The organism is Flavobacterium piscis (assembly GCF_001686925.1).
Lineage (GTDB): Bacteria > Bacteroidota > Bacteroidia > Flavobacteriales > Flavobacteriaceae > Flavobacterium > Flavobacterium piscis.
On record NZ_LVEN01000004.1, the window covers coordinates 1 to 115,343 of the forward strand.

Below are 115,343 nucleotides of genomic sequence, written 5' to 3' on the forward strand. Positions count from 1 at the left end.
GGTTTTTGAGTATCTTTTACCTTTACAATTTGTGTACAAGTCTCTGTCTTTCCTGCCGCATCTTTTGCTGTCCAGGTCACTGTAGTATCTCCGATTGGGAAAACTAACGGTGCATTGTTTGTTACTGTTACTGTTCCACTGCAATTATCCGATGTTGTTGGAGTTCCTAAAAGTACTCCCGATGCTGTACATAAATTTGCATCTGCTGAAACTACTACAGTTGCAGGACAAGTGATTATTGGTTTTTGGGTATCTTTTACAATTACTTTTTGGGTTGCTGTTTCTGTATTTCCGTTACCGTCATTAAAATCCCATGTGATTGTATAAGTTCCTTGAGTATTATAAGTCAACGGATTTGCCGTTTTCCCTGTTATAGTTCCTGCACAATTATCTGTAGTGGTTGGTGGTGTTACTGTTACAGAACACTCACCTGTAACGTCTGCCAAAACAGGTTTTAACGGTTTATCTGTATCACTAACTTTCACTGTAGAAGCAGCAGAAGTTCTCTCACATCCTGTTAAAGAATTAGTGACTTTTACTTTATAATCTCCATCAGAATTCACAACTAACGTAGAAGATGTTTGACCAGAAATTACAACATTATTTTTATACCAAACATATGCTGGTGATGTGGCATTCGTTACCGCAGTTAAAGTAGTCGTAAAACAAGCAGTTAACGTTCCTGTTATCGAAGCAGTTGGCAACGGATTTGGTGTAGTTAAAACACTAGCTTCATTATTATGTAAATTACTATCGGCTGTTGTAGTTGGTAACCACGCTTTATTTGTATAAATTCCGGATGCATTAACTTTTGCTGTAATTTTTAATGTATGTTTAACTCCTCCATTTACATCTCCTATACTCCAGACACCTGTTCCAGAGTCATAACTACCAACTGTTTGAATTGAACTAACAAAAGAATAACCTGTAGGAAGTAAATCATTTACCGAAACTCCTGTAGCATTATTAACACCTAAATTACTTAATTCAACTGTAAATACTACATTAGATCCCACACATGGCGTAGCAAAATCAACAGTATTTTTTACTCCTAAATCAGTACATAAAGTAACACTCACAGGTTTAGATTGTGCCTGAATTCCACAAGCTAAAGTTGAAGCAACTGAATATGAACCGGTTTTAGTTGCTATATAAGAATCTGAATTTGCATCTGTGATTGCAACACCATTAAAATACCATTGATATGGCGCAAAATTTGAAGGTGTCGTTAATGTAGCAGTATTATTATTACATCCACCTCCAGAAACATAAGCCATTGTAGGATCTTCAGGCTGTGCAGCAAAACTCGAGAAAAAACCTGCCATAGAGAACCCGCCTTCTTGCTGAACTATCGAAACTGTTAATTTAGCCTTACTTGCGATAGAAAGAACATCCGGTCCTCCAATTTGTTTGCTATTGAAGTTAATTAAGTACCAACCCGTTGAACCTATTTGATAACGAGCTCCGACACCAGCTATCGTTGTAATATCTTTTCCATTTACCGTTACTGGCTCTGTCGCACTTCTTAAAAGAATATATCCAAAATAATCTAAGGTCGCTCCACGATAATTTCTAAACTTTGCTGTTTCGATAAAGTTAGATCCTCCACATTCAGACACCGGTGCTATTGTCGAAATATCAACTTCACAGTTTTGTGCAGTCCCTGAATATACAGCAACTTTCTTATCTGCTGAAATATGAGATGCCGTAAAACTTACACCCGGAACACCATTTACAAAAGTGTAAAATTTTCCTGCTTGCGTTAAAGTAACAGTCTTACTTGATGCTAAAGTTCCATTAGCATTATAACCTTCTACTGTCAAAGTTGTATTATCTTTTGTTGCTACAACAGTAGTCTGTTCCGCTGTATCATTTCCTGTTCCACGCTCAAGAAAATATTCTGTTCCTAAAACTGATTCGGGCGGAATTTGATTGGAAGCCCCGTCACCACACCCACCAGGCATATCTATAGCAGCCGATGTATTCATAACAGCTGGATTTGACGATTCTACTAAAGTCCCCATATCCGCTTTAAACAAATAGCTTTGTCCTGCATTTAATGTAGTTACAACTTTATCATTAATCTTTATAGAAGTATTATTAACAGTAGCCATAATACTATAAATTGGGCGTTGCTCACCAAAACTTCCAAAATTTCCTAAAGAGCCATCTCTGTAATATCCTACTCTAAACCGTATACCAACTCCTGCATTACCAAAGCTTGTTAGGGCTGCATTTCCTTTTATGTTAGCATCTGCATTTTCATTGTCCTTATAATCATCAGATGCGATATTTCGTACATTGACAGATGTAGGTAAGGTACTTTCTATAATTAATCCAGCTCCATTTAAAACCTTGTTTAATGGATTCAGAGGTAGCGTTGCTGCAAACGCTTTAAATCTATAGATAGCCGGCTCTCCTTTTTTAGCCGTTAAATTGGCCTCGACAGTACCATCGCTTCTTTTTAAAGTAATATTTACTGTCGAAGGGGAATCTGTTGCGATTACAACCTCATTGGCCTTGCTAAAGTATTGCCAAGGTGCAGGAGCTATAAAGTGTTGTGTGTAAAACTGAGCCCTTGTTTGACTGGTAATAAATAATAATAAAACAAGAGAAATTAGTCTAAAAAATTTAGACTGACTAAGAGTAAAGTTACGCATAGACAACTGTGAATTTAAGAATAAAAATATTGGATACTAGAGAACCTATTGTGGTTTCCAGAATTTGAAGCAGATACGATAAAATAAGTGAAATGGATTTTGAAAATCTTAAAAAAGTAGTTTTAGGATTTTTACAAAAATAAAGTAGTTTTTGCGCCATAAATGTATGTAGTCAAGGCACAATAAATTGTCCTTAGGTTAAATTAGTAGTTTTGGAGGCGCGAAAGTATGCAAACACCTAATTACTAACTACTTTAGTCGACAAACTACACAGATAAACGTTGAATTACACTTTTTATCCACAAAAATTAACCTGAAGACGCAAAAAAATTAACTATTTCATAACAAAACAGCAGAAAATTCTTAATTTTTTATCATATTGTCTGTTTTTAAATAGAAACAAGATAAAAATGCAAAAAATCTTACAAATTGATACTCAAAATAAAGATTCTTAAAATAAGAAAAATGTAATTTAATTTTTAAATACTATTCCAAAAATCTTACATTTCGTTTTAAGCCTTCATACTTGGCTCTTTTAATAGGGGAGTTTTTGAAAACAGCACGAAAAGTTTCTTCCGTAATCTCAATCCAATCTTTTTTAGAAAAAGAAAGCAGTTCCGGATTTGGATTAAATAAAGGTTCTGAATGAGGTTTTGAGAAGCGATTCCACGGGCAAACGTCCTGACAGGTATCACAACCAAACATCCATTCGTCAAATTTTCCTTTCATTTCGTAAGGAATATTTTCTTTGAGTTCAATGGTGTAGTAAGAGATGCATTTGCTTCCGTCAACAATATTAGGAGCAACAATTGCCTGAGTAGGACAAGCATCAATACAAGCAGTACAAGATCCACAATGATCTGTTGTAGCATGATCGTACTCTAAATCTAAATCAAGAATAAGTTCAGCAATAAAGTAAAAAGAACCTACTTTTTGAGTTAGAAGGTTGCCACTTTTACCTATCCATCCCAAGCCGCTTTTGGCCGCCCAGGCACGATCTAAAACAGGTGCCGAATCAACAAAAGCGCGACCTGAAACATCGCCTATATTTTCCTGAATAGAATGTAAAAATTCTTTTAGTTTCTCTTTGATTACAAAATGATAATCCTGACCATAAGCATATTTTGAAATCTTAAAACTATCCTCAGTTTGAGTTTCTTCGGGATAATAATTTAATAAAAGCGAAACAACACTTTTGGCATCATCAACTAACAAAGTTGGATCTAAGCGTTTGTCAAAATAATTTTCCATGTAGGCCATCTGACCATGATGATTATTGCTGAGCCATTTTTCAAGACGTGGAGCTTCTTCTTCCAGAAATCCAGCTTTAGAAATTCCACAAGAAAGAAAACCGAGGCGTTTTGCTTCTGATTTTATAAATTTCGAATATGTCTCTTTTGCATTAATACTCATCTTTTCGAAAATGAAACTTCTACACCAACAGGTTTTAATGTAATTAAAGGATTGAACAGAACTGTATCTGTACTGGATATGATCTTGTATTTTTTTACAATTTGAGCGATGGTCAAACACATTTCATAAATAGCAAATCCCGCTCCGATGCACATTCTGGGTCCGGCACCAAATGGATAAAAATATTGCATGGAAAGTTTTTTCTGCTCTCCAAGAAATCGTTCGGGATTAAACTCATTCGGGTTTTCCCAGTATTTTGGGTTTCGATGCAATTCGTAGAAAGAAACACCAATAAGAGTTTCTTTTTTTATATGATAACCGGCAAGTGTATCATCAGTAACATTTTGTCTATCGGTAATCCACGCAGGCGGGTACAAGCGCATTGATTCATTTAAAACGGCATTAGTATATGTCATTTTCTGTAGCTGCTCGACAAGATCATTTGTTTGAGATGCTATTGCTAAAATCTCATCAAAAACCTTTTGTTGTACTTCAGGATTTCTTCCTAAAAGATGCAGTGTAAAAGTCAAAGCATTTGCTGTGGTTTCATGTCCGGCAATAAACAAAACTTTAATTTCATCTACCAACTGACTCACAGACATCCCCTCTCCTGTATCTTCATATCGGGTTTCCAAAAGCATATTGAGCAAATCATTAATTTCTTCTTTCGAAGTCATTCTTTCTTCAATAATTTCCTGAATAATACTATTATTTTCTTCAGCCAGTTCCAGATGTTTTTTTACTTGACCGCTTAATGAAAACCACCATGCTTTATGCGGAAGTCTAATTTCTTTGATCAAGAAATTCTGGACTTCTTCAATAATGAATTTTATTCTGTTTAATTTTTCGTCTGAAATCGAAAGCTGAAATAATGACTTCGCCACCACATTAAACGCTAACTGACTCATTACAGGAAAAAGATCAATTGGTTTTTCTTCTACTAAATCTTCTAATTCTGAAGCAATAGTCTGATTCATATTTTCAACCAATTGATTCATTTTTTGTTTATGAAATGCAGGCTGAATTAATCTTCTTTGTTTCAACCAAAAATCTCCATCAACAGTTAAAAGTCCCTTTCCTAAATATTTTGAAAGGTATACCGATTGAAATTTTGATTTATGATAATTCTTTTGATTTTTCTGTAAAATATACTGTGCAACTTCATTATCTCTGGATAAAATTATATGTTTTGAAACACCAATTTTAAGAGAAAAAGAATCGCCGAACTGATCAAAATATCTTTTATGAAAAGGAATCGGATTTTTACGTACACCTTCTGCATCCAAAAAGAATCTCAATATTGAAAGTCTGGTTGGATAATTATATTTTTTATTTTCAGACATTTTGATCAGAATTAAAACAATCCACCCTGAATGTTAGTGTTTAATTTACCTAAATGTTTATAGGCTTTATCCGTTACTTCACGACCACGCGGTGTACGCATGATAAAACCTTCCTGAATCAAAAACGGTTCATAAACTTCTTCAATCGTCTCGCTGCTTTCAGAAACTGCAGTTGCCAGAGTCGAAAGTCCAACAGGTCCGCCTTTAAATTTATTGATTATGGTCAACAGGATTTTATTATCCATTTCATCCAATCCATGCGCATCAACATTCAGTGCTTTTAGGGCATAACGAGCAATTTCAAGATCAATAGTTCCGTTTCCTTTTATCTGTGCAAAATCACGTACTCTACGTAATAAAGCATTTGCAATACGAGGTGTACCACGACTTCTTCCTGCTATTTCTATAGCGGCATCTAAGGAGATGGGCATTCTAAGTATAGAAGAACTTCTTTCGACAATACTAGTCAAAAGTTCTGTAGTATAATATTGTAATCGTGATGAAATCCCAAATCGGGCACGCATTGGAGCGGTCAGCAATCCTGAACGGGTTGTAGCACCAATTAATGTAAATGGATTCAGATTGATTTGTACCGTTCTGGCATTTGGTCCGGATTCAATCATAATATCAATCTTGAAATCTTCCATTGCCGAATATAAATACTCTTCTACAATTGGACTCAAACGGTGAATCTCATCAATGAATAAAACATCTCTTTCATCAAGATTCGTTAGCAAACCAGCTAAATCACCAGGCTTGTCTAAAACAGGACCAGAGGTAATTTTAATCCCTACTTCAAGTTCATTTGCCAGAATATTGGCTAAAGTTGTTTTTCCTAATCCGGGAGGTCCATGAAAAAGTGTATGATCAAGTGCCTCACCACGCTGATTGGCTGCAGCAACAAAAACTTTTAAATTCTCTAAAACTTGATCTTGCCCGGCAAAATCATCAAATGACAGCGGACGTAATCTTTTTTCAAGATCTAATTCTTCTGGATTGTACCCATTTGTAGTGGGATCGAGGTTCTCATTCATTTTACAAAGATAGACAAAGTAATCAGTTTGTAAAATAGATAAATTTCAAATAAAAAAAAGGAAATTCCAATACCTTAAGCTCTAAATAGAAATTCCAAATTCCAACAATGTTAGTATTTTTGGGATTTGGAATTTTAAAATATTGGAATTTATAAATCATTTAGATATTATACAAAAAAAAAGACCCTCTTTTCAGATGGTCTTTTTTAAATATTTTTAGTGGTGTAAAACTTCTTCACCTTCTTTCATCGGTACATTTTGAGGTACAAAATCTACATCGTGATTTGGGTTACTGTAGTCATATGGCCAACGGTATACGTGAGGAATTTCTCCCGGCCAGTTACCGTGGATATGTTCTACAGGAGTAGTCCACTCTAATGTTGTTGATTTCCATGGATTCTGAACTGCTTTCTTACCGTAGAAAATACTACTAAAGAAGTTGTACAAGAATACTAATTGGAACGCACCTCCTACAAGAGCAAATGTTGTAATTAAAACATTCACATTTTGTAAATCATCAAATAATGGGAAGTTTGTATTTGTATAATAACGTCTTGGTAAACCAGCTAATCCGATAAAGTGCATTGGGAAGAAAACTCCGTAAGCACAAACTGCCGTTACCCAAAAGTGAATGTAACCTAAGTTTTTGTTTAACATTCTTCCGTACATTTTAGGGAACCAGTGGTAAATACCAGCAAACATTCCGTAAAGTGCAGAGATCCCCATTACTAAGTGAAAGTGAGCAATAACAAAGTAAGTATCGTGAACGTTAATATCTAAAGTACTATCTCCTAAGATGATTCCGGTTAAACCTCCAGTGATGAAAGTAGAAACCATTCCGATAGAGAATAACATTGCAGGGTTGAATTGTAAGTTACCTTTCCATAAAGTTGTAATCCAGTTGAACGCTTTTACAGCAGACGGAATTGCAATCAATAAAGTTGTGAAGGTAAATACGGATCCTAAGAAAGGATTCATACCTGAAATAAACATGTGGTGACCCCAAACAATTGTAGATAAAAATGCAATTGCAAGAACTGACATAATCATCGCTCTGTATCCGAAAATTGGTTTACGAGAGTTCGTAGCCATAATTTCAGAAACAAGTCCCATTGCTGGTAAGATTACAATATAAACCTCTGGGTGTCCTAAGAACCAAAATAAGTGCTCAAATAATACTGGAGAACCTCCTTGGTAATGTAAAACCTCTCCTGCGATATAAATATCAGACAAGAAGAATGAAGTACCAAAACTTCTGTCAAAAATCAATAATAAAGCAGCTGATAACAATACTGGGAAAGAGATAACACCAATGATCGCTGTTACGAAAAATGTCCAGATTGTAAGTGGAAGTCTAGTCATAGACATTCCTTTAGTTCTTAAGTTGATAACCGTAACGATGTAATTTAAAGATCCCATTAAAGAAGATGCAATAAAGATAGCCATAGAAACTAACCATAAAGTCATACCTGTTCCAGATCCTGGAATTGCTTGTGGTAAGGCACTTAATGGAGGATAAATTGTCCAACCCGCAGAAGCTGGTCCAGCTTCAACAAATAGAGAAGACAACATAATCACAGCAGACAAGAAGAATAACCAGTACGAAATCATGTTCATGAATCCAGACGCCATATCTCTTGCTCCAATTTGAAGTGGAATAAGTAAGTTACTAAAAGTACCACTTAAACCAGCCGTTAGTACAAAGAATACCATGATGGTACCGTGAATTGTTACTAAAGCCAAATAAATATCATTTGCCATTACACCATCAGGTGCAAATTTATCTCCTAATAAAACATTAAAGATTTTAAAAGACTCCTCTGGCCATGCTAATTGCATTCTAAAAAGCAAGGACATTGCAATACCAATAATACCCATGATGATACCGGTAATTAAGTATTGCTTAGCAATCATTTTATGATCAATACTAAAAATGTATTTAGTAATGAACGTTTCTTTATGATGATGTTCGTGCTCGTGATCGTGTCCGTGATCGTGACCGTGCGCTTCTGCTGACATATATGTGTACTTTAAATTTTCTTAATAAATATTATTTCATAGCAACTTTAGCTATAGCTGCTTTCACGGTATCAATTACCGCTTTAACAGTATCTTTAGCTGTACTATCTGTAGTAGCCCCCGCTCCTTCAGCCGGTGCTTTAGCAGCTGCTGCCGCTTTAATATCCTGAGCTAAAGTAGTTTTTTCGCTTAACCATTTTTTATAATCTTCCGGAGTATCAACAACCACTTTCATTTGCATGTTGTAGTGAGAAGCTCCACAAATTTTATTACATAATAATAAATAATCAAATGTATAAGGATCTAAAGCTGTACCTCCTTTAGCAACTAACTCAACGCTTTTTTCAGCTCTAAGTTTGTTGATGTTTGCTACTTTTTCAACCATAAACGGCAACTCTCTGTACTCAGCAGTTGTATAAGTTGGAATAAAAGCAAACTCCGTAACCATTCCTGGAACACAGTTCATTTGCGCTCTAAAGTGAGGCATATAAGCTGAGTGCAATACGTCCTGAGAACGCATTTTGAAATGTACTTTTTTACCTTTTGGAATATGCAATTCAGAAACTACAATATCATCAGCCGAGTTTTTATCAGACATATCAACACCTAAAGTATTAATACCTTCGATCAAACGAACATTAGCTTTTCCTAAAACATTATCATTACCCGCATATCTTGCAGTCCATTTGAACTGTTGTGCGTATAATTCAATTTCAATTACATCTTCGTCTTTATCAACAAACATGATATTGTTCCAAGCGTACAATCCGTAAAGAATTAAACAAGCTAAAACTACAGATGGAATAATACTCCAAATCGCTTCCAATTTATTACTATCAGCAAAGAATAAAGCTTTTTTATCTTTGTGTCCTCTGTTTTTAAAAGAAAACCAATACAATAATCCTTGTGTAATAAACTGAACTACAAAAATTAAAACCCAAGTAATATTCATTAAATTATCTACCAACAATCCGTGCTCTGAAGCAGGAGTATGAAGTGCTAAATTACCCCATTTTAGTAAACCGTAAATAGTAAATATATATATGAAAGCTAAAAAGCCAAACATAACATATCCCTGAACATTATTATCATTATCTGATGCAACCTGAGAATCGTCCGAAGAAGATCCCACTTGAGTAAGATCAAATATCTTGGTCAATTGCCATAATGCAACTGCTAATAAAACTAAAACTATAATTACCAACAAACTTGTCATCTGTTTACTTCTTTAAATATTAATAATGAAAATGTTTACTTTCTTCAATGAAAGGATTTCTTTTTGCTAACAAAGGAGCTTTAGTTAATGCAGTAAACACTACAAAAATAAACAAACCTAAGAAGAAAAGTATAGATGCAATTTCAGAAATTCCAATAAACCATTTATCTCCAACTGTACCAGGCATAATCATATTAAAGAAATCTACATAGTGACCTAGTAAGATAACAACACCTGCCATTACAATTACCCAGCTAAGACGTTTAAAGTCTGTATTGATTAATATTAATAATGGGAACACAAAGTTCATAACTACAGCACCAAAGAATGGCAAATTGTATAATTGAATTCTTGTTACGAAGTATGTTACCTCTTCAGGAATATTAGCATACCAGATTAACATGAATTGAGAGAACCATAAATAAGTCCAGAAAACACTAATACCAAACATAAATTTTGCTAAATCGTGAATGTGACTTGTATTTACATATTCTAAATATCCTTTTGACTTTAAATATACAGTAACTAATGCGATTGCAGTAATACCACTTACAAAGAAAGATGCGAATACATACCATCCGAACAATGTACTAAACCAGTGTGGATCAATCGACATAATCCAGTCCCAAGACATAATAGACTCAGACACAATAAAGAAAACTAAGAAACCAGCAGTTAGCTTAAAGTTCTTTTTGTAGTAAAGATCATCATTAGCCTCATCCTGAGCTAAACAATTTTTTCTTGAAAAGTAGTTATATAAATTCCATCCAATTAAAAATATAGCTGCTCTAATAAGCCAGAAAGGAAAGTTTAAGTAACCTGCTTTTCCAGCAATAATTTTATCATAATTTGGACTATTAGGATCTGTAACTCCTTCACCTAACCATACAAATATGTGATTAAAGTGTAATCCGCAAAGAATTAAAATGATAAAGAAAATAACAGAACCTACAGGCAAATAAGCTGTGATCCCTTGCATAACTCTAAACAAAACCGGAGACCAACCTGCCTGAGCAACTTGTTGAATAGCATAAAATGCTAAAGTTCCCATAGAAAGCAGCAAGAAGAAAATACAAGCTACGTATAAAGCTGACCAAGGCTTATTTTGCAATTGGTGCAATACGTGAGTTAAATGTTTTTCGTGCTCATCAGCAGCATTAACTTTTGCATGCTCACCACCTTTGTGCGAATCATGTGAAGCTTCAGCAGCCTCGTGATGTCCAGCTTCTTGATGTGAAGTTTCTGCTGTTGCTTCATGTGCAGCACCATGAGAACCATGTGCATCTGCAGCTAGAATTTTCTCAACTTCTTGAATATCTTTAGGAGCAGTTAAAAAACCATATCCAATTCCTAATATACCAAGGGCCATTAGGATGATAGAAAAAGTTTTTAATTTACTTGAAAATGTATACATATCTATTACGATCAGTTTGTTCAACAATTATAATTGGCTTTTTAGTTTTAGAACATAGTCAGCAACTAACCAACGTTCGTGGGCACTTAATTGATTTGCATGTGAACCCATTGCATTTAAACCATAAGTTTCAACGTGAAAGATACTTCCTTCAGTGATTTCTCTGTCTTTATAGCTAGGTACTCCAAGAAATTTTTCTCTTTCAACCAATTTACCTTTACCGTTTCCAGTTGCACCATGACAACTGATACAGTAAATTTCGAAAAGTTCTTTTCCCTTTCCGGAATTTCTTTCGATAGAATCCAAAGGTGATTTTAAATTAGCTTTAGCCAATTCATAACCAGCAGTTGAATTTTCATATTCATAAGGCTCAAAACCTCTATTGATACTTCCCTCTGCAGGAAGTTGTCCTTCTTTTCCTCCTTTAAATATCTTTGCCTCTGAATATGGCTCATATGCCAAAGACTCATACATATTAGGGAAATACTGATAGTTTGGTGCCGAAGTATTGTGGCATGATGAAACTAAAATAGTTATACCAACTAAAAGTGTTATTTTATATATCCTTTTCATAGCTACAATTAATTCTTTTCAATTACTTTAACTTCAACAGCTCCTGTACCTTCGAAAAAAGAAACTAGTTCTGCTTCGTTATCATTTACGGCAATTTCCATTAAAAAATGGTCATCTGTTGTTCTTACATCAGGATTCTCAGCTTGTTTGAATGGCCACAATCTACTTCTCATATAAAAAGTAATAACCATTAAGTGGGCAGCAAAAAATACTGTCATTTCAAACATAATTGGCACAAATGCAGGCATATTCTGAATGAAACTAAAACTTGGTTTTCCACCAATATCTTGTGGCCAGTCATGAATCATGATATAACTCATCATGGTTGTTGCAACAGAAATACCAACACATCCATATAAAAATGCACAAATTGCTAATCTTGTTGGTGCTAAACCCATTGCTTTATCCAATCCGTGAACTGGGAATGGAGTAAAAACCTCTTCAATATGATGATGAGCAGCTCTGGTTTTCTTTACTGCATCCATCAAAATATCATCGTCATTATAAATGGCGTATATTACTTTATTACTCATGATGTGTATCTTTATTTGCTCTTTCTCTAATGTAATTATCTCCTGTTCCTTTCAAAATTGTTTTTACCTCTGCCTGAGCAATTACAGGGAATGTTCTAGAGTATAATAAAAACAATACGAAGAAGAAACCTATCGTTCCGATGAAAATTCCAATATCAACAAATGTTGGTGAGAACATTGTCCAAGAAGATGGAAGGTAATCTCTATGTAAAGAAGTAACAATAATTACGAATCTTTCAAACCACATTCCGATGTTTACAACAATCGAAATAATAAATGAAAACATGATACTTGTTCTTAATTTCTTGAACCACATAAACTGTGGAGAGAAAACGTTACAAGTCATCATTGACCAATATGCCCACCAGTAAGGTCCGGTAGCTCTGTTCAAGAACGCATATTGCTCATATTCTACTCCTGAATACCAAGCTACGAATAACTCAGTGATATACGCTACCCCAACGATAGAACCTGTAATCATGATTACAATATTCATTAATTCGATATGTTGTAATGTAATATAAGCTTCAAGGTTAGACACTTTTCTCATAACGATCAACAAGGTGTTCACCATTGCAAATCCAGAGAATACCGCTCCGGCAACGAAGTAAGGAGGGAAAATTGTTGTATGCCATCCTGGAATTACAGAAGTAGCAAAGTCCATCGATACAATCGTGTGTACAGAAAGCACAAGAGGAGTAGCCAAACCAGCTAATACCAAAGATACTTCTTCAAAACGCTGCCAATCTTTAGCTCTACCACTCCATCCAAAACTTAGGATAGAATATACTCTTTTATTAAAAGGTGTTATTGCTCTATCACGTAGCATTGCAAAGTCAGGTAATAAACCAGTCCACCAGAAAACCAATGATACTGAAAGATACGTTGAGATTGCGAAAACGTCCCAAAGCAATGGTGAGTTAAAGTTTACCCATAATGATCCAAATTGATTTGGTATAGGTAAAACCCAGTATGCTAACCATGGACGTCCCATGTGAATAATTGGAAATAAACCTGCCTGAACTACCGAGAAGATAGTCATAGCTTCTGCAGAACGGTTAATCGCCATTCTCCAACGTTGACGGAAAAGTAATAATACCGCAGAAATTAATGTTCCGGCGTGACCAATACCAACCCACCAAACGAAGTTCGTGATATCCCAGGCCCAACCAACTGTTTTATTTAATCCCCATGTTCCAATACCGGTAGATACGGTGTAAATTATACAACCTAACCCCCAAAGGAAGGCTATTAATGCGATTGAAAATACAATCCACCAATGTTTGTTTGCCGGACCTTCAACAGGTGCAGCTACATCTACAGTTACATCGTGATAAGATTTATCACCTATAACTAAAGGTTTTCTAATGGGTGCTTCGTAGTGAGACGACATAATCCTTTATATGTTTCTTAATTAATAATTTATTCTAAGTATTTCTAACTTTAACATGGTAAACCACATTAGGTTTTGTTCCAACATGCTCTAATAAGTGGTATGATCTATCATCAGCAGCTAATTTAGCCACTTTACTTTCAGCATCATTAACATCACCAAATATCATTGCTCCAGAAGAACAAGCATTTGAACATGCTGTCTGGAATTCACCATCAGCAACCGGACGACCTTCATTTTTAGCTTTTAGCTTAGTCGCCTGTGTCATTTGAATACACATAGAACATTTTTCCATAACTCCACGAGAACGAACGTTTACATCTGGATTTAATACCATACGTCCTAAATCATCATTCATGTGGTAATCGAATTCACTGTTTTTGTTGTACAAGAACCAGTTGAAACGACGTACTTTATACGGACAGTTGTTTGCACAATAACGAGTACCAACACATCTGTTGTATGCCATATGATTTTGACCTTCACGACCGTGAGATGTTGCAGCAACCGGACAAACTGTTTCACACGGTGCGTGGTTACAGTGTTGACACATTACTGGCTGGAAAGATACTTGTGGATTATCTCCAGGTTTTTCCATTTCATTAAATGTAGATAATGAACTAGACAAACCAGCGATATTCTCTTTTCTTTCGTTATCACCTTCAAAAGTACTTTCAGAAGAATAATATCTGTCAATACGCAACCAGTGCATATCGCGGCTTCTTCTTACTTCTGCTTTACCTACAACTGGCACGTTGTTTTCAGCGTGACAAGCAATAACACATGCTCCACAACCTGTACAAGCGTTTAAGTCAATAGAAAGGTTAAAGTGATGTCCCGTAGAACGATCAAATGATTCCCATAAATCGACAGTTGTAGCTTTTACTTCTTCGTGATCCAAAGATACCATTGGTTGTTCGTTCCAACGTTCCGGATCCTCAGAATTAAAGGTTTTAAGAGACGTTTCTTTAATAATATCTCCTCTTCCCATTAATGTTTTCTGTCCCTGAACACAAGCGAACTCATGAACTCCATTTGCTTTCGCAATAGTAACAGATTGAACACTTTTGAAATTTTTATATAAAGCGTAAGCATTTAAACCTACCTGCATTTCATCTTTTAAAGCCGCTTTACGACCATAACCTAAAGCTAAACCAACTGTTCCAACTGCTTGTCCTGGCTGAACAATAACCGGTACGTTTTCTAATTTTAAACCATCAGCAGTAGTAATTGTAGCATAACTTCCGTTTAAACCTCCGTTAGCAACAATTTCATTTGTTAAGTTGTACTTCTTAGCATCAGCGTTAGAAACAGTTACGTAATTATCCCAAGAAACTCTTGTGATTGGATCAGGAAACTCTTGCAACCAAGGGTTGTTAGCTTGTTGTCCATCACCCATACCTGTTTTAGTATATAATACCAACTCGAACTCTCCAGCAGATTTTGAATTTGCAACGCCACTTGCAGCAGCAGCATAATCAATAGATCCGGCAGATAAAGCCGATGAACCAATTACAAAAACACCATCATGTAAAACTTTATTCCAAGAAGAACCTGCAATTACTGAAGCCGAATTAGCTTTAATATAATCATAGAAGTTTCCAGGAGTTCCGTTTAATGATAATAAAACGTCTTGAAATTGTTTTGTATTAAATATAGGACGAATAGTTGGCTGAGTCAAACTATAAGTTCCCTTTGTAATTACAACATCTCCCCATGCCTCTAAATAATGAGGAACCGGAGCAGCAATTGTTGTTATAGATGCAGTCTCATCTTCTTTTAAAGAAAAAGCAACTGACGTTTTTACTTTTTTCAATCCAGATACAAAAGAAGCTGAATCAGCTAATGTATAAACCGGATTAATTCCGCTCATTATTAAAGTATGAACACTTCCAGCATTCATATCTTTTACCAATTGAGATACAACCGCATTAGATCCTTTTCTAATTTGTCTTGTACCTACAGTAGTAAAAGCTTCACTAGCTAACACCTGATTGATAGCTAAAACTAATAATTGAGCATTTTTATCTTCAATCCCAGAAACTAAAACTCCTTTAGAACCAGCAAGTTTTAATTGCTGAGCAGCTTTAGTTGCTTCATCTTTAAATTTAGCATCTAAAGAAACAGCAACAGAAGAACCTGTGATAATGTTATAAATTTGAACTAAAGCTTGTTTTTGATTTGCAGTACTCATAGGAATACGCTTATCAGCAGCAGCTCCAGACAATGTCATGTTTGATTCGAACTGAAAGTGACGAGACATTTTTTTAGATCCGGTAGGTCCTGCCGGAATTCTACCTTGTGCATATCCTGCATCATAACCTCCACCTTGCCAATCTCCTAAGAAATCAGCACCAACAGAAACAATTAAAGAAGCTTTTGAAAAATCATAATCAACAAGAGCTCTTTCACCGTAAACTGTTTCAAATGCATCTAATGCGTCAGATGAAGAAACTGCATCATAAACAACATGTTTTGCATTAGGGTTTTTAGCGATAAATTCACCGATTAATTTTTCAGTAGATGGACTCGCTAAAGTATTTGTCAACAATACCACTTGCCCGCCTTTTGCTTTTGCTTCAGCAAGACTTGATTTTATTCTCAAATCAACAGCAGACCAGCTACCATTTTTTCCGTCCAATTTAGGCTCCTTCAAACGCATACTGTCATATAATGACAGGATAGACGCATGAATTCTAGCATTGGCTGAAAACTTAGATCCAGAAATAGTATTGTTATCAATTTTAATTGGACGACCCTCACGAGTTTTTACTAATAAGTTAGCAAAATCAAAACCATCAAAAACAGTTGTTGCATAATAATCAGCAACTCCAGGAATGATTTGTTCTGGTTGTAACACATAAGGTATAGACTTGTGAACAGGACCTTCGCAGGCTGCAAGCGTAACCGCTGCAGTACTAAATCCTACGTACTTTAAAAAGTCACGACGTGAAGTTCCAGATTGAGCTAAAGCATCTGCATTTCCTAAGAATTCTTCAGTAGGAATTTCTTCAACAAATTCGTTATTTCTAAGCGCCTCAACAATAGAACTATTCTCTAGTTCTTCAACACTTTTCCAGTATTTTTTGTTTGATGACATTGTATATAAATATTAAAATCTTAATAATTCGATTAATAGTGGCATTTACCGCATTCTAAACCTCCCATTTGCGCTGCAGTCAATTTTTCTACACCGTATTTTTTAGAAAGTTCAGCATGAATTTTATCATAGTAAGCATTACCTTCCATCTTAACATCAGTTTTTCTATGGCAATCAATACACCATCCCATTGTTAATTTAGAATATTGCTTCATGATCTCAAATTCCTGCACTGGACCGTGACAAGTTTGACATTCAACTCCTGCAACATTAACGTGTTGAGAGTGGTTGAAGTAAACAAAATCAGGAAGATTATGAATACGAACCCATTTTACAGGCTGCGTTTTTCCCGTATACTCCTGCTTAGCTTTATCCCAGCCAACAGCATCATATAATTTTTGGATTTGAGCATCGTAAAATGCTTTGCTGTACTCAGGAGTAGCAGTAGTTTCAGCAACTTCAGAAATATTTTTATGACAGTTCATACAAACATTCAAAGATGGAATACCAGCTGTTTTACTTACACGAGCAGCAGAGTGACAATATTTACAATTGATTTCGTTATCACCAGCGTGAATTTTATGAGAATAGTGAATTGGCTGAATTGGTTCATAATTTTGATCAACACCTACTTGCATTAAGTATGCATAAACAAAATAACCACTTGCCAACAACAAGAATATAGAAGTAACTAAAACCAGGAATTGGTTTTTAGCGAAAGCTTTCCAGATTGGAGTTCTCGCTTCTTTGGGAGCAACTACAATACCATTATTACTTGCTACTTTAGTCAATACTTTGTTCACCATGAACAACATAACCACTAAGATAGCCATTACAAGAGCAAGAGCTCCTAAGATAATGTTATTTGAAATTCCACCGCCTTCAACTTTTTCCCCAGGAGGAACAGTTCCAGGAGCACCAGCCGCAGGCTCAGCTTTTACTTCAGAAGTATAAGCAATAATGTTGTCAATATCACCTGTTGATAATTGAGGAAAAGAAGTCATTACTGACTTGTTGTGCTCTTCAAATAATTTAACTGCAACAGGATCCCCTGATTTAATCATTTCAGAGCTGTTATGCACCCACTTGTAAATCCATGCCATATCGTGTTTGGCAGCAACCCCTCTTAGGGCCGGACCTGTTGACTTAGCATCTAATTTGTGACATGCAGCGCAATTTGCATTAAAAAGTTCTTTCCCTTTTACTGGATCACCACCTCCAGCAGCAGCCGGAGCAGCAGCTTCAGGCGCCGCCGGAGCAGCAGCTTCTTGAGCAAATGAAGTTAGGGAGAAAATTAACGTTAGCGATAAGCTAAGTAATAATTTTCTTGAGATCGAATTATGGTTACCCACCTTTTTCATATAGTATAATAATTATCTACTAATTTTTGGTATGATTTTTTCTATATCAAATCAACGAAAAACTAATACCTTCTTTTAAAACTTGCACAAAAATACGACTTATGAACTATTCTCAAAACCTTAAAATACTCTTAAATATCAATTTATATCAATTCTAAATAATATTAAAATTTTATATACAAACTTTAAATAGTAATTTCGCGTAAAAACCATCACATTATGAGAATTTTAACCCCTTCAAAAAGAGTTTTCTTAACATTAACAATGATCACTTTAGCATATAATATTCATGCTCAAGACCAAAATTTAATAGTAAATCAAGATCCCAAATTTGAGCAATTGTTGAGTGAAAAACGAAAAATTAACACGTCAATAAATACAAACGATACTTACAAAATTCAAATCTTTAGCGGTAAAAGCGAAGAAGCAAAGAAAACGTTATCGGATTTTAAAAGAGAATTTAGTGCTATTGACGGAACAATAATTTTCAATACACCAAACTACAAAGTAATGGTAGGAAATTTCAAAACAAGAATAGAGGCCGAACGTAATTTAGCCGACATTAAAAAGAGATTCAAAAGTGTCTTTTTAATCAAACCGGGCAAGTAAAAGCAATTATCAAACATAAAAAAAGCGAGATTCTATCTCGCTTTTTTTATTTATTCTATACAAAGTCTTTAATTTCAAAAGAACAAAAAGCTCAAGCCTTTATCCTTGCTAACTCAAACAATACACCCAACATTAATTTCTCGACAATATCCCCACAGGAGTCAAAAACACCCCTTTAAAACTTAATACAATATTTAAGACACAGATATGAAATTTAAAAAAAGTACAAATCAATTAACAGCAACAAAAAAAGCTCCAATTTTCATTGAAGCTTTACTATATAAGGGCTAATTCACTACCTTTATTCCATTTGCCAGAAACCTTATTTCTTCTTTTGGTACCGTAATAGCATCTATCTCTGATTGCGATTTTTTAGCATCTTTAGCATAGTGTTTAAGTTCCTTTACAGATGTTATTTCTTTTTCAGCATTCCCTTCTAAAACAACATTTTTTCCTTTCAATGCTGTAGGAACAAAAAAAGCATAATCTTTCATTTTTACAAAAAACGAAGAACCATCATCTGTTTTAAGAGTCACCCAACATCCTTTTTTCGGACAAACATCAGTAACGACTCCTTTTACAGTAACATTATCTGCCTTTTTATCTCGTTTTAGTTTACTTTCTAATTCATTAATCGAAATTGCTTTACCTTCAGATATTTTAGACACATCAGCACCATAATAATCCCCAACTAAAGCATTACCCGATGGTGGTCCTTTTTTCTCTACAGCTTCCTGAGAGAAAGACTGACTCGAAATACTTATAAAAATAACAACAGCGTATATTAATCGTTTCATACAAAAATAGTTTTCCCAAAAATAATATTAAAATTTGAAACATTTTAAATATCTTATTCTTAAATATAAATTAGCTACGCAAGCCTTTTCACAGACAAATATAACCACAAAAAAAGTCCCAATTTTCATTGGGACTTTAAAATATATTTATTGAATATTATTTCAATTTCTTTTTGATTGCAACTTCATGGTACGCTTCAATAACATCTCTTTCTTCGATATCATTGTAACCTTTGATCTGAATACCACAATCGTATCCTTTAGAAACTTCTTTAACATCATCTTTGAAACGTTTTAATGCAACAAGTTCTCCTGTATGCACCACTACTCCTTCTCTGATAACTCTAATTTTAGAACTTCTCATGATTTTACCATCCATCACCATACAACCTGCGATTGAACCCACTTTAGAAATTTTGAAGATCTCACGGATCTCAGCAGTTCCTAAAATTTCTTCTTTCATCTCTGGAGCTAACATTCCTTCCATCGCATCTTTCAAGTCATCGATAGCAGCGTAGATAATAGAATAATAACGGATATCGATTTCTTCTTTATCTGCAAGTTGTCTCGCATTTCCTGCAGGACGAACGTTAAATCCGATAATAATCGCATCAGAAGCAGAAGCCAACATAACGTCAGTTTCAGTAATTGCTCCAACACCTTTATGGATAATATTAATTTGAACTTCTTCTGTAGAAAGTTTAGAGAACGAATCTGATAATGCTTCAACAGATCCATCAACGTCTCCTTTAAGAATAACGTTCAATTCTTTAAACTGACCAAGGGCAATACGACGTCCAATTTCATCAAGTGTAATATGACGTTGTGTACGTACAGATTGTTCACGCATTAATTGAGAACGTTTAGATGCAATTTGTTTTGCTTCTTTTTCATCTTCAAATACATTGAATTTATCACCCGCAGTTGCAGCGCCATCAAGACCTAATACTGATACCGGAGTCGAAGGACCTGCTTCTTTAACAATATGTCCGCGTTCGTCATGCATAGCTTTAATTTTACCATGATGCTTACCAGCCAACATATAATCCCCAACTTTTAAAGTTCCGTGTTGAACTAAAATTGTTGACACATATCCTTTTCCTTTATCTAAGAAAGCCTCAACTACAGTTCCCTGAGCTGCTTTATTTGGATTCGATTTTAAATCTAAAATTTCAGCTTCTAATAAAACTTTCTCTAATAATTCTTTTACACCTGTTCCGACTTTTGCAGAAATATCATGTGACTGAATTTTTCCACCCCAATCTTCAACAAGTAAATTCATACTAGCCAAACGCTCTTTAATTTTCTCAACATTCGCATTTGGTTTATCAATTTTATTGATTGCAAATATAATTGGCACTCCCGCAGCTTGTGCGTGAGAAATTGCTTCTTTTGTTTGTGGCATGATATCATCATCTGCAGCAACAACAATAATAGCGATATCGGTAACCTGAGCTCCACGTGCACGCATCGCGGTAAACGCCTCGTGACCTGGTGTATCTAAGAACGCGATTTTTTGACCATTATCTAAAGTTACTCCGTATGCTCCAATATGTTGTGTAATACCTCCAGACTCACCAGCGATAACATTTTCTTTACGAATATAATCCAGCAAAGATGTTTTACCGTGATCGACGTGACCCATTACAGTAACAATTGGCGCTCTAACTACTAAATCTTCTTCTTTATCTTCAATTACCTCAATGGCATCTTCGATATCAACTGTAATAAACTCAACTTCGTAACCAAATTCATCTGCTACAATAGTTAATGTTTCAGCATCTAAACGTTGATTCATGGTTACCATGATTCCAAGAGACATACAAGTTCCAATTACTTTAGTAATCGGCACATCCATCATGATTGCAATTTCACCTACAGTAACAAATTCAGTAACTTTAATAGTTTTACTTCCTTCGTCAATAGCTCTTTGCTCTTCATCAGATTTCTGACGGTGTGTATCCCTTTTGTCTCTTCTGTATTTAGCAGCTTTTGATTTTCCACCTTTACCCTGAAGTTTTTCAAGAGTTTCTCTAATTTGGTTTTTTACTTCCTCTTCAGTTGGCTCAACTTTAGCAACAATTGCAGGACGGTTACCTTTTACAAAACCTGGTCTTGCACTTCTGTTTGCATTAAAACCTCCACCACCGGTATTAGGTGTAATTTTATTAGGATTTGGAGTTCCCGGCGCATGACCTGTAGCAGGTTTTGGCGCACCTGGAGTTCCTGGTTTAGGAGCAATTCTTTTACGCTTATTTTTATTAGCGTTATTATTTGCACCTGGGGCTCCTGGTTTATTAGGAGTTATTTTTGGATCTTCTTTCTTTTTCTTAGGTTTATTAAATTGAGATAAATCAATTGTTTGACCTGTAAGAGTAGTTCCAGATAATTTTTGATATTGTGTAGTGATCGTTTCCTCTGCAGTTGCCGGATCAGTTGAAACAACTGGTTCCTGAGCTACTTTAGGAGTTTCTGCTTTCACTTCTTTTACTTCTTTTTTCTCTGTAATAATAGGCTTTTCTACCTTTTTCTCTTCAGAAACAACAGGAACCACTGGTTCAGGCTGTACAATTTCTTTCTGAACAGGTTTTTCTGGTTGAGTTGGAGCAACAACAACTTTTGCCTCCTCTACCTTAACTGGTTCTTCAGCAGGAGGAGAAACAACAGTAGGTTTTTTTGGATTTAAATCAATTTTACCAACCTGAACAGGTCCGGTTACAACAGCTCTCGCTTTTATAACCTCTTGTTGCTTTTGGCGTTCCTCGTCTTGTCTGCGTTTGTCCTCAATTTCTTTTTCACGCTCTACACGCAAAGCTTCTTTTTCTTTTCTTTTCTCTTCACCCACTTCTTTAGAAGCTTCTTTGTTCCCCTTATCGCCCGCAAATTGGCTTTGTAGGATATTAAATTCGCTATCAGAAATTTTCGCATTTGGATTTGCATCAATAGCAATTCCCTTATCTTTTAGATAATCAACAGCTCTTTCTAACGAAATATTTAATTCCCTTAAAACCTTGTTTATTCTTATTACTCTCTCTTCAGACATATAACCTTTTTATTATTACCTTTTTCGTTGTGTTGTTAGAGCAGATAACTAGCTATCAAACTCTTCTTTTAGTATTTTCATAACATCAAGAATCGTTTCCTCTTCTAAATCTGTTCTTCTTACTAAATCTTCTACTTCTTGCTTCAGGATACTTCTAGCTGTATCTAAACCAATTTTTGCAAATTCTTCGATAACCCAGCCTTCAATTTCATCTGAAAACTCAGTTAATTCAACGTCATCATCTTCGCCACTAGCAACATCACCTTCTCTGATAACATCTAGCTCGTAGCCTGTTAGCTGACCCGCTAATTTTATATTATGACCACCTCTACCAATTGCTTTAGAAACTTCTTCTAATTTCAAGAAAACTTCGGCTCTTTTATTTTCTTCATCAATTTTGATTGAAGAAACTTTTGCAGGGCTCAATGCTCTTGTAATAAACAATTGAATATTACTTGTATAGTTGATTACATCGATATTTTCGTTTCCTAACTCACGAACAATTCCGTGAATACGAGATCCTTTCATACCAACACAAGCTCCAACAGGATCAATTCTATCATCATAAGAATCTACCGCTACTTTTGCTTTTTCACCTGGAATACGTACTACGTTTTTAACAGTGATCAAACCGTCAAATACTTCAGGAATTTCTTGTTCAAATAATTTCTCTAAAAACTTCTCAGAAGTTCTAGACATAATAATTTGAGGTTTATTTCCTTTTAATTCAACGCTTTCAATGATTCCGCGAACGTTATCTCCTTTACGGAAAAAGTCAGATGGAATTTGTTTTTCTTTTGGAAGCACAATTTCATTTCCTTCATCATCGACCAAAATTACAACTCTTGGGCGAACATGGTGCACTTCGGCAGTATAAATATCACCAATAATATCTTTAAATTGCTTGTAAAGATTGGTATTATCGTGTTCGTGAATTTTAGATATTAAGTTTTGGCGCAAAGCTAAAATAGCTCTTCTTCCTAAATCAATCAATTTAACCTCTTCAGAAACTTCTTCTCCAATTTCAAAATCCGCTTCGATCAATCTTGCTTCAGTCAAAGTAATTTCTTCATTTTCAAAATCAAGATCTTCGTCAGCAACAATTACTCTTCGTCTCCATATTTCCATATCTCCTTTATCAGGATTTATGATAATATCGAAGTTATCATCAGAACCGTATTTTTTCTTTAATGCATTTCTAAACACGTCCTCTAAAATTGCCATAAGCGTTACACGATCAATAAGTTTATTATCTTTAAACTCTGAGAATGAATCGATTAATGCTAAATTTTCCATGCGAATTCTTTAATTAAAATGTTACTGTAACAATTGCCTCTTTAATTTCTGTATAAGGTATTTGTTGCTCTTTTTGAACTGTTTCTTTTCCTTTTCCTACTTTTTTCGGTTCTCTTGCCTGCCAAGACAAAATTATAAAAACATCGTTAGCTTCTACTAATTCTGCTTCAATTTTTTCATTATTTGTAGTAACAATCAATGTTCTACCAATATTTTTTATGTATTGTCTTGTCATTTTCAATGGCGATCCTACTCCAACCGATGCTACTTCAAGCGAAAAATCCTGTTCTTCACGATCCAGATTATTCTCGATTGCACGACTTACATCAATACAATCCTGCAACGCCACTCCATTATCCCCGTCTAAACCTACACTAATCTTGAAAGAGTCTGAGATAGCCAGATCAATCAAAAAGATTGAGGGCTTTTCTAAAAGAGCCTCTGCTATTAATCCGTTTACTTTTTCTTTAAATGTCATAATTTTATAAAAAGAGGGGACACTTAGTCCCCTCATTATTTAGATTTTAATAAATAACGGTGCAAATATAGTGTTTTTTTTATAAATCAAAATAAATAGATTGCTCTAAAAATATTTCTTATCTTTATAATAGCATTAAAACAACAGAATTTTACATTATTTAACCCAAAAAACTATGAAACGAATTCTAGTACCTACCGACTTTTCTGATCACGCAGAAAATGCCTTAAAAGTTGCTGCACAAATTGCCAAAAAAAACGATTCTGAAATTATCATTTTGCATATGCTTGAATTACCAAGCCAAATGAACGATGCAATATTAGGCGGAGCAAGTATTCCTGAAACAATGCTTTTTATGAAAAAAGCCAATGAAATGCTTGACGAAGTCTCATCAAAACCTTATTTAGACGGGATTTCGATAACTGAAATTGTAAAAATGGACAAACCTATCCATGGCATCTCACAAGTAAGCAAAGACTATAACATCGATTTAATTGTTATGGGATCTCACGGCTCATCAGGAATTGAAGAATTACTAATTGGTTCTAATACTGAAAAAGTAGTTCGCAACTCAGAAATCCCAGTTTTAGTGATCAAAAAAGACATTCCAAATTTTAATATATCCAATATTGTTTTTGCGTCAGATTTTTCCGACGAAACAAAAAAAAGCTTTGAAAAATTCGTAAGCATCACTAAACTTTTTGAAGCAAAAATACATCTTGTTACAATTTGCACACCCAACAGTTTTAAACCAACCCATGCAGCACAAAAAGCGATGACAGACTTTACTTCTGAATTTAACCTGACAGATTATCAAACACATATTTATAACGATACTAATATCGAAAAAGGAATTATCAATTTCTCTAACAGTATAAACGCAGACATTATTGGAATGAGCACACATGGAAGAACAGGTTTCGCACACTTCTTTAACGGAAGCATCAGTGAAGGTCTGGTAAATCATGCCGTAAGACCTGTAATCACATTTAAGATTTAAAAAAAATTATCATATTTCTTAAAAAAAGCTTCTCAATCGAGAGGCTTTTTTTTATAAACATCAATTTATTTTCTAATAAAAAACTTTTTCGTGAGCTTTTCAACAAAGTTACTTTGAGCTTTCCAACAAAGTCAGCGCCATTCTTAATCCAGATCTTTGTCAAATAAAAATCATAAATAATACAACATGAAAACAATAGACAAGATTTACATTAACGGAGAATTTATTACTCCCGAAGGAACCGAATATTTTGACTTAATAAGCCCAACAACAAACGAACAACTAGGAAAAGTACTTTTAGGAAATGAAAAAGACACACAAAATGCCATAGCTGCCGCCAAAGAATCCTTTAAAACCTTCTCTAAAACCACAGCTACAGAAAGAATTCACTACTTAAAAAACATACAGACTTCGATCGAAAAAAGAAAAGAAGAATTCATTAGCGTAATGATTGAGGAATATGGAGGAACAAAGCAATTTGCAACAACCAGCTACGCTTATATGCTAAAAAGTTTTGAGTCCGCAATTCAATTATTAAACACCTACGATTTTACCAAAACAATGGGAAATTCCGAAGTTCAAATGACACCACTTGGCGTTGTTGGCATCATTATTCCGTGGAATTCAAGTAATGGCTTTATTTGCAGTAAACTATCGACAGCTATAGCAGCAGGATGCACAACTGTAATAAAACCGAGCGAAATGAGCGCACAACAAACTCAATTGATTACCGAATGCCTTCATGAAGCAGGATTACCAAAAGGCGTTTTTAACATTGTAAACGGACTGGGAGAAATTGTTGGAGCAGAAATAAGCCGCAATCCGGATATTGCCAAAATCTCATTTACCGGATCTACAAATGTTGGAAAAATCATTGCTAAAGAAGCCGTAAATACTATGAAGAGAGTTACTCTCGAACTCGGCGGAAAATCCCCTAATATCATTCTGGATGACGCTAATTTCTCAGAAGCAATTCCGCTCGCTGTAATCGCCGCTTATATGAATAGCGGACAAGCATGTATTGCCGGAACAAGATTACTCGTACCGGAAAATCGACTTGAAGAAGTCAAAAAACAAATAAAGGAAGTAGTATCTAATACTATTGTTGGCGATCCAAAAAACGACACAACAGCTGTTGGTCCAATGGTCAGTGCAAAACAATACGAACGTGTTCAAAATTATATCCAAACCGGGATAAACGAAGGAGCAGAAGTTTTGATTGGAGGCTTAGGAAAACCTGAAGGATTAGAAAGAGGGAACTTTGTAAAACCAACTGTTTTTATAAACGTAAACAATCAGATGCGAATTGCAAGAGAAGAAATTTTCGGTCCTGTTTTATCTATTATAACATATAAAACCGAAGAAGAAGCAATAGAAATAGCCAACGATACTACATACGGATTACAAGCTTATGTAAGTTCATCTGATGAAAAAAGAGCCCACAAAGTTGCCTCGCAAATAAATGCTGGACGTGTGCAAATAAACGGAATCGGACATGATCCTATGGCTCCGTTTGGCGGATTTAAACAATCCGGAATAGGCAGGGAATTTGGAATACCAGGCCTTGAAGCTTATCTTGAACCAAAAGCTTTAATTCGATAAATAATCCAGGATCCGGAACATCTTCTTTGATAAAGATTTCCGGATCTTTTAGTAACTTTACGTTATGACAGCAAAATCAAATACAAAACCTCAAATACTGTACTCCTGCTATTATTCACGCAGCCGCGAAGGAGAGAATTTCATACCGGAACATGTATTTAGCTACCAGATTTCGGGAGAAATGATCGCTTCTGATAGCAAGAATACTTACATTTCAAAAGAAGGTGATTTTCGTTTTAGCAGAAGAAATCATTTGGCAAAATTCGTTAAAATTCCGCCCGAAGGAGGAGAATTCAAAACAATATCCCTTTTCTTAGATCAGGAAATTTTACGCGAAATAAGTGCCGAATACAATTTCAAAATCAACAAAAGATCCGATTCTGAAGCCATGATTTCATTAGCTCCAAATCCGCTTTATAAATCTTTCATGGATTCGCTGATTTCTTATCTTGAAGTTGAACAAGATAAAAACGAAGCTTTATTTAATTTAAAAATAAAAGAAGCTGTACATCTTTTACTTAAAGTAAATCCAGAACTGAAAGATATTTTATTCGATTTTAATGAGCCCGGCAAAATTGACCTTGAAGCATTCATGAATAAAAACTTTCATTTTAATGTACACCTTACCCGTTTTGCTTATCTCACCGGAAGAAGTTTAGCAACTTTTAAAAGAGATTTTCAAAAAGTATTTCAGGAAACACCCGGAAAGTGGTTACTCAACAAAAGATTACAAGAAGCTTATTATTTAATTAATCAGGGGAAATCGCCATCTGAAGTTTATATTGGAGTAGGCTTTGAAGACTTGTCTCATTTTTCATTTTCATTTAAAAAGAAATTTGGCATTGTTCCGTCTTCTTTACTATTGAAATAAAACTATTATATAAATTCCAATTTTTAAAATCCCAAATTCCAAACTATATAAATTGAGAAACAATGATGAGCCTTGTTCTTAGGATTAAAACCTCGAACTATTGATAAAACACAAATTTCACAATATTCACCTATTACCGGATCAACAAGAAAACCTGTGGATATAGAAAAAAAATTACCACGGAGAACGCAAAGTTTTTTAGATATACTAAGTTTAGAAAAACACAAAGTTCGCAAAGCTGTATATTGATTTAGCTTTGCGAACTCTGTGTTAAGACATTATTAGATAAAATCTTTGTTTCTCTGCGGTAAAAACAGTCAGCACTTGTAAGCTACTCCACAACAGTTAGCGTTGATCCCTATTCCCCCTCTATTCCAGAAATTGGAATTTGGAATTTTCAAAATTGGAATTTCCAAAAAAGTTTAACGCATAAAAAAAGCCTCTCGATTGAGAGGCTTTTTATGTTGGTCTACAAGGACTCGAACCTTGAAAGACTGCACCAAAAACAGTTGTGTTACCATTACACCATAGACCAGTAAGAATGCTTACGCGAATGCAAATTTAAAGCTTTTTTTAGTTTGCACAACTTTTTTTTTGAATAAAAAAGCCTCTCGATTGAGAGGCTTTTTATGTTGGTCTACAAGGACTCGAACCTTGAAAGACTGCACCAAAAACAGTTGTGTTACCATTACACCATAGACCAGCGTTGCTGTTAAGCGAGTGCAAATTTAAAGCTTTTTTTAGTTTGCGCAAACTTTTTGATAAAAAAAATTCGTTTTTTTTCGTTTTTTCTTCTCTTCAACTCCTAATATTTCTACAAGTATTTCACAAACAACACATTACTTACAACAAATACTTTTGTAGATTTTTATGTTAATGCTCTTCGCTTTCAACAAAAAAACATTTTCTTTGTAAGATAGAAAACATATATAATTATAACACCTAAATATGGCACAATTCAATTTCAATAAATGGAATACAATTATTGGTTGGTTTGCATTTGCAATCGCTTTAACTACCTATACACTAACTGTTGAACCAACTATGAGCTTTTGGGATTGTGGCGAATATATTGCCACAGCAGCGAAACTAGAAGTTGGTCACCCACCCGGAGCTCCTTTATTCCAGATGATGGGCGCATTTTTCGCCATGTTTGCCATTGATGCACAACATGTTGCAGTAATGGTCAATATGATGTCGGTTTTTTCAAGTGCATTTACTATTTTGTTTATGTTTTGGTCTTCCTCAATGATTTTGAAAAAGATTATAGAACGTTTTTCAGAAATTAACCAAAACAATTCAGTTGTTATATTAGGAAGTTCTTTTGTTGGAGCCCTAGCCTATACTTTCTCCGACAGTTTCTGGTTTAATGCCGTTGAAGCCGAAGTTTATGCCATGGCTTCTTTATTGATCGCATTACTTTTCTGGCTTGGCCTTCGTTGGGAGCAAGACATGGACAAACCTAAAGGAAACAAATGGTTATTAGTTATATCACTAGTTGTAGGGCTTTCGTTTGGAGTTCACTTTATGGCTTTATTGACTATTCCTTCAATAGGTTTTCTTTACTACTTTAAACATTACGAAAAAGTTACCATCAAAAACTTTCTTATTGCCAATGTGGTGGTAATTGGGATTTTATTATTCATTTTCAAATTGCTTTTACCATTAACTATGGAAGCATTTGCTGATACTGAAGTTTTCATGGTAAATAACTTTGGATTACCATTTAATTCAGGAACCCTATTTGTTGCCCTAATTTTAATTGCTTTCTTTTATTTTGGATTAAAATACACGAAACAAAAAGGATTAGTTTTCTATAATACCATTATACTTTGCATCTTATTTATCTTTATTGGTTTCTCAACCTGGATGATGTTACCGGTTCGTGCTAATGCAAATCCTGTAATTAACGAGAACAAACCATCGGATGCTGCAGAAGTTTTAGCTTATTATAATCGTGAACAATACGGTGTAAATCCTTTGTTTTACGGCCCTCAATACACAGAAGTTTTTGCTGGTCTTGATGCAAAAAATCCGTATTCAGATAAAAAACCTAACTACGAAAGAGATTATAAAACCGGTAAATATATCATTACCAATAATTTTAAAAACGCTAGTCAAAATTCAGACGACAATCAAAAAGCGCTTTTACCGAGAATGTGGAGTACTGAAACAGGGCACATTCAAAATTATATCAGCTTTACAAATCCTCCTAAATTCAAAATAAATCCTAATTATGATTACGAACAGGATTTAGGAAAATACGGAATTGATGCCAGCCAATTAAGCGAAGAGGAATACAACAAGGCTACAGCACAATTGCGTAATGAAGTCGAAAAAACAATTTCTGAATTCAGAAACGCTTATGCTCAAAAACAAATTGACAACGAAGGTTACGTTAAATTTTTAAAAAGCTATGGCGATTATTTAATCATCGAAAAACCAACTGCAGTAGATAATTTCAGCTTTATGTTCGAATACCAATTTGGATACATGTACTGGAGATATTTGATGTGGAATTTCGTTGGACGCCAAAGTGATGTTCAGGGTAAATATGACAATCTTGACGGAAACTGGATTAGCGGAATCAAAGCTCTTGATTCCTTGCATCTTGGTTCTCAGGACAATTTACCATCAGACGTGTTAAACAACAAAGGAAGAAACGTTTATTTCTTCCTGCCTTTTATTTTAGGCCTTATTGGATTAATGTATCATGCCAACAAAGACCTTAAGAGCTTTTATGTTCTTTTAGCGTTGTTCTTATTTACTGGTATTGCATTGAAAATATACCTAAACGAGCGACCTTTTGAACCTCGAGAAAGAGATTATGCACTTGTAGGATCTTTTTATGTGTTTGCCATCTGGATAGGTTTTGGAGTTTATTCACTATATGAAACTATTCAAAAATACATTGTTCCTAAAATTGCAGGACCGGTTATTATTGCTGCAAGTTTATTAGCTGCTCCTGTTTTAATGGCAGCTCAAAACTGGGACGATCACGACAGATCAGGAAAATACACGGCCGTTGCAATGGCAAAAGCTTATTTAAATTCGTGCGATAAAGATGCTATTTTATTTACAATTGGCGACAATGACACTTTCCCATTATGGTATGCTCAGGAAATTGAAGGTATTAGAACCGATGTTAAAATTGTAAATACAAGTTTATTTATGACAGATTGGTATATCGATCAAATGAAAGCAAAAGCTTACGAGTCTGATCCTTTACCAATATCTTTTACACATGATCAGTATGTGGGTGATAATCTGGATTACGTAGCCCATATACCAAAAATTGAGACCCGTTGGAACATTAAAGATTTTATTGATTTTATTAAAAATCCAAAATCAACTGTAGGTTTACAAAACGGACAAACAATTCATTTTTATCCAACAAATAAAATCAGACTTAATGTTGATAAAGAAGCCATCATTAAAAATAAAGTTGTTAATCCTAAATACAACGATTCTATCGTACCTTATATGGACATTGACATCAAAGGAAGTGCGTTATATAAAAACCGCCTAATGATGCTGGATATTTTAGCGAATAACAACTGGAAAAGACCAATTTATTTTAGTGGAGGTGCTTTTGACGATGAAGATTATTTATGGCTAAAAGACTATTTACAGCTGGACGGAATGGTGTACAAATTAGTTCCTATTAAAAACACACCTTCAAAAGATGGCGGACCTATGGACATGGGACAAATTGACGCTGATAAAATGTACGACATTGTAATGAAATGGGATTGGGGAAACAGTAATGGTAATATTTATCACGATCCTGAAACCAGAAGAAACAGTATTACATACCGCACCAATTTATCCCGTTTAATGAACCAGCTTATCGCAGAAGGTAAAATTGATAAAGCGAAGAATATTATCAATCTGGCAATAACAAAAATGCCTTTAGACAAATTTGGATATTACTCGTTAGTAGAACCATTTGCAGGAGGATATTATAAAGTTGGCGAAACGGCAAAAGCACAAGATTTGCTGAATAAACTAGTTAACAAATACAAAGAAGAACTAAACTATTATGCAACACTTACGCCTGGCGACCAAACTGACTTAGCGATTGACATCATTACTGATATTGAGCGTTACAGAAGTTTATTGCAAGTGATGAAAGAAAATAAAGATCTCGCTTTCTACGAGAAACATAAAGTAACATTTAATACTTATGTAAATGTTTTTGAACGTTTTGGAAGAGAAAAAGAATAATAATATACGAAAAACATAGCAATTAAAAAAATGCAGCGCAACTTGATAAATAGCGCTGCATTTTTTATTTTTACATATCTGTAAAACAAATTAAAATGAGCTTTTATTGGGTAAAAACAAATTCATTCATCAAAAGGGTATTTTCTAAGTACTGTTGGGACATCCCAAATAACGAAAAGAAAATATACCTCACCTTTGATGACGGCCCAACTCCCGAGATTACAGACTGGGTTTTATCTGAATTAAAAAAGTTCGATGCAAAAGCTACTTTTTTTTGTATAGGAAAAAACATAAAAGCCAATCTGGCATTATTTGAAAAGCTGCTCACAGACGGACATGCTATAGGCAACCATACCATGAACCATGTAAATGGATGGAAAAGCAACAATGACGATTATATTGAAAACGTTAAGAATTGTGCTGCTGTTCTGGAAGAAGAAAAAACATGCAATATGATATTTCGCCCGCCTTACGGGAAAATCAAAAAAGCACAATCTAAAATTCTGAGAAAATTAGGCTATAAAATAATTATGTGGGATGTTTTGAGCGCTGATTTTGACCAGACTATTACTCCTGAAAAGTGCCTTGAAAACGTTACTAAAAATGTAAAATCAGGAAGTGTGATTGTATTTCACGACAGCATAAAAGCTTCGCCTAATTTAAAATTTGCCCTGCCTAAAACGTTACACTTTTTAAAGGAAAATGGCTATACATTTGATATTATTCACTAAATAACATCAAATAAAAAGTAGTATTTTATTGATTGAATTGCTCCTGGACAATTCCGATAATGGTATTTGCATCAAGTTCACCTGATTGTCTCCAGATCATTTGCCCTTCTTTATAAATCATTAAAGTAGGTAATCCTTTTATACGTAAGGCTTCTGCTAATTCCTGATTTTTATCGACATCAATTTTAATCACTTTGGCTTTATCGCCTAGTGCAGCCGCAACATCCTTAATAACAGGATGCATCGATACAGATGATTCGTTCCAATCGGTGTAAAAATCAATTAACACCGGAACCTGAGCATTTATAAGTTCTCCAAATTTTGACATAAAACCAAAAATTTAATTCTTTTTTATTCTGTTAAAAAGAGATAATTATATACAAATGTAGCATTTTTAACGAATTAAGCCACATTGTTCCCTTTTTTTAGTTCAATCACTGTAATTTCAGGCATAATACCTACTCGTCCCGGATAAGCGTGAAAACCAAATCCGCGATTTACATAAACGTAACGGCCAACATTTTCGTATAATCCTGCCCATTGTTTGTAAATGTACTGAGCTAAACTCCACTTAAAATATCCTGGAATTTCAATTCCAAATTGCATACCATGTGTATGGCCTGCCAAAGTTAAATGAAAGTTTTTAGGATGATTTTTAATCTCATATTCCCAATGACTCGGATCGTGACTCATTAATACCTTAAAATCATCCTGATGTACGTTTTGAGACGCTTTGTTTAAATCTCCTGCCTTTTTAAAATTATGCCCCCAATTCTCTACTCCAATAAGTGCAATTTTATCATCACCTTTTTGAATATAAGTATGTTCGTTTAATAAAAGTTCAAATCCAATTTGTCCGTAAAGACTTTTTATTTCTTTGAAGTTTTCGTCTTTTTCTTTTTCAGAAGGCCAAGTAACATATTCGCCATAATCATGATTTCCTAAAACTGAAAACTTCCCATATTTAAAATCTTTTATTCTGTTGAAAGTTTCTAACCACGGATGCATTTCTTTCGCATGGGTGTTTACAATATCTCCTGTAAATAAAATCATATCCGCTTCCTGCTCATTAATCAAATCAATAGCATAATTTATTTTATCAGGATTATCAAAACTCCCGCTATGAACATCCGAAATCTGAGTAATTTTAAATCCATCAAAAGCATCCGGCAAATCAGGAAAATAAATCGTCTGCCTGAAAACTTTAAAATTATATTTCCCTTCAAAAATTCCGTAAATCAATGATAAAAAAGGAACGGCAGCCAAACCCAATGCTATCTGGCTAACAAACTTTCGCCTGTTTGGCATCATCTCTGAACGAGGCGTATTATACATGAAATAATTCAGGATGCTTGCCCCTATTCTAAAAATATCTTCTCCAAACATCACAAGAGTCAAAACTATTTTTGGCACATAAACCAATAACATCAACCCCATTGTAAACATGGTTTGCTTGGTTTGCCCAACAGAACGATCAAATTGCGTAAAAGAGTAAATGATAAAAATTAAAAGCAGTAAACTTATAATTTGATAACTAATCAAAACCCATCTCAATTTTACTAAGGTACGAAAGGCTTGATAAGAATAGAACTCAATAAATAAAAAAAGAGCACATAGAATTACAAAACGAATGATCATTATTTATAGTTTTAAGCAAAGTAACAAAGAATGAAATTTCTATTGCTTTTTATTATCAAAAATTTAACTCAAATAACAAAAAGCTGATAGATTTCTCTACCAGCTTTTTCTCTACCAAATTTTTTAAAACCTTTATAATCCACAACACGGTTTACATCAAACCAGTATTGTTTTATTTTTTAGCTTCTGGCTTTGCTGCTTCTGCTTTTACTTCCGCTTTTTTCGCTTTTTTGTCTGCTTTTTTCTCTTTTTTAGGAGCTTTTGCTTCTTTTGCCGGAGTTGTTTGAGCTGGAGTTGTTTGAGCGCTTACCATTGCAGTTGTTCCTAAAACAGCTACTGCTAACATTACTAATTTTTTCATGATTGAAGTTTTTATGATTATTAATATTTTCATTTATTATACCTCAAAGATATATACGCTAAATGAAGACAAAATGAAGATTGAACGACTTTGAAAAAATTAACTTTTAATTGTGTTTTAAAACTTCCGGAAACAACAACATAAAGGTTGTACCTTCATTTACAGCAGAAGAAACTTTTATCTCGATATGATGAAAAGATGCAATACTATCCGCAATCGCAAGCCCTAACCCCTGACCTTCCTGATCTGAACTAATTCTGGCAAACCTGTTGAATATATTTTCGATTTGAGAAGAATTCATTCCTATACCAGAATCTGCAATCGAAATAAAGTAACGATCCTCTAAAAAACCATCTGTAACAATAATGCTTCCCGTTGGTTTATTGTATTTTATGGCATTAGTTACCAAATTATAAATCAAAATATGAATCAGAGTTTTATTTCCTGTGAAGATATAATCATGCTGCATTTTGTTTAAAAACCGAATTTCCCTGTCATCAATTCGATCTTGTAAATCTTCCTGAAGATCCCTAATTATTTCATGAAATTTCACATCTTCATTTGCCTCGTATTGATTGTTTTCGATGCGGGAAATCAACAATAAGTTATTGATGATTTTTTTTAGCATATCTAAAGTTCTTAACGAACCTGCGATTTTATCGAAAGCATTATCATCAAGAGAATCATTTTGAAGCAAATTCTCGAACTTGTTTTTAAGCAAAGCAATGGGCGTAAGCAACTCATGAGAAACATTCGATATAAATTGTTTTTCTTTTTTAAAAAGCTCTGCAATACGATCCATCATCTGGTTTAAAACAAAATCGAGTTCCCTAAAATCCCTTGATCTCGCTTTTATTGGCGTATGATCAAAAGCCTCTGGTTCGTTGACTCGCCTTATTTTGGTATCAATAATTTTATAGAAAGGCTTCAGTAAATATTCGATATAAAAAGTATCTGCCAAAAAGGTAATCAGCAGGATAACTACAAAAACAATTATAATAAAAAATCGAATAATAAATGTAAGGTCATTTATTTCAGCAAGACTGCTTCCTATTTCTAAATTATAACCCTGATTACCGAAAGTAAAATGATATTGCAAAATTCTATATTCATTTTCTTCACCTTCAATAATGCGATATTCATTAGTAAAAACAGCTTTCTTTTTGGCAATTTTTACCGGTGATTTAGAAAGCACTAAAAACTCACTATGTAGTGTAGAAAATTGCGAATAGGTTTCTGTCGAATCATCAGAATTTTCGATAAAATCATTTATCTCATTTTGATCTAAATGCTGTATGAATTTTTGTTTTTTTTCCAGTAATCCGTTATTAATATGCCTGTAAACAACATTTTCGACCAGAATGGGCAACATTAGCCATAAAACCAAAATCACCAACAACCTTGTTAGTGCATTAAAAATAGCCAACTGATGCTTTATCTTCACAATATTTTATTTACTCATTAATACGATAACCAACATTTCTAACGGTTTCGAACCAATCGATAGCAGTATGTTTGTCGAGTTTTTTTCGAAGATTTCGAACATGAACATCAATAAAATTAGAATCTGAATTGACCTCCAGAATATCGCCCCAAATATGCTCTGTCAATTGCAGCCTGGTGATTACACGATTTTTGTTTAAAACCAAATACTGAAAAATATCAAATTCTTTTTTAGTAAGACTGATGGGAGTATTATCATAACTAACCTTATAATCCTGAAGCTGCAACAAAAAACCATGAATACTTAAACTGTTTACAGTAAAACCATGAATTCTGCGAATTACGGCAAATAAACGAGCACTAAGTTCTGTTAATGCAAACGGTTTAGTCAAATAATCATCTGCACCAAGATGCAGTCCATTTATTCTGTCATCCAACTCTCCCCTCGCCGTAAGTACAATAACTGCAATTTTTGATTTTGTTTTTCGAACCGTTTGCAAAACCTCAAATCCATCTCCGTCAGGCAAACCAAGATCCAGAAGCATAGCATCATAATCGTTACTATTTACTTCTTCAAGGGCATCGGCACAATTATGAGCAATCTTGCAAACGTAACCTACGTTGCATAAAAAATCATAAACTTCGACAGCTAGTTCCTTATTATCTTCAACAATTAAAATATTCATAACTGAGCATTTAAGCGCAAATAAATTTAAGCAATTCTAAAAAACATTATTGCGCATTATTAAAAAATTAACGAATCAAAAAAAGCTGATAAATTTCTTTACCAGCTTTCTCCATCTGCATTCTCATAATCATTACTTCTGTTTTGCCTCCTTACAATTCTTTGAAAGCAAAACAAAAACAACTTTCATTATTTCACCTTAGCTGCCTCTGCTTTAGGAGCCTCTGCTTTTGCTTTTTTATCAGCTTTGTTTTTGTGGTGTTTTGTAGCTTTAACTTCTTTTGCAGGAGCTGCCTGAGTGGGAGCTGTTTGTGCACTTACCATTGCAGTTGTTCCTAAAACTGCTACTAATAACATCAATAAATTTTTCATGATTTCTAAATTTAAATTAATTAACCTTTTATTTTACAATAACCTTTTCTTATTTTTTTACTTTAGCTGTCTCTACCTTTGTAGCTTCACTTTTTTCTGATTTTACTTTTTTATCAGATTTAGATTTTGGGTGTTTTACAGCTTTAACTTCTTTTGCAGGAGTTGCTTTAACATCTTTTGCAGGAAAAGCACTTACCATAACACTTGTGCCAAAAACTGCTACTAATAACATCAATAAATTTCTCATGATTTCTACTATTTAAAAATTAATACCTTTTATTTTATAGATCAAATGTACCCCTGTAATATGAAGACAAAATGAAGAAATCATCTCATATAAATATTTTAACTTGACATTAACTATTGGGTGCTTTTCCACCATATTATTACTATAAATTCATTTAATTTCACGAACAAAATGGTAGACGCGATACTGTGCGTCGCTACAACTCCGCAGTTCTCTGCGGAACGTACGCTACTAAAATGTACTTATATTACTTATATGGTAAAAAATTTCTTTTTTGATTATTTTTTGATACCCAATTGTTTATTTTTACAGACTAATATTTTTTTTATGTCAACTCAAAAACGTCTTTTTCTTCTCGATGCTTATGCTTTAATATTTCGTGGCTATTATGCCTTCATAAAAAATCCGCGAATTAATTCTAAAGGAATGGATACATCCGCGATTATGGGATTCATGAACTCTCTTTTGGATGTTATAAAACGTGAAAAACCAGATCATTTAGCCGTAGCTTTTGATAAAGAAGGAAGTCAGGTACGAACCGAAATGTATTCTGATTATAAAGCCAATCGTGATGCAACTCCTGAAGCAATTAAAATTGCTATTCCATATATCCAGGATTTATTGAGAGCCATGCACATTCCGATTATCGAAATGGCAGGTTGTGAAGCCGACGATTTGATTGGAACAATTGCCAAACAAGCCGAAAAAGAAAACTATAAAGTTTTTATGGTCACTCCAGATAAGGATTTTGCTCAATTGGTTTCTGAAAATATATTCATGTACAAACCAGCCCGTATGGGAAATGGTATTGAAATTTGGGGCGTTCCTGAAGTTTTGGCAAAATTTGAAATCGAAAAACCGGAACAAGTAATTGATTTTCTTGGGATGATGGGAGATGCTGTCGATAACATTCCGGGATTACCAGGAGTTGGCGAAGTAACGGCCAAAAAATTCCTGAAAGAATTTGGTTCGATGGAAAACCTTCTTGAAAACACACATTTACTGAAAGGTAAAATGAAAGAGAATATCGAAGCCAATAAAGAAAAAGGAATTTTATCTAAAAAACTGGCTACTATAATATGTGACTGCGATGTTGTTTTTAATGAAGATGACTATGAACTTTCACGTCCCGATATCGAAAAAACCGACGCTATTTTTCAGGAATTGGAATTTAGAAGAATGGCCGAACAATTTGATAATTTATTTAAAGTAGGTGGCGGAAACGAACTGGCAAATGCAGGCCAGCCTTCGGATGCTAAGTTGTATAAAAAACCGCAGCCTAAAAACGACGATCAGTTTGATTTGTTTGGAGGCGGTGCCACAACAGATGAAAGTACAGAAGAAAGAACTTCATTCTATAATACTTTAGAAAACACACCTCACTCCTATCAAGCTGTCGAAGGCGATTTAGGAATTAAATTATTGATCCAAAATCTACAAAAGCAAACTGCTGTTTGTTTTGATACTGAAACTACCGGTCTGGATGCTTTACATGCTGAATTGGTAGGAATCTCTTTTGCTTATGAAAAAGGAAAAGCATTTTACGTTCCGTTTCCGGAAAGCCAGGAAGAAGCTCAGATTTTAGTAGATAAATTCAAACCGTTTTTTGAAAATGAAAATATCGAAAAAATTGGTCAAAACTTAAAATATGATTTAAAGATCCTTTCTAATTATGGCGTTGTTGTAAAAGGAAAGCTTTTTGACACCATGATTGCGCATTATCTGATTAATCCGGATATGCGTCATAATATGGATATTTTAGCGGAAACGTATTTGAAATATTCACCAAAATCAATTGAAACATTAATTGGTAAAAAAGGAAAAAATCAAATCACAATGCGTGACGTTGCTCTTGAAGAAATCAAGGAATATGCTGCAGAAGATGCCGATATTACATTACAATTAAAAGAACTTTTTACTGCCGAATTAGACAAAACCGAAACTAAGAAGTTATTTGATGAAATCGAAATTCCATTAGTAAGCGTTCTGGCTGATATGGAAACAGAAGGAATTCGTTTAGATGTGGAGTTTTTAAGCATCATGTCTAAAGAAATGGACATTGAAATTAAATCTCTGGAAGAAAAAATATACGAAACCGCCGGCGAGAAATTCAACCTTGCTTCTCCAAAACAATTAGGAGATATTTTATTTGATAAATTAAAAATTGGCGGAGCAAAACAAAAGAAAACTAAAACCGGTCAGTATGCCACTGGCGAAGAGGTTTTGACTTATTTAGCCAATGATAACCCAATTGTAAAACAAATTCTCGATTGGCGCCAGATGGTAAAACTACAAAGCACTTATATTTTGGCTTTGCCAGAACAAGTAGACAAAAAAACATTACGCGTTCATACGGATTATATGCAAACTGTTGCCGCCACGGGACGTTTGAGTTCGAATAATCCAAACTTGCAAAACATACCAATTCGTACAGAAAGAGGTCGTCAGATTCGTAAAGCTTTCGTAGCCCGCGATGAAAACCATACTTTAATCTCTGCGGATTACTCTCAGATAGAATTAAGAATTATTGCTGCGTTAAGTGGCGAAGAAAATATGATTGCCGCTTTCCAGAACGGAGAAGACATTCACAAGGCAACTGCAGCAAAAGTTTTTGATGTTCCTTTGGATGAAGTTTCGCGCGAACAAAGAAGCAACGCTAAAACAGTAAACTTCGGAATCATATATGGTGTTTCTGCTTTTGGGTTAAGCAATCAAACTTCATTATCACGCAGCGAAAGTGCTGCCTTAATCGAAGCTTATTACAAAACTTATCCAAGATTAAAATCTTATATTAACGAACAAATAGAATTTGCACGCGAAAAAGGATACGTACAAACAATTTTAGGCCGTCGCCGATATTTAAAAGATATCAACTCAGCGAATGCCGTAGTAAGAAGTGCTGCCGAACGAAATGCTGTAAATGCACCAATTCAGGGAAGTGCTGCCGATGTGATTAAAATCGCGATGATCAACATCCATAAAAAATTAAAAGAGGAAAACTGGAAATCAAGAATGTTGCTTCAGGTACATGATGAGCTTGTGTTTGATGTTCACAATGATGAACTCGAAAAAATTCAGCCTATGATCAAACACGAAATGGAAAATGCATTTATGATGAGTGTTCCTTTAGATGTTGAACTTGGTTTGGGTAAAGATTGGCTAGAGGCGCATTAAAAAACCAAAATGAAAAAGAAGACAATAAAGTATTCCATTATAACAGCGATTGTCTTGTTTTTAATATACAAGCTCAATGTTAGCTTAGCATTGGGCATGGATACTTTTTTAATAAACAGTTTGCCTTCTAAAGAATTGCCTTCCCAATATAAAGAGTATAAAAATTTACATGAGGTTAAGAACTTTAGTAATCATAAAATAATACTATTTGGAAAAAGCAAAGGATATTATCCCAATATCGACTTTCAAATACTTGAAATTTCGAAAGGAGAAATAATACTTAAACTCATCACCAAAACAGAACCTTACGATCATGGAGGAGGAAATAAAGGTGATAATTTTTTAAACACCGTATTTAAAATGGACTCCTACGGAAACATTTCAGATACTTTAAATTATAAAACTTCATCGTCAAATCAATCCGAGTTTGGCGATGTTGTTTTACTCAATAAACAAATAGTAAACAAAGATCTGCTCTATTACCAAACTTGGCCAACTGATGGAAACAAAGCAAAAAAAGCTTTTATCCCTATAAACAAAGACCTAAAGTGGGATGCTGAAAAACTATCAAAATATTATCATGATAGTGTTTTACCTAATTGTATTTACTTAGACAATTTTTACGCCTGGAGAGATAAGTCCATACCTGTTGACAAAAGATCATCGATCATTTATTTTGCAAACAATCAATGGTATATACTATATGGTGTGGAATCTAAAATATCCGATGATGCACAAAAACAAAGCTTTAATCTAAACAAAAAAGTTACTAACGAAAATGCACTCGGCAAAATACCAAACGATAAAATACTGTTTAAATATTTCCAAAAATTAGATTACAATTCAAATGTCATGGGACGAACCCAAGCGAATGATACTTATACGTACTATTACTGGAATGGGATCGCCTATATTGATATACCTTTTGCGAATGACACGCTAAAATTCAAAAAAGAAGATATTTTTATCGATGATTATGACACCAAAGAAAAATCAATCTACGATACTGTAAAAGACAATCAAAAAGAATTGGAAAAAAGTTTAAAATCAGAATATGGGTTTTATACTAACACTGATTTACAATTTACTTTGCTCCAAGATAAAAAAGACAATAGCTTATACCTTATTAAGAAAACAAAATAAAGTATTATAAAAAAAACCATTCGTTGCGGCGAATGGTTTTTTGTTTTTATTTTTTTCTTGTAGACTCTCGTTCTTTCAACTTCGTCTTAATAACGATAGTTTCATAATCAGAAGTCTCATCTTCCTTTTCTTCTAAACGTTTGATCAATTGTTTGGCGGCAACTTCTCCAATTTCAATTCCGTGTTGACTTACAGTTGTTAAACTTGGTGACAGACGTCTTGAAGCTAAAATTCCGTCAGCAAATCCTATAATCGAAATATCTTCAGGCACTTTATATCCTTTTTTCAAGCTGACACGTAAAGCGGCAACTGAATCATTTTCATCCAAAGCAAAAATAGCATCGATTTTGTTGTCGAAAATGGCATCAATTTTAGCTTTCATATCATCTTCAGAATCCGTACGAAGAATAATTTTCTCATTTACCGGAATATTATTATCAGCCAAAGCTTTCAAATATCCGTCAGCTCTCAATTTTCCAACGCTTAAATTATCAACAGAAGAAATTAAGGCAATATTTTTACATCCTAAATTGATTAAATGCTGTGTCGAGTTCAAAGCCGAATCGAAATCATCAACTACCACTTTATCACATTCTACTTCATCAGCAATACGGTCAAACATTACAATTGGAGTTCCGTCATTTATAATAGCAGAGAAATGACTATAATCCTGAAGTTTTTGTGCTTCCTGAGAAACCGAAAGAATAAATCCGTCGATGGTTCCGTTGCTCAGCATTTCCAGCGTATGAATTTCTTTTTCTAAAGATTCATTCGAAATACACGTAATCACATTATATCCTTTTTTATCGGCCACTTTTTCGATACCACTAAAAACCTTTGCAAAAAAGGAGTTTAATATATTAGGTATAATTACACCTATTGTTTTGGTTTTACGATTCTTTAAATTCAGACCAATAACATTCGGTTTATAATTTTTGAGTTTGGCATACTCCTTAATCTTCACCTTCGTTTGCTCACTAATTTCCGGACTGTCATTTAACGCCTTAGAAACCGTAGATACAGAAACGCCTAATTCTTTCGCAATTTGTTTTAGAGTTGCTTTAGCTTTCATTTAAAAATAATTTTATGTAATTAATACAAATATAGTAGAATTACCTAAAATAAAACAAAAAACACCCACCAGTATTTCAATTTACAAGGTCTTTTTAAAATAATTTTAAAATACTGCGATTTTTTAAAACCGCATCTCATAAAATTTCGTTAATAACTTAATACATGTTATTAACCTTTTTAAAAAACCTAGATTATGAAAAACGAAGTTAAAATTCATGAAGTTGACCCTTCATTGAATAACAGAAGGAGCTTCCTTAAGCTCAGCGGGCTAACATTAGTTAGTGCAGGTTTGGTTTTAGCTGGTTGCAGCGATAATGACAATGATAACGATATGGAAGATACATCGTTACCCGGAGTTAGAAATGGTGTCTTTGATTTAGGCTCTGGAGATTTTGGAGTATTAACTTATGCTTATGCTCTTGAACAACTTGAAGCCGATTTTTATACTAAAGTTGTAAATGCAACAAGTTTTAATGCAACTTTCAATCCTATTGAACGTCAGGTTTTAACCGACTTGTATCATCACGAAGTAGTTCATAGAGATTTTTTTAAAGCTGCCTTAACCGGAGCACTTCCGGATCCGAGCTCCCAATTACTTCCTACGTTAGGTTTTAACTACGGATCTCTTAATTTCAACAGCCGCACCGAAGTTCTGGCAACGGCCAAAGCTCTTGAAGATACCGGAGTTGCCGCCTATAATGGAGCCGGAAAATTAATCAAAAGTGCTGACTACTTATTATTAGCCGGGAAAATTGTTTCGGTCGAAGCCAGACATGCTTCGGCTATCAGAAGTTTAATCAATCCTAATTCTAAGGATTTTGCCGGTGATGATATTGTTACGGCATCAAATGGTTTAGATGTTGCTAAAGATCCTTCAAAAATTCTTCCAATTGCCGGAGGATTTATTACCACAAAATTTTCTGCCAAATATTTACCTTAATCTTAACTAGCTAAAACTTAGAAATTATGAATATTTTAAAATTTATAGAAACCTTTACTGATGATAGTTTAATGAGAAGCACTGGATCAAGAAGAGACAGTTTTAATCAGTTTGGAAACATAGGAAAAACATTGGCATATGCATCAATACCATTCGGGTTATCTGCAATGGCAAACAAAGCATTAGCAAAAGATATTACAGCAACACCTGCAACCCCAATAGGCGCTTTGCAGTTTGCTTTGACTTTAGAATATCTGGAAAACGAATTTTACGCCATGGCATTAGATTCAGGAGTAATTCCCGCATCAGAAAACGGAGGCAGGGATTTAAAGGTTTTCCAGCAAATAGCAGCACACGAATCCAGTCATGTTAAATTTTTAATTGCAGGACTAGGCGGAACAGCAAGCGCCAATTTTGTTCCAAAGCCTACTTTTGACTTTACCGTTGGCGGTACATTTGATCCGTTTGGTGACTATCCAACCTTTTTAGCATTGGCTCAGGCTTTTGAAGATACAGGCGTAAGAGCCTACAAAGGTCAGGCAGGAAATTTAATTACTACACCTGACTTATTAACTGCCGCATTACAAATACATTCTGTAGAAGCACGTCATGCATCCGAGGTACGCCGGTTACGTGGATTAAAAGGATGGATTTCTAATGACGAAAGAGGCGCAGGAATGCCAGCCGCAACTCAAGCTGTCTACGCTGGCGAAGGAGTAACCATGCAGGCAGGATTTAATACAGCCGCAGCATTTGGAGCAGCAGCAGGATCAGAAGCTTATGATGAGCCACTTACGACACAACAAGTTGTTGACATTGCAAATTTATTTATTGTTTAACAAAATAATTCTAAATATTGAACCACCTTCGCGTTATTGTGAAGGTGGTTTTTTTTTATTGTTTTAAATATAAAACTGATGCCCTGATTTTCAGCAGATAAAATATTCTTTTCAGGTATTTGGTTTTAAAATAATTAATTGTACTTTTGCATCCCCTTTATTGGGGATGGAATGTTTAATTAAAATAATATTATGGACGCATTAAGCTACAAAACGGTTTCAGCTAGCAAAGCCACTGTAACTAAAGAGTGGATTGTTGTTGACGCTGAAGGTCATAACTTAGGACGTCTTGCTTCAAAGGTTGCAATGATCTTAAGAGGTAAGTACAAGCCTAGTTACACACCGCACGTTGACTGTGGAGATAACGTAATTGTTATCAACTCAGAAAAAATTAACCTTACAGGTACAAAAATGAATGACAAAATTTACATGCGTCATACAGGTTACCCAGGAGGACAAAGAACTTTAACTGCTAAAGTATTGCAATCTAAAAACCCTGCATTACTAGTAGAAAAAGCTGTAAAAGGAATGTTACCTAAAAACAAATTAGGAGCTGAACTTTTTAGAAATCTAAATGTTGTTGTAGGACCTGAGCACAAACAAGGAGCTCAAAAACCTAGAACTGTTAACCTAAACGATCTTAAGTAATGGGAGTTATTCACAAAATCGGTAGAAGAAAAACCGCTGTTGCACGTGTATATGTTTCTGAAGGAACAGGAAAAATCACTGTAAACAAAAAAGAATTCGCAACTTACTTTCCAACTGCAACTTTACAATACAAAGTTTTACAACCAATGTCTATGACAGAAAATGTAAACAACTTTGACGTTAAAGTAAACGTTTACGGAGGTGGTTCAACTGGTCAGGCAGAAGCTGTAAGAATGGCATTAGCACGCGTTATGTGTGAAGTAAATGCTGAAAACAGAGCTATCTTAAAACCAGAAGGTTTATTAACAAGAGATCCAAGAATGGTTGAACGTAAGAAATTCGGTCAGAAGAAAGCTCGTAAGAGATTCCAATTCTCTAAACGTTAATATTACCTGTCTTGTACAATGGTACAAGACTCTCAATTATTTATTGAAATTAAAAAACACAGTTGTTGTTGCTCTCCTACCGAGGTAGGAAATAGTTTAGCATCTAAATGTATAAAGCCTGGGAAACCGCCATTTATACATTGCTAATCAACAGAACGTAAACTAGTACAAAAATGGCAAACAAAATAGAAGTAAAAGACTTACTAGAAGCAGGTGTTCACTTTGGACACATGACTAGAAAATGGGACCCAAATATGGCCCCTTACATTTATATGGAGCGTAATGGTATTCACATTATCAATCTATATAAAACTGCAGCAAAAATTGAAGAGGCTAATGAAGCTTTGAAAAAAATCGCTGCATCAGGTAGAAAAATCTTATTCGTAGCTACCAAAAAACAAGCAAAAGACATCGTTGCTGAAAAAGCAAAAGCTGCAAACATGCCTTACATCACTGAAAGATGGCCTGGTGGAATGCTAACTAACTTTGTTACTATCAGAAAGGCAGTTAAAAAAATGTCTTCTATTGATAAAATGAAGAAAGATGGTACTTTCATGACGTTATCTAAAAAAGAGCGTTTGCAAGTTGATCGTCTACGTGCTAAATTAGAGAAAAACTTAGGTTCAATCGCTGACATGTCTAGACTACCAGCTGCATTGTTCGTAGTAGATATCAAAGCTGAACATATCGCAATAAAAGAAGCACAAAAATTAAACATTCCAGTTTTCGCAATGGTTGATACGAATTCTGACCCAAGAGAGGTTGATTACGTTATTCCTGCAAATGATGATGCTTCTAAATCAATTGACAAAATTTTATCTTTAGTTACTGCTGCTGTAATCGACGGTCTTTCTGACAGAGGTTCTGAAAAAGAAACTGAAGCTACAACAGAAGAAGCTGCTGCTCCTGCTGCTGTAGAAGCTGCTCCTGCTGCGCCAGCTGTTGAAGCTGCTGCACCTGCAACTGAAGAATAAATCAAATTTAAATTCCAAATTTTAAATTCTAAAATCCAACCACAAATTAAAAACGTTATGTTGATAATTTAATAAAATTGGAATTTAGAATTTAAAAGATGGAATTTTTACTTTTAACATTAAAATTCAAAATATTATGGCAACAATTACTGCTGCAGACGTAAATAAATTAAGACAATCTACAGGTGCCGGAATGATGGACTGTAAAAAAGCTTTAGTTGAAGCTGATGGAGATTTCGATAAAGCTATACAAGTCCTTAGAGAAAAAGGACAAAAAGTTGCTGCTAACCGTTCTGACCGTGACTCATCTGAAGGAGCTGCTGTTTCTTTTATCAATGCTGACAATACTAAAGGAGCTATCATCACTTTAAACTGCGAAACTGATTTCGTAGGTAAAAATGAAGCTTTCGTAACTTTGGCTAAAGAATTAGTAGAAAGAGCTATTAACTTCTCTTCTAAAGAAGAATTTTTAGCTTCAGATTTCAACGGAATTACTGTTGCTGAAAAATTAATCGAGCAAACTGGTGTTATCGGTGAAAAAATCGAAATCGGTGGTTTTGAAATTTTAGAAGGTGCTTTCGTTGGATCTTATGTTCACGTTAACAAAATTGCTGCATTAACTGCAATTTCTGCTGCAATTCCTAATGCTGACGTTTTAACTAAAGATGTTTCTATGCAAGTTGCTTCTATGGGAGCTGATACATTATCTTACAAAGATTTTGATCCTGCTTTCGTTGAATCTGAACTTGCTGCTCGTATTGCTGTAATCGAAAAGGATAACGAAGAAGCAAAACGTTTAGGAAAAACTTTAAAAAATGTTCCTAAATATATTTCTTACTCTCAATTGACTGAAGAAGTTTTAAAACAAGCTGAAGAAGATGCTAAAGCTGAATTAAAAGCTGAAGGTAAACCAGAGCAAATTTGGGACAAAATCATCCCAGGAAAAGTTCAACGTTTCATCTCTGACAATACTACTTTAGATCAGGAAAAAGCTTTGTTAGATCAAAACTTTATCAAAGACGATAGTAAAAAAGTTGGTGATTACGTTAAAGGATACAACGTTGAAATCACAGGTTTCAAAAGAGTTACTTTAGGTTAATATATTATTTCAATATAAAAAGCCCTGAATATTCATTTATTCAGGGCTTTTTTTTGTTTTAATAATTCTTGTCTTCACTTAGGTTTATAAGATTATTAAAGAGGCTGCAATTTAAGGTTTACATCAAAACAGGAGAACTTTTCCAATGTTTTAAACAAATAGTACAAGGAACTTGTACTTAATCTTTGAAAAAGTTTTTTTACTTGTAAACTTCCCAAACATAGCCCGTGGTTTCAACCACGGAGTGCAATATTATCACGCTTCGTATCGTGATCCCGTGGTTGAAACCACGGGCTATGTTTGAAGATAGAAATTAAATTAGGTTACAACTTTGTCATTTATGAAATGACAAAAATGCGCATACAAACTGTAAAATTGGGTTTTCAAAAAGTTGCTTACACTCTTGATTTAAAACTTTTACAAAGCTTAACAAACCTGATAGACTTGCTACTAAAATCTTTATAATCCACAAATCTGTGGCAAAAAATTCAACACCAAACTCCAAAAAAAATCCCCGAATAATTACATTATCCGGGGACTTCAATTTAAAATTTAATCTTATTATTTTTTATCCTTAATCGGGAAATTTCTAGCACGCATTAAAGCATCAGATTTAGGAGCTCTTCCTCTAAAGTTTTCATAAGCTTTCTCCTGATCAATAGTATTTCCAATACTAAAAACATTATCATAAAGACGTTTTGCCACTTCTTTATCATAAGGCCCTTTACCTTCTGTAAAAGCTTCATAAGCATCTGCATTAATTACATCTGCCCATAAGTAGCTATAGTATCCTGCAGCATATCCATCACCAGAGAAAATATGCCCAAACTGAGGAATTCTGTGACGCATTACAATTTCAGATGGCATATGAAGCGCTTCTAAAGTCTCTTTTTCAAATTTATGAGGATCAATAGGCGAAGTCGTTAAATGAAGCTTCATATCAATCAATGAGCTCGAAATGGTTTCTACAGTAGAAAAACCTTCACCAAAATTAGAAGCTTTTTCAATTCTTTCTACCAATGATTGCGGCAATGGCTGATTTGTTTTATAATGTAAAGCAAACTTATTCAATACCTCAGGAGTAGCCAGCCAATGCTCCAACAACTGAGATGGAAATTCTACATAGTCTCTTGCAACAGATGTTCCTGCCAAACTAGGATACGTTACATTAGAACATAATCCGTGAAGCGCATGTCCGAATTCATGAAACAAAGTCGTAGCATCTTCCCACGAAATCAAAACCGGTTCGTTGGCAGTTCCCTTTATAAAATTACAATTGTTAGAAACGATTGTAAGAACCTCACCATCCATTTTTTGCTGATCACGGTAAGCATTCATCCAGGCACCAGAACGTTTTCCTGCACGAGCATAAGGATCAAAATACCATAATCCAACCACTTTACCCGTGATCTTATTACTTACTTCCCAAACACGAACGTCAGGGTGATAAACAGGAACATTGGTAATTTGTTTAAAGCTTAAATTAAATAATTCACCCGCAACCCAAAACATACCTTCACGTAAGTTTTCTAACTGCAAGTAAGGCTTAACTTCATTTTGATCTAAATCGTATTTTACTTTTCTAACTTTTTCAGCATAATAACGGTAATCCCAAGGCTGAATTTTAAATTTACCACCTTCAGCATCCACAATTTTCTGCATTTCTGCAACGTCCTGATGTACTTTTTCTACAGCAGGCTCCCAAACTGACAACATTAAATCTAAAGTTTTTTTAGGATCTTTTGCCATTTTGTTAGACAAACTCCAGTCAGCAAATGTTGGGAATCCTAATAAGTTTGCTTTTTGCGTACGCAATTGCAAAATAGATACAAGTGTTGCATTGTTATCGTTTGCATTACCATTATCACCACGTTTTACAAAAATATCAAATGCTTTTTCTCTTAAATCTCTACGAGTTGAGAAAGTTAAAAATGGCTCAATAGAAGAACGTGTATTTGCCACACAGCCCATTACATCCAATTTTCTGCTTTTTGCCTCAGCGATTGCAGCATTTTTTACTTCAGCCGGAAGACCATCAAAATCGCTTTCTGTTTTTAAAGCCACATATTGATTGTGTTCTTCTGCCAATAAATTTTGGCTGAATTTTGTAAAAAGACTTGCTAATTCCTGATTAATCTTCGCAACTTTTTCTTTGTCTTTTTCATTTAATTTTGCTCCTTCACGAACAAAATCAGTATAATACAACCAAATTAAACGTTGTTGTTCACTCGTAAGTTTTTTGCTTTCTTTTGAATTATACAACGTCTCTATTTTGGCAAATAATTTTTTATTTTGCAATACTTTATCATTGAAAGCAGACAGCTTAGGAGACATTTCTGTTTCAACTGCATCAAATTCAGGAGTACTTAAAGTAGAACCATAAATTCCGTAAACCGTATAAATTCGGGATATTGTTTTACCTGAACGCTCTAAAGCAGCAATAGTATTATCAAAAGTTGGCGCTTTTGGATTATTTGCGATAGCATCAACCTCATTTAGTTTTTCCTGAATCGCAAATTCAAGTGCCGGTTTAAAATTAGAAACCTTGTATTCATTAAAAGCAGGAACTCCTCCGTAAGGTCCAGTCCATTTTTTAAGCAATGGATTATCAGAATTGTTTTGCGCAGTGGCCGTAAATAAAGTTGTTCCCATGAGAAAAATTGTCATTAATCTTTTCATTATCATTAATTTGATTTAAAATAAAATAAAACATGTTATTGTTTCAAATGTAACCAAAAATCAGCATTCGAAGTAAAATTTTAACTTTCAGATTAGCATCGTACTCAACTTAATTAATAATTATCCATTTCCTGTTATTAAAGAAATAGTTTAAATTTGACCCATCATTTACCACATCACATGTTTAAAACCCGAAAAGAAATTGTTTTTGTAGTCCTTGCAGGCATTTTTATAACCAATGCCGTTGTAGCTGAACTCATTGGAGGAAAATTAATTCAAATTGGTCCATTTGTTATGAGCATTGGTATTTTGCCCTGGCCAATCGTTTTTTTAACCACAGATTTAATCAATGAATATTTTGGCGAGAAAGGCGTAAAAAAACTGTCTTTTATAACAGCATGTTTAATTGCTTATGCTTTCCTACTATTATTTATGGCCATTGTAATTCCGGCTGCAAAAGGAATTAGCCCTGTAAACGACGAACAATTTCAGGCTGTCTTTGGTCAGAGTATGTGGATTATAGTAGGTAGCTTAATTGCTTTTATGGCATCTCAGCTAATAGATGTCTGGATATTTTGGTTCTTTAAAAGACGAACAGGAGAAAGAAAGATATGGCTCAGAACAACGGGATCAACTGTGATTTCGCAGCTATTTGATTCTTTTATCGTTCTTGGAATCGCCTTTTGGTTACCCGGAAAAATTAACTTCGAAACTTTTATATCATCCGGACTAACAGGCTATATTTTTAAACTTTCAGTCGCTGTTTTGTTAACTCCGCTAATTTATCTGGGACATCATTTAATAAAAAAATATCTTAAAGAGGACCCTAATAATAAAGAATAAAACTACCTTGTAGTATGAAAATGACAATTGCCATCTTACTTTTTTCGATAGCCTATTTTTTTACAGGCTGTGGCAACGACGCAAAAAACATATCTAAAAAAGAAAAAACCCATCCTGTAAATAAATTAGAACCAGTTTCGGCAAAAATCTTTAAGAAAACAGCACTCAAAACGGCAGTTCTTCCAAATTCCCAAAAAAAACATACCAATTCTAAAAAGAATATTCTTTCTGAAGAAGAAAATGAATTAAAACCGCAAATTCAAAATCAGCACATTGCAAATAATAATACATTAGATTTCAGCGAAGAGGCAAACAAAACCTTAATGACTTTTGTGAATTTACGCAAAATACTTTCCGGAAGTAAAATTGGACAAACTTTAACCCAGGAACAACTGACTCAACAATTCGAAATTCCGCAAGAAGCCGTTAAACTGGTAAAAAGCATCACAAAAACCGATGATGATGAAATTGCCGTAAAATGGCGTTCGACATGGTTTATAGAAAAAGTCTCCGATGCTAAATTCAAGGATGGCCTCATGAAAATCACTTTCAAAGCCAATAAATTATACACTTCAGGAACTGCAATAGGCATTAAATACGACAAAAAAATTTATAATGAGTTGGTCATCATTGGCCGTTCTGCTTACATTCCCGGCGTAAAAGGATACAGCTGGCAAATAGGAAAATAATGGAAGACAAAATAAGATGCGGTTGGTGTTCTGCCAGCGATTTATACAAAAAATACCATGACGAAGAATGGGGCAGACCCGTTTACGACGATGCATCATTATTCGAATTTTTAATTTTAGAAACTTTTCAGGCAGGTTTAAGCTGGATCACTATTTTAAATAAAAGAGAGAATTTCAGAGCCGCTTTCGATCATTTCGATTATAAAAAAATAGCCCATTATCCCGAAGAAAAAATTGAATCCCTTTTGCAAGACAGCGGAATCATTCGCAATAAACTTAAAATTCGCGCCACCATTTCAAACGCACATGCCTTTATGAAAGTGCAGGAAGAATTTGGAAGTTTCTCTAATTATATCTGGAAATTCACCAACGGAAAACCAATCGACAACAACCCTAAAACACTAAAAGACGTCCCTGCCACTACTCCACTTTCAGACGAAATTAGCAAAGATCTAAAAAAAAGAGGCTTTAAATTCGTAGGCTCGACCGTAATTTACGCTCAAATGCAAGCCACCGGAATGGTCAACGATCACGTCGAAGATTGCTTTACCCGAAAGGGAAAATAGTCACAGTATTTAGTCACAGTATTTAGTCTCAGTCACAGTCTCGGTTTTCAGTTTTTAGAGCTTAATTTTTTAAGTTAAAGACTGAAAACTGAAAACCGAGACTGAAAACTTTAAAAAAAACATTATATTTGCTTCACACTTTAGGGGTGTCTGCTAATAAGCAGGCTGAGATTTTACCCTCTGAACCTGATCTAGTTCATACTAGCGTAGGGAAAAGTAAGATGACTTCTGCGCGCATTTTTATGCGCAATTGTAGCCATTCCTAGAGTAGAGACGCACTATTGTGTATCATCAAAAAACTCTAAAATTCAGAAGGAATGGAACTAAAAATCAACCAACAAATCAAAAAATTCAATGCTGAATCGCTTAGCGTTCAATCATTGCTCGATCTCGAAATTCCCCACAAACAAAACGGAATCGCCGTTGCCATTAACAATACCGTTGTTCCAAAAATAAACTGGAACGAACATCTCGTACACGAAACCGACGAAATTTTAATTATTTCAGCAACGCAAGGAGGATAACAGGCTGCCTAAACGGGCTATCCGTTGCAAGTCCGCAGTCGTCAACCAAAAAAATATAGTCTTAGTAAAGCTTCCGCTGGTCGCTTTCCTAATCCTTATTTTTTACGGTTTCTTCCTTTACGGGCTTTCCACTTCTATCCCTGGCAGAAAAAATAAATTCCAAAAATTAAATTCCAAATTCCAATTACTCAAGAAACACCAAAAAAGACGCACTGCTGTGCGTCTCTACATAAAACATAATCTTCATCAACCTGAAACTTGAAACCTGAAACAAAAAATCTTATGACTACAGAAGAACAAATCTCCAGAACCCCTTTTCCTAACTCCAAAAAAGTATATGTAAAAGGCGAAATTCATCCCATAGAAGTAGCCATGCGCGAAGTAATCCTTAGCGATACCAAACTTTCTAATGGCGGAATCGAAAAAAATCCACCTGTAACAATTTACGACACTTCAGGTCCGTACACAGATCCAGATATTACAATTGACATTCGTAAAGGATTACCCAGACTAAGAGAAGAATGGATTTTAAACCGAAATGATGTAGAGATCCTAAACGAAATCACATCAGATTACGGACAAACCCGATTAAAAGACGAAAGTTTAGATCACCTTCGTTTCGAATATTTACACCAGCCAAAACGTGCCAAAAATGGGGCAAATGTAACACAATTATATTACGCCAAACAAGGCATCATAACTCCAGAAATGGAATACATTGCGATTCGCGAAAACCAGCGCATCGAACTTTTGAACGAGCAAACAAAAGCTATGAAATGCCAGCACAGCGGACATAGTTTTGGAGCCAATACACCAAAAAGTAAAATCACTCCCGAATTTGTACGAAGCGAAGTCGCTTGCGGACGAGCCATAATACCCAACAACATCAACCATCCCGAAAGCGAGCCTATGATCGTTGGTCGTAATTTTTTAGTAAAAATAAACGCTAACATCGGGAACAGCGCAGTAACATCAAGTATCGAAGAAGAAGTCGAAAAAGCAGTTTGGGCTTGCCGTTGGGGTGCAGACACCATTATGGATTTATCAACCGGAAAAAACATTCACGAAACAAGAGAATGGATTATTCGTAATTCTCCGGTTCCTATTGGTACAGTTCCTATTTATCAGGCCTTAGAAAAAGTAAAAGGAGTCGCCGAAGATTTAACTTGGGAAGTTTTCCGCGATACTTTAATTGAACAGGCAGAACAAGGTGTTTCGTATTTCACCATTCATGCCGGAGTTTTATTGCGTTACATTCATTTAACCGCTGATCGTGTTACCGGAATCGTTTCCCGTGGCGGATCAATCATGGCAAAATGGTGTTTATTTCACCATAAAGAAAACTTCTTATATACCCATTTCGAGGAAATTTGCGAAATCATGAAACAATATGATGTTGCATTTTCTCTTGGAGATGGTTTACGTCCCGGATCTATTGCCGATGCTAATGACGCTGCACAATTCGCCGAACTAGAAACGCTTGGCGAACTAACCAAAATTGCCTGGAAACATGATGTTCAGGTTTTCATCGAAGGTCCGGGTCACGTACCGATGCATATGATCAAAGAAAACATGGACAAACAATTAGAGCATTGTCATGAAGCTCCATTTTATACTTTAGGACCTTTAACGACTGATATTGCACCAGGTTACGATCATATTACATCGGCCATTGGAGCTGCGATGATTGGTTGGTACGGTTGTGCGATGTTGTGTTATGTTACACCAAAAGAGCATCTTGGCTTACCCAATAAAAAAGATGTAAAAGATGGCGTAATCACCTATAAAATTTCGGCTCATGCTGCAGATTTAGCCAAAGGTCATCCGGGAGCACAATATCGTGACAATGCTTTAAGCAAAGCACGTTTTGAATTCCGTTGGGAAGATCAATTCAATCTTTCTTTAGATCCTGATACAGCACGAGAATTTCATGACGAAACCCTTCCTGCAGATGGCGCAAAAGTAGCACATTTCTGTTCGATGTGCGGACCAAAATTCTGTTCGATGAAAATATCTCAGGAAATTCGTGATGTCGCTGCAGCTGAAAAAGGTATGCAGGAGAAATCAGAGGAGTTTATTGAGCAAGGGAAAGAGATTTATATCTAAGAATATAGAGAAAAGAACAAAGAGGAAAGACTATGATTGTAATTACAAATCCTTCTGCTATTGCAAATGAAATCAGCACTATCGAATCTTTATTTGAAGAAGGATTGTCTTTGCTTCATATTCGGAAACCTGATTTTTCTGAACTTGAAATGGCACAATTTATTCATATAATAAGATTAGAATTCCGCTCTAAATTGGTTTTGCACAATCATCATGAATTAGCAGAAGATTTTGGGATTAGCAGAATTCATTTTTCTGAAAAAAACAGACGAAATATTTTTTCAATTAGTTCAGATCAAAAGATTTTGTCAACATCAACACATTCTATTGAAGATTTCAATTCTTTAAAAAATGATTTTGATTATGCATTTTTAAGTCCTGTTTTTACAAGTATTTCTAAAGAAAATTATCATCCAAAAACCAATCTTTTTGAAGCTTTAAAACGAAGAACAAATCACAAAATAAAAGTGATCGCTTTAGGCGGAATTGATGCTAAAAACATCAAAGAAACATTAGAAAATGGTTTTGATGATATAGCACTTTTAGGAACAATCTGGAATAATGAAAACCCAATAAAACAATTCAAATTATGTCAACAAATCGCCCAATCGCACTTAGTATAGCAGGTTTTGACCCCATTGGTGGTGCAGGTGTTTTGGCGGATATCAAAACATTTGAGCAACATCAGGTGACCGGATTTGCCATCACAACGGCGAATACTATTCAGACTGAAAATGAGTTTTTTGAAATTGAATGGACTGATTTGAATTTTGTTACCCGATCAATTGAGACTTTATTCCAAAACTATAAAATCAAAGCAGTAAAAATTGGGATTGTTCCTTCGTTAGATTATTTAAACCAAATTCTTTCGACAATAAAAACAGTATCTCCAATAACGCAAATTGTTTGGGATCCGGTTTTAAAATCAACTACAAATTTCAACTTCATCGCAATTGAAAACCAATTGGAGTTGAATAAAATACTATCCAAAATTGATTTGATTACACCCAACTATAATGAAGCAAAAATTTTATTTCCAGATTTTATTTCGAATCAACTTGGGCTTCAAAAAGGAATTCCATGCGCTATTTTATTAAAAGGCGGGCATAATCCTATTGAAATTGGAACCGATCGATTATTTCTGAAAAATGAAATTATCGATTTACTTCCGTCTAATAAAAAATGCTTTGAAAAACACGGTTCTGGCTGTGTTTTATCCTCTGCCATTGCCTCAAATCTGGCTTTAAATAAAACGCTAACAGAAGCTTGTAAAAATGCGAAAACCTACATAGAAAAATTCCTGAGTTCAAATTCAACTTTAATCGGACATCATTATGTATAACAAATTACAATACATCTCACAAGGCAATACAATCGAAGAACAATTGTACAATATTCATCAGGCACTCGACGCAGGATGTGATTGGGTGCAAATGCGATTTAAGCAACAAACTGAAAAAGATACATTCGCTCTGGCCGAAGCGGTAAAATTTTTATGCGAAGAATATCTCGCCAATTTTATTGTAAACGACAATCTCTATCTCGCTCAGCAAATTGCTGCCGACGGAGTTCACTTGGGCTTAACCGATATGAATATTGCAGAAGCACGAGCTATTTTAGGCAACACTAAAATTATTGGAGGAACGGCAAATACTTTTGAAGACATTGAAGATCATGTAAAAAATGGCTGTAACTATATTGGTTTGGGACCTTTTAGATTTACAGAAACCAAAGAAAAACTAAGTCCGATTTTAGGATTATCAGGCTATTCTAAAATCATTCACAAACTAAAAGATAATAAAATCCAAATTCCCATTTACGCTATTGGAGGAATTACATTAAACGATATAAATCCGTTAATGGAAACAGGAATTCATGGTATTGCCGTTTCCGGTATGATCACGAATAATGATCAAAAAAAGAGATTAATTCAACAACTAAACGAAAAGTTATATGCAAACGTCATTGTTTAAAATTGGAGACAAAACCTTAACCTCCCGCCTATTTTTAGGAACCGGAAAATTTGGTTCGAACCTTGAAATGGAAGAAGCCATTTTAGCATCAGGAAGTGAATTAGTAACTGTTGCCCTAAAACGCATCGATTTAGAAACCGAAACCGATGCTATTTTATCGCATTTACACCACCCAAATATTCATTTATTGCCGAATACTTCGGGCGCGAGAAATGCCAAAGAAGCTGTTTTTGCTGCTCAATTGGCCAGAGAAGCTTTAGAAACAAATTGGTTAAAGCTAGAGATTCATCCCGATCCAAAATACTTAATGCCGGATCCTATAGAAACTTTAAAAGCAACCGAAGAACTGGCTAAACTTGGTTTCTTTGTTTTGCCTTATATTCATGCCGATCCTGTTTTGTGTAAACATTTAGAAAATGTGGGAACAACTGCTGTAATGCCTTTGGGCTCACCAATTGGCAGTAATAAAGGTCTTAAAACAATAGATTTCCTGGAGATTATAATCGAACAAAGCAATGTTCCCGTAATTGTTGATGCCGGAATTGGCGCACCATCTGACGCTGCAAAAGCAATGGAAATTGGTGCCGATGCTGTTTTGGTCAATACTGCAATTGCCGTTGCAGGAAACCCAAAATTAATGGCAGAAGCTTTTGCAGCAGCTGTTATTGCAGGACGAAAAGCATTTGAAGCCCGAATTGCTCATCAACAAAATTATGCCGTGGCTTCTAGTCCTTTGACTTCTTTTTTATATGACTAGTTTTTAATCTCTCGCAGATTTGGCAGATTGAGCAGATTTATAAAATTTAGCAAAATGCAAAAAAAATCTGCTCAATCTGCCAAATCTGCGAGAAAATTATTTTTTTATATAAAGTAGGAAATTTCATTAAATTTGATTTAAAGTTAAAATCATTATTATGTCCGAAAATGAAATTTCATATAAAATACGAGGTGCTATTTTTACAGTTTATAATACTTTAGGTCCCGGATTATTAGAATCAATTTACGAAAGCGCTTTATATTATCAATTAAATAAGGATGGATTAAACACCATCAAACAAGTTAATCTACCCGTTAAATATGATAACGTAGAATTAGATATCACTTTTCGATTAGATCTATTGGTTGAAGACAAAGTAATTGTTGAATTGAAATCTGTTGATGAATTGAAATCCATTCACTTTAAACAATTAAATACTTATTTAAAACTAACAAATAAAAAACTCGGGTTATTAGTCAATTTTAATTGCACAAATATTCTAGATAATATACATCGAGTCGCAAATAAAATCTAATCTATCTGATAAATCTGCGTGAAAAAACCACAATCTAAATGAAAACATTCAAATCTATTTTTGAACAATACGACTGGAATACCATTCAATCTAAAATATACAAAACAACTTCTCAGGATGTCGAACGAGCTTTGGCAAAAAACAAACGCAATCTCGATGATTTTTTAGTTTTGATTTCTCCTGTAGCACAAAATTATTTAGAGCAAATGGCACAGCAATGCCATGAAATCACTAAAAAACGTTTCGGCAAAACCATCCAAATGTATGCACCACTTTATTTAAGCAACGAATGTCAAAACATTTGTACGTATTGCGGCTTTAGTTTAGATAATAAAATCAAACGGAAAACGCTTTCTGATGCTGAAATAAAACTCGAAGTCGAAGCACTAAAAAATACAGGTTTCGATCACGTTTTATTGGTTACGGGCGAAGCAAATTATACTGTAAACATTAATTATTTCCTGAATGCAATTGACTTAATACGAAAAGAGTTTTCGATTATTTCTGTAGAAGTTCAGCCACTTTCTACCGAAGATTATAAACGTTTGCATGAAGCAGGTGTGTATTCCGTTTTAGTGTATCAGGAAACGTATCATCAGGAAGTATACAAAAAATACCATACCAAAGGTAAAAAATCAAATTTCGATTATAGACTCGAAACGCCTGACCGAATTGGAACCGCCGGAATACATAAGATAGGTTTAGGCGTTTTATTAGGTTTGGAAGATTGGCGAACGGATAGTTTTTTTAATGCTTTGCATCTGGATTATCTCCAAAAGAAATACTGGCAAACGAAATATTCCGTTTCTTTTCCCAGATTACGTCCTGCCGAAGGTATTATCGAACCCAATTTTATTATGGACGATAAAGATTTAACCCAATTGATTTGTGCCTATCGATTGTGGAATGAAGATCTTGAAATTTCGATTTCGACCCGAGAAAATGAAAAATTCAGAAACAACATTATCCCGATTGGAGTTACGAGTATGAGTGCCGGATCTAAAACAAATCCCGGAGGTTATGTAGTTGATCCGCAATCTTTAGAACAATTTGAAATTAGCGACGAAAGATCGGCTAAAGAAATCGCTGAAGTCATAACAAATTCAGGTTACGAACCGGTTTGGAAGGATTGGGATAAATGTTATGGGTAAAGAAATTCCAATTTTTAAATTTCAAATTCCAACAATCTAAAATCTAAAATCTAAAATTTCCAAAATGAGCATTATTCAAGAATTTCTCCGTTACAACAGACAAACTATATTACCCGAAATTGGCGATGAAGGTCAGGAAAAACTAAAAAAAGCAAAAGTTTTAGTAATTGGTGCAGGCGGTTTAGGCTGTCCCATTTTGCAATATATTTCAACTGCAGGAGTTGGATTTATAGGAATTATGGATTTTGATATTATCGAAATTCATAATCTACATCGCCAAATTTTATATACTGAAAATGAAATTGGTCAGGAAAAAGCGGCTGTTGCAAAATATGTAATTTCAAAGCTAAATCCTTTGATCGAAGTAATTGCAATTAGAGAAAAACTGACTACTGAAAATGCCGAAAAAATAATTCAGCAGTATGATATTGTAGTAGATGGTTCGGATAATTTTGCAACGCGATATCTGGTAAATGATACTTGTGTTGCTTTACAAAAACCATTGGTTTACGGAAGTATTCTAAAATTTGAAGGTCAAGTTGCAGTTTTCAATCACAATGGCAGTAAAAATTTACGTGATTTATTTCCTGAAATGCCAGATCCAAAAGATGTTCCGAATTGTAATTTGAATGGCGTTTTGGGTACTCTTCCGGGGATTATTGGAACTATGATGGCGCACGAAACCTTAAAATTAATTCTGGAATTAACTGCTTTAAAAAATGAATTGGTACTTTTTAATACATTAAACTGGAACTTTACAAAACTGAATTTCTAGAAGACAATTTCATCGCCAACACTGATAATTCCCGAATTTAAACTCACAACATTGGTTCCGAATAAAACAGAATTATTCACTACTCGATATTTACTTAAGGTTTTGAGAGGTTCTTTTTTTAATTTACTATTATCAGGATCATTATTCACCATAATACATCTTTCGCATGTTTTTATATTTTTAAAATTTACTTCTCCAATTTTAAAAGTGGTGAAATCATCCTCTTCATGAGGAATTTCTGTACTTATTACGAGGTTAGGGCGAAATCTTAAAACGGTAATTTTATCTGTTAATTTTTCGTTTAGAAAATCCAAGCTTTGACTTCCTATCATTAAATACGGATAACCATCAGCAAGACTTACATTGAAAGTTTCTTTTAATTTTGAACTTTCATGTTTACGATCTCCGTTTTTGATGATTTTAACCAATTTACATTCAAAACCCAAATGTTCGCTAAACCATTTTGAAGTTGATGCATTCACTTCTATAACTTCGCTCTTATCATCCCAAACATTCACTTCTATCGAATGATCTAAATGTTCTTGAATAGAAAATTCATGCTTTTGATCCTTAAAAGTAATGCTGATTTTTTTTCCTGAAATCTTCGGATAGAACTGACTCATAATGCGATGTTCTCTCTGCGTAATCATTTGATTATCCGCATCAATTAACATCCATCTTCGATCGTTTTCGAATCCCATTTCTTCAGCCAAAGCTTCTTGGCAACTAATTCCGGCTAAACTTTTTATCGGATAGATATAGATTTCTTTTACACTATAAATTGCACTCATTATTCCTTATTTTCTATAATAGACATAAATTCTTCACGATCGATTTCGCGGCAACCTAAACTTTCTAAATGCGGATTGTAAACCTGACAATCTAAAAGTTTGTAATTTTCTTTTTGTAAATAATTTACTAAAGCAATAAAAGCAACTTTTGAAGCATTTGACACTTTCGAAAACATACTTTCTCCACAAAAAACATGTCCTAAGTCGATCCCATATAAACCGCCAACCAAAACCTCATCCTGCCAAACCTCAACAGATTTTGCAATTCCCTGTTCATTCAGTTTGCAATAGGCATCGATCATTTCGTTTGAAATCCAGGTTCCGTTTTGACCATCGCGTTTTATGTTCTGGCAATTCGAAATAACCTCTTTAAAGTTCTGATTCAACGTAACTTTAAATTGATTTCTGTTCAAAATATTCCGCATACTTTTAGATACAATCAATTCATCCAAAAACAAAACCATTCTGGGATCCGGCGACCACCAAAGAATTGGATCACCTTCATTAAACCAAGGGAAAATTCCGCTTTTGTAAGCTAACTTTAATCGTTCTGGATCTAAGTCACCGCCAATGGCCAGAATGCCTTCTTCATCGGCTTCTGAAACGGGAGGAAAAAATAAATCGTTGAATACGTAATACATGTTTTTAAAAATTCCAATTTTTTAAATTCCAAATTCCAAGTGCTGATTAGAAAACCTTTGTCAAAGTTTAAAACTTTGACAAAGGTCTGCACGTAATAACTCTGTTCAATGTTGTCATTTCGACCGAAGGGAGAAATCACACTAGAAACTCCACAATCAAAATCATCAATCTTTGTCGAATTACGTGTGTGATTTCCCTTCGGTCGAAATGACAAAAACTGAGATTAAAACAAAATTCCAAACCCCAATTAACACATTTACATGAATTGGAATTTGGAATTTATTTTTTGAATTTTAAACGCTTAGAAAGGTAAATCGTCTGGTTCGTCTTCGTTTAAGTTTGTTGCCGGAGCAAAAGTTTCAGCAGTTGGCATTGCCGGAGTTTGTCCAGGTCCTTCTGGTGCTAATCTTTCGATTCTCCAACCTTGAATACTATTGAAATATCTGGTTTCTCCTTGTGGATTAACCCATTCTCTTCCTCTTAAATTGATAGAAACTTTTACTGCCTCTCCTTGTTTGTAGCTACTTAATAAATCGCATTTATCTTGTGTAAATTCGATCAAAATATGCTGTGGATACTGCTCATCTGTGGTAACAACCAACTCTCTTTTTTTGAATGCAGCACTAACTTGTTGCTCTGGGTTCACCACTTTTACTTTTCCTGTAACTTCCATCTTCTTCTATATTAATTATTGTTTCTTTTCTATTTTTTTGCTAAAAGCACTTTCCATGCCGATGAAATATCATCTTTATTCAAATATTTTTTGGCTTCTAAATGTACCTTTTCCTGATCATCGGAACTTAATACTCCTTTCACCGAAAAGTTTTCTTTCACAAATATACTAACTTCTTCCGTTGTAGGCAAGGCTTCAATATTACCTAATTTCCCGAGATCATTTCCGTTAAAAACGGGGCTTTCCCTGATATAATTAGGGATTATATCTACACCAACACCTAATGTTGTAAGAGGTTTTGGCACTTCAAAAAGTCCCTGATTAGATCTTGAATACCAATTACTTCCTAATCTTGAAACCAGATCAATTTTATGCTGATCGATAGCTCCGTTTTCATCTAAAATTGCTTCGTGAATATGCATTTTTACCACCTCACAAAGAATCAAATTGCCCGCTCCGCCCTGATCTCCTAACGGAATAATCTGCGTGACTTTGCACTCAAACTGCACCGGCGACTCTTTTACGCGATACGGTTTTACTAAATCTGACGGAATTTGCGTTAGTCCGGCTTTGATAAACTCGTTTACACCTTCTCCATATTCGGTACTTGCCAAGGAGGTTTGCTGCACCATATCATAATTCACAACATTTATCACCACTTCGCGAGTTGCCTCTGCATTGATCAACGTGTGTTTTACAGTATTATCGCGTACGCGGCGTGCCGGCGAAAAAACCAAAATTGGCGGATTGGTACTGAACACATTAAAGAAACTAAATGGCGACAAATTTGGGATTCCTTTTGCACTAATAGTACTTGCAAAGGCAATAGGCCTTGGCCCCACAGCGCTTTGCAAATAGCCCTGCAGTTTTGCCGTTGGAATTTCTTTTGGATCGATGCTAATCATAGATTTTTCTTTTTGACCAAATCTCATTTCGGTTAATGCAAAAGTAGAGAAATCGTTTTTGTCAAAGAAATAGTTTTAGATTTAAAAACAAAAAATCTTTAGCCGTTTATAAAATATTAAATGTGTTTATTTCGTTATATTTATACCTCAAAAAATAATTTATGTCTTTTTCTGAAAGAAGAAATACTACTCGTTGGATTATTATTTTCATTTCCTTTTTAATCATTTCTTTGATTCTTTGGAACACTTATACTTTTTTCCAAATTTTCAAAAATGAAGAGCGAATAAAGATGAATCTTTGGGCAAATGCTTCAAAAACGCTTATCAATGCTGATGAAAATACCGACTTGGATTTACCGCTTGAGATAATAAACAACAATAATTCTGTTCCTGTTATGCTCACGATGTATGGCAAAGTAATTAGCTCAAAGAATATCCCTGATGAAATTATTGAAGATAAAGATAAATTGTCAGCGTACTTAGCCAATTTAAAAAATGAGAATGAACCTATTCTCATTGAATATGCTCCGGGAAAACAACAGCAGGTTTACTATGGAAATTCTGCATTACTAAAGAAACTCAAGTATTATCCGGTTGCTTTATTGCTGATTATCTTTTTGTTTGGTGCTTTGATTTACAACTTTTACAAAAGTACCAAAATGGCCACTCAAAATAAACTGTGGGCAGGAATGGCAAAAGAAACTGCCCATCAAATTGGTACACCTTTATCATCTCTAATTGGATGGGTTGAGATATTAAAAACAGAAGATATTGATCAATCGATAACAGTAGAAATAGAAAAAGACATCGAAAGATTACAAACCATTACAGATCGTTTTTCTAAAATTGGATCGGTTCCTGTTTTAGAAGAACATAATATTATTACTGAAACGCTGCATATTTATGAATATTTGCAATCCCGTTTTTCTAAACAAGTTACTTTTTCTTATAATGCGCCAGAAAAACCTATTATGGTAATGATAAATCCAACGCTGCACAGCTGGACGATTGAAAATTTAGTTAAAAATGCTATTGATGCCATGAAAGGGAAAGGAAGTTTAGATCTTCAAATTGAACAGGATGCACATCATGTAAAAATAAATGTAAAAGATTCCGGAACCGGGATTGCTAAAAATCAATTTAAAACCATCTTCGAACCAGGATTCACTACAAAAAAACGTGGTTGGGGATTGGGGCTTTCCTTAACCAAAAGAATAGTTGAAGAATATCATAGCGGAAAAATAAAAGTCCTACATTCTGAAATTGGAAAAGGAACTACATTTCAGATTTCTCTAAATAAAAAAGTGTAGCAAAAATTACTTTACTACACTTTTTTTATGTTTGAATGTCAGGCTGAGCGAAGTCGAACCTCTATGTTTTACAAATTTGCCTGAATACTTTTAGCCAAAGCTTCAAATTCTTCTTTAGAAAGTGATACTTTATCATGAAAACGCATTTCATCCATATGGTTTAATGGAATTAAATGAACGTGGGCATGAGGAACTTCTAATCCTACGACAGCCATTCCTACTCTTTTGCAGGGAACACTTTTCTCTAAAGCAATTGCAATTTTCTTAGAAAACTTCATTAGCCCTAAATACAACTCATCATCCATATCAAAAATCTTATCGATTTCTTGTTTCGGAATACAAAGCGTGTGTCCTTTTGCATTTGGATTTACATCTAAAAAAGCCAGGTAATTGTCGTCTTCAGCAATTTTATATGCAGGAATTTCTCCGTTTACTATTTTCGTGAATATTGAACTCATCGTTTATTCGTTTATTTGATTAATCGTTTAACCGATTTAACGATTAAACAGTTAAACCTTAAAAAAATTAGTCTCTTGTGATTTCAAGAATCTCAAATTTCAAAACTCCGTTTGGCACTGTGATTTCAGCTACTTCTCCAACAGATTTTCCTAATAAACCTTTCCCAATAGGAGATGTTACAGAGATTTTTCCTGTTTTCAAATCGGCTTCACTTTCAGCAACAAGTGTATATTTCATTTCCATTCCGTTGCCTTGGTTTTTAATTTTTACATTAGAAAGTACCAACGCTTTCGAAACGTCTAATTGCGATTCGTCTATTAATCTTGCATTAGAATATACTTCCTCCAGCTTAGAAATTCTCATTTCAAGTAAACCTTGTGCTTCTTTTGCGGCATCATATTCGGCGTTTTCAGATAAATCACCTTTGTCTCTTGCTTCTGCTATATCTTGAGATGCCTTTGGACGCATTACACTTTTTAAATGCTCCAACTCATCTTTTAATTTTTTTAATCCTTCTGCTGTATAATAAGATACTTTACTCATAACTTCGTCGTTTATATAAATACAAAAAATCCCATCGGGACGGGATTTTGTATTACAAATATACTATTATTTTTTATAGTACATAATTATATGTTAATCATATAAAAATCAAATCTAAATAAATTATTTTTGTTTCACTAATTCTTATTAAAATAATGAAAAAATTCTGGCTATTAATCGTCTTTGTTTCGCTACTTATTTCCTGCAGTGATAATAATAACAGCAACAAAAACCCAAACATACCAAGTTACCCTGTCAACCTGACCGTTGACATGAATTTACCTGCTTATTCTAATCTTAAATTTGTAAGTAACGGCGTTATCGTTCCTAATTACGGAGCAAAAGGAATTATCATTTTTAATGCCGGAAGTGGCTATAATGCATTTGATGCTGCCTGTCCTAATCAATCTGTGACTTCATGCATTGCTATGACAATTAATGGCATCAATGCGGTTTGTTCCTGCGACAAAACAGAGTATAGCTTATTTACCGGACTTGGAGGACAAGAATATCCATTAAAACAATATCGAGTTGAAGTAAGCGGAAGTGTAATTCACGTTTATAATTAATATAAAAAAAAGCCTGAAAGTTTACATTTTCAGGCTTTTTTGCTTTTAAGCTTATTAAAATTTCAATGTCAGTCCGGCTAAGAAATTAATTCCTGCCTGCGGATAGTAGTAAGGATAAATATCCCACATGGCTCCGTTTGAAACATATTTTTTATCCAGAATATTGTTTACTAAACCGGTAATCATAATCGATTTGAAAACTGATTTTGGTTTTATTTCGTAAGAAATATTCAAATCGTTTACAAAATAATCCGCCAGCTTCGCTTCGGGCAATTCGATATTGTTCATGTATTGCTCTCCAACAAATTTTTGCAATAACGAAATGTGTAAACTCTCCATTGGGCTGTACACAATAATATTTCCGGCAATCACATTTGGCGAATAAGCAATATCTGTTGTTCCGTAGTATTGTCCTTCAACAGCTAAATCGACATTTTTATTGCTGCTTAAAGTGAAATTAGGTCTAAGAAGAAATTTCTCAGAAAGCTTGATCGTTGCATCTACTTCAAAACCTAAACGGTAGCTTTTTTCAGTATTGGCACGAATGGGCGCTCCAACATCATCTAATCTTCCGGTTAAAATCAATTGATCTTTATAACCCATATAGTAGAAATTAGAATTTAGTTGAAATTTCTCTGAATTGAATCTCCATCCTAATTCAAAATCATTTAATTTTTCAGGTTTTACGTTTCCGCCTTCGTAATCGGTTCTGTTTGGTTCACGATTCGCACGGGCGTATGAAAAATAAAGTGCGTTTTTTTGATTGATTTCGTAATTTAAACCCGCTTTTGGATTAAAGAAATTGAAAGTATCATCGACTATTCCTGTTTCTTTTGAATTTGCTTTGTACTGAACTCTTCTATATTGTAAATCGCCGTAGAAACTCAATTTTTCAGTAAACTGATAGTTGGCTTTTGCAAAGACATTTCCATCTGTTTTGGTTGAATAATCATCATAATAATGATCGCCTAGTTCCGACAGATCAGAATTTCTTGCCCAGATTACTTTTCCGTAATGATCGCCTTCATATTTGTTCCAGCCTCCACCAAGAATAACATCCAGCTTTTCTTCTTTGTATTTTACAGAAAAAGTTGTTCCGTAAAAATCATTATCTAACCATTTCTGACGAATTAAATCTGTTCCGGGAACTAATTCTCCCAAATCATTTTCAACCATCTTTGTAGGCTGAATTGGTCCGTATCCTTCTACTGGTTCATTGTATTTATAATTTTCATAAAATCCTTGTCCTTTTGTATAATGAAGAGCGAAGTTGCTGCTCCATTTATCAGACCATGATTCGCTCCAATGTAATTGATAGTGATTTTGTTTGTAATTATCCGTTTCATTGTCATAGAAATGAACATTTCCTGCTTCATCTTTATATTTCCCTGCAGAATTATAAGTTCGATCTGAATTTAAAGTTTCAGCATCAATTCCGTTCCAGGATTGGTAGGTTTTTTCAGTTCCGCCAAAAACCAATGCTTTAATTAAAGTTGTTTTTCCTACGTAAGTCCCTTGCAGAAAATAGGATTTAAGATCCGAACTGGCACGATCTACATAACCATCAGATTTAATGGTAGACAAACGTCCGGCCAATTCAAAATGATCGTTTAATAAACCTGTACTAAATTTTACCGTGTTTTTGTTTGAATTGAAACTTCCGTAAGAACTGGAAATTTCTCCGGTTGGTTTTGAAGCATAACTATCTGTAAGCATATTTAAACTTGCGCCAAAAGCTCCTGAACCATTTGTCGAAGTTCCTACACCACGCTGCAGCTGTAAACTTTCTACAGACGAAGCAAAGTCCGGCATGTTTACCCAGAAAGTTCCCTGACTTTCAGAATCATTATACGGAATTCCGTTGATGGTTACGTTTACTCTTGTAGCATCGCTTCCGCGGACTCTGATTCCGGTATACCCTATTCCACCTCCTGCATCAGAAGTAGTAACAACAGATGGCAGATAGTTCATTAAAACAGGAATATCCTGTCCTAAGTTTCTAAATTTAATTTCCTTTTTATCCATATTACTAAATGTAACAGGAGTTTTTGTCGTAACACGAACTGCTGAAACTAACACATCGTCAAGTTTATTGACTTTGGTTGAATCTTGTTCCTGTGCGAAAGAAAATTGTGCCAAGAAAATAGAAGAAAGAAAAAAGAAAATAGACTTTTGGTTCAGCTTTGAACCTTTGAACCTTTGTGTCTTTGTGCCTGTGAAGGTACCTTTAATAATAGTTTTCATTCGTAAAGAATTACGAATAAAAGGGGGAATTATTCTTTGTTAAAATTAATAAATGTTTCACGACAAAATATAGTGTGCACGCTAAAATTGTCGTTTATTTCCCTTAGCGACATTACTCGCTCAGGTTCGTTGGGTATGATCTCAGCTCGTTATTTAGAGCACCCCTTTGAGACAGTGCAAATGTAGTGTTAAAAATTTCAAAAGTCAAAAGACAATGGCAAAAATCAATTACAATAAATTAAACTCAAAAATAATAAATCTCAAAAAACTGAAATTCCAAATTCCAACTGAAAACTACATAAGTGAGCTTTTTGGAATTTGGAATTTCAGTTTTTTGGAATTTAATCTAAGTCTGGTTTTCTGCGAGATTGCTTTCTCTCAGAAATATTCTTTTTGTCCTTTATTCTTTTCTTAATTACCGATTTTGGAATCTTGGTTGCTTTACGAATTTTAGGTACAAACAATCCTTTTTTGATAATTTCCAGAAAGCGTTTTATGACAATATCTTTGTTTTTAATCTGGCTTCTGTCTTCATCACAGTTTAAAATCAAGACGTTTTCTGTTGTTAATCGGGAGGAAATATTCGTTAGCAAAAGTAATTTTTCTTCCTCAGATAAAGCCTGAGAAGTATTCAAGTCAAAAGTCAAAACTACTTTCGAAGAAACTTTATTTACATTTTGTCCGCCGGCACCACTACTTCTCACGGCTTTGAAACTTAACTCTGATATGATTTTTTCGATATTCATTATTGTGGCTGATGTGCTGCTTTTAATAAATCGTTTACTGTTTTCACCGGATTAAAAGTTATCAGGGGAACTGCTACAAAAATGGTTAGCCAATTGGCCATGGCACCATTCCATAATCCGGGTAATTCATAGCTTTTGACTGTTTTTCCGTCTACACTTTTCTCCACTATAAAACCTGCTTTTTGATCGACAAACTGAAGTAAATCAAACTTTTCATTTTTATAATTTTTGATTCCGCAAACCAAATCAACGGGATTGAAATGAGTTGCTTCAGCAAGAATTTCGGTTTGTTTTTTATTCAACAAATCTACTTGCGATGTTTCGACAATCTGTAACGAAACAGCGCCTTTATCATTTCTTACCCAAAACGGTCCGCCACCAGGTTCTCCTTCATTTTTTACCATTCCGCAAACGCGAATAGGTCTGTTGAGTAATTCTTTTATTTTATTGACTTTATTCTCGAAAGTGAATTTATTAAAATCATTACTTAATTCAATATTGAGTTTCTGCATTAAAAAAGCAACAATTTCTTCGATATTTTCTTCTTTTATTTCCTGCTTTTCAATTGCATCCAAATAACCAAAAACTTTTTGCTGCACTTTTATTAAAACACCGGCTAAAGCCTTTTTATACAATGCGATTTTATCAATATGATTTTGAATTACATTGTCAATGTTTTTGATGAAAATAATATCAGAATCGAGTTCTTTTAAGTTTTCAATCAACGCTCCATGTCCGCCAGGTCTAAAAACCAAATTATTGTCTTTGTCCCGAACAGGAATATTTTTTGCGTCTACACAAATAGAATCAGTGCTTTTGTTTTGGTACGAATAACCAATATCAATTTTAACTTTCGAATCTTGTTCTACTTTTTCTTTGAGTACCTCAACTTCATTTTCGAATAAAGTCTGATGTATTTCAGAAACTGTAAAATGTAAATTAGAAACCTGATTTGAAGTTGCATAATGAACACATTCATTCAAATGTTCTTCTATCGGGTTGGCTATATGTGTTTTATATTGATGAAATGGCAAAACTGCTTTTGGCTTGTTTGCAAAATCAAAATATTCAGGAGAAAGTAATGTTTTTACGAAGTAATAATTTTTATAATCCCTGTCTAAAGTTTCAAAATCAGGATAAATCTCTTTAAGCTTTTCGTCTAATGTTTTAAAAAACGGAAACTTATCCATTGCGACAATAAAAATAGACAAATCACTGTCTTTTTTTCTATTGATATACGCATTTATAGTTTCTTTTTTAATGTCGAAATCATTCAGGAAAGCAGTTAAAAATTTAAACATTCTGCTTGCTGCACCCGAAGCCGGAACAAACTTTTTTAGTTTTAATTTTTCTTTTTGAAGATCAAAAAAATTCGCTTTTTCCTCGAATTCAGTTTCTGATAAACTTAAAATTCCGTTATTAATGGTTGCAGGATTTATTAAGTTGCTTTTTAAAATTCCGTTCTTAAAAATTTCAAGTTGCTTCAGAATTTTATCAAAAGGAATTCCGTGATTGTATATCTGAACAAAATCTGCTGATGAAAAACCATGCTGTTTTGCAAGAGATAAATTATCTATAATTGCAATTGCTTTTGCCAAACGGCTTTCTTTATTACCGGAAAGTGTTATAAAAGGCTTTTTATTATCAATCAGGGTTTGTTTAAAAACCGAGAATACAGATTCTCTTCCGTCAGGAGTATCTCTAATATCGTCTTTTTCCCAAGGAACATCAATATCGGTAAGGAAAAATAAATCGTATTCATGTTCTAGTGCAGCTTCGTTTAAAAGCGGATCGCAAAAGCCATAATACATTTCAGAAAAAACTTTGGTCACCATCAAATTAGTATCAGAAAACAAATAATTTTTTGCCGAGGCCAATTTTTTATTTTCTAATGCAACTTGTCCATATGCAATAGGCAGCATATCATCGGCCACACAAATGTGTTGGTTTTCTTCCCATTTTTCCTGCAAATAATCACGTGCAAATTCGGGAACCCATTCGGTTTCGTAATATTCTGCAAGTTGTTTTGCCAATGTGGTTTTGCCTGTACTTTCAGGACCAAATAAGGCAATTTTTAGGATAGCTGTTTTTTGCTGTCTAAGATTTTTCTCCATTCTAAATAAGCTGAAATAGCCAAAATTGTAAAAATTAAATATTGTAGCGACAACATCCCTAAGCCGCGATAGGCATAAAGAGGCACTACAATAATGTCGCCTATGATCCAAAGTGTCCAGTTTTCGATCTTTTTCCTGGCCATGTACCACATCCCTGCAAAAAATATTCCAGAAGAAATCATATCGACATAATTGTCTTTATGAATTTCATAATCGAAATATTTATAAATTCCGAAAACTACAAAAACAGTTACAAAAAACAGTACAACTCCAATTATTTTTTCATTAACATTTGTTCTCGTAATAGGCAAATTATCTTCTGTGGTTCCACCTTTTCCCCAAACATACCAACCGTAAATACTCATTATAGAGAAATACCCATTAATAATCATATCGCCAATATAACCTGCAACGTACAACAAATACACTGAAATTACAGTAGCAACTAAACCTGTTGGATATACCCAGATATTTTCTTTTTTAGCAAACCAAACACTTAAAATTCCACAAACAAAAACTAAAAATTCCAAAGCAATGTGCCAGAGAGGAGCGTTTTTGTAACTTTCAAGAAAAAAATCTATCATTGGGCGGTTGTTTTGGTTGTTCTTAACTTATGATTCAAAAAAATGACTGTCGTTTTCAAAAGCAGTTCCTATAACTACCAGGTCTGCACCGGCATTATAGGCATTTTGAATTCCGTGCAAATCTACAATTCCTCCTCCAACAATAATAGGAATATTAATGTTTTGAGCAATTAACTGTATCATTTCCAGCGGAACGGGCTGCTTTGCTCCGCTTCCCGCCTCCAGATAAATCAATTGATTCCCCAGCATTTCTCCGGCCTGTGCAGTAGCCAAAACCAAATTAAAATTTTCTCTGTTTAATGGTTTTGTTTTACTCACTCTTGCTACAGCAGTTTCATTTCCGCTTTCGATCAAAATATATCCTGTCGAAATTACTTCAAGATTTGTCTTTTTAAGAATTGGTGCCGCCTGAACCTGATATTCTATTAAGTAATCCGGATTTCGGCCGGACAATAACGAAAGGAACAAAATAGCATCGGCCTGAGGTGAAATCTGCGACGGATTACCCGGAAATATAACAACGGGCAGCTTTGTTTTTTGTTTTAATGCTGCAATTAAATCTTCTAAAATTGTAGATTCTACAATGCTTCCTCCCACAAAAATATGCGTTGCAGGCGATTGATTAATTTTAAGCAGCAAATGATCTAAATTTTCCCAAACAATTTTATCAGGATCTAAAAGTATGGCCAGCAATTTTTGTCCGTTACTTTTAGCTTCCAGAATTTGTTGGCGTATATTGGGTATTTTTTGTCTCATAACGGGCGTAAAAGTAAAAGTTTTTTAATGCAGAAGAACTATTTTGAATGAATTATATTTGTGTTATAGTTAAAACAAAATTATGATAGCAATTGCTCTGTTGGAAAAATATGGCGCTCTGAAAAAATCTTTCGATAAAAATGAAATTATTTTTGAAGATGGTAATTTGCCAACGCATTATTATCAGATCATTTCCGGCGAGGTTAAAATGAGCAATTATAATGATGATGGCCGCGAATTTATTCAGGGTATTTTTTATACCAATCAGTCTTTTGGAGAACCGCCTTTATTTTTAAACCAAAATTATCCTGCCAATGCGATTGCTGTTGAAGATGCAGAAATTCTTTTGCTAACAAAAAGCAGCTTCATGCAATTGCTGCAAGAAAACGCCAACGTAAGTATTAAAATTATCGAGAATTTAGCACAACGTTTGTATTATAAATCGGTTATGGCGGCAGAGATGTCTACGCAGGAACCAGAGCATCGCATTTTGAAATTAATGGATCACGGAATCGCTTATTTCAATTTCAAAAAAGAGGAAAACGGTTACCTCATTAATTTTACCCGACAGCAAATAGGCGATTTAACCGGATTGCGTGTCGAAACCGTGATTAGAACCATAAAAGCTCTTGAAAAAAAGGGCGTGCTAAAGATTATAAACAGAAAAGTATACCGATAAAAAAGTTCTCGTTTTATGATTTTAATCATAAAACACAGCTCTAAAGTGCTTGTACCTTTGTTACTCTAAAAACAAACATTATGACACTTTATCAAACAACATTCGAAAATTTCAATAAAAATTATATGGGTTCTGCAGCAATGGCTGTAATTGGTCAAAGCTGTTTAGGTGCAGCTGCAGCGATGTATATTCTTTCTCACGGTACCTCTATTGGTCAAATGATACAATTGGCTATTATTGTTTTGGCTTGTATATTAGCCAATACTTCTATACTTGCACAAATGAAACATAAAGTAGTTTTTAACTTTATTATTACAAGTGCTATTTTAAGTGTTCTGCTTATCATACTGAACAATTTTATTCTATGAGAAAACAGATAGAAAATAGAGCTGATGTCGAATTTCTGGTACATCAGTTTTATGCTAAAATAAGAGCCGATGAAGAAATCGGCTTTTATTTTAATACGATGATTAAAGATTGGGATGCTCACCTTGAAAAGCTAACTGATTTTTGGGAAACGAATTTGTTTGCCGTAAAAAAATACAAAGGCAATCCGCATGCGGTACACAATGAAGTTGATGCTCATTTTGAAAGCAAAATCACTTCAAACGAATTCGGAATCTGGCTGAACTATTGGTTTCAGACTTTAGAAGAACATTTTGAAGGCGAAAATGTAGAAACACTAAAAAGACGCGCACGAAAAATGGGAACTTTTTTGTTTATGAGTATGTTTGAGCATCGTAAGAAGATGGCGGAAGTTTCTATACAGTAATGCATAAAAAAGTATTGTTTGTCCTTGCGAGGAACGAAGCAATCACATTTGCTAAATCAATTGTTCGTGTGATTGCTTCGTTCCTCGCAAGGATATGATTATGGCTACATTTCGAAAGATGGATTAAAATCCATCCCTACAATATATTTCGTTCCTACGGAACTCTTTCTAAATTTTGATTTTATTATAGAAATCGAAATGACAAAATTGTCGTGAGTTTTGGAATTTTTCTTATTGGAATTTGGAATTTTCATATAGAAATTTCATTCCAAAATTATTTCTCAAAAGCATACACCAAAGTAAAATCCTGTCCAGACGTACTGGATTTTATTTCTTTATAATGCACATTAAAATCTACAATGAGATCATTAAAATGCAGACTGGCTTCTGTTAGATTTTCATCTAATGAAAAAGCATTTACCCTGATATGATCTTTAAAACTGATTCCTTTTTCGTTTCTGATTTTAAAGATGGCTTCTTTTGCGCCCCATATTACGGTAAGTTCCTTAATATAATCTTCCTTATTTTGAGTGTTTAAGTAACTGGTTTCGGTATCTACAAATTTATCGGCAATGCGAAGGATTTTTTCGCGTTGCAGTTCCATGTCGATTCCTACGGTTTCGTCGCTGATGATAATAGCTGCAAAATCGTGCGAATGTGTAATTGAGATATGATTGTGACAATTAAAGTAAGGCTTTCCAAATTCGTCATAATGCATTTCATGATCTGTAAAACCCATTTCCTGTATTAGCATACGAACGCTCAAAAAAGCACGCTGGTGCATTTGCGACTTCATTCCGTTGAGTCTTTGCTGCGTTTTTTCTTTTAAAACTACTTTACTCAATAACTCCTCAAAAGATTCTGTTATGTGCCAAATTAAAATTTTGGTAGTTTCGTTGAATTGTATGGTTTCAAATAAAGGCATTCTTTTTTAATTATGAATTATTAGTTTTAAGTTATGAATTATTTTCCGGATTTAAAAACTGAATTTCTTATTTAACGTCTCGTCTTTCTAGCCCTGATGGGAGCGGCATCCTTTTTCTGGCTTCTTTAGCCAGGAAAAGATATAGTGGACAGCAGGAAATAGCTCCTCAATTTCAATACCTTCTTGTAAAAAGTAAATTATTTAGCTAAAGTTCAAAAGATTAAGAAATTAAACATTTCACAAATCTTATAGAAAGTAGGTAGAATTAAAAACCTATTCCGTAAATTTGCAAAAATTTTACAATATACAAATATACTATAAATGAGTACTACAACTACGCCTTTTGTGGCTTTCAAAGTAAAAGACATCTCTCTAGCGGCTTGGGGAAGAAAAGAAATTGAATTGGCTGAAGCTGAAATGCCAGGGTTAATGGCACTTCGCGCTGAATATAAAGACGAACAACCTCTTGCGGGTGCTCGTATCGCTGGATGTTTGCACATGACTATTCAGACTGCAGTTTTAATTGAAACTTTAATTGCTCTTGGTGCAGAGGTTACTTGGTCTTCTTGTAACATTTTCTCTACTCAGGATCAGGCTGCTGCTGCTATTGCTGCTGCAGGAATTCAGGTTTATGCATGGAAAGGTCTTGATGAGCAATCATTTGACTGGTGTATTGAGCAAACTTTATTCTTTGGTGAAGACAGAAAACCATTGAACATGATCTTGGATGACGGTGGAGATTTAACTAACATGGTTATTGACCGTTTCCCAGAATTGGTTCCTGGAATCAAAGGATTGTCTGAAGAAACTACAACTGGAGTTCACAGACTTTACGAAAGAGTAAAAGCCGGAACTTTACCAATGCCTGCAATCAACATTAACGATTCTGTTACCAAATCTAAGTTTGATAACAAATACGGTTGTAAAGAATCTGCAGTAGATGCTGTACGTCGTGCAACTGACTTAATGTTAGCTGGAAAAAGAGTTATCGTTTGTGGATACGGTGATGTTGGAAAAGGAACTGCTGCTTCTTTCAGAGGTGCAGGATCTATTGTAACAGTTACTGAAATTGACCCAATTTGTGCTTTACAAGCTGCAATGGACGGTTATGAAGTTAAAAAATTAAACACTGTAATTGCTACTGCTGATATCATCATTACAACTACAGGAAATAAAGATATCGTTCTTGGAGAGCACTTCGAACAAATGAAAGACAAAACTGTTGTTTGTAACATTGGACACTTTGATAACGAAATTGATATGGCTTGGTTGAACAAAAACCACGGTGCATCTAAAATCGAAATCAAACCTCAGGTTGACAAATATACTATCGCTGGAAAAGATATCATCATCTTGGCTGAAGGTCGTTTAGTAAACCTTGGTTGTGCTACAGGTCACCCAAGTTTTGTAATGAGTAACTCATTTACTAACCAAACTTTGGCACAAATCGAATTATGGAAAAACAGTGCTGCTTACAACAATGACGTTTACATGTTACCAAAACATTTAGATGAAAAAGTTGCTGCTTTGCACTTAGCTAAATTAGGAGTTGAATTGGAAACTTTACGTGACGATCAGGCTGCTTATATTGGTGTTCCGGTTGAAGGTCCATTTAAACCAGAGTACTACAGATACTAAATAATTTTAGATTTCTGTCCCGATAGCTATCGGGATTAGATTTCTTCAATACATATTTCAAACCCGATAAGTTTTAAAAACTTATCGGGTTTTCTATTTTAATTTCAAAAATCCAAATTCCAAATTCCAAATTCCAAATTCCAAATTCCAAAAATCTAAAATCTAAAATCTAAAATCTAAAATTAGGGCGTGCCACGTAAAACAAGAACATTAATTTAATCAGATATTTTACACGGTTTCTAAATTTAAACTTTACATTTGAACTTCAAATCCCCAATATCTAAAACCTAATTATGAGAACTCGCCTAATTTTAACCTTACTATTATTATTGCCTTTTTTTACCAATGCACAATCTAGTCTGCAAAGACAAATGCAGGCTTCGAACGCAATGGTGAGACAGCAAAACCAAATGTTTCTGCAGCAACAACAGCAACAACGTGCTATGGCAAGCATGATGAACAACATCGAAACAAAAGAAACAAAACTAGCCAAGGAAGAAAAAAAACTTAAAAAACTTCAGGAAAAAGCATTACAAAGAGAAACTGATTTAAAGACAAAAAACGATGAATTAAAAACTCTCGAAATCAACTCCCAAAAAAATAATAGTTCCGAGATTTTAAAAGATATCGAAAAGTCTAAAAAACAAATCGCTAAGTCTGAAGAAAAAATAAGTGAATCGAAAACCGATATCGAAAAAAGTTCGAATAAAATTCAGGATTTACAAAACCAAATACAAGCTGATAAAATCAAAAAAGCAGAATTAGAAAAACAACACGAAGAAGAGAAAAAGGCCAAAGAAGAAGAAAAACGATTAAAGGAAGAGGAAAAGGCCAAGAAACAAAAAGAAAAGCAAGACAAGAAAAAATAGCACTATGATCGAAAAAGTTGTATGCGAAACGCATGGCACAAAAGAGATGTCTTTTTCCTGCATCCATATTGCAATGGCAATAGACCAAAAAGAAAAAGTAGGTTTCTTTTATTCTGAAGCCGAAGAAGATCTTCCTCAAATTGCATGGTGCGGAGCATGTGAACAATGGCTGCTGGATAACGGCGAAGAATGGAATGATGCTTTTGAAGCTAATGCCGATTTTAAAATATTATGTGCTGATTGTTTTGAAGAAGCAAAAGCAATTCAGTTGGGAGCTGATCAAATATAAATAGCGATGATTACTACAAAAGACTTTAAATTATTACCCAATAAAAATTCACTACAAAATATCTGTAAAGCAATTTCGGTTTTAGATGCTATTATTTGCCAGGAATGGGAATATCGTTATTACTCCTACAACTCTCAATGGGGAGAAGGTGAAGAATTTTTCGAAATGAGAAATGGATCCGGTGATTTAATGAACATTCTTTTTCTTGAAAATCATTGTATAATAAATGGTTTTGCACACGAATTTCAGCATAATAAAAAAAGTGATCTGACTAAAAATTTACCTGAAATTTATACTGAATTTATATTTGGAGAACCAGTGGCCTCTCTTGGAACTACATTTTGCCTATGGACAAATGAAACCGGAAATTGGCAGGTGGGATTGATTGAAGATTACAATGATAACTCAGCTGAATTGCTGGCTATTTTTGACGAAAATCCTCAAACTTACATTGACTGGGCCAGCGAATATTTTGAAGATTCTTATAAAGAAACCGGAATACCATTAAAAACAGTAACCGAAATTTATCAAGGTAAGGTATTAACCAAAGAGATGGTTTTATCTATTGTTGACGAAATTGAAGATTGGAAATTATTAGAAGACGATTTAAAAGAGATAAATTACGAATATGACTTTAAATAATCTTGATTCTGTACTTTATTTAAATTAATTTCATTCCAATAAGATTAACTTTGTAAAAACGTTAACCATGAAAAACTTCTTCTTTTTAGGCATCGCTATTATATTCGAAATTATTGCCACTTCTGCCTTAAAAAAGTCGGAGCAGTTTACACAAATTATTCCAAGTATTATTACCATTGTAGGTTATTTTGCTGCTTTCTACTTTTTGAGTTTTGCTATTAGAACCATTCCGGTTGGGATTGCTTATGCCATTTGGTCTGGAGTTGGAATTGTTTTGATTACTATTATTGGAGCCGTTTTCTTCAAACAAATTCCTGATTTGCCTGCAATAATAGGATTGGCGTTGATTATGATTGGTGTTGTTGTTATTAATGTTTTTTCTAAAACTACGGCGCATTAAGCAACTATTATCTTTATGATGACTTATATTTGATTGTATCAAATAACACTATCATATTACACAAGTTTGTTTTTGATTGATTATTCGATTCTTCACTTCAAATATAAAATAATGGATTTCAGAAAAGCCACAATTTCAGATTTGACAGAAATGCAGGAAATGTATATCGACACTATTAAATGGAGTTGTAAAAACGATTACAGTCCTTTAGAGATCGACGCCTGGATTTCCGGACTTAATAATGTAGAACGATGGGCAAAAGTTATTCATGCGCAATTTGTTTTATTGGCTATTGCCGAGAATAAAATTGTAGGCTACGGAACCCTAAAAGACGGAAATTATATTGATTTCTTTTGCGTTCACAAAGATTTTCAACGACAAGGGATTGCCGATAAAATATTCAATCAATTAGAAAATGAAGCTAAAAAGGAAAACTCAGAAATAATAACAGCCGATGTGAGCATAACGGCAAAACCATTCTTTGAGAAAAAGGGCTTTGTTGTAAAAACCAAACAAAAAAATATCCGTTTAGGTGTTGAATTGATCAATTACAAAATGGAGAAAAGTTTGAAGTAGCTTTATAACCTCTTGCGAAGTCGCGAAGTTTTAATTTAAAAGTTTAAGTCAATCTTTGTCGAGCGACTTTGCGGTCCTTCGACTTCGCTCAGGATGACAATAGTGCGAAAAAACTTTGCGGCTTCGCGACTTTGCGAGCAAAAAAAACATCGCGTTCTTTGCGTAAACCTTTGCGACCTTTGCGGTTAAAAAAAACAAAGATGACAATACTGCGAAAAAACTTTGCGGCTTCGCGACTTTGCCAGCAAAAAAAACATCGCGACCTTCGCGACCTTTGCGGTTAAAAAAAAGACAGCAAGTTTCGGATTTTATATCCGCAAAAACCAATCGATCTTTGCTTTATAAAATCGAACGAAAATGAACACACAGGAAAACATCAATTATAATCGAATAGCCGATGCGATCGATTATATCAAAACAAACTTTAAGGATCAGCCCAACTTAGATGAGGTTGCCGAAAAAGTGCATTTGAGTCCGTTTCACTTTCAGCGTTTGTTTACCGATTGGGCAGGAACAAGTCCGAAGAAGTTTTTGCAATATATTAGTGTTGAGCACGCCAAGAAAATCCTAAAAGAAAACAATAAAGTTACTTTGTCCGATGCCGCTTTTGATACCGGATTATCAGGAACCAGCCGTTTGCATGATTTGTTTGTAAACATCGAAGGAATGACACCGGCAGAATACAAAACCGGTGGTAAAAACCTTGAAATTAATTTCAGTTTTGCCGAAAGTCCGTTTGGGAATATTATTGTTGCGTCGACCAATAAAGGCGTTTGTTTTATGGCTTTCGCCGAAGATGAACAAACCGGATTCGAGAATTTAAAACATAAATTCCCAAATGCAGGATTTTCCCGAAAACTCGATTTATCGCAACAGAATGCTTTGTTCATTTTTCAGAATGATTGGAGTAAATTATCTGAAATTAAACTGCATTTAAAAGGAACTGATTTTCAATTGAAAGTTTGGGAAACTTTACTTAAAATCCCGATGGGACAGCTTTCTACTTATGGTTCTATTGCGCAACAAATAGAAAAACCAAATGCTTCCCGCGCTGTTGGAACTGCAATTGGCAGCAATCCTGTTGCTTTTTTAATTCCCTGTCACCGTGTGATTCAATCCTCAGGAACCTTTGGCGGTTATATGTGGGGAAACACCCGTAAAACGGCTATTATTGGTTGGGAAGGCGCGCAGGCAAATCTAATAATCTAAGATTTCTATTTACAATATATGTCGACAATCTTTGCGTAGATGCACTGCAGTGCATCTCTACAGATATGCTTTGTGTAAATAATTCCTCATATAAATTTCAATCTAAAATTTATGCAAAATATACCATCTAAAATTGCTTCTCTTAATTGGGAAAGCATAACCGAATCTATGCACGAAAATGGATTTGCCATTATTCCAAATGTACTTACCAATGAACAATGTGAAGATTTAAAATTCGATTATGACAATCCAAATTTATACCGAAAAACAGTTGTAATGGAACGTTATCGTTTTGGTCTTGGCGAATACAAATATTTCAATTATCCATTGCCAAATTTGATCCAAACGATTCGAGCGAACATTTATCCTAAACTTGCACCCATTGCAAATGCATGGATGAAAGCATTAAATATCAGTACTGTCTTTCCTCAAACTCACGAAGAATTATTGCAACAATGTCACGCCAATAATCAACTTAAAGCAACTGTTTTAATTTTAAAATATGGTAAAAGTGGTTTTAATACTCTGCATCAGGATTTATATGGCGATGTTTATTTTCCTATTCAAATAGTACTTTTCCTTAACGAACCTGATGAAGATTTTACTGGAGGAGAATTTGTATTGACACAGCAAACTCCAAGAGCACAATCGAAAGCCATTGTTCTGAAACCTAAAAAAGGAGACATATTGGTTTTTACAACGAATTTCAGACCTGTAAAAGGCACAAAAGGATATTATCGTGTGAATATGAAACATGGCGTTAGCGAAATTCATTCGGGTGAACGACATACGTTGGGAATCATTTTTCATGATGCACTCTCGTAAATTTCTGCCATAAATTATTTTTTTTCGCCACGAATTCACGAATTAAACTAATTTATAAACGTACAGATTTTTCAAATTTATAAAACATTCGTGAATTCGTGGCGAAAAACAAATACATAAAACTTATGCTTCAACACAATAAAATTTCCGATCGGGATATCCGAAATAAAATTAAAAATGCAGAAATTTGCTTTGGTGGAAACCAAAAACTAAAAATCTACGGCACTTTAAAATGTTCTTCGGGAAAAAGAATGAAACGTGAAAACCGGGTTTTCTTTTTATCTGAAAATGAAGCCAGAGAAAATGGTTTCAGACCTTGTGGACATTGCATGAAAACCGAATATCAAAACTGGAAAAATGGACTTATTTAATCCCGAATCTGACGAAACGACTAATCTGCTTCCTAAAGGTGGAACTGTAAATTATTACGGAAAATTATTTTCGAGAGAAGATTCTAATCGCTATCTGGATCTTCTTTTGAATACTATAGAATGGAAAAATGATGAAGCGATTATCTTTGGGAAATTAATTTTGACCAAACGAAAAGTAGCCTGGTACGGCGATTCGGGTTTTGAATATACGTATTCTAATACTACGAAAAAAGCACTTCCGTGGACTAAGGAATTACTGGAATTAAAAGCTGTTATTGAACAAGAAACCGGTGAAACTTTCAATTCCTGTTTACTTAATTTATATCATTCCGGAGATGAAGGAATGGCCTGGCACAGCGATGCCGAAAAGGATTTAAAAAAGAATGGTGCGATTGGTTCTGTAAGTTTTGGTGCTGAAAGAAAATTTGCTTTCAAACATAAGGAAACCAAAGAAACGGTTTCGTTAATTCTGGAACATGGCAGTTTATTAGTCATGAAAGACGAAACCCAAACGCATTGGCTGCATCGATTGCCGCCCACTAAAACAACATCAAAACCCAGAGTAAATTTGACTTTTAGAACTATTGTTTCACAATAAAAATTTATTGAACCATTCAGGGATTAAGGAAAATTAAGCTTTAAGACTTAATGAAAATTTCTAAATGGTAAAAACTCTAATTTTGTACTACCAACCCTGATTCAATCCGTTTTTAAGGACTTCTTCGTACTTGTCTTTATCAAAAGTATAAAGATTGGGGGCTTTATGCGCTACGTTACTTTTCTTTTCGTCTAGTTTATTCAGGATGCCAATGTTATTAATTTTACGCAGAAAGTTCCTTCTGTCCAGTTTTTTATCCAAAATGGTTTCATACAATTTTTGAAGTTCCGGCATAGTAAATTTTTCGGGCAATAAATTATATCCTACGGGCATGAGGTTCAATTCAATTCTAAGTGTATTTAATGCTTTATCCAGAATTGCTGCGTGATCTAAAATAAGCTCCGGAACTTCTTTATGATCAATCCATCCTATGATTTCTTCTTTATTGACAGATTTTGGAATCGTTTTTAAAAAGTCGACCAGCGCATAATAGCCAATGGTAACAAAACGTTGCGTAAGCCATTTTCCTTTTGCTTCTTCAATTTTTAAATATTCTAAAACTTCTTTGCTAAAATGCTGATCGTTGCGTTTTATTTTTCCAAAAGTGGCAAATTGTCTCAAAAAGATGCCTTCTACTCCTGTTCTTTCATTTAAAACAGTGACAGCAGCAGTATCAATATCCTGATCAATTGGAATAAAACCGCCGGGTAATGACCATTTATTACTGTGCGGAATCTTAATCAATAAAACCTTGAGCTGATTGTCATGAAAACCAAAAATCACACAATCTATCGAAAGTCCGGGTTGATAATTTTGATTGTTTTCTATAATGTCTTTTAACATTTAAATTTTATTAATTACAACTTTTGTTTTTGGATTGGCTCTGCAATTTAAATCATTTTTATAAAACCAAAACATTTTTATCCAATTCAACTTTAATAAATCTATAAAAAAGCAGGACTTAATAAGAAGTGTTAAAATCACAATTTTTTAATTAAAAACAAACAACAAATTAAAAAAATAAGTACATTGCGTCATAATAACACATTAAAGAAGTGTTTTGTTGTTTTTTGAATTAATAAATACTTTAAAAAAATTATAATTTACTGATTACCAGTTTTCAATATTGTACTTTTTGAAGCAAAACGACAATAATAATCTATTTAATAATAGACCCATTAATGATTTGAATATGAGCATTCCTGATTTAGAAAAACTCAATAAAAAATTGATGAAGAAGATCTATTCTTCTTTTGGATTAGTATCAAAAAATGATCTTTTAGAAGCTTCTATAAAGTACAGTGAAGAGCAGGAAAAAATCTTCAATCAAATGATTGTTGAAACTGATGCAAAAAATAAAAAAGCAAAACGAGAAGCTTTTGACAAAGCACTCTTTGCCTCTTATAAAGGAATTGGTGCTATGGATTTTATAAATACTGTTTTGAAATAATTGCTCAATCTCAATCAGTAGAACTCTTTTAGTACACGATCTGTTTAAAAATGATCAATTATATTTTATGAACCTTGCTAAAAAAGCGAGGTTTTTTCTTTTACGCAAAGTTCTCTGAATTAAAACATTATACAAATCACCAACTCTTTTTTTATTTCAAATTAAAATTTAGCAGGGATAAAAAAAATATTTTTTTTTTCAATTTCAATTGTTAATGTCAATAAAATGACGCAATTTTATTAAGAAAAATTAAATTAATTAATTTTAACAATCATTAAGTATTTCAAATCACTTATTTTTGCGAATCATAAAAAAAATAAGATTATACTTATATTAATTATTAGGAATATTAAAAAAACATCGATGGAAAATCTTATTCAATCAGAAAATTACAAAATTGAAAAGCCTGCAGAATGGGCTAGTAATATTAATGACAGTCAACTTATTGAATACATTAAAGAATCAGATTTTGCAAGTAAACAAATAGATGAGGGACGTGATTATTGTTATTTTTTAGATAAAATTTATTATACCAGTGATGAGGAAAATAGCGAATACGCCTGTGTAGCTTATACGCTTAACGAACCTGCTAATCTTGAAAATGCTTCGGTAATGGATGTCGTGGTCGAAGAAAACGAAACTTACATTATACATAGAATTACCGTTTTAAGAGAAGGTGTTTTGGTTGATAAAATTCCTGATACTAAAATTAAGGTACTTGACAGCGAAAACCAAAGTGATGGCGGTGTTTTAAGCAGCAATAAAAAAATTAATATTACCATAAAAGATTTACGCCTTTATGATGTTTTGATCATGGAAGATTCAAGAGTAAAGGTCTTTACTGAACGCGACTTTTTACGTAAAGAATTTTCTAAGTTTGTTTGGGTTAGTCCAAGTACTTATTGGGCTTACGGAAGTTATAATTTTTCTTTTATCAATAATCGCAAGAATAGAATTGCTTACAAAAAAACATTCTTTAGAGATGAAGACGGAAATGTATTGGCTCCGGAAATCCATTACTTAGAAAAAGGCGAACGCTTTACTATCGAAAAAGAAAACTACATCAATTTTGTAGATACTAATCGTGAAATTGCTCCTTTTATAGACTTTGCAACTGATAGCAACTGGATCGACTTGTCTAATTATATTTCTCCTTTATACGAAGAGGTTTATGCTAAATCATCTCTACAGGAATTTGCTCCTAATCTGATCGAAAAACTGGATGCTATTAGCAACAAAGATGAACAATTACAGTTTGCGATAGATTATGTGCAAAATCATGTGTATTATGTTTTTAATGCTGATGAAATGAACGGTCACAAACCGCAGGAGCCTTCTGTCACGTACCAAAACAAACAAGGAGATTGTAAGGCAAAATGCGTTTTACTAAAAGTAATTTTAGATTACATCAAGGTCGATTCGTCTGTGGTTTTGGTTAATTTTAATACAGATCATTACCTTAAATATTATTTACCTTCTTTATTGACTTTTAATCATGTCATTGTAAAAATCGACTATAAAGATGAAACGTATTTTATTGATGCGACGAGTCGTGATGAATTTGGATTGATTGAAAATCGTGGATTTATTTACTTCATGCATTATCTTGAGGTAAAACCAAATCAGGATTTACAAATAAAAAAATCGCATAAATTTCCTTATTATGGTATTAATGAAAAAGCCGAATTTAATGTTCAAAATAATACCGGACAGCTTTCGTTAACCACAACTTACAAAGGAAACCGTGCCAATTATATGCGTAAGTATTTTAAAAACACCAACAAAAGAGAAATCATTGACAGCTGGAATAATTTCTTTTTTTATACGCTGAATTATAACAATGACCGAAACGGAACTGATGTTCGAAATATATTTAAAGACGCTACAATTGAAACATTGAGTGATGATAAAAAGCTGAATGAATATACTATTCAGTACAAGGCAAATGTTGAAGATCCGTATTTTACAGATGCACAAAAAAATCGCTTTTTAATGTATTTTGACCGAAATGTGATTAAAAATAATGCTCGTGATTTTTTGCATACTGATATTGCTTTCTGGCATAATTTTGATAACGAGAAATATGAAATCAATCTTTACACGGATCAAAGAATAGATGTAGAAGAGAAATTTACGGTACAGGAAAGCACGATAAAAAATCCTTATTTTGATTATACCAGCCGTAAAAAAGTAACAAAAAATGGTGCTACGATAAATATTGATTTTACACCATTGGTTAATTTAGAAATTCCGCCAGCAGATTTTGAAGAATTCAGAAATGCGCATCACGAAGTTGCAGACAGTAATTTTGGACTTGGAATTGATATTATAGAACAAGGCTTTATGAATTTGATGAAATTTAATTTCAAAAAATTGGTAAAGTAATTAGAACAAAAAAGGGCTTCGTTTGAAGCCCTTTTTTATTTATTAGATGAATTTTAAAGCAATTCAAAATCAGATTTTAATTTGATATCTGCTGATGAAGCTCCAATCATTACTTCGAAATCTCCTGCTTCTGCAATAAATTCTAATTTATCGTTGTAGAAAGAAAGTTTCTCTTTATCGATTGTAAATTCGATTGTTTTAGATTCTCCTGCATTTAATTTTACTTTTTGGAAATCTCTTAATTCTAAAATTGGTCTCACCACTGAGCCAAATTTATCTTTTAGATACAATTGTACTACTTCTTCTCCGGCCACTTTTCCAACATTCGATAATTGAAAAGAAACTTTAATGGTTTCGTTATTCTTCATTTTAGCCGAAGATAATTTCAAACCTGAATAATTGAATTTGGTATAACTCAACCCGTAACCAAAAGGAAATTTAGGAGAGTTTTTAAGATCAATATAAGCTGAAACATAATTTTTTGAATCTTCGTCTTTCGCCGGTCTTCCTGTACTGTAGTGATTGTAGTAAATAGGAATTTGCCCAATTTCTCTCGGGAAAGTCATTGGCAATTTCCCAGACGGATTATAATCTCCAAATAAAACATTGGCGATTGCATTTCCTGCTTCTGTACCTAACCACCATGTGTATACAATTGCCGGAACGTTATCTGCAGTCCAGTTAAAAATTAACGGTCTTCCCGCGTTTACCAACACTACAACCGGTTTTCCTGTAGCCTGAATCGCTTTTACTAAATCTTCCTGAACACCTGGCAAATGAAGATTGCTTCGGCTTTTTGCTTCACCGCTCATATCGCGTCTTTCTCCTATACTCAAAATAACGACATCGGCTTGTTTGGCAGTCGCAACGGCTTCAGCAAAACCATCTTTGTTGTCTCCGTCTACTTCACAGCCTTTTGCGTAAAGCAACTTGGTATTTTTACCTACTTTATTTTGTAAACCATCCCATTGCGAAACGATCCATTTATTGTAGTCAACCTCCGGTAATTCTACAGACCAGAATCCCATGTTTTCTTTATATTCTTTAACCATTGGCCCGATAAAAGCAATTGTTTTCAGGTTTTTAGAAAGTGGTAAAGTTTCGTTTTCATTCTTTAATAAAACGATACTTTTTTGCGCTACATCAAGAGCTGCTTTTCTGTGTTCAGGATTGCTCAAAGCTTTATCTGCTCTTTTTTGATCTGAATATCGATACGGATCTTCAAATAATCCTAATTCGAATTTCTTGCGTAAAATACGTTTTACCGCATCGTCAATTAATTCAACAGGTACTTTTCCTTCTTTAACCAATTCGGCAAGATGATATCTGTAAGCATTACTTTCCATATCCATATCACTTCCGGCTGTAATCGCAGAAAGTGCTGCTGCTTTAAGATCTTTTGAATAACCGTGTGCTACCATTTCGCCAATCGAACCCCAGTCTGAAACTACAAAACCCTGAAAGTTCCATTTTTCTTTTAAGATATCGCGTTGCAAATGCACATTTCCTGTAGCAGGAATTCCGTTTAAGTCATTGAATGAATTCATAAAAGTGGCTGCACCTGCATCAAGCGCTGCTTTAAAAGGAGGTAAATACGTTTCCCAAAGCATTCTTTCACTCATGTCTACTGAGTTATAATCTCTTCCGCCAACGGCTGCTCCGTAAGCTGCAAAGTGTTTTACGCAAGCCATAACCGAGTTTAAATCTCCCAGTTTATTTCCCTGAAAACCTTTTACTCTTGCATAAGCAATTTTAGATCCCAGATAAGTATCTTCTCCCGCACCTTCCATGACACGTCCCCAACGAGGATCACGGCCAATATCGACCATTGGTGCAAATGTCCAGTGAATTCCGCTTGCTGCAGCTTCTGTAGCCGCAATTCTTGCAGCTAATTCAATTGCTTGTAAATCCCAACTTGCAGCCTCGGCCAACGGAAGCGGGAAAGTAGTTTTGTAACCGTGAATAACGTCCTGACCAAACAGCAACGGAATTTTAAGACGTGATTGCATTGCCAGCTCCTGATATTGTCTGGTGTATTTTGTACCCACAACATTTAGCATCGAGCCTATAATACCTGCTTTTATTTCGGCCTGTTTGTTTGGGTTTATGGTAATTGGTCCCGTTGCAGAATTATCTCCCGTATACTGATTAAGCTGACCAATTTTTTCTTCGATGGTCATTTTTTTCAATAGAGCATTTACTTTCTGGTCTATTGTTTCTTGTTGTGCCGTCGCAAAAAACGATACCATCAACAAGGTAAATGTGGTTAATTTCTTCATGAATTTAATTTTGATTACCAAACGTAAGTAGCCACAGCACCTGCGTTTAAGGTAGTTGAAATTTGTTTTTGATTGTATTTTATATTAAAAGTTTCAGTTGTAGCTCCGTCGTTTTCTACAATTAAAACTGTTTGTCCTGACGGAGTTTTAAAAGCGACATTGTATAAATTTCCGCTAATATTACTTGCTATTCTTACTGATCCTTCAGGAACAAATTTTGATGCGTGACCAATAATATAATACCCCACTTCTCTTTTTATATTCTGAGCCTGATCGATCATTAATGCTCCTTTACAAGTCGAACATCCGCCTGGGGTAAAAGGTTTGTAATACTCGTCATTTGCTAATCCCCACGAAAGTGCATTTACGCTCCAGTTACGCATAGAACCAATTACAACATTTTTTACACTCCATTTCAAATCCGATTCGAAACTGCTTTTTGATCCTGTATATTGTTCGGTAAAATACAAATCTTTGTTTGGATATGCATCATGAACTGTAGATAATGCGCTGATATCTCCTTCGTATAAGTGAAACGCAGAACCTGCTACAAAAGGATTCGCTTTTGCATCTTTTAAAATCGTCAAAGGATATTCCGGTTTATTACAATTGTGATCGTAAATCACGATTTTGGTTTTGATTTTAGCTTTCGCGAAAGCTGGACCTAAATGATTCCCAATAAAATCTGCCTGTTGTTCTGCAAGCATTAATAAACTAGGGTTATTTCCCGGGTGTAATGGTTCGTTTTGAGGTGTAATCGCATCAATAACAATTCCGTGCGATTTCATTGCCTGAATGTATTTTACAAAATACTCGGCATAAACCTGATAGTATTTTGGTTGTAAACTTCCGCCTTTTGAGCTTCCGTTGTCTTTCATCCAAACCGGAGGTGACCACGGAGAACCCATAATTTTTATTTGTGGATTGATGGCTAAAATTTCTTTTAATAAAGGTACAACATCATTTAAATCAGGTCCAAGATTAAATTTTTCCAGTTTTAAATCTGTTTCGCCTTCCGGTAAATCATCATACGAAAAAACTTTTTCATTCAAATCAGAAGCTCCTATACTAATACGAAGATAACTCAACCCAATTGCATCTTCTTTTCTGGAAAACAATTCCTGAAGCAAGGCTTCTTTTTTTGCTTTCTCCAGTTTTAAAATAGCCTGAGCACTTCCTCCTGTCAAAGAAAATCCAAAACCTTCGATGGTTTGAAATTTTTGTGAAGGATTTACTTCAATAGTCTGGTTTGAATTCGTTTCTGTATTAAAAACCAAATCATTTTGCTTTTGAAGTTTTAAAGACTCATCGGTTGTAGTGATCCACGATTCTGCTTTATTAGAAGTGGCTGCATTTTTTGAAGTTCCGCATTTTATCTGAACTGCAATAAGAGGCAGTAAAAGTAAAATTTGAAGTTTTTTGTTGATGTTTTTCATTTTAATCTATTTCTATTAAAACAGGTAAATGATCCGATGGATATTTTAAATCTTTAGAATCACTTAAAACTGCGTGTTTTTGAATTTTTAATCCACTGTTTTTTGAAACAAAAATATAATCGAGTAATAATGTTACCGGTTCGTTGTGTTTGAAATCGTTAAACGTTCCAGATGGTCCAAAAGGTTTTTCTTTTGAAACATCTTTTGTATCATCCATTACTTTTTTAATTTCTGCTATTTGTTTTGTATCCGGTTCTGAGTTGAAATCTCCCATTAAAAAAGCCGGATATTTCTTTGTATTCAATTCGCTTATTTTTTTCAAAGCAAGCTGTACTCCTTTTATTCTTGCTTCTTCGCCCATGTGGTCCAGATGAAGATTAAAAACCCAAAACGTTTTTTTAGTTTTTAAATCTTTAAAAAGTCCATAAGTGCAAACTCTGTTACAAGCTGCATCCCAACCACGTGAAACTACATTTGGAGTTTCTGATAACCAGAATGTATTGGATTGCTCTACTTTAAAGCGATCTTTTTTATAATAAATCGTACATGCCTCGCCTGTTCCTCCTTCTTCTCTTCCTACTCCAAATTTGTTATAATTTGGCAAAGCCGATGCTATATAATCAACCTGACCGGGAGTTGCTTCCTGAACTCCAAAAACATCCGGACTGTAAAATTGTATTTGAGAAGTAAAATAATCTTTTCGATTTGGCCATGCATTTTCTCCGTCAGAAGCAACATCTAAACGGATGTTGTAGGTCATGATCTTTAAATTTTGACCATAAAATGATCCGCTTACAAAAAGTAGGAATACTACTAAAATAATTTTGTTTATCTTTTTCATCTTTAAAAAAATTTAGTCGGTAAAGCTAATGTTTCTCTAGCCTTAAAGAAAAAATCTTATTTAAAAGTTATGTTAATTATGTACGTTAGAATAGTTAATATTAAATATATCATCGTTGTTGGCTTAAAATATTTTTAGTTTAAAATTCTTACACAATTAATTCCCGTTTTCTGTTTCCAGATGAACGTTCAGCATTTTAAAATTATTTCCAGGTATAAGTGCCCACAGATCCTCCTTGCAAAGAAGTAGTTACCCATTTATCATTGAATTTAATATTAAATATTTCATTTCCTTGTCCGTCATTTTCAACAATTAAAACCTTAGAACCTGATGGCGTGATGAAAGCTACATTTTGTAAGTTCCCGCTTATATTACTTGCAATTCGTACTGATCCGGCCGGAACAAACTTAGAGGCATGCGCTATTATATAATAGGCTACATTGCGCTGAAAAGCTTCACTTGAAGTTACTGTTATTGCTCCTTTACAAGTGCTGCATCCGCCTGTTGTGTGAGGTTCGAAAGATCCGTTATTGGCTAAATTCCACTCTAATGCATTCCTGCTCCAGTTGCGCATTGAACCTATAATTACATTTTTAAGATGCCATTTTAAATCTCCGCCAAATTCACCTGTAGATGAAGTCCATTGTTCTGTGAAATAAATATTCTTATCCGGATAAGAATTATAAACACTGGAAAGTGCAACTATATCTCCGGCATATAAATGAAAAGCTGAACCATCAACAAAAGGATTTGCTGCCGGATCTGCTAAAATTGCTTTTGGATAATTTGGATTGTCACAATTGTGGTCGTAAGCAATAATTTTTGTGGTAATATTGGCTGCTTTAAATGCCGGGCCTAAGTTGTTTTTAATGAAATTGGTTTGCTCTAATGCCGACATTTCCATACTTGGATTATTTCCGCCGTGAAGAGGCTCATTTTGAGGCGTTACGGCATCAATAACAATTCCTTCAGCTTTCATTTGCTGAATGTACTTTACAAAATATTTGGCGTAAACATCATAATATTGAGTTTGCAATCTTCCTCCAATAAAACTGTCTTTATCTTTCATCCAAAGCGGAGCTGACCAGGGAGTCGCTAGAATTAAAATCTTAGGATTGATGGCCAGAATTTCTTTTAAAAGTGCAATTACTCCTGTTTTATCTTTTTCTAAACTAAAATTTGCTAAATCAAGATCGGTATTTCCTGCAGGAAGATCATCATAAGTAAACGGAGATGCATTCAAATCAGAAGCTCCAATACTGATTCTGATGTAGCTTATGCCGATAGAACTCTCACCGGAACCAAACAATTCCTGTAAAAGTGCAGTTCTTTTGGCTGCTGTTAACTTATAAATTACATCAGCACTTCCGCCAGTTAAAGTATATCCAAAACCATCTACGGTTTGATATTTCTGAGCAGCATTTACTTCAATATTTGCGTATGAATTAGTAGTAGTGCTAAATCCTAAAGTCCCGGTTTGTTTGGTGAGTAATGCGCTTAAATCTCCTTTTGTAAGCCAAAAATCGACATCGTTTGTTACCACCACCGGAGGGTTTACCACTGGTGGATTTACTACCGGATCGACAGCATCATTTGATGAAGAGCATTTTACCTGAGCAAATACTGCAATCGCGAGGAACAATATTTTTATGCTGTTTTTAAAATTTAATTTCATTTTTTATAGTTTTTAGGTCAGCCATTAGAATACAATAGTTTGCATAGCATGGGCCGGGATAGTTATAGTATTTTGCAAATCGTGGTTGATTAGGGTATAAACAATCTCCTTATCTGATTGGTTCATGACAACTGTAATTACTTTGCCATCAGCGTTTTTAAAAGAAGTGCTTATTAAATTTTTATCATTTATTGTTTGAATGATTCTTTTTGCTCCAGGGCGGATAAATTTTGAAAGATGTCCAATATAATAATACATTGGTGTGTAGATTAACTCATCTTTTGTGGTATCGGCATGAATGGGTGCAAAACAAAAATTTCCAACATGATTAGGTCCGCCGTTCTGGTCTAAAAGAATGTTCCAGTCTGTCCAGGCCACGGTTCCGTTATTGAAATCGTTGATCATATTAAGTCCATATCGTTCTGCATTTCCCCAGAATTGAAATTTATTTGCATCAAATTTTTCTATACAACCTTCTGTAAAAATTAAATTTTTATCCGGAAATGCTTTGTGAACTTCGCCTACCGATTCAAATTTTGGAGTACCGCCGTTCCAGGTTTCGTACCAGTGAAATCCAATTCCCCAGGCGTATTTTGAAACCTCAGGATCAGAGAAAACCAAATTGGCTCTTGTAGTTAGCATATCACCTCGATTATGATCCCAAATGATCACTTTTTTAGCACCAAGCCCTTCTTTTTCTAAAGTGGGTCCCAGAAAATTTTTCAGGAAATCTCTTTCTGCTTCAGGAGTATAGATGCATGATTCCCAACGTTGTTTTGCCATTGGTTCGTTCTGGATCGTTAATCCCCAAACCGGAATTCCTTCTTTTTCATAAGCTTTTATAAACTTAGCATAATAATTTGCCCATGATTGGGCAAACTCAGGCAATAAAACGCCGCCGTGCAAAATATCATTATTGTCTTTCATGAAAGCTGGGGGACTCCATGGGCTAACAAATAAAGTTAATTTCCCGCCGGCTGTTTCAATTGCTTTTTTAATGAGTGGAATTCTGTATTTTCTGTCGTGATCGATATTAAAGGTTTTGAGTTCTTTGTCACCTTCCTGGACATAAGTATAACTGTCGCTGCTAAAATCGCAACTGTGAATGTTTGTTCTGGCAAGGGAATATCCTATTCCTTTATTCTTATCGTAGTAAGCGCTAAGAAATTCTTGTTGTTTTTTTCTTGATAGTTTGGCAAAAACCTCCGCACTTGCATCTGTTATCGCACCACCAATTCCCAGAAAAGTCTGGTCTGTTTTATCAGGATCTAATTGTATAGAAACTGTTGAATTTGTTTGTTGTGAAGTTGGTTTTGAAATTAAATTATTCGATAATGATAATCTCAAATTTGTGTTTTCGGCAGTAGTGTAAACCTCTATTTTTTTATTTTTTTTGGATGTATGAGCATTTTGTCCAACAACGTTTGATGAAGAACAAATTAATTGTAGAACTGCTATTGGAGCTATTAAAATTCTATTGATGATTTTCATAGTACTTTCAAAAAACGATTTAATTTAAATTAAAAATTGAGGGCTAATTTGGATGATTCAAATTAACCCTCTTTCTACTAACAAAACATTAATACACAAGCGTTTGTATTGCATGTGCAGGAATCTTAACAACTGTTTGTTCAGCACCTATAATCAACTTATAGTCCATTGCTTTATCTGTTTGGTTCATGACAATTGTAGCCATTGTGCCATCAGTATTCAAAAATGATGTACTCAATAAAGCGCTTCTGCTAACTGCTGAACTTACTCTTTTTGCATTAAGGCGAATGAATTTTGAAAAATGCCCTATATAATAATATGACGGAGTGTAAATTAGCTCTCCTGTTCTTGTATCAGAATGAATTGGCGCAAAGCAAAAATTACCAACATGATTTGGGCCTCCGTTTTGGTCTAAAAGAATGTTCCAGTCTGTCCATCCGGCAGTTCCGTTATTAAAATCATTAATCATAGAGATGCCATATCTTTCTCCGTTACCCCAAAATTGATATTTTGCAGCATCAAATTTTTCTACACAACCTTCTGTAAACATCAGACCTTTATCGGGATATGCTTCGTTAACTTTGGCAACATTTTCAAACATTGACGAACCTCCTGACCAGGTTTCATACCAATGAAATCCCATTCCCCAAACATATTTTGAAGCTTCCGGATCGGAGTAAATTACATTGGCTCTGTAATTCATTAAATCACGATTGTGATCCCAGGCGATGATTTTTACATTACCTAATTTTTCTTTTTTCAATGTTGGGCCTAAGAAGTTTTTAATAAAATCTCTTTCATCTTCTGCGGTATAAATACAAGATTCCCAAGTTTGAACGGCCATTGGTTCATTTTGAGTAGAAGTACCCCAAATTGGAATTCCTTCTTTCTCATAGGCTTTTATAAATTTGGCATAAAAGTTTGCCCAGGTTTGGTAATATTCCGGTAATAATGTTCCGCCTTTCAGGACATTTGCGTTGCTTTTCATAAAAGCATTTGGAGACCAAGGTGCCACATATGTCATTAATTTACCGCCTGCAGTCTGGATAGCCTGCTTAATTAACGGAATACGAAATTGTTTGTCGTGATCAATTGTAAACGTTTTTAAATCTTTATCTCCTTCTTTGATATAAGAATAGCTTTCACTGCTAAAATCAGAACTTTGTATCGTGGTTCTTAGCAATGAATAGCCTATTCCTTTTTGTTTATCATAGTAGGCATTTAAAAATTCTGTTTGTTTTTCTTTTGAAAGTTTAGCAAATATTTCGGCACTCGCATCTGTAATAGCTCCTCCAATTCCTATAAAAGTCTGAAACTTCTTTGCAGGCTCTACAAAAACAGAGCTCTCTATTTCCAGAGGTTGCTTAGCAGCTGTAAATGTTAGATGATCTGTAGAGGTTAATCTTAAATTTGAATTTTCAGCTGTGGTATAAACCGTTATCTTTTTTCCATTGGTTGTAAACTCTTTTTTTGTTTTGGGTTGTTGGGCAAAAGCCGCTAACGAAAACAAAAGACATAGCGCTTTTAAACTATTTTTCTTCATTCTTTTCTAATTTTTTAAATTCTAAATTGAAACTCTTTGGTGAACTCTTCTCCACTAAAAAAGTTTCCGCCAGCTTGCTGATTTAAAAAATAGCCCATACTCATAATGATTATGGGCTATTTACAACCAAACTTAAACTTAACTTAAACTTATTTTCCGCGGAACTCTACTCTTCCCATCGTTATTCCGTCTTTAGTAAAGGTTTTTCCTCCACTTCTTATTACAAGATAGATTTTACCTGTAATGTCAAATTTCACAACATTAGATACTGCTTTAGTCACATCATTTTTAACACAACCGACAGTAGATAATCTTCCTAAAAATGCACTTTTAGCACAACCATCCCAAGTACTCAGACCCATTACTTTGTTATCCTTATACTCTACTCCATCTGCTGGTAGAGTTTTACCTGCATATACTTCAAACCATGATTCATCAGATCCGCTAGCAGAACTTACCAACATATCAATTGTATACTCTTTGTCTTTTACTACATCAATAGCCTGATAAATTCCTTCCTGGGCATTTCCTCCCGGAGAATGAATTGTTGCGCTTCCTGGTGCAAACAACCAAAATGCAGCACCAGTAGGGCTTAATTTTAATGATGTCCATTGCGCATAATCTGCTGCATTAAGAAAGTACCCGCCTTTTACTAAATTTGCTCTGGCTGGATCAGAAGTCGCTACTACTATATCATGTGAAATTTGTGTTGTTGCAGCTCCTGCACCCACAGCTATATGTGTCACTTTATACGTTCCCGCATCAGGAAATGAAATCTCTTCATTCATTTTTCCTAAATAAGGGCCATATCCAATATCCCATCGGGATGAAACAATTCCAGGTGTTTTTGACGTTAAAAGGTAAGTGTTAACTTTTCCTGCAACAGGTGTTATGGTAAATTCAGGATCCATATTCGATCCAATTAAATCGTTACCATTAACTTCTTCATCACAACTATTTAGCGTACCTAATACGACGAACATTATTAGGCATAGACTTCTTTTTAAATTTATATTTAGATTCATCTTTTTTAGTTTTTGATTAATTAGTCTATTAGTTATAAAAAGGATTTTGTTCCAATTTAGTACCATTTAGCTCTGTGTAAGGTATTGGGAAAATTTCATCTTTACCTGCAATGAAACCTCTGTCAGATAATGCTGCTGCCGCATCTCCCCATCTTACTAAATCAAAGAATCTATGTCCCTCGCCAGCTAACTCCACTCTTCTCTCGCTTTTGATAGCTGCTAATGTTACAGGTACAGAACCTAAACCTACTCTGGCTCTAACGGCATCAAGTAAAGCTTGTGCTCTTGTTCCTGATCCTAAAGCTTCTGCCTCCATTAAATAAGTATCAGCAAGTCTGATAACATAAGAGTTTTGCTTGTAATTCAACTCTGCATTACCTCCTCCGGTACGAACATCTGATTGTCTTGGAAGATATTTATTCAAGAAATAACCTGTGTCCTGATAAGCAGGAATATAATCTGCCTTACCTGCTGCTTTTAAAGCTTTTAAATCTAAGATTGTAGCTTCAAATCTTGGATCATTTTTCATTGCATCATATAACTTTTGAGTCGGAATACTAAAAGCCCATCCTGAAGGAAGATCCGGAGCAGTAGAATTTGCTGTTCTTGAATACCCTCTTGGTCCTACCATTTGGTTTAGTGAGTTTCCTTCATCTTTACCACTTCCCCAAAATGTCCAGTCAGAGTTACCGGCACTTGAATGCGATACTTCTATTATTGACTCTGCATTGAATTTATTTGAAGTCACCCATAAATCACTAAAAGCAGGCAGTAATTTATTTCCATATTGATTTGTTGCTCCCGGTGTACCGTTTACTTCTGCTAAAACAGCGGCAGCTTCGGCATTTTTACCTTCAAACAAATATACTTTTCCTAATAATGCTTGTGCAGCTCCTTTATTAAATCTTCCTGCTTCAGTCGCTGGATCAACTTTATTTGGCAAAGAAGGAATTGCTTCTAGTAAATCTTTTTCTATTTGTGCATAGATTACCTCTGGTTTTACTTGCTCAGGGGAATAAATAGTCTGAGTTGTTAAAGGTTCTAAAATCAAAGGAATATTCTTAAACAATCTTACCAGATTAAAGTAGTAAAATGCACGTAAGGTTTTTGCTTCTGAAATAAATCTGGCACGTAAGCCATTATCCATCTTTGTTCCAGGAATTTTAGCCAATAATAGATTTGCTCTTGAAACACCTTGATAATGATCATTCCAGTAACTACCAGGAATACTTATTGAAGAAAGTGAGTGTGTAGAGAAATTTTGAATTCCATTTCCATCAGTAGAACTTCCTCCACCAGCATAAAAATCGTCTGATCCTGCATTTAGCATCGCTACTAAATTTTCGAAACCACCAGTGTTTTTTCTCAATGGATCGTAAATTCCAAGTAAAGCTGAATAACATTGTCCCTCATTTGCGAAATAGGTATTTGTATCAAATTTTCCTTTTGGGTCAATGGTTACAAAATCTTCAGAACAAGATCCTAAAATAACCATTGCTATCGCAACAAATATGTATTTTAATTTTATAGTTTTCATGATTTTTATTTTTTAAAATTGAACACTAGCTCCAAACAAAAATGTTCTTGCTTGTGGATAAACTCCTTTATCTACACCATAAACCTGACCTCCAATTTCCGGATCATATCCTGTATATTTTGTAAAAGTGATCAAATTTTCTCCAGTTAAGTAAAAACGAATTTTATCAGCACCAATTGTAGATGATATTTTAGCAGGCATTGTGTACCCAAGCTGAACAATTTTTAAACGTACATAGTTTCCATTTTCAAGATAAAAATTAGACATATTAGTGAAATTTTTATTTGGATCATTGTTTGTTAATCTAGGATAATCGTTTGATGTTCCTTCTCCAACCCAACGATCTAAAGCACTGGTTTGATAATTGGCAGTCAGGATATCAAGTCTTCGTAAACCCTGAAAAATTTTACTTCCTGCTGATCCCTGAGCAAATGCCATGAAATCAAAATTCTTGTAATCTAAATTTACAGTAAGACCAAAAGTGTATTTAGGAATATTGCTACCCAAAAATTGCTTATCATCATCATTAATAGTACCATCACCATTAGTATCTGTCCAACGGAAATCTCCTGGTCTTGCGTTTGGCTGAATCAAACCTCCTGAAGCATTTTTGTATGCAGCAACTTCTGCTTCATTTTGAAAAATACCTGCCGTTTTATAACCATAAAACTCGTTGAAAGAGTGACCAACTTGTGTTCTTGTTACTGGCCCCATAGATTGGAAAGAAGCATCTCCAACAATAAACAATGAATTTTCTCCTACATATGTAATCTCATTTTTTAAATAGGCAACATTTGCATTTATACCCAGATTAAAATCTCCAAGCTTTTTCTTGTATCCTAATTCAACCTCAAAACCGCTATTATCCATATCTGCAACATTCGCAGATGGTGCATCAACAACTCCTACATATCCAGGAATAACAACATTTCTTAAAATTCCTTTTGTTCTCTTTTTGTAGTAGTCTAAAGCAAGTGTAAAATCATTAAAAAGTTTTGTATCAAGACCTACGGTAGTTTGTGAAGTTTCTTCCCATCCTAAATCCGAATTTGGTAATGTAGAATTTCCATAACCAGTCGTAATTGAACCAGTGTTTCCAACAGCATAATTATATCCTCCTACAACTAAACCTCTATATTTAAAGTCATCGATATTATCATTACCAACCACTCCGTATCCTCCGCGTAGTTTTATAGAATTAACAACATCATTTTCTTTCCAGAATCCTTCTTTCGAAATTACCCATCCTAAAGAGAATGAAGGGAAAACCCCGAATTTTTTATTTTCACCAAAACGAGTCGATCCGTCACGACGAATAATTCCTGTAAAAAGATATTTCTCTTTGTAATCGTAATTTGTACGTAAAAACAATGAAGCTAATTTGTGTTCTACAAAATCACTTGATTTATTTACACGATCAGTTTGAGGAATGTCAAAATTAAAAGAAGCATCTTTATAAGTTGTTACTGGCAGACCATACATAGTTACACCAATCATACCACCAATGTTTTCAACATAAGCTCCTTGTCCTGCTAAAACGTTTAAACTATGATCTCCGAATTTATTAGAATAAGTCAAAATATTTTCAAGAGTCCACGAAAATGATTTATTATTTTCCTGACTGATATTATTTCTGTCTTCTTTCATGTTTGGATTTAAGAAAAAAGTAGGTGTAAAACCTTGTTTTCCCCAATATGCTATTTTACCACCAATTGTAGTTCTGAATTTCAGATGGCTAGTTATATTAGCTTCTAAATAAGCATTACCAACAAAATCATCAGACCAGTCAAAACCTCCTAATCTCGTTTGAGTATAAGCCAAAGGATTCGTCATTTCTTGCTGTACTACAGGAGAAATTCCGTAAGGATTTCCGTTTGGATCTTTAACAGCATTTGGATTGGCATAAAAACCAGTATTAATAACTGAAGGATCAGTAACAACTAACGGAGTAATAGGATCTAAGTTAATTGCAGAACTTAAAGGTCCACCAAATTCACTGTTTGTATTTCCAATACCTTTAGTTTTTTGGTGTGTGTAACCAAAAGTTTGACCAAACGTAAAATAATCTGAAATTTTATGTGTTGAATTTAAACGAAAATTCTTCTTTGTATAGTTTGAAATTTGCGTTGCAACAATCCCTTCCTGATCTTGTATTCCAAAAGAAACATAAAAAGTAGATCTTTCTCCACCACCACTAATACTTAATTCATGCGTATATCTAAAAGCCGAATCATTAAAAATGGCATCTTGCCAATCTGTACCTTTACCATACGATGTAGGATCATTATATTTTTTACCTCCACCGTCTGCATACGATTTCTCATTCATTATCGTAGCATATTGTGATGCATTTAGCATATCTAATCGTTTTGCAGCGGCAGCGACACCGGCAAAACCATTATAATTTACTGAAATTTTTCCTGATTTTCCTTTTTTGGTTGTAACCAAAATAACTCCGGTTGCAGCACGAGTACCATAGATGGCAGCAGATGCAGCATCTTTAAGAACTTCGATAGACTCGATATCACTTTGATTGATAAAACCAATAGCGTTTGCGTCTACAGCGATACCGTCAACAACCCATAAAGGATCGTTTCCGCCTTCTCTAAAAGTAGTTATACCTCTAATACGTACTTTTGATTTTTCACCTGGTTGTCCTGAAACAGCAGCTACAGATACACCTGCAACTCTACCTTGTAAAGATTGTTCAACTCTACCATTAGGAACTTTTTCAAGATCTGAGGCTTTTACACTAGAAATTGCCCCAGTAACCACTGATTTCTTTTGCGTTCCGTAACCAACAACTACAACTTCGTTAAGTGATTGTGATTCTGGTTTTAATTGAATAGATAATTTTGTTCTTCCGTTTATAGCTTCAGTAACTGTACCATAACCTATAAAAGTAATTGTCAAAACTCCGTTTGAAGGTACTTGTAGTTGGAACTTTCCATCAAAATCAGATGCAGTTGACTTCGTAGTACCTTTTAATAAGATAGTTGCACCTGGAACTGGCATTCCACTTTCATCATTTATTATTCCACTTACTGTGACATCCTGAGCCACGGCTATAACCGAGAATAACAAAGATGAAACACAAAAAATAAGTAATTTTGTTAATTTCATTTTTCTAAAAATTTTGGTTAATTAATTAGTAATTTAATGCAATAATAATGTTAATTTTTCACTACCCGCAACAAATTTTCACTACAAAAACACATCAAATCAAATTTTAATACATTACAAAAACACATCAAATTTTACATAAATAATTGATAATTAACTATTTAAAATTTAAATTTAAGATGTTATGGAAATGTTAATTATAAAAATAAACACTACAGTAGTATGATAATGCTTATTTTTATAAAAAAAACAACTTTCTACATCGTGATAGTAGAGAGCAATTACTCATAAACCACTAAATTTTAAATAGTTAACTATTAAAAAATTAAAAAAAACCAAAAACTGATGCAATTGATAAAATCACATTTTATTATTACTTTTTTTACATTATTCTCAATTACATTTTACGGACAAGTTAAAAGCATAGGACTTCCTGACGTAAGAAATTACAAACGAAATGAATATAAGGGAGGAACGCAAAACTGGAGTATTGATCAGGATAAAAACGGAAATTTATATTTTGCCAATAATAATGGACTTTTACAATTTGATGGATCTTCCTGGCGCAAATATCCACTACCCAATCTAACTTCTGTAAGATGTCTAAAAATTGATAAGTCAGGAAAAATATTAGTGGGCGGGTATAATGAGTTTGGATATTTCAAACCTGACAATAAAGGAAAGCTGGAATATACTTCCCTTTCTAAAAAGGTGGATAAAAATAAAATCAAAATCATCGATTTTATCTGGAAAATCCATTCTTTAAACAATCTGACTGTTTTTCAATCTTTCGCAAGGGCCTATATTTTAAAAAATGGAAAACTATCCATACTACAAGCTCCTAAAAGGTTTCAATTTTCATTTGTAGTAAATAATAAACTTTACTTTCAGGATGTCGAAAAAGGCATCTTAGAGTATCGAAACGAAAAATTATATCCATTACCCAATACCACAGTTCTAAACAATACCGAAATATGGGGAATGTATTCTTTAACAAAAGACAAAACACTTATAATAACACTTGAAAAAGGATTGTTTATTTATGAAAACAACACCATTCAACCCTGGGAAACTGAAGCCAATAATTTTGTTAGAAAAAACAATTCTTTAGGCGGTGCTATAATAAATAAAAACTTTATTGTTTTAAACTCTGTACTGGATGGGATTATCATTTGCGATTTTAATGGCAGAATAATTCAGCATCTAAACAGAAAAAAAGGATTGCAAAACAATACCGTCCTGACTTCTTTTATTGATAGCAAAAACAATTTATGGCTTGGATTAGACAACGGTATAGCCTTTTTAAACGAAAGTTCTCCATTTACTTATTTTGGATTTAGTTATGATATCAGTACCGTATACGCTTCGGTAATTTATCAGGGAAATCTATACGTTGCAACAAATCAGGGTGTTTTTTATCATGCCTGGAATAATAGCTTCAAAGAAGATGTTTTTAAACTTGTTGAAGGAACCACCGCCCAGTCATGGAACGTTCAGGTAATCGAAAACGAACTTATCTGTTCTAATAATAGAGGTGCACTCGCCATTCAGGGAGGAAAAGTAACTCATATTATAGATTCTAAAGGATATTTTGGTTTTAAAAGAATACCAAATCATCCGGGCTTTTTTATTGGTTCTAATTATGATGGATTTGCTGTTTTTCAAAAAACAGGAAAGGGCCTGATATTCAAAAATCAAATTTCAGGTTTTGATAAATCATCCAATAGTTTTGAGCTTGATGACTCTTATTTGTGGCTCAAAAAAGACGAATCAATTTATAAAATGCAGCTTAGCAATGATTTGACAAAATTTACCTCCATCAAAAAAATAAATCAATTATCTCCTCAACATAAAAATATTGGAAGTCTTCAAAAAATTGGCGGTAAAATTTACTTTCAGACCAACAATCACTTTTACAAATTCTCAAAAGAGCAGGATTTGTTTTATGAAGACCAAAAACTGTCGGCATTATTCAAAAATATTCCAAATATAAATGCTTTAAGCGAAGATTCGCAATCGAATTTATGGTATGCATTTGATGAATCTTTAGGAGTATTAATGAAATACAATAATCAATACAAAAATGTCGTTGCCCCTTTCTCGAACTTAACTGGTAATCTGGTAAATAGTTATTTATCTGTAAATACAATCGATTCAAAAAATATTTTTATCGGCTTAACGGATGGATTAGCTCATTATGATTCTGACCTGCTCAACAATTTTGTAACCAAACCTAAAGCATTTATACGAAGTTTTTCATTTCCCGGCGACACTATCGTTTTGGGAAACAATCAGCAGAAAACAGAAAATATTCGTATTCCCTACTCTTCCAATCATGTACGCTTTACATTTTCATCTCCTATATATGAAAATCTTGAAAATGTCGAATTCTCCTATCAATTAGAACCTTTTGATGACAAATGGAGTGATTGGTCTACCATTTCTATTAAAGAATATACCAATTTAAGAGAAGGAGAATATACGATGAAATTAAAAGTCAGAAACAGTTACGGAATTCAATCTGAGCCTTCAACGATTTCCTTTATGGTTTCTCCTCCCTGGTACAGGCACTTTTTAGCATATATGTTTTATTTTGTACTAATTATGATAGCGGTCTATTTAATTTCTGCCAGGGTAAAAATGAAAATCCGAAAAAACAAATATTACGAAACTATCGAACAGAGAAGATTATATCTTGAAAAAGAATCTAAAATAAGGCAGGAACAATTTGACCTGGAAAAAGAAATTGAAAAGCTTAAAAGTGACAAACTTCAGATAAAAATTCTAGCAAAAGATAAAGAACTAGTAAACAACTCCTTACAAGTAGTAAAGAAAAACAAAATCCTAAACGGAATTATTCATAAACTGAAAGAAATCGATGTTGAAGCGCTAGACGATTCGACCAAATTTCAAGTGAGCAAACTGAATAAAAGTATTGTAAAGGAAGTAAACACAGATAAAAGCTGGAAGGACTTAGAAAAACATATAAAAAACGTTCACTTTGAATTTTTGAAAAGATTAAAAGAAAAATATCCCACGATTTCGCCAAGAGAACTGGATCTCTCTACTTATTTATTGATGAATATGTCAACAAAAGAGATCGCCGAAATCATGAATATTTCAACAGGCGGCGTAGAATTAGCACGTTATAGGTTACGAAAAAAACTCGGTTTAAATAAAAAGGAAAATTTAATTGGTTTTTTAATGAGCATCTAAAAACAAAAAATCCATCAGTTTCGGCTGATGGATTTTTATTATTTAATATATTCCAGTGTTCGCTCTAAAGCCATTCCTCTGGATCCCTTTATGAGAATAGTATTGTCCTTGAAATGTATTGTTTTAAGATGTGCTACAAAAGCATCAAAAGTTTCAAAAAACTGAATATTTTCTTGAGCAACTTTATTTTCATAAAATGATTTACCAATCAAATAGCACTCTGATTTGTTTTGATTTAATAAAGAATCTACAATTAACTTATGCTCTTGTTTGCTCTCATCACCCAACTCAAACATATCTCCCAAAATCATCACTTTATTTTGATTTTCGAGTTGTAAAAAATTAGTTATTGCAACTGCCATACTGCTAGGATTAGCATTGTAAGCATCCAGAATAATCTGATTAGAATCAATTCGTAACAATTGCGATCTGTTATTTTCAGGTATATATGTTTCAATTGCTTGTTTCATATCCTCTTCTTCAACCTTAAAATAGTATCCAATTGCAATAGCCGCATTAATATTGTTAGCATTATAAAGCCCAATTAGATGCGATTCTACACTAAAATTATCGTAATCTATAACAACAAAAGGATTGGCTTTGATACTGTTAATTTTTAGATCAGCATTAGCATTATTGATTCCGAAAGTAAATGATTTTATTCCCGCAGATTTTTCGATCTGAATAGGATCTTCGAGATTTACAAAAACCAATTTATCATTTTTTGCGAGATATTCGTACATCTCACTTTTGCCCTGAATAACACCCTCTACACCACCAAAACCTTCAAGATGCGCTTTACCAAAATTCGTAATATAGCCAAAGTCAGGCTGAGCTATTTCACATAAAAATTCGATTTCTTTTTTATGATTTGCACCCATTTCAACAATACCAATTTCAGTATCTTTTGTAAAAGACAACAAAGTCAGAGGCACTCCAATATGATTGTTTAAATTTCCTACTGTAGCCTTGGTTTTATATTTCTTAGCAATAACGACATTAATAAGTTCTTTAGTCGTTGTCTTACCATTGCTTCCCGTTAAGGCAATTATAGGCAATTTAAGATAATCGCGATGAAACTTTGCCAACGCTTGTAAGCTTTCTAAACTGTTCTCAACAAGAATTGTTCTTTCATCAATAACATACGATGCATTATCAACAACGACAAATAAAGCACCTAATTCAAGTGCTTTGACAGCAAAGGTATTCGCATCAAAATTTTCACCTTTGATAGCAAAAAACATAGAATCCTTTTCAATTTTTCTGGTATCAATTGAAACCGATTTACATTGCAAAAATAAATTATGAATGTCCTGAATATTCATTTATAAAAAAATTTATATTTATAAAATAAGCAATAAAAAAATTCCAAATTCCAAAAGCTGAGTAATTCAGTTGGAATTTGGAATTTTTTATATTGAATTTTCTAGAATTTAGTTTCTAGGCGATTTTCTTTTTTCAGCTTTTGCACCTACTCTAGACATAGCACATCTAAATCCGATGTAATCTGTTGCCATATCCTGAGGGAAATATCTTCTTTGAGCCGGATCTAACCAATATGCTCTATCTCTCCAAGAACCACCTTTGTAAACTCTCACATTATCATCGATAAGTGTAGTACGTTTACTAGAGTTGTCATATTTTCTAACCATTTGACCTAAACTGTCTGTTGTTACATTATGCTTAGGAGAATTGTACATTGACTGATCAGCTTTTGTTCCTCCATCAGGATCACCAAAATCAAAATATTTAGATGATTGTTTATCACCATCTCTATAGTTGATGTTATCACTTGTACTGAAATTTTGTCTCAAGTAAGTTTCATTTTCATCAACTGGAACCTGAGCAATTTCTCCTGGCAAGTTTGTTGCAACTTTTTTACCGTTACTTAAAGTCTTGTACTGAATATTATCTTTAGTGATAATTTCAATTTTACCATCTTTACCAATTTTGTTTTTAGCATATTGATTTCCTCTAAAGTAGTTAAAATCATTCGCTTCATTATCAATAATAGGTCTGTAAACATCGGCAACCCATTCGGCTACGTTTCCAGCCATATCGTATAATCCAAAATCGTTAGGCGCATAGCTTTTTACAGCATTTGTAATATCTGCTCCATCATCAGACCAACCTGCAATTCCACCGTAATCACCGTTTCCTTGTTTAAAGTTAGCCAATTGATCTCCTTTGTTTTTACGTTTGCTTGAACGTGTATAATCTCCGGACCAAGGGTATTTCTTTTGTCCTTTATATATATTGTATTCTCTTTGTCCAACATCAGCTGCAGCAGCATATTCCCATTCTGCCTCAGTAGGAAGTCTGTATTCTGGCAATATAATACCTGAAGAACGTTGTGCGTACACATTTTTTTCTTCCGGAACTACACCATCTTTTCCTGCTTTAGGTCTTCTTCCGTTTGGATTTTTCTTTAATACAATCTCTTCACTACCACCACGTGCAGTACTAGGAGACATTAAGTAAGCCTCAGTATTAAATGAATTATCAGCAGTAACATCGTTTGTTTTAGCACCTTTTTGAAGGAAACCGTTTTTCTCTAAAACTGCTTCGTTTACACGGTCAGTTCTCCATTTACTAAATTCAACAGCCTGAATCCAGTTAACACCAACTACAGGGTAGTTTGCATAAGATGGATGTCTTAAATAGTTATTAGTCATCGTTTCGTTGTATCCTAAACGATTTCTCCATACTAAAGTATCAGGAGATGCTCCTTCGTAAATATTTTTGTAATTTTCTTCTGTTGGAGGGAAAACTTTCTTTAACCACTCCAGGTATTCTAAGTACATACCATTGGTAACCTCTGTTTCATCCATGTAGAATGACTGAACGTGTTGTTGGGTTGGTGTGTTATTCCAATCGTGCATAACATCATCCTGTACTTTACCCATAGTAAATGTACCTCCCTCAACAAAAACTAAACCAGGACCAGCCTGTTGTTTTTTTCCTGCGTTTCTGGCAGCAGTTCCATTCTGACTATCTACATCCCAACCAGTTGCTCTGGAAGCTTGACTGGAACTCGATTTTTTGCTACAACTAGCCGTGCCCAACATCAATATCATTGACATCATTAATTGCAAGACTACAATTTTGTTTACTTTCATACTCATTCTTAGGTGATAAATTTAGGTGCTGCAATATAATAATTAACATTTAATTAGCAACATCTGTTCTAATAATTTTATTTCACTGTTTTTTACCAGAAAATAACCTATAGTTACGAACGCAAAAATATACTTTTTATTATTTACTATAACATGAAATACTATATTTTTACTTACTAAAATATTTTTAATTTAAAACCGCTTTATCACATAATGAAACAAGCCTTATTCTTATATCTTTTTCTGGTTCCGTTCATCTCATTTTCTCAGGTAAATTGGAGCTTCACGCTAGATTGGCAAAGTAAAAAAGAGATGAGTTTTGGCGAATCAAAAATAAAAATCCCGTACTTTTCAGGAGGCGGTTTTAGGTACGATACGAGTAAAAAAAGCATAACGTTATTACTTAACCTAAGCGAATCTGGCTTCTCAAACAATAATTCTGTACAAATTACAAACGTTATTTACGAATCTGTTTCAATTGCTGAATTAGGAGACTTATCACTTGAAAACATCCCCGAAAAACCAAATGAAACGTTAAAAACCACTCTTTCAAGAAATCAAACGCAAACTTTCTTATCGTTATCACCTATAATAAAGGAAGGTAACACTTACAAGAGAATCAGATCATTTTCCTACACAGCAAACAACCCAACGTTTATAAGTAATAATTCTTCAACTTTTCAAAAATCAAATGCTGTATACAATTCAGTTTTAGCATCCGGAGACTGGTACCGTTTTTATATTGAGAAATCCGGCGTTTATAAAATTTCGAAAACTTTTTTGCAAAGCCTTGGATTTGACCCTTCAAAAGTAGACCCAAGACGAATTAAGATCTACGGAAACGGAGGAAAAATGCTGCCTTTAGCTAATAACACTTACTATCCTGCGGACTTAACAGAAAATGCGATACAAATAATTGGAGAAAGCGATGGCACTTTTAACAACGAAGATTATATTCTTTTTTATGCTGAAGGAGTTGAAAACTGGAGTACCGAAAGCCAGACCAATCTTAATTTGTATGCTACAAAATCCTATTATTATGTTACAGTGGCCGGCAACGATGGAAAACGTATCCCGAACTTCAATCAGCCAAGCGGAAATAGTACCTTAGAGCTAAACACTTTTGACGACTATCAATTTCATGAAATCGACAAAACCAACATTGCTCATCTGGGCCGTCAATGGTTTGGAGAAGCATTTGATATTACTCAGGAACAGGAATTCGAATTCAATTTTCCAAACATTGAAACTTCAATACCGGTAAAAATTGAATTAAATGCAGCTTCTGCAGCTTTTACCCCAACCTCCTTTACAGTTTCTGCTAACGGACAAAGTATAGGGAATATTACTTTTCAGGCGCTGGCATCCAATTCTGAATTAAAATTTTACACCCAAAAACTTCCTTCGAACAGCTCGTTTACCGGTGCCGAAAACATAAAAATAAAACTTACCTATAATAATAATGGTGTCCCGGGATCAAAAGGATATCTGGATTACATCAATTTAATAGCGAAAAGAAAATTATCCGGTACAGGCAAACAATTTAAATTTCAGTATGACTTAGCCGGATCAATACCGGGAATAGTAAATTATACAATAAGTAATGCTTCGGGAATTTCTCAAATTTGGGATGTTACAGACCTATATAATGTATCAAAAATTGAAAACCCAAATCAAACCTCTTTTAGCTTTAAAGCAAATTTGGGAGAAATTAGAAAATACGTCGCTATTGATGCTGCTGATTATCTTACTCCCTTAAAAGAGAATCAATCAAAAATTGCCAATCAAAATCTAAAAGGAACATTATTTAAGAATACCCAAAACAACTTTCAGGATATCGACTATGTAATCGTTACGCCCAAATTTTTAATTTCCCAAGCCGAAAAACTAGCGAATTTTCACAGAACATATTCTAATTTGAATGTAAAAGTACTTGCTTTAGAAAACATCTATCAGGAATTTTCTTCAGGAAAACAAGATATCGCAGCCATTAGAAATTGCATCAGATACATTTACGACAATGCATCATCTTCAGATAAAAAAATAAAATACCTGAATTTATTCGGAGATGCTTCTTTTGACTACAAGGACAGAATTGCAAACAATAATAATATTGTACCTATATATCAATCTGTAATTAGCAATTCTACCGGAGAAGCCTCATTTGCATCTGATGACTTTTACGGTTTAATGGATTCAAACGAAGGAATTGTCGTTTCGCCTTTTGGCGGAATTGATATTGCGGTTGGCAGAATGCTGGTATCAGACAATGCACAGGCAGCCGAAATGGTCAATAAAGTTTTAGAATACCATGATGTTAAATCCTATGGAAATTGGAGAAACAACATTGTTATGGTAAGTGATGACTCTGACCAGACCTCAGATGCGACATTACAATTCCATCAAAACAATTTGGCAGACAATATAACTACCCAAAAACCTTTTTTAAATATCGACAAAATCATTTTGGATGCTTATACACAGGAAGCTTCTGCCGGCGGATCAAGATACCCTAAAGCAAGAACGGATTTATTTAATGCTTTTGAAAAAGGCGCTTTAATTTTTAATTATTTAGGCCACGGTGGCGAAGACGGACTGGCAAGCGAACGTATTTGGGAAAAATCAGACGGACAAAATCTAAACAATCAATACAAGTATCCTTTATTTATAACCATTACTTGTGAGTTTTCAAGATTCGATGACCCGACAAGACCAACAGCAGGAGAATATACTTTTTGGAATCCAAAAGGCGGCGCAATTTCTATGCTTACAACCATTCGAGCCATAGGACAATTTAATGCAGAAGATTTTAATGACAGTCTTAGCAAAAACCTGCTTTCGTACGGATCCAATCAATACACCAGCATTGCCGAGGCGCTCCGAATTTCTAAAAACGAAAATCCAAGTTCGGCCAGTAATGTTATTTTTTATATTGGCGATCCTGCTTTAATGTTAGCCATTCCAAAACCTAGAATTAATTTAACAAAAGTTAATGATGTTGTGATTTCACAATCAATTCCAGACTTAAAATCTTTGGCAAAAATTAAAATTTCAGGCGAAATTACCGATGAAAACAATACTCTTCTTAGCAATTATAACGGAGAGTTAGCTACCGCAATTTTTGATAAATTAATTACAACCACAACTTTAAATAATGATGGTTATAGCCCTGCAATGTCATTTAAAATATTAGGAGAAACAATCTTTAGAGGAAATGCATCCGTAACCAACGGCCAGTTCGAATTTAGCTTTGTTGTACCGCGGGATATTCGTGTTCCTGTTGATTATGGCCGAATTAGTTTTTATTCGAAAAAAAATCAGGCTTTAGAAAACCAAACTGGTTACAGTACAGCCATTAAAATAGGAGGTATAAATGAAAATGCCCCTCAGGACAATATAAGTCCAAAAGTTAAGTTATATATGAACGATGAAACTTTTGTATCTGGCGGAATTACAAATGAATCGCCATTTTTACTGGCTTTTCTGGAAGATGAAAATGGAATAAATACAGCAAGCGGAATCGGGCATGACATTGTAGCAATTCTGGACGGAGACGTTAGTAATCCTTACATTCTAAATGATTACTATCAAACAAAATTAGACGATTATACGAATGGAAATTTACGTTTCCCCTTAAGAAATTTAGCTCCGGGAATGCACACTATAAGCTTTACAGCATGGGATGTTTACAACAATCCGGTTACAAGCGAAATACAATTTGTAGTTGTTGGAGATGAATCACTAACATTAACACACGTTCTTAATTATCCTAATCCTTTTTCTACCTACACTCAGTTTTGGTTTTCTCACAATAGACCATACGAACCTCTGGATGTCCAGGTTCAGGTAATGACTATTACGGGAAAAGTAGTCTGGACAAAAAACCAGATCATTACAACAGAAGGTTTTTTATCAAGAGAAATAACCTGGGATGGAAAAGATGATTTTGGTGACCGAATAGGAAAAGGTGTTTATATTTACAAACTAACAGTCAGATCTAATTTGACAAATAAAAAGGCAGAAAAATATGAAAAGCTTGTCATCTTATAATTATATATATATTTGTATCATAAATACATTAAGTCCCTAAATGAAAAAAATTTCACTACTTTTAATTTGTTCTTTTATTCTTTTTAAAGTACAGGCACAGGACAACCGCCCTATTACAACGGGAGTTCCCTTTTTATTAGTTGCGGCAGATGCCAGAGCAGCAGGTTTAGCTGATCAGGGTGTAGCAACATCAGCAGACGCATTCTCTCAGCAATGGAATCCTGCAAAATATGCTTTTTCAGTAGATAAGCAAGGTTTTTCGATTAGTTACACTCCGTACCTAACAGACTTAGCCAATGACATTTCATTAGGTCAGGTAACGTACTACAATAAAATTAATGAACGAAGTGCCTTTGCAGGAAGTCTTCGCTATTTTGGTTTTGGAGATATTGAGCTAAGAACAACAGGAGATCCAAGTGAAGCTGCCAGAATAGTATCGCCAAACGAATTTGCTTTGGACGGATCTTATTCTTTGAAATTAAGCGAAACATTCTCTATGGCAGTTGCCGCAAGATTTATCAATTCAAATCTAAAAATTGCCTCAGAAGATATAGACGCTTCTGCAGCCAGTACTTTTGCAGTTGATATTGCCGGATTTTACCAATCTGAAGAAATTGCTTATTCAGACTTCAACGGACGATGGAGAGCAGGTTTCAACATGCAAAACCTTGGCCAGAAAATAAGCTACGACAATGATGACTTAAGCTCAAACTTTATACCGGCAAATTTAAGATTAGGTGGTGGTTTTGATTTTATTCTGGACGACTACAATAAAGTTGGACTGAGCGTAGAATTTACCAAACTTTTAGTCCCTACTCCTCCGGGACCAGGAACTCCGATAGATTTAAACGGAGATGGCGATTATAATGATCCTGGAGAAACTTCTCAGGAACAGGCTAATGCCACAAATTACAAAAACTACAATGATATAGGTTGGGTTTCAGGTATTTTTAAATCATTTGGAGATGCTCCGGGTGGTTTTAGCGAAGAATTAAAAGAAATCACTTATAGTGTGGCCGGAGAATATACTTATCAGGATGCTTTTTCGATGAGAGCAGGATATTACCACCAAAGTCCTCAAAAAGGAGGCGTTCAGTTTTTCTCTTTAGGAGCAGGTTTCAAATATAATGTAGTAAAACTTGATGTTTCTTACCTATTTTCAGCATCAAAAATTAAAAATCCTTTAGAAAATACACTTCGCTTTTCTTTAACCTTTAACTTTGGCGACAAATACGAAGTTTATTAAACGAATAAAACAATAAAAACAATAACAATCCAAATTTCTATTTCTTAGAGATTTGGATTTTTTTTCCCATAAAAAGAAATGAAAGAAATAAGCATAACATCATCTTTTACCGTTTACAATTCTCTGGAAGAACTTTCAAAAGACATACAAGACTTAATGAGCGAGGCTGTTGAAGTTCGAAAAAAAGCATATGCCCCTTATTCTCAATTTAGAGTTGGAGCAGCATTATTATTAGATAACGGAAAAATAGTTTTGGGATCAAATCAGGAAAATGCAGCTTATCCATCAGGATTATGTGCAGAACGCGTTGCCATTTTTCATGCGGGAAGTGTTTATCCCGATGCAAAAATTCTAAAGATAGCTATTACAGCAGCTTCAGACACGAATCAGACTACCGCTCCAATTCCACCATGTGGTTCTTGCCGCCAATCGATTGCCGAATACGAAATCAGGCAAGATACCCCTATAGAAATCTATTTTATGGGCGAAATTGGCGAAGTTTACAAATCAGCATCCCTTAAAAATTTGCTTCCTTTTATGTTTGATAAAAAGTTCTTATAAAAAAAAGCCAAAAAGTCACGTTTAAATTTTACTTCTTAATAGGAATGTCTTATTTTTGCATCCCGACCTTTCGGGCGCAAATTTGTGGGAGGAAACTATTTTGCGTTATAGGCAACAATTGATAACACAAACAAACTTTAGCAAAAGAAAGAATTCAGATGAAAGAAGTTACAAAAGAAGTATATTTAAAGTGGTACGAAGACATGCTACTTTGGAGAAAGTTTGAAGACAAACTTGCAGCATTATACATTCAACAAAAAGTTAGAGGTTTTTTACACCTATATAATGGTCAGGAAGCTGTACTAGCAGGTGCCTTGCACGCTATGGACCTGACTAAAGATAAAATGATTACTGCTTACAGAAACCACGTACAGCCAATTGGTATGGGAGTTGATCCCAGACGAGTGATGGCTGAACTTTTAGGAAAAGCAACAGGAACTTCTAAAGGTATGGGAGGCTCTATGCACATTTTCTCTAAAGAACACCGTTTTTACGGAGGACACGGAATCGTAGGTGGACAAATCCCGGTAGGAGCTGGTTTAGCTTTTGCTGATAAATATTTTGAAACTGGCGGAGTAACTATGACCTATTTTGGTGATGGTGCTGCAAGACAAGGTTCATTACACGAAGCTTTCAACATGGCTATGTTATGGAAATTACCAGTTGTATTTATCGTTGAAAATAACGGTTATGCAATGGGAACTTCTGTAGAAAGAACTGCAAACCATACTGATATCTGGAAACTTGGTTTAGGATATGAAATGCCTTGCGGACCAGTTGACGGAATGAATCCTGTAAAAGTTGCTGAAGCAATGACAGAAGCTATCGACAGAGCACGTCGTGGTGACGGACCAACTTTCCTTGAAATGAAAACATACCGTTACAGAGGACACTCTATGTCTGATGCACAATTATACCGTTCTAAAGAAGAGGTTGAAGAGTACAAAAAAATTGACCCTATTACTCAGGTTTTAGATGTAATTATGGATCAAAAGTATGCTACAGAAGAAGAAATTGAAGTAATTGACCAAAGAGTTAAAGATTTGGTTGAAGAATGTGTGAAATTCGCTGAAGAATCTCCATATCCTGAATTACAACAATTATACGATGTAGTATACGCACAAGAAGACTATCCATTCACACCTCATAAACTATAATATATTATGGCCATAAAAGTAACAATGCCTCGTTTGAGCGATACTATGACGGAAGGAACGGTAGCGACTTGGTTAAAAAAAGTAGGCGACAAAATTAGCGAAGGAGATATCCTTGCTGAAATTGAAACAGATAAAGCAACAATGGAATTTGAGTCTTTCAACGAAGGAACTCTTTTACATATCGGAATTCAAGAAGGAGAAACTGCTCCTGTTGATTCATTATTAGCAATCATTGGTAACGAAGGAGAAGATATTTCTGCTCTTTTAGCTGGTGGCGATGCTCCTGCTGCTGCAGAAGCACCAAAAGCGGAAACAAAAGAAGCTGAAGCAAAAGACGCTCCTGCTGAAACAAAAACTGAGACTGCTGCTCCTGCAAAAGCTGCAGCTGCATTACCAAAAGGCGTTATAGTTGTAACTATGCCTCGTTTGAGTGATACAATGACAGAAGGAACAGTAGCGACCTGGTTGAAAAAAGTAGGTGATGCTGTTGCTGAAGGTGATATTCTTGCTGAAATTGAAACAGACAAAGCGACTATGGAGTTTGAGTCTTTCAATGAAGGAACATTATTATACATTGGAATTCAGGAAGGAAATACTGCACCTGTTGATAGCTTATTAGCTATTATAGGACCTGCAGGAACTGACATTTCCGGAATTGCTGAAAATTATACTGCCGGAGGTGCTGCACCTGCAAGCGCTCCTGCAACTGAAGAAAAAGCTGCCCCTGCTGCTGAAAAAGCTACTGA

At 34.4% G+C, this 115,343-nt stretch carries 98 protein-coding genes, 2 tRNA genes and 1 riboswitch (1 of these 101 running past the window's edge); of the genes, 49 read left to right on the forward strand and 51 right to left on the reverse strand.

Annotated features, from left to right (window positions below):
* From FLP_RS02740 to FLP_RS02795, 12 genes are all read right to left on the reverse strand, one after another.
* Nucleotides 1-2,660 (reverse strand): HYR domain-containing protein (locus FLP_RS02740; protein ID WP_123921642.1); only part of this gene is annotated, 2,660 nt, incomplete at its 3' end.
* 486 nt (nt 2,661-3,146) lie between these two features.
* Complete coding sequence (queG, locus tag FLP_RS02745; protein ID WP_065447994.1) at nt 3,147-4,073, reverse strand: tRNA epoxyqueuosine(34) reductase QueG; 927 nt, start codon at nt 4,071-4,073, stop codon at nt 3,147-3,149.
* On the reverse strand, nt 4,070-5,416 hold the full coding sequence (locus FLP_RS02750; RefSeq protein WP_065447996.1) for a cytochrome P450: 1,347 nt from the start codon (nt 5,414-5,416) through the stop codon (nt 4,070-4,072). The genes queG and FLP_RS02750 overlap by 4 nt, the downstream gene beginning before the upstream one ends.
* A gap of 11 nt (nt 5,417-5,427) precedes the next feature.
* A complete protein-coding gene (gene ruvB / locus FLP_RS02755) occupies nt 5,428-6,450 on the reverse strand; it encodes a Holliday junction branch migration DNA helicase RuvB (RefSeq protein ID WP_065447998.1) in 1,023 nt (340 codons plus the stop codon).
* Nucleotides 6,451-6,666: 216 nt separating this feature from the next.
* Nucleotides 6,667-8,469 carry a cytochrome c oxidase subunit I gene (locus FLP_RS02760; protein ID WP_065448000.1) on the reverse strand — a complete coding sequence of 601 codons (1,803 nt, stop codon included), beginning with the start codon at nt 8,467-8,469 and terminating at the stop codon, nt 6,667-6,669.
* Between the two features lie 31 nt (nt 8,470-8,500).
* Nucleotides 8,501-9,685 carry a cytochrome c oxidase subunit II gene (locus FLP_RS02765; RefSeq protein WP_065448001.1) on the reverse strand — a complete coding sequence of 395 codons (1,185 nt, stop codon included), beginning with the start codon at nt 9,683-9,685 and terminating at the stop codon, nt 8,501-8,503.
* Between the two features lie 19 nt (nt 9,686-9,704).
* Nucleotides 9,705-11,099, reverse strand: a complete 1,395-nt coding sequence (locus FLP_RS02770; protein ID WP_065448003.1) for a cation-translocating P-type ATPase — start codon at nt 11,097-11,099, stop codon at nt 9,705-9,707.
* Between the two features lie 27 nt (nt 11,100-11,126).
* Nucleotides 11,127-11,672, reverse strand: coding sequence for a c-type cytochrome (locus tag FLP_RS02775; RefSeq protein WP_065448004.1), 546 nt, complete (start codon nt 11,670-11,672; stop codon nt 11,127-11,129).
* Nucleotides 11,673-11,680: 8 nt separating this feature from the next.
* The gene (locus FLP_RS02780; RefSeq protein WP_065448006.1) at nt 11,681-12,205 is read right to left on the reverse strand and encodes a DUF3341 domain-containing protein; all 525 of its coding nucleotides are present in this window, start codon (nt 12,203-12,205) and stop codon (nt 11,681-11,683) included.
* The gene (gene nrfD / locus FLP_RS02785) at nt 12,198-13,598 is read right to left on the reverse strand and encodes an NrfD/PsrC family molybdoenzyme membrane anchor subunit (RefSeq protein WP_055096849.1); all 1,401 of its coding nucleotides are present in this window, start codon (nt 13,596-13,598) and stop codon (nt 12,198-12,200) included. The genes FLP_RS02780 and nrfD overlap by 8 nt, the downstream gene beginning before the upstream one ends.
* A gap of 34 nt (nt 13,599-13,632) precedes the next feature.
* The gene (locus FLP_RS02790) at nt 13,633-16,698 is read right to left on the reverse strand and encodes a TAT-variant-translocated molybdopterin oxidoreductase (RefSeq protein ID WP_065448007.1); all 3,066 of its coding nucleotides are present in this window, start codon (nt 16,696-16,698) and stop codon (nt 13,633-13,635) included.
* A 32-nt stretch (nt 16,699-16,730) separates the two neighbouring features.
* Entirely contained in the window at nt 16,731-18,059 is a 1,329-nt protein-coding gene (locus tag FLP_RS02795; RefSeq protein WP_065448008.1) for a c-type cytochrome, read from the reverse strand.
* 219 nt (nt 18,060-18,278) lie between these two features.
* Between FLP_RS02795 and FLP_RS02800 the strand changes: the two genes are divergently transcribed.
* A complete protein-coding gene (locus FLP_RS02800; protein ID WP_065448010.1) occupies nt 18,279-18,668 on the forward strand; it encodes an SPOR domain-containing protein in 390 nt (129 codons plus the stop codon).
* A gap of 287 nt (nt 18,669-18,955) precedes the next feature.
* Here the strand turns inward: FLP_RS02800 and FLP_RS02805 are convergent, their stop codons facing one another.
* The 4 genes from FLP_RS02805 to rimP all read right to left on the reverse strand — a co-directional run bounded on the left by FLP_RS02805 (nt 18,956) and on the right by rimP (nt 24,282).
* Nucleotides 18,956-19,465: a DUF4920 domain-containing protein gene (locus FLP_RS02805; RefSeq protein ID WP_065448012.1), complete on the reverse strand. Its 510-nt coding sequence runs from the start codon at nt 19,463-19,465 to the stop codon at nt 18,956-18,958.
* Between the two features lie 157 nt (nt 19,466-19,622).
* On the reverse strand, nt 19,623-22,508 hold the full coding sequence (infB, locus tag FLP_RS02810; RefSeq protein WP_065448014.1) for a translation initiation factor IF-2: 2,886 nt from the start codon (nt 22,506-22,508) through the stop codon (nt 19,623-19,625).
* Between the two features lie 48 nt (nt 22,509-22,556).
* Nucleotides 22,557-23,804, reverse strand: coding sequence for a transcription termination factor NusA (gene nusA / locus FLP_RS02815; protein ID WP_065448016.1), 1,248 nt, complete (start codon nt 23,802-23,804; stop codon nt 22,557-22,559).
* Nucleotides 23,805-23,817: 13 nt separating this feature from the next.
* On the reverse strand, nt 23,818-24,282 hold the full coding sequence (gene rimP / locus FLP_RS02820) for a ribosome assembly cofactor RimP (RefSeq protein WP_065448130.1): 465 nt from the start codon (nt 24,280-24,282) through the stop codon (nt 23,818-23,820).
* A gap of 175 nt (nt 24,283-24,457) precedes the next feature.
* Here rimP and FLP_RS02825 point away from each other — a divergent pair, with 175 nt between their 5' ends.
* The 3 genes from FLP_RS02825 to FLP_RS02835 all read left to right on the forward strand — a co-directional run bounded on the left by FLP_RS02825 (nt 24,458) and on the right by FLP_RS02835 (nt 27,755).
* Nucleotides 24,458-25,282, forward strand: coding sequence for a universal stress protein (locus FLP_RS02825; protein ID WP_065448018.1), 825 nt, complete (start codon nt 24,458-24,460; stop codon nt 25,280-25,282).
* Nucleotides 25,283-25,468: 186 nt separating this feature from the next.
* Entirely contained in the window at nt 25,469-26,884 is a 1,416-nt protein-coding gene (locus FLP_RS02830; RefSeq protein WP_065448019.1) for an aldehyde dehydrogenase family protein, read from the forward strand.
* A gap of 64 nt (nt 26,885-26,948) precedes the next feature.
* Nucleotides 26,949-27,755, forward strand: a complete 807-nt coding sequence (locus FLP_RS02835) for a helix-turn-helix domain-containing protein (RefSeq protein ID WP_065448021.1) — start codon at nt 26,949-26,951, stop codon at nt 27,753-27,755.
* A 464-nt stretch (nt 27,756-28,219) separates the two neighbouring features.
* Here the strand turns inward: FLP_RS02835 and FLP_RS02840 are convergent.
* Both FLP_RS02840 and FLP_RS02845 read right to left on the reverse strand, forming a co-directional pair.
* A tRNA-Gln gene (locus FLP_RS02840) sits at nt 28,220-28,290 on the reverse strand.
* A gap of 97 nt (nt 28,291-28,387) precedes the next feature.
* Nucleotides 28,388-28,458: transfer RNA gene (locus FLP_RS02845), tRNA-Gln, on the reverse strand.
* A 245-nt stretch (nt 28,459-28,703) separates the two neighbouring features.
* Between FLP_RS02845 and FLP_RS02850 the strand changes: the two genes are divergently transcribed.
* Together FLP_RS02850 and FLP_RS02855 are read left to right on the forward strand one after the other, a co-directional pair.
* Nucleotides 28,704-31,982, forward strand: coding sequence for a glycosyltransferase family 117 protein (locus FLP_RS02850; RefSeq protein ID WP_065448023.1), 3,279 nt, complete (start codon nt 28,704-28,706; stop codon nt 31,980-31,982).
* A 95-nt stretch (nt 31,983-32,077) separates the two neighbouring features.
* Nucleotides 32,078-32,713, forward strand: a complete 636-nt coding sequence (locus FLP_RS02855; RefSeq protein ID WP_065448024.1) for a polysaccharide deacetylase family protein — start codon at nt 32,078-32,080, stop codon at nt 32,711-32,713.
* A 25-nt stretch (nt 32,714-32,738) separates the two neighbouring features.
* Here FLP_RS02855 and FLP_RS02860 read toward each other — a convergent pair whose 3' ends face one another.
* The 7 genes from FLP_RS02860 to FLP_RS02890 all read right to left on the reverse strand — a co-directional run bounded on the left by FLP_RS02860 (nt 32,739) and on the right by FLP_RS02890 (nt 37,459).
* Entirely contained in the window at nt 32,739-33,041 is a 303-nt protein-coding gene (locus tag FLP_RS02860) for a thioredoxin family protein (RefSeq protein WP_026728605.1), read from the reverse strand.
* Between the two features lie 74 nt (nt 33,042-33,115).
* The gene (locus FLP_RS02865; protein ID WP_065448026.1) at nt 33,116-34,351 is read right to left on the reverse strand and encodes a metallophosphoesterase; all 1,236 of its coding nucleotides are present in this window, start codon (nt 34,349-34,351) and stop codon (nt 33,116-33,118) included.
* 172 nt (nt 34,352-34,523) lie between these two features.
* A complete protein-coding gene (locus FLP_RS02870) occupies nt 34,524-34,712 on the reverse strand; it encodes a hypothetical protein (RefSeq protein ID WP_065448131.1) in 189 nt (62 codons plus the stop codon).
* 106 nt (nt 34,713-34,818) lie between these two features.
* On the reverse strand, nt 34,819-36,156 hold the full coding sequence (locus FLP_RS02875; protein WP_243397522.1) for a sensor histidine kinase: 1,338 nt from the start codon (nt 36,154-36,156) through the stop codon (nt 34,819-34,821).
* A gap of 10 nt (nt 36,157-36,166) precedes the next feature.
* Entirely contained in the window at nt 36,167-36,841 is a 675-nt protein-coding gene (locus FLP_RS02880) for a response regulator transcription factor (protein ID WP_065448030.1), read from the reverse strand.
* Between the two features lie 188 nt (nt 36,842-37,029).
* Nucleotides 37,030-37,212 (reverse strand): hypothetical protein, encoded by a 183-nt coding sequence (locus FLP_RS02885; RefSeq protein ID WP_065448031.1) that lies wholly within the window; start codon nt 37,210-37,212, stop codon nt 37,030-37,032.
* Between the two features lie 49 nt (nt 37,213-37,261).
* Entirely contained in the window at nt 37,262-37,459 is a 198-nt protein-coding gene (locus FLP_RS02890) for a hypothetical protein (protein ID WP_065448032.1), read from the reverse strand.
* A 327-nt stretch (nt 37,460-37,786) separates the two neighbouring features.
* On the opposite strand from FLP_RS02890, the gene polA reads away from it, so the two are divergent.
* Together polA and FLP_RS02900 are read left to right on the forward strand one after the other, a co-directional pair.
* Entirely contained in the window at nt 37,787-40,633 is a 2,847-nt protein-coding gene (gene polA / locus FLP_RS02895) for a DNA polymerase I (protein ID WP_065448033.1), read from the forward strand.
* Nucleotides 40,634-40,642: 9 nt separating this feature from the next.
* Nucleotides 40,643-41,776 carry a hypothetical protein gene (locus FLP_RS02900; RefSeq protein WP_123921643.1) on the forward strand — a complete coding sequence of 378 codons (1,134 nt, stop codon included), beginning with the start codon at nt 40,643-40,645 and terminating at the stop codon, nt 41,774-41,776.
* A 46-nt stretch (nt 41,777-41,822) separates the two neighbouring features.
* Here the strand turns inward: FLP_RS02900 and FLP_RS02905 are convergent, their stop codons facing one another.
* On the reverse strand, nt 41,823-42,848 hold the full coding sequence (locus FLP_RS02905; RefSeq protein ID WP_065448035.1) for a LacI family DNA-binding transcriptional regulator: 1,026 nt from the start codon (nt 42,846-42,848) through the stop codon (nt 41,823-41,825).
* A gap of 195 nt (nt 42,849-43,043) precedes the next feature.
* Between FLP_RS02905 and FLP_RS02910 the strand changes: the two genes are divergently transcribed.
* From FLP_RS02910 to tsf, 6 genes are all read left to right on the forward strand, one after another.
* A complete protein-coding gene (locus FLP_RS02910) occupies nt 43,044-43,790 on the forward strand; it encodes a ferritin-like domain-containing protein (protein WP_065448036.1) in 747 nt (248 codons plus the stop codon).
* Between the two features lie 26 nt (nt 43,791-43,816).
* Nucleotides 43,817-44,629, forward strand: a complete 813-nt coding sequence (locus FLP_RS02915; protein ID WP_065448037.1) for a ferritin-like domain-containing protein — start codon at nt 43,817-43,819, stop codon at nt 44,627-44,629.
* Nucleotides 44,630-44,821: 192 nt separating this feature from the next.
* Nucleotides 44,822-45,277, forward strand: coding sequence for a 50S ribosomal protein L13 (rplM, locus tag FLP_RS02920; protein WP_065448038.1), 456 nt, complete (start codon nt 44,822-44,824; stop codon nt 45,275-45,277).
* A complete protein-coding gene (gene rpsI, locus FLP_RS02925) occupies nt 45,277-45,663 on the forward strand; it encodes a 30S ribosomal protein S9 (protein ID WP_007808909.1) in 387 nt (128 codons plus the stop codon). The genes rplM and rpsI overlap by 1 nt, the downstream gene beginning before the upstream one ends.
* 173 nt (nt 45,664-45,836) lie before the next feature.
* Nucleotides 45,837-46,637 carry a 30S ribosomal protein S2 gene (gene rpsB, locus FLP_RS02930; RefSeq protein ID WP_065448039.1) on the forward strand — a complete coding sequence of 267 codons (801 nt, stop codon included), beginning with the start codon at nt 45,837-45,839 and terminating at the stop codon, nt 46,635-46,637.
* Nucleotides 46,638-46,773: 136 nt separating this feature from the next.
* Nucleotides 46,774-47,736 carry a translation elongation factor Ts gene (tsf, locus tag FLP_RS02935; protein WP_065448040.1) on the forward strand — a complete coding sequence of 321 codons (963 nt, stop codon included), beginning with the start codon at nt 46,774-46,776 and terminating at the stop codon, nt 47,734-47,736.
* A gap of 561 nt (nt 47,737-48,297) precedes the next feature.
* Here the strand turns inward: tsf and FLP_RS02945 are convergent.
* Nucleotides 48,298-50,415 (reverse strand): M3 family metallopeptidase, encoded by a 2,118-nt coding sequence (locus FLP_RS02945; RefSeq protein ID WP_083195780.1) that lies wholly within the window; start codon nt 50,413-50,415, stop codon nt 48,298-48,300.
* A 180-nt stretch (nt 50,416-50,595) separates the two neighbouring features.
* On the opposite strand from FLP_RS02945, the gene FLP_RS02950 reads away from it, so the two are divergent.
* From FLP_RS02950 to FLP_RS03005, 12 genes are all read left to right on the forward strand, one after another.
* Nucleotides 50,596-51,258: a queuosine precursor transporter gene (locus FLP_RS02950; protein WP_065448042.1), complete on the forward strand. Its 663-nt coding sequence runs from the start codon at nt 50,596-50,598 to the stop codon at nt 51,256-51,258.
* 14 nt (nt 51,259-51,272) lie between these two features.
* On the forward strand, nt 51,273-51,947 hold the full coding sequence (locus FLP_RS02955; protein WP_065448043.1) for a hypothetical protein: 675 nt from the start codon (nt 51,273-51,275) through the stop codon (nt 51,945-51,947).
* Complete coding sequence (locus FLP_RS02960; protein ID WP_065448044.1) at nt 51,947-52,513, forward strand: DNA-3-methyladenine glycosylase I; 567 nt, start codon at nt 51,947-51,949, stop codon at nt 52,511-52,513. The genes FLP_RS02955 and FLP_RS02960 overlap by 1 nt, the downstream gene beginning before the upstream one ends.
* 132 nt (nt 52,514-52,645) lie before the next feature.
* Nucleotides 52,646-52,743: riboswitch (TPP riboswitch) on the forward strand.
* Between the two features lie 87 nt (nt 52,744-52,830).
* On the forward strand, nt 52,831-53,037 hold the full coding sequence (gene thiS / locus FLP_RS02965; protein WP_065448045.1) for a sulfur carrier protein ThiS: 207 nt from the start codon (nt 52,831-52,833) through the stop codon (nt 53,035-53,037).
* Nucleotides 53,038-53,319: 282 nt separating this feature from the next.
* Nucleotides 53,320-55,143, forward strand: a complete 1,824-nt coding sequence (gene thiC, locus FLP_RS02970; protein ID WP_065448133.1) for a phosphomethylpyrimidine synthase ThiC — start codon at nt 53,320-53,322, stop codon at nt 55,141-55,143.
* Between the two features lie 32 nt (nt 55,144-55,175).
* Nucleotides 55,176-55,766: a thiamine phosphate synthase gene (locus FLP_RS02975; protein ID WP_065448046.1), complete on the forward strand. Its 591-nt coding sequence runs from the start codon at nt 55,176-55,178 to the stop codon at nt 55,764-55,766.
* Nucleotides 55,733-56,485, forward strand: coding sequence for a hydroxymethylpyrimidine/phosphomethylpyrimidine kinase (locus FLP_RS02980; protein WP_065448047.1), 753 nt, complete (start codon nt 55,733-55,735; stop codon nt 56,483-56,485). Before FLP_RS02975 ends, FLP_RS02980 begins: the two co-directional genes overlap by 34 nt.
* Nucleotides 56,478-57,116: a thiamine phosphate synthase gene (locus tag FLP_RS02985; protein WP_065448048.1), complete on the forward strand. Its 639-nt coding sequence runs from the start codon at nt 56,478-56,480 to the stop codon at nt 57,114-57,116. Before FLP_RS02980 ends, FLP_RS02985 begins: the two co-directional genes overlap by 8 nt.
* Nucleotides 57,097-57,873 carry a thiazole synthase gene (locus FLP_RS02990; RefSeq protein WP_065448049.1) on the forward strand — a complete coding sequence of 259 codons (777 nt, stop codon included), beginning with the start codon at nt 57,097-57,099 and terminating at the stop codon, nt 57,871-57,873. The genes FLP_RS02985 and FLP_RS02990 overlap by 20 nt, the downstream gene beginning before the upstream one ends.
* Nucleotides 57,874-58,030: 157 nt before the next feature.
* Entirely contained in the window at nt 58,031-58,408 is a 378-nt protein-coding gene (locus tag FLP_RS02995) for a GxxExxY protein (RefSeq protein ID WP_065448050.1), read from the forward strand.
* Nucleotides 58,409-58,446: 38 nt separating this feature from the next.
* A complete protein-coding gene (gene thiH / locus FLP_RS03000) occupies nt 58,447-59,559 on the forward strand; it encodes a 2-iminoacetate synthase ThiH (protein ID WP_065448051.1) in 1,113 nt (370 codons plus the stop codon).
* 64 nt (nt 59,560-59,623) lie between these two features.
* On the forward strand, nt 59,624-60,334 hold the full coding sequence (locus FLP_RS03005) for a HesA/MoeB/ThiF family protein (protein ID WP_065448052.1): 711 nt from the start codon (nt 59,624-59,626) through the stop codon (nt 60,332-60,334).
* Here FLP_RS03005 and FLP_RS03010 read toward each other — a convergent pair.
* The 4 genes from FLP_RS03010 to FLP_RS03025 all read right to left on the reverse strand — a co-directional run bounded on the left by FLP_RS03010 (nt 60,331) and on the right by FLP_RS03025 (nt 63,345).
* Nucleotides 60,331-61,125 carry an MOSC domain-containing protein gene (locus FLP_RS03010; RefSeq protein ID WP_065448053.1) on the reverse strand — a complete coding sequence of 265 codons (795 nt, stop codon included), beginning with the start codon at nt 61,123-61,125 and terminating at the stop codon, nt 60,331-60,333. The two genes, FLP_RS03005 and FLP_RS03010, sit on opposite strands and share 4 nt — an antisense overlap.
* Entirely contained in the window at nt 61,125-61,766 is a 642-nt protein-coding gene (aat, locus tag FLP_RS03015; protein ID WP_065448054.1) for a leucyl/phenylalanyl-tRNA--protein transferase, read from the reverse strand. The genes FLP_RS03010 and aat overlap by 1 nt, the downstream gene beginning before the upstream one ends.
* A gap of 302 nt (nt 61,767-62,068) precedes the next feature.
* On the reverse strand, nt 62,069-62,440 hold the full coding sequence (locus FLP_RS03020; RefSeq protein WP_065448055.1) for a DUF3127 domain-containing protein: 372 nt from the start codon (nt 62,438-62,440) through the stop codon (nt 62,069-62,071).
* Between the two features lie 29 nt (nt 62,441-62,469).
* Complete coding sequence (locus FLP_RS03025) at nt 62,470-63,345, reverse strand: flavin reductase family protein (protein WP_065448134.1); 876 nt, start codon at nt 63,343-63,345, stop codon at nt 62,470-62,472.
* Between the two features lie 161 nt (nt 63,346-63,506).
* On the opposite strand from FLP_RS03025, the gene FLP_RS03030 reads away from it, so the two are divergent.
* Nucleotides 63,507-64,655: a sensor histidine kinase gene (locus FLP_RS03030; RefSeq protein ID WP_065448056.1), complete on the forward strand. Its 1,149-nt coding sequence runs from the start codon at nt 63,507-63,509 to the stop codon at nt 64,653-64,655.
* Nucleotides 64,656-64,723: 68 nt separating this feature from the next.
* Here FLP_RS03030 and FLP_RS03035 read toward each other — a convergent pair whose 3' ends face one another.
* Both FLP_RS03035 and greA read right to left on the reverse strand, forming a co-directional pair.
* Nucleotides 64,724-65,113 (reverse strand): HIT family protein, encoded by a 390-nt coding sequence (locus FLP_RS03035; protein WP_065448057.1) that lies wholly within the window; start codon nt 65,111-65,113, stop codon nt 64,724-64,726.
* A gap of 67 nt (nt 65,114-65,180) precedes the next feature.
* Nucleotides 65,181-65,657, reverse strand: coding sequence for a transcription elongation factor GreA (gene greA / locus FLP_RS03040; protein ID WP_065448058.1), 477 nt, complete (start codon nt 65,655-65,657; stop codon nt 65,181-65,183).
* Nucleotides 65,658-65,812: 155 nt separating this feature from the next.
* Between greA and FLP_RS03045 the strand changes: the two genes are divergently transcribed.
* The gene (locus FLP_RS03045; RefSeq protein ID WP_065448059.1) at nt 65,813-66,226 is read left to right on the forward strand and encodes a Rieske (2Fe-2S) protein; all 414 of its coding nucleotides are present in this window, start codon (nt 65,813-65,815) and stop codon (nt 66,224-66,226) included.
* Between the two features lie 54 nt (nt 66,227-66,280).
* Here FLP_RS03045 and FLP_RS03050 read toward each other — a convergent pair whose 3' ends face one another.
* From FLP_RS03050 to FLP_RS03070, 5 genes are all read right to left on the reverse strand, one after another.
* On the reverse strand, nt 66,281-68,470 hold the full coding sequence (locus FLP_RS03050) for a TonB-dependent receptor (RefSeq protein ID WP_065448060.1): 2,190 nt from the start codon (nt 68,468-68,470) through the stop codon (nt 66,281-66,283).
* 341 nt (nt 68,471-68,811) lie between these two features.
* Nucleotides 68,812-69,216, reverse strand: coding sequence for an alternative ribosome rescue aminoacyl-tRNA hydrolase ArfB (gene arfB, locus FLP_RS03055; RefSeq protein ID WP_065448061.1), 405 nt, complete (start codon nt 69,214-69,216; stop codon nt 68,812-68,814).
* A complete protein-coding gene (locus FLP_RS03060) occupies nt 69,216-71,330 on the reverse strand; it encodes a DUF4301 family protein (RefSeq protein WP_065448062.1) in 2,115 nt (704 codons plus the stop codon). Before FLP_RS03060 ends, arfB begins: the two co-directional genes overlap by 1 nt.
* Nucleotides 71,291-71,914 carry a nicotinamide riboside transporter PnuC gene (gene pnuC, locus FLP_RS03065; RefSeq protein WP_065448063.1) on the reverse strand — a complete coding sequence of 208 codons (624 nt, stop codon included), beginning with the start codon at nt 71,912-71,914 and terminating at the stop codon, nt 71,291-71,293. The genes FLP_RS03060 and pnuC overlap by 40 nt, the downstream gene beginning before the upstream one ends.
* 27 nt (nt 71,915-71,941) lie before the next feature.
* The gene (locus FLP_RS03070) at nt 71,942-72,670 is read right to left on the reverse strand and encodes a phosphoglycerol geranylgeranyltransferase (protein WP_065448064.1); all 729 of its coding nucleotides are present in this window, start codon (nt 72,668-72,670) and stop codon (nt 71,942-71,944) included.
* An 82-nt stretch (nt 72,671-72,752) separates the two neighbouring features.
* Here FLP_RS03070 and FLP_RS03075 point away from each other — a divergent pair, with 82 nt between their 5' ends.
* The 3 genes from FLP_RS03075 (at nt 72,753) to FLP_RS03085 (ending at nt 74,121) form a co-directional block, all read left to right on the forward strand.
* Nucleotides 72,753-73,349 (forward strand): Crp/Fnr family transcriptional regulator, encoded by a 597-nt coding sequence (locus FLP_RS03075; protein WP_065448065.1) that lies wholly within the window; start codon nt 72,753-72,755, stop codon nt 73,347-73,349.
* 80 nt (nt 73,350-73,429) lie between these two features.
* Nucleotides 73,430-73,717, forward strand: coding sequence for a hypothetical protein (locus FLP_RS03080; protein WP_065448066.1), 288 nt, complete (start codon nt 73,430-73,432; stop codon nt 73,715-73,717).
* The gene (locus tag FLP_RS03085) at nt 73,714-74,121 is read left to right on the forward strand and encodes a group III truncated hemoglobin (protein WP_065448067.1); all 408 of its coding nucleotides are present in this window, start codon (nt 73,714-73,716) and stop codon (nt 74,119-74,121) included. Before FLP_RS03080 ends, FLP_RS03085 begins: the two co-directional genes overlap by 4 nt.
* 274 nt (nt 74,122-74,395) lie before the next feature.
* On the opposite strand, the gene FLP_RS03090 is transcribed toward FLP_RS03085, so the two are convergent.
* Nucleotides 74,396-75,046, reverse strand: coding sequence for a 4'-phosphopantetheinyl transferase family protein (locus tag FLP_RS03090; protein ID WP_065448068.1), 651 nt, complete (start codon nt 75,044-75,046; stop codon nt 74,396-74,398).
* A gap of 321 nt (nt 75,047-75,367) precedes the next feature.
* On the opposite strand from FLP_RS03090, the gene ahcY reads away from it, so the two are divergent.
* From ahcY to FLP_RS03145, 10 genes are all read left to right on the forward strand, one after another.
* Nucleotides 75,368-76,684, forward strand: a complete 1,317-nt coding sequence (gene ahcY / locus FLP_RS03095; RefSeq protein WP_065448069.1) for an adenosylhomocysteinase — start codon at nt 75,368-75,370, stop codon at nt 76,682-76,684.
* Nucleotides 76,685-76,977: 293 nt separating this feature from the next.
* Nucleotides 76,978-77,553, forward strand: coding sequence for a hypothetical protein (locus FLP_RS03100; RefSeq protein WP_065448070.1), 576 nt, complete (start codon nt 76,978-76,980; stop codon nt 77,551-77,553).
* Between the two features lie 4 nt (nt 77,554-77,557).
* Nucleotides 77,558-77,842, forward strand: coding sequence for a hypothetical protein (locus FLP_RS03105; RefSeq protein ID WP_065448071.1), 285 nt, complete (start codon nt 77,558-77,560; stop codon nt 77,840-77,842).
* A 6-nt stretch (nt 77,843-77,848) separates the two neighbouring features.
* Entirely contained in the window at nt 77,849-78,484 is a 636-nt protein-coding gene (locus tag FLP_RS03110) for a hypothetical protein (RefSeq protein WP_065448072.1), read from the forward strand.
* Nucleotides 78,485-78,551: 67 nt separating this feature from the next.
* Nucleotides 78,552-78,884, forward strand: a complete 333-nt coding sequence (locus tag FLP_RS03115) for a DMT family transporter (protein ID WP_065448073.1) — start codon at nt 78,552-78,554, stop codon at nt 78,882-78,884.
* 111 nt (nt 78,885-78,995) lie between these two features.
* Entirely contained in the window at nt 78,996-79,460 is a 465-nt protein-coding gene (locus tag FLP_RS03120; protein WP_065448074.1) for a GNAT family N-acetyltransferase, read from the forward strand.
* A 357-nt stretch (nt 79,461-79,817) separates the two neighbouring features.
* Entirely contained in the window at nt 79,818-80,669 is an 852-nt protein-coding gene (locus FLP_RS03130; RefSeq protein WP_065448076.1) for a methylated-DNA--[protein]-cysteine S-methyltransferase, read from the forward strand.
* Nucleotides 80,670-80,780: 111 nt separating this feature from the next.
* Complete coding sequence (locus tag FLP_RS03135) at nt 80,781-81,494, forward strand: 2OG-Fe(II) oxygenase (RefSeq protein WP_065448077.1); 714 nt, start codon at nt 80,781-80,783, stop codon at nt 81,492-81,494.
* Nucleotides 81,495-81,619: 125 nt separating this feature from the next.
* Entirely contained in the window at nt 81,620-81,865 is a 246-nt protein-coding gene (locus FLP_RS03140) for an Ada metal-binding domain-containing protein (RefSeq protein ID WP_065448135.1), read from the forward strand.
* Nucleotides 81,852-82,463: an alpha-ketoglutarate-dependent dioxygenase AlkB family protein gene (locus tag FLP_RS03145; protein WP_065448078.1), complete on the forward strand. Its 612-nt coding sequence runs from the start codon at nt 81,852-81,854 to the stop codon at nt 82,461-82,463. Before FLP_RS03140 ends, FLP_RS03145 begins: the two co-directional genes overlap by 14 nt.
* Before the next feature lie 87 nt (nt 82,464-82,550).
* Here the strand turns inward: FLP_RS03145 and FLP_RS03150 are convergent, their stop codons facing one another.
* Nucleotides 82,551-83,306, reverse strand: coding sequence for an NUDIX hydrolase (locus FLP_RS03150; RefSeq protein WP_065448079.1), 756 nt, complete (start codon nt 83,304-83,306; stop codon nt 82,551-82,553).
* Nucleotides 83,307-83,598: 292 nt separating this feature from the next.
* Between FLP_RS03150 and FLP_RS03155 the strand changes: the two genes are divergently transcribed.
* Nucleotides 83,599-83,913 (forward strand): hypothetical protein, encoded by a 315-nt coding sequence (locus FLP_RS03155; RefSeq protein WP_243397521.1) that lies wholly within the window; start codon nt 83,599-83,601, stop codon nt 83,911-83,913.
* 363 nt (nt 83,914-84,276) lie between these two features.
* Nucleotides 84,277-86,298 carry a DUF3857 domain-containing protein gene (locus tag FLP_RS03160; protein WP_065448081.1) on the forward strand — a complete coding sequence of 674 codons (2,022 nt, stop codon included), beginning with the start codon at nt 84,277-84,279 and terminating at the stop codon, nt 86,296-86,298.
* A 53-nt stretch (nt 86,299-86,351) separates the two neighbouring features.
* On the opposite strand, the gene FLP_RS03165 is transcribed toward FLP_RS03160, so the two are convergent.
* The 9 genes from FLP_RS03165 to FLP_RS03205 form a co-directional block, all read right to left on the reverse strand.
* A complete protein-coding gene (locus FLP_RS03165; RefSeq protein ID WP_065448082.1) occupies nt 86,352-88,577 on the reverse strand; it encodes a glycoside hydrolase family 3 N-terminal domain-containing protein in 2,226 nt (741 codons plus the stop codon).
* A 14-nt stretch (nt 88,578-88,591) separates the two neighbouring features.
* Nucleotides 88,592-90,013 carry a glycoside hydrolase family 30 protein gene (locus FLP_RS03170; protein ID WP_065448083.1) on the reverse strand — a complete coding sequence of 474 codons (1,422 nt, stop codon included), beginning with the start codon at nt 90,011-90,013 and terminating at the stop codon, nt 88,592-88,594.
* A gap of 1 nt (nt 90,014) precedes the next feature.
* Complete coding sequence (locus FLP_RS03175) at nt 90,015-90,854, reverse strand: endonuclease/exonuclease/phosphatase family protein (protein WP_065448084.1); 840 nt, start codon at nt 90,852-90,854, stop codon at nt 90,015-90,017.
* A gap of 202 nt (nt 90,855-91,056) precedes the next feature.
* Nucleotides 91,057-92,529: a glycoside hydrolase family 30 protein gene (locus FLP_RS03180; RefSeq protein ID WP_065448085.1), complete on the reverse strand. Its 1,473-nt coding sequence runs from the start codon at nt 92,527-92,529 to the stop codon at nt 91,057-91,059.
* A gap of 24 nt (nt 92,530-92,553) precedes the next feature.
* Nucleotides 92,554-94,020 (reverse strand): glycoside hydrolase family 30 protein, encoded by a 1,467-nt coding sequence (locus FLP_RS03185; RefSeq protein ID WP_065448086.1) that lies wholly within the window; start codon nt 94,018-94,020, stop codon nt 92,554-92,556.
* A gap of 88 nt (nt 94,021-94,108) precedes the next feature.
* A complete protein-coding gene (locus tag FLP_RS03190) occupies nt 94,109-95,563 on the reverse strand; it encodes a glycoside hydrolase family 30 protein (RefSeq protein ID WP_065448087.1) in 1,455 nt (484 codons plus the stop codon).
* A gap of 149 nt (nt 95,564-95,712) precedes the next feature.
* A complete protein-coding gene (locus FLP_RS03195) occupies nt 95,713-96,588 on the reverse strand; it encodes a hypothetical protein (RefSeq protein WP_123921644.1) in 876 nt (291 codons plus the stop codon).
* 28 nt (nt 96,589-96,616) lie between these two features.
* The gene (locus FLP_RS03200) at nt 96,617-98,125 is read right to left on the reverse strand and encodes a RagB/SusD family nutrient uptake outer membrane protein (RefSeq protein ID WP_065448089.1); all 1,509 of its coding nucleotides are present in this window, start codon (nt 98,123-98,125) and stop codon (nt 96,617-96,619) included.
* 12 nt (nt 98,126-98,137) lie between these two features.
* A complete protein-coding gene (locus tag FLP_RS03205) occupies nt 98,138-101,248 on the reverse strand; it encodes a SusC/RagA family TonB-linked outer membrane protein (protein ID WP_065448090.1) in 3,111 nt (1,036 codons plus the stop codon).
* A gap of 345 nt (nt 101,249-101,593) precedes the next feature.
* Between FLP_RS03205 and FLP_RS03210 the strand changes: the two genes are divergently transcribed.
* Entirely contained in the window at nt 101,594-104,464 is a 2,871-nt protein-coding gene (locus FLP_RS03210) for a triple tyrosine motif-containing protein (protein WP_065448091.1), read from the forward strand.
* 38 nt (nt 104,465-104,502) lie between these two features.
* Here FLP_RS03210 and FLP_RS03215 read toward each other — a convergent pair whose 3' ends face one another.
* Both FLP_RS03215 and gldJ read right to left on the reverse strand, forming a co-directional pair.
* Nucleotides 104,503-105,789: a UDP-N-acetylmuramoyl-tripeptide--D-alanyl-D-alanine ligase gene (locus FLP_RS03215; protein WP_065448092.1), complete on the reverse strand. Its 1,287-nt coding sequence runs from the start codon at nt 105,787-105,789 to the stop codon at nt 104,503-104,505.
* A 108-nt stretch (nt 105,790-105,897) separates the two neighbouring features.
* Entirely contained in the window at nt 105,898-107,583 is a 1,686-nt protein-coding gene (gene gldJ / locus FLP_RS03220) for a gliding motility lipoprotein GldJ (RefSeq protein ID WP_065448093.1), read from the reverse strand.
* Nucleotides 107,584-107,796: 213 nt separating this feature from the next.
* Here gldJ and porU point away from each other — a divergent pair, with 213 nt between their 5' ends.
* From porU to FLP_RS03245, 5 genes are all read left to right on the forward strand, one after another.
* Complete coding sequence (gene porU / locus FLP_RS03225; protein ID WP_065448094.1) at nt 107,797-111,633, forward strand: type IX secretion system sortase PorU; 3,837 nt, start codon at nt 107,797-107,799, stop codon at nt 111,631-111,633.
* 40 nt (nt 111,634-111,673) lie between these two features.
* Nucleotides 111,674-112,879 carry a type IX secretion system outer membrane channel protein PorV gene (porV, locus tag FLP_RS03230; protein ID WP_065448095.1) on the forward strand — a complete coding sequence of 402 codons (1,206 nt, stop codon included), beginning with the start codon at nt 111,674-111,676 and terminating at the stop codon, nt 112,877-112,879.
* A 78-nt stretch (nt 112,880-112,957) separates the two neighbouring features.
* Entirely contained in the window at nt 112,958-113,440 is a 483-nt protein-coding gene (cdd, locus tag FLP_RS03235) for a cytidine deaminase (protein ID WP_065448096.1), read from the forward strand.
* Nucleotides 113,441-113,598: 158 nt separating this feature from the next.
* Complete coding sequence (gene pdhA, locus FLP_RS03240; protein ID WP_056190513.1) at nt 113,599-114,597, forward strand: pyruvate dehydrogenase (acetyl-transferring) E1 component subunit alpha; 999 nt, start codon at nt 113,599-113,601, stop codon at nt 114,595-114,597.
* Between the two features lie 6 nt (nt 114,598-114,603).
* On the forward strand, nt 114,604-115,343 hold the 5' portion of the coding sequence (locus FLP_RS03245) for a pyruvate dehydrogenase complex dihydrolipoamide acetyltransferase (protein ID WP_065448097.1). Its footprint extends 931 nt past the window's final position; only the first 740 of its 1,671 coding nucleotides appear in the window; the start codon lies at nt 114,604-114,606; its stop codon lies off the right edge, out of view.

Bases quoted from the DNA above. Each gene is read 5' to 3' on its own strand.
- FLP_RS02860 (WP_026728605.1), bottom strand. From the start codon at position 33,041: ATGTCAAAATTTGGAGAACTTATAAATGCTCAGGTTCCGGTGTTAATT.
- rpsI (WP_007808909.1), top strand. From the start codon at position 45,277: ATGGGAGTTATTCACAAAATCGGTAGAAGAAAAACCGCTGTTGCACGT.
- FLP_RS02880 (WP_065448030.1), bottom strand. From the start codon at position 36,841: ATGAATATTTTAATTGTTGAAGATAATAAGGAACTAGCTGTCGAAGTT.
- FLP_RS03175 (WP_065448084.1), bottom strand. From the start codon at position 90,854: ATGAAAAAGATAAACAAAATTATTTTAGTAGTATTCCTACTTTTTGTA.
- FLP_RS03130 (WP_065448076.1), top strand. From the start codon at position 79,818: ATGAACACACAGGAAAACATCAATTATAATCGAATAGCCGATGCGATC.
- ruvB (WP_065447998.1), bottom strand. From the start codon at position 6,450: ATGAATGAGAACCTCGATCCCACTACAAATGGGTACAATCCAGAAGAA.
- FLP_RS02830 (WP_065448019.1), top strand. From the start codon at position 25,469: ATGAAAACAATAGACAAGATTTACATTAACGGAGAATTTATTACTCCC.
- FLP_RS02910 (WP_065448036.1), top strand. From the start codon at position 43,044: ATGAAAAACGAAGTTAAAATTCATGAAGTTGACCCTTCATTGAATAAC.
- FLP_RS02960 (WP_065448044.1), top strand. From the start codon at position 51,947: ATGGAAGACAAAATAAGATGCGGTTGGTGTTCTGCCAGCGATTTATAC.
- FLP_RS03030 (WP_065448056.1), top strand. From the start codon at position 63,507: ATGTCTTTTTCTGAAAGAAGAAATACTACTCGTTGGATTATTATTTTC.
- pnuC (WP_065448063.1), bottom strand. From the start codon at position 71,914: ATGATAGATTTTTTTCTTGAAAGTTACAAAAACGCTCCTCTCTGGCAC.
- FLP_RS02945 (WP_083195780.1), bottom strand. From the start codon at position 50,415: ATGAAAAGATTAATGACAATTTTTCTCATGGGAACAACTTTATTTACG.
- FLP_RS02795 (WP_065448008.1), bottom strand. From the start codon at position 18,059: ATGAAAAAGGTGGGTAACCATAATTCGATCTCAAGAAAATTATTACTT.
- FLP_RS03195 (WP_123921644.1), bottom strand. From the start codon at position 96,588: ATGAATCTAAATATAAATTTAAAAAGAAGTCTATGCCTAATAATGTTC.
- nusA (WP_065448016.1), bottom strand. From the start codon at position 23,804: ATGGAAAATTTAGCATTAATCGATTCATTCTCAGAGTTTAAAGATAAT.
- infB (WP_065448014.1), bottom strand. From the start codon at position 22,508: ATGTCTGAAGAGAGAGTAATAAGAATAAACAAGGTTTTAAGGGAATTA.
- FLP_RS02775 (WP_065448004.1), bottom strand. From the start codon at position 11,672: ATGAAAAGGATATATAAAATAACACTTTTAGTTGGTATAACTATTTTA.
- FLP_RS03140 (WP_065448135.1), top strand. From the start codon at position 81,620: ATGCTTCAACACAATAAAATTTCCGATCGGGATATCCGAAATAAAATT.
- FLP_RS03085 (WP_065448067.1), top strand. From the start codon at position 73,714: ATGAGAAAACAGATAGAAAATAGAGCTGATGTCGAATTTCTGGTACAT.
- FLP_RS02760 (WP_065448000.1), bottom strand. From the start codon at position 8,469: ATGTCAGCAGAAGCGCACGGTCACGATCACGGACACGATCACGAGCAC.
- rpsB (WP_065448039.1), top strand. From the start codon at position 45,837: ATGGCAAACAAAATAGAAGTAAAAGACTTACTAGAAGCAGGTGTTCAC.
- FLP_RS03060 (WP_065448062.1), bottom strand. From the start codon at position 71,330: ATGGAGAAAAATCTTAGACAGCAAAAAACAGCTATCCTAAAAATTGCC.
- polA (WP_065448033.1), top strand. From the start codon at position 37,787: ATGTCAACTCAAAAACGTCTTTTTCTTCTCGATGCTTATGCTTTAATA.
- FLP_RS03100 (WP_065448070.1), top strand. From the start codon at position 76,978: ATGAGAACTCGCCTAATTTTAACCTTACTATTATTATTGCCTTTTTTT.
- FLP_RS03110 (WP_065448072.1), top strand. From the start codon at position 77,849: ATGATTACTACAAAAGACTTTAAATTATTACCCAATAAAAATTCACTA.
- aat (WP_065448054.1), bottom strand. From the start codon at position 61,766: ATGTATTACGTATTCAACGATTTATTTTTTCCTCCCGTTTCAGAAGCC.
- ahcY (WP_065448069.1), top strand. From the start codon at position 75,368: ATGAGTACTACAACTACGCCTTTTGTGGCTTTCAAAGTAAAAGACATC.
- FLP_RS02975 (WP_065448046.1), top strand. From the start codon at position 55,176: ATGATTGTAATTACAAATCCTTCTGCTATTGCAAATGAAATCAGCACT.
- queG (WP_065447994.1), bottom strand. From the start codon at position 4,073: ATGAGTATTAATGCAAAAGAGACATATTCGAAATTTATAAAATCAGAA.
- greA (WP_065448058.1), bottom strand. From the start codon at position 65,657: ATGAGTAAAGTATCTTATTATACAGCAGAAGGATTAAAAAAATTAAAA.
- FLP_RS02765 (WP_065448001.1), bottom strand. From the start codon at position 9,685: ATGACAAGTTTGTTGGTAATTATAGTTTTAGTTTTATTAGCAGTTGCA.
- rimP (WP_065448130.1), bottom strand. From the start codon at position 24,282: ATGACATTTAAAGAAAAAGTAAACGGATTAATAGCAGAGGCTCTTTTA.
- FLP_RS03070 (WP_065448064.1), bottom strand. From the start codon at position 72,670: ATGAGACAAAAAATACCCAATATACGCCAACAAATTCTGGAAGCTAAA.
- FLP_RS02905 (WP_065448035.1), bottom strand. From the start codon at position 42,848: ATGAAAGCTAAAGCAACTCTAAAACAAATTGCGAAAGAATTAGGCGTT.
- FLP_RS03080 (WP_065448066.1), top strand. From the start codon at position 73,430: ATGACACTTTATCAAACAACATTCGAAAATTTCAATAAAAATTATATG.
- pdhA (WP_056190513.1), top strand. From the start codon at position 113,599: ATGAAAGAAGTTACAAAAGAAGTATATTTAAAGTGGTACGAAGACATG.
- FLP_RS02890 (WP_065448032.1), bottom strand. From the start codon at position 37,459: ATGAGAAATTTATTGATGTTATTAGTAGCAGTTTTTGGCACAAGTGTT.
- FLP_RS02750 (WP_065447996.1), bottom strand. From the start codon at position 5,416: ATGTCTGAAAATAAAAAATATAATTATCCAACCAGACTTTCAATATTG.
- FLP_RS03010 (WP_065448053.1), bottom strand. From the start codon at position 61,125: ATGAGTGCAATTTATAGTGTAAAAGAAATCTATATCTATCCGATAAAA.
- FLP_RS03025 (WP_065448134.1), bottom strand. From the start codon at position 63,345: ATGATTAGCATCGATCCAAAAGAAATTCCAACGGCAAAACTGCAGGGC.
- FLP_RS02990 (WP_065448049.1), top strand. From the start codon at position 57,097: ATGCAAACGTCATTGTTTAAAATTGGAGACAAAACCTTAACCTCCCGC.
- FLP_RS02850 (WP_065448023.1), top strand. From the start codon at position 28,704: ATGGCACAATTCAATTTCAATAAATGGAATACAATTATTGGTTGGTTT.
- FLP_RS02980 (WP_065448047.1), top strand. From the start codon at position 55,733: ATGTCAACAAATCGCCCAATCGCACTTAGTATAGCAGGTTTTGACCCC.
- FLP_RS03115 (WP_065448073.1), top strand. From the start codon at position 78,552: ATGAAAAACTTCTTCTTTTTAGGCATCGCTATTATATTCGAAATTATT.
- tsf (WP_065448040.1), top strand. From the start codon at position 46,774: ATGGCAACAATTACTGCTGCAGACGTAAATAAATTAAGACAATCTACA.
- arfB (WP_065448061.1), bottom strand. From the start codon at position 69,216: ATGAATATCGAAAAAATCATATCAGAGTTAAGTTTCAAAGCCGTGAGA.
- FLP_RS03150 (WP_065448079.1), bottom strand. From the start codon at position 83,306: ATGTTAAAAGACATTATAGAAAACAATCAAAATTATCAACCCGGACTT.
- thiH (WP_065448051.1), top strand. From the start codon at position 58,447: ATGAAAACATTCAAATCTATTTTTGAACAATACGACTGGAATACCATT.
- FLP_RS03210 (WP_065448091.1), top strand. From the start codon at position 101,594: ATGCAATTGATAAAATCACATTTTATTATTACTTTTTTTACATTATTC.
- FLP_RS02900 (WP_123921643.1), top strand. From the start codon at position 40,643: ATGAAAAAGAAGACAATAAAGTATTCCATTATAACAGCGATTGTCTTG.
- FLP_RS03160 (WP_065448081.1), top strand. From the start codon at position 84,277: ATGGAAAATCTTATTCAATCAGAAAATTACAAAATTGAAAAGCCTGCA.
- thiS (WP_065448045.1), top strand. From the start codon at position 52,831: ATGGAACTAAAAATCAACCAACAAATCAAAAAATTCAATGCTGAATCG.
- FLP_RS03180 (WP_065448085.1), bottom strand. From the start codon at position 92,529: ATGAAATTAAATTTTAAAAACAGCATAAAAATATTGTTCCTCGCGATT.
- FLP_RS02865 (WP_065448026.1), bottom strand. From the start codon at position 34,351: ATGATCATTCGTTTTGTAATTCTATGTGCTCTTTTTTTATTTATTGAG.
- FLP_RS02955 (WP_065448043.1), top strand. From the start codon at position 51,273: ATGAAAATGACAATTGCCATCTTACTTTTTTCGATAGCCTATTTTTTT.
- FLP_RS03075 (WP_065448065.1), top strand. From the start codon at position 72,753: ATGATAGCAATTGCTCTGTTGGAAAAATATGGCGCTCTGAAAAAATCT.
- FLP_RS03165 (WP_065448082.1), bottom strand. From the start codon at position 88,577: ATGAAGAAATTAACCACATTTACCTTGTTGATGGTATCGTTTTTTGCG.
- FLP_RS02770 (WP_065448003.1), bottom strand. From the start codon at position 11,099: ATGTATACATTTTCAAGTAAATTAAAAACTTTTTCTATCATCCTAATG.
- FLP_RS02825 (WP_065448018.1), top strand. From the start codon at position 24,458: ATGAAACGAATTCTAGTACCTACCGACTTTTCTGATCACGCAGAAAAT.
- FLP_RS03145 (WP_065448078.1), top strand. From the start codon at position 81,852: ATGGACTTATTTAATCCCGAATCTGACGAAACGACTAATCTGCTTCCT.
- FLP_RS03120 (WP_065448074.1), top strand. From the start codon at position 78,996: ATGGATTTCAGAAAAGCCACAATTTCAGATTTGACAGAAATGCAGGAA.
- FLP_RS02985 (WP_065448048.1), top strand. From the start codon at position 56,478: ATGTATAACAAATTACAATACATCTCACAAGGCAATACAATCGAAGAA.
- FLP_RS02780 (WP_065448006.1), bottom strand. From the start codon at position 12,205: ATGAGTAATAAAGTAATATACGCCATTTATAATGACGATGATATTTTG.
- porU (WP_065448094.1), top strand. From the start codon at position 107,797: ATGAAACAAGCCTTATTCTTATATCTTTTTCTGGTTCCGTTCATCTCA.
- FLP_RS03035 (WP_065448057.1), bottom strand. From the start codon at position 65,113: ATGAGTTCAATATTCACGAAAATAGTAAACGGAGAAATTCCTGCATAT.
- FLP_RS02995 (WP_065448050.1), top strand. From the start codon at position 58,031: ATGTCCGAAAATGAAATTTCATATAAAATACGAGGTGCTATTTTTACA.
- nrfD (WP_055096849.1), bottom strand. From the start codon at position 13,598: ATGTCGTCTCACTACGAAGCACCCATTAGAAAACCTTTAGTTATAGGT.
- FLP_RS03170 (WP_065448083.1), bottom strand. From the start codon at position 90,013: ATGAAAAACATCAACAAAAAACTTCAAATTTTACTTTTACTGCCTCTT.
- FLP_RS02870 (WP_065448131.1), bottom strand. From the start codon at position 34,712: ATGAAAAAATTAGTAATGTTAGCAGTAGCTGTTTTAGGAACAACTGCA.
- FLP_RS02790 (WP_065448007.1), bottom strand. From the start codon at position 16,698: ATGTCATCAAACAAAAAATACTGGAAAAGTGTTGAAGAACTAGAGAAT.
- cdd (WP_065448096.1), top strand. From the start codon at position 112,958: ATGAAAGAAATAAGCATAACATCATCTTTTACCGTTTACAATTCTCTG.
- FLP_RS02885 (WP_065448031.1), bottom strand. From the start codon at position 37,212: ATGAAAAATTTATTGATGTTATTAGTAGCAGTTTTAGGAACAACTGCA.
- FLP_RS03215 (WP_065448092.1), bottom strand. From the start codon at position 105,789: ATGAATATTCAGGACATTCATAATTTATTTTTGCAATGTAAATCGGTT.
- FLP_RS02800 (WP_065448010.1), top strand. From the start codon at position 18,279: ATGAGAATTTTAACCCCTTCAAAAAGAGTTTTCTTAACATTAACAATG.
- FLP_RS03135 (WP_065448077.1), top strand. From the start codon at position 80,781: ATGCAAAATATACCATCTAAAATTGCTTCTCTTAATTGGGAAAGCATA.
- FLP_RS03020 (WP_065448055.1), bottom strand. From the start codon at position 62,440: ATGGAAGTTACAGGAAAAGTAAAAGTGGTGAACCCAGAGCAACAAGTT.
- FLP_RS03050 (WP_065448060.1), bottom strand. From the start codon at position 68,470: ATGAAAACTATTATTAAAGGTACCTTCACAGGCACAAAGACACAAAGG.
- gldJ (WP_065448093.1), bottom strand. From the start codon at position 107,583: ATGAAAGTAAACAAAATTGTAGTCTTGCAATTAATGATGTCAATGATA.
- FLP_RS02950 (WP_065448042.1), top strand. From the start codon at position 50,596: ATGTTTAAAACCCGAAAAGAAATTGTTTTTGTAGTCCTTGCAGGCATT.
- FLP_RS02835 (WP_065448021.1), top strand. From the start codon at position 26,949: ATGACAGCAAAATCAAATACAAAACCTCAAATACTGTACTCCTGCTAT.
- FLP_RS03005 (WP_065448052.1), top strand. From the start codon at position 59,624: ATGAGCATTATTCAAGAATTTCTCCGTTACAACAGACAAACTATATTA.
- FLP_RS03105 (WP_065448071.1), top strand. From the start codon at position 77,558: ATGATCGAAAAAGTTGTATGCGAAACGCATGGCACAAAAGAGATGTCT.
- FLP_RS03205 (WP_065448090.1), bottom strand. From the start codon at position 101,248: ATGAAATTAACAAAATTACTTATTTTTTGTGTTTCATCTTTGTTATTC.
- FLP_RS03190 (WP_065448087.1), bottom strand. From the start codon at position 95,563: ATGAAGAAAAATAGTTTAAAAGCGCTATGTCTTTTGTTTTCGTTAGCG.
- FLP_RS02855 (WP_065448024.1), top strand. From the start codon at position 32,078: ATGAGCTTTTATTGGGTAAAAACAAATTCATTCATCAAAAGGGTATTT.
- FLP_RS03185 (WP_065448086.1), bottom strand. From the start codon at position 94,020: ATGAAAATCATCAATAGAATTTTAATAGCTCCAATAGCAGTTCTACAA.
- FLP_RS03090 (WP_065448068.1), bottom strand. From the start codon at position 75,046: ATGCCTTTATTTGAAACCATACAATTCAACGAAACTACCAAAATTTTA.
- thiC (WP_065448133.1), top strand. From the start codon at position 53,320: ATGACTACAGAAGAACAAATCTCCAGAACCCCTTTTCCTAACTCCAAA.
- FLP_RS03200 (WP_065448089.1), bottom strand. From the start codon at position 98,125: ATGAAAACTATAAAATTAAAATACATATTTGTTGCGATAGCAATGGTT.
- FLP_RS03045 (WP_065448059.1), top strand. From the start codon at position 65,813: ATGAAAAAATTCTGGCTATTAATCGTCTTTGTTTCGCTACTTATTTCC.
- rplM (WP_065448038.1), top strand. From the start codon at position 44,822: ATGGACGCATTAAGCTACAAAACGGTTTCAGCTAGCAAAGCCACTGTA.
- FLP_RS02805 (WP_065448012.1), bottom strand. From the start codon at position 19,465: ATGAAACGATTAATATACGCTGTTGTTATTTTTATAAGTATTTCGAGT.
- porV (WP_065448095.1), top strand. From the start codon at position 111,674: ATGAAAAAAATTTCACTACTTTTAATTTGTTCTTTTATTCTTTTTAAA.
- FLP_RS02915 (WP_065448037.1), top strand. From the start codon at position 43,817: ATGAATATTTTAAAATTTATAGAAACCTTTACTGATGATAGTTTAATG.